Origin of the sequence: Rhodococcoides fascians A44A (assembly GCF_000760735.1) — a bacterium.
GTDB lineage: Bacteria > Actinomycetota > Actinomycetes > Mycobacteriales > Mycobacteriaceae > Rhodococcoides > Rhodococcoides fascians_E.
The window spans coordinates 993,998-1,097,453 of record NZ_JMEX01000008.1 but is presented as its reverse complement, the minus strand read 5'-3'; the positions used below and the strand labels follow the sequence as shown (position 1 = coordinate 1,097,453).

The following is a 103,456-nucleotide window of genomic DNA, read 5'->3' as shown; positions in this document are numbered from 1 at the left end:
GGTCGGTAGGTCAGGGCGCCGGGTGGTGGTTCGGTGTCGCCTCCGTGGCCGTCGGGGTGGATTCCTGCAGCGAGGGTGGGGTCGGCGGTGATCGCTGCCAAGAGCGTCGCGGTGATCTGCGCACGAACAGTGTCACTGAGCAGACCAGTGCTATCGGGCAGACCACTGCCAGTGAGCAGACCGGTGCGGTTGGGCATGCCTCTGCCTCTGCCGCTGGTGGGTGTGCTGGTGGGTGTGGGTACGGTTCCTGCTCGGCGGATCCGGCCGCGGTGGATCAGGCGCGGCACCCGGATCCGTAAAGGAGAGAGGATCTTTCCTGAGATGCGCTGGATCGAACCACCCTCGCCACCTGTACTGCCGGCATCGCCTGCTCTGGTTCTCGAGGGATCCTCGTCAACAACGGTCTCGGTGTCATCCGGCTCGGTATCGGTGTCACCCAGGCCCGTGTCTTCGGAAGTCACTGTGTCATCGCGAGTCACTGTGTCGTCGGGAGATGCTGTGCTGCCGGGAGGGTCGGCCTTGGCCGGTTCACCTTGTGTCTGGGTGTGTGGTGTTCGGGCGGTGAGGACGTCGTGGAGTTCGGTGAGCAGGCCTTGCCAGTGGGCGTCGGTGGCGATGAGGCGGGCCAGTTCCGGGTCGAGTGGGGTTCCGTCGGCCAGTACGGCGGGGTTCTGGCGTAATCCGAGCAGTGTTTCGGCGTCGAGGAGGATCTGCACCAGCGGACCCCGCCGAGGATCGGGCCGGTCCGCGGCCCCGTCCTGCGGGCAATGCTCACCGCGGCCGCAGTGGCATTCGAGGGCGTGTTCGCCGTGGATCAACGCCATCAACCCATCGACCCGTAACGCTGTCGTCGACCTGGGGTCTTGCTGGCAGACCGTTGCGGCGATCTCGGTCACCACTGCGTCGACTTCGGCGCCTTCGAGGTCGGTGACGATCGCTTCGAGTACCGATGCCCCACCGGAGTCGCGGCGCACCCGCATCGCCCGGCTACTGCGCGCCGTGCGCTCTTGTGCGGCTGCGGCCTCGTCCCGGTCGTGGGCGAGCCACAGTCGCCACAGCCACAGTCGCAGTGACCGCGGGGTCAACCGTTCCGCTGCAGCGACGGCCTCGTGTTCGAGGGCTGCGATGGTGGCATCGGATGCTTTGCCCAGCACAGCGGTCAGTACCTGGATCCGCGGCCAGTCGATTCCGCCGAAGACGAACCGCAGCGCTGTGAGCGGCATCCGCGACAGTTCTTGCCCGACGGTCAGCAACGGTCTCGTGGCGCTCTGCGACAGGCCCAGCGTCACCGCCACCTCGGTGACCGCCTGCGCCAGAACGGTCAACGGATCACCACCAGTGGTGTCGGCGTCCGTGAGGCGGATGTCGGCGATTTCGCACACCGCTTCCACCGTTCTGGCGCGGGCTATGTTCTCCCGTACCCGGCATACCGCGGCGTAGCCTGCCAACCCGGCCACGCACGCCGTACTCGATCCCGCCGAAACCCCCGTATCGAACATACTTTCGAATATACCGAGAGGGTCCGACAGGTTCACTCAAACAGCTGGTCAGGCATCACTGAAGCACCCGGTCGAGGAGGTGTTCGATGAGTTGCTCAGCGGAATGCCTTGTGCTGTAACCCTGCAGCATGCCTTGTGCGAGTCCGCCGACGGCCATGAGCACGAGGTCGGCATCGAGTTCGGCGGCGACTGAACGAGATTCGGCGTCACCGCGCGCACCTGCGAGCTGGTCGGTGACGAGTGTCGCGAGTGCTCGCGGTGCGGCGAGGTGTCCTCTGACGCTCCAGTCTTCGCCAGACCGCGGATCGGTCTGCTGCTGAAGTTTCTCTCGGCGGGAATTGCACCGACGGAGAAGCGGATGCGGAAGCTCATCGAATGGCTTCAACCTCGTACCGTGCTCAGCGACGAGGAATACGCTCTTGCACTGGCCGCGGTGAAGTTTCACGGACGCGGAAGTCGGCGCGATCACTGCACCGAGCCTTGTGCTCTTCGGTGCGGAGACGGTCGTCGCCGATCCGAACCTTCTGCGGCCCGGGCTCGTCGACACATCGGGCCTTCACCGATAGCCATGATCCGGTTCGTGCCTGACCGAGCGTCACCAGTTGCGTAGGTACTCGAGTGCGCGTGCTTGGGCGGCGTCGGATTCGGGGTGGGTGTAGAACGCGAAGTGGGTGCCGCGGTCAAGGGTCAGCAATTCGGACTCGGCGATACCCACGTGTGCGTGCTCGCTGTTCTCCGGCAGTACGTCCGAATCCGCGCTGCCCTGCACCAGCAAGGTGGGCGCTTCGATCGCTCCCCATCCCGGGTCGGCGGATTTGGCGAATTGCACCAGATCGTTGTCCCAGCCCGCTTTGCGCCTGCCCACCTGTGAGGCGGTGAGGGCCATGTCGAGGACGAACTGCTTCTTCACCGGATCGGAGTCGATGTATTTCACGTGTTCGTCGAATTCGTCACCACTGAGGGAGCTTTCGTCCGACACGGCGCCCTGGATCACCTGAAGCGGTTGATGCGCAACGAGTTTGCGCATCAACCAATCACCGATCCTGGTGGTCTGAAAGATGCGCGACGCGATGTCCGGAGTCGGGTTGACCCAGTGTTCGCTCAGGCACGCAATGGCCACGAGCGCACCGGTTCGGTCCGGGTGTGTGGCCGCGAACTGGTAGGCCGACGGCCCGCCTCCCGACCATGCCAGCACGCCCACCTTGGCGATCCCCAACTCGTCGAGCAGCGCGGCGTACAGATCAGCCTGCTCTCGCGGCGTCGCGCGATCGCCCAGTTCGGTTCCGAGGTAGCCGGGCCTCGACACCAAGATCGCCTGGAACTCGTCGACGGGGAGGAAGCCCGCCATCGCGGCGGCGGCGTCGATCCCGCCCGGCGAACCGTGCAGCACCAACACCGGTTTTCCGGAGCCTTTGACTGCGTACTCGATGGGCCCACGCGCAGTGGAGATCACCTTCACATCGACCAGTTGTTCCATGGCTCCTCATCAGCGCTCGGCGACTGAGGATCGATTCTGCTCGCCTGCTGACCTCGTCGCTTCGCCCGAATCGTGTGAGAACAGGGCTCTACATACTGAACGCGCCGCTGAAGTCGAGGGGCGCGGCTTCGACGTGCCGTCCGCGGGGCGTTGCGTCGACCAGTACACCGCCGTCGACGACGATGTCACCGCGGACGAGGACTGTGACGGGCTTCCCTCGCAGCGGTATCCCTTCGTAGGGTGTGTAGTCGGTTGCCATGTGCAGGGTGTCCGTCCCGGCGGTCCATTCGAGGTCCGGGTCCCAGATGGCGATGTCTGCGTCGGCCCCCGGCATCAACGATCCTTTGCGGGGATACAGGCCGTTGGTGCGGGCGGGATTGGTGGAGGTGAGCTCCACGAATCGGCTCGGGGTGAGTCCACGGCCGTTCACGAACGTCGAGAAGATCACCGGCAATCTCGTTTCGACGCCGGGTAGCCCGTTCGGCATATGCCTGACGTCGTGGCTGTGCACCTGCTTCTGGGCGGTGTCGTAGCAGCAGTGGTCGGATCCGATGGTGGTGATGTGGCCGGTGAACAGGTGCTGTCCCAATTCCTCGACGACATCGGCTGCACGCAACGGAGGGCAGCACACGAAACGTTCCGGGTGCTCGCCCTCGTACGCGGAGTCGTCGAGGATCAGGTGGTGTGCGACGGCTTCGGTGAAGGCGACGAGCCCACGCTTGCGGGCGTCGGCGACGAGTTCCACAGCTGCCGAACTGGATTGGTGGACGAAGTAGACGGGTGCCTGCTGTGACTCTGCAATCGCGAGAACGGCGGCAACCGACGCGGTTTCCGCCAGTTCGGGTCGTGTCTGCGACATGTGGGCCGCGTCCACACCGTCGGATGCCGCGGCAAAGTTCTGGGCGTCGGTGACGATCGCGTCGGATTCGCAGTGGATGATCACCATTCCGCCGAGGTCGCGTGTGGTCTGCATCGTGTTGAGGATGGTGTGTTCGTTCGCCATCGTCTCACCGGCGTAGGTGGTGAACATCTTCACCGTGCGGATGCCGGCGTCGGCCATGGTCGCGAGCTGATCGGCCGTCGTGTCGTTCCAGTCCACGACGCATGCGTGCAGCGCGGAATCGCACACACCTTCCTCGGCTTTGGCGCGTTGCTTCTCCGCTGCATCCAGCGGTTCCTGGCCGGGACGGGGAATGGCGAAGTCGACGATCGTCGTCGTTCCACCGAACACCGCAGCTGTCGTGCATTCGAGATAGGAATCGAGGGAGGTGAACTCACCGGAGGTGAAACCGACGTGGCAGTGCGGATCGACACCGCCCGGCATGACGAGTTTTCCGGTCGCATCGATCGTTTCGGCTGCTTCGTCGACCTCGCTGCCGGGGCTGAGTACGGCGACGATCTTGCCGTCGTCGATGAGTAGGTCCGCCGGGCCCGCCCAATGGGGCTCGACGAGAGTTCCGCCGCGGACGACCTTCATCGCTGTGCCTCCAGGTATGCCAACCAGCCTCCGCGGTCGCTGATGTCGACGACTCCCGCTGCCGTGAGGGAGTTCTCGCGCATCCGCATCGACAACGATCCCGTGCCGTCGGCCAATTCGATGACACCGAGTTCCAGTTCGGCGGGCTCACGCGGCAACAGTTCCTCGCGGAGTACGTCGTACTCGACCTCGTACAGTTCGCCTGGGACGACGAAGCCCGCGGTCGTCACCGGATGGAGTCCAGGAAACTCGTCGCGCACGGAGTAGAAGCGATACTTCGGTGCGGTGTCGACCGCGCCGAGAAACTTTGCGCGATTCAAGGCGTCGTTGAGCGTGCCACCGGACATTGCCTGCCCGTTGACGAACATGGTGACCAGAGCCATCGTCTTCCTTCTTTCGGGGTGGAGCGTTCAGTGAGCGGTGAGTTGGGTGAGTCGTGCGGGCGAGAAGGTGGAGACGTCCAGCTGCGGGGTCGATCCGTGCACCAGAGCGGTCAGGACATCCGCCCACAGTGGCGCGAACGTGAACGAATACGTCCCGCCTGCCACGAACAGTCCGGGTGCACCGTCGAGTTCGCCGATGACGGGCATCTCGTCCGGAGTGGTGACGACAGGTCCGGTCCAGGTGTCCGTGGGCGTGTCGCGATGCAGGGACGGCAGCAGCCGCGCGACCTGTGCGAGGTTGCCGACGGTGCTCTCGGCCAGCGTCGGCGCTGCATCATGGTCGTGGAACGGCCCCGCCGGCCAACCGCCTCCGAGGACGAGACGACCACGTCGGTCCTGCTTGATCGACATTCCCTCTCCCACATGCTGAACCAGCACCTCGAGTGTGCCGGGCGCGGCGTCCAGGGAGTGCATCTGAAGGGATGTCGGAACTAGATCGAGCGAGACCCCGGCCATGGCGGCGATCCGAGCCATCCACGGTCCGGCCACATCGACGACGACGGGCGCGGTCCACGTGCCGGCCGGGCTGGCGACGTGCCACACACCGTCGACGCGGTCGAGTCCGGTGACCGGGGTCTCGGGGTGCAGGACTGCGCCTTCGGCGACTGCTTGGCGCAGCAATGCCGGTCCGGCGAGGTCCGGTTCGGCGAACCCGTCCCACGCGCACCAGGTGGCTGCCGTGACGCTCGGCCCGAGCAACGGGAGGGCGCGGCGTGCTTCGTCGCCGGTCAGCACCTCGGTCGGGATCCCTGCTGCGTCTTCCCAGGTGTGCTTCGTCTGCAGCGTGAGGGCCTGTTCGTCGGTCTCCGCGGCCATGAAACCGCCGCAGCGGTTCAAGCCGAGGCCGGGAACACTCTCGCCGAGAACATCCCACAGTGCGCTGGTCGACTTCTGCAGTGGCAGCAGCTGTTCGACGTCGACGGCCGTTCCCTGACCGGGGCGTCGGGTGTGAATGGTCTGAATGTGCAGATTGCCGGCGGTCGTACCGGATCCAGCGGTGTTGGGCAGCGTTCGATCCAGCACGGCGACGCGGGAGCCGGCCCGCGTGAGTGCAAGGGCCGTCGCGGCGCCGACGATTCCGGCACCGATGACGACCACGTCGACCTCAGAGTGCATGACTTGCCCCTACCGGCCGCGCGTACGCGTCTTGAATGCCGGACTGCACGACGATGTTCTGCAGCACGTCGAGGGTCTCGGGATCGGTGACCGGCAACAGCGGGTCGCGAACGTATCCGCCGGGTTGCCCGAGCAGGTTCATCACGGCCTTCAGCTGAGGAATCGGAGATGCGTGAATTCCGCTGTAGTCGCCGTTGATCAGGCTTCCGGAGAACGCGCGGTACTTGTCCACCCAGCCGCGTGCGGAGTCGGCGTCACCTTCCGCGACCGCTCGATAGAAGGGAACGGCGAACGGGGCGCCGACGCCACCGCCGTCGATGTTGCCGTCGCCACCGAGCTCGAGCAGCGTGGCCAATCCTCGGCGGTGCAGGAAGCTCCCGAACACGCGCACTCGATCGGATACTGCTTCGACGGTGTCGAGCATCCTCAGCCAGTCGCCGGTGCTGTCCTTGATCGCCACGACGTTGTCCAAGTCGGCGAGGCGTGAGAACAAGCCTGGTACCGCAGCCATGTCGACGGCCACACCGCGTGGCCAGTTGTACGCCATGAACGGTAGTTCGGTTGCTGTGGAGACTTTTTCGTAGAACCGGAAGGTCTCCTCGCCGGAGGTGTGCACGTACGGCGGGGGAGTGGACAGCACACCGTCGGCGCCTGCCGATGCGGCATGCGCCGCGAGTTCACTCGACTCGCGTGTGGTGTAGGCGCTGACGCCGATGACCACGGGAAAGCGTCCGGCGACGGCGTCGATCGCGATCTCGGCGACCTGTCGGCGTTCGTCGTCGGTCTGGCTGAACCATTCACCGGTGCTTCCGTTGACGAGGACTCCGTCCACAGCGACATCGGCGTAGAGGTTCATCAGGTCGCGGAGACCGTCGGCGTCGACGGCGCCGGACTCGGTGAACGGGGTGGGGGATGCGGGCCAGTAGCCGGACCACGCGACATCATCGCGGTTCATGATGGAGACCTTTCGAACGAGATCGGTCGGACGAGCGACCGTCTCGGAGAAGTTTTGGGATCGATTGCATAGACTGCCGTCGGGTGGCCGCGATCGTCAAGCCGGAAACGTACTTGTAACGAGCGCACTGTCCAATATCCCTACCGGCCACCGAGAATGTCCGAGTGAACAGCGAGAGGAAGGTGAGGCGACCGATGGCGGTCACCTTGATCGACGTGGCCGATGCCGCTGGAGTGTCACGGAGTACGGCGTCCCGTGCGCTGAGCGGATCGTCGTTGATCTCGGCCGAGACTCGCGCTGCAGTGCAGGAGGCGGCGCGCTCGCTGGGATATCGACCGAATCGTGCCGCGAGTGCCCTCCGGTCCAATCGTTCGCATCTGATCGGCCTGGTCATGAACAACCTGATCAACGCCTCTTTCCACACCGTTGCCGAAGTGGTGCAGAAGCGTGCGTCGGCGAGCGGCTTCCAGGTTCTGCTGTGCATCACCGACGCTGATCCGGCTCGGGAGAACGACGTGCTCGCGATGCTCGGCGACCACGGAGTCGACGGCACCATCGTCATCGGCAGTGGCCGAAGCGCTGCGGCGTCGAACGCGCTGCTCGCCGAGGGCCGAGCCGTGGTCAACCTCATCAGGTCCGTGCAGGGCAGCAAGGCGTCGACGGTCCTCGCCGACGATCTCGACGGTGCCCGTGATGCCATCGCTCACCTCGTGTCGTTGGGACATCGCCGGATCGGTTACATCGGTGGCACCGAGGACGCGACGTCGGGCCGGGAGCGCTACGAGGGATATCGGTCTGCGTTGTTCGACGCGGGCATCGACGTCGACCAGGCCATCGTGAGGCAAGGGCCGTTCACGACCGAGTTCGGCGCCGAAGCCGTGAACTCGCTGTTGGACGGGCCCGAGCCCATGACCGCGCTCTACGCGGCCAACCATGAGGCGGTGTTCGGGATTCTGCCGACCCTCGCGTCGCGAGGGGTTTCCGTGCCCGACGACTTGTCCCTCATCTGCCACGAGGACATGCCCTGGTTGGCGTTGTGGCAGCCGGCGATCACCGTGGTCGACAACGGCGCGGCTCAACTGGCGAATGTGGCGATGGATCTGCTGTTCCAGCAGATCAACGGGGCCGCGGTGCCGGACAGGCGGACCTACCGAGTCGGGGCCCAGCTGGTCGAGCGTGCCTCGTGTGGCGCGGTGACGGGCACTACATGAGCGGCGCGGTACGTGGGGTCGCCACCCTCGAATGGTTAAAACTTCATGTATCGCGTGTCATCCGTGTTAACCACGTTGACGCTGACGAAATGCTCTGAGACGCTTTATGCAATCGATCCCATTGGGATCGGCTCGCACCTCGCGAACATTCGAATGGTCACTGCTGCAGTGCAGTTGACGAACGAAAGGCACACCCATGCGCAGGATCATCACGCGGACTCCGCTCCTCGGAATCGCCGCCGCGGCCGTCGTGGCAGCAGGGCTCACCGGCTGCAGCTCCGCTGCGGACGAGCAGGCAGCGCCGACGGACTGTACGCCGACGCTCGGGGCGTCCGATCTGGCCGAGGAGGGTGCGTTGACGATGGCGACGAACGCCACGCTGCCTCCCATGCAGTACGTCGACGCCAATGGCGACGTCGTCGGAATGCGGGTCGAACTGGGCAAGGAAATCGCCAAGCGTCTGTGCCTGACGCCGAAGTTCGTCAACATCGAGTTCGAGGCGCAGATCCCCGGAGTGCAGAGCGGACGCTGGGACATGATCGACACAGGCATGTTCTACACACCGGCGCGTGCGGAGACGATCGACCTGGTGCCGTACGAGGTTCAGGCGGTGTCGATTTCGGTGCCGTCGGGTAATCCCGAGTCGATTTCCAGCGTCGACGATCTGGCCGGCAAGACCATCGGCGTCGAGGCGCCGGGTTACGAGTTCGACACGCTCACTGCGTTGTCCGAGCAGTTCGCGTCCGAAGGCAAGCCGCCGCTGACGGTCCAGACCTTCAAGACCAATGCCGATGCTTACCAGGCTCTTTCGGCTGGACAGCTCGACGGAACCTCCATCGTGGAATCGGTCACGTCCTTCTACCAGGAGGACGGACGCTTCGAGACGGCCGTCGGTGGAATCAACGAGGCCCCTCTCGCAATGGGATTCGCCAAGGGCAGCGCGTCGTCCGCCGAGGTCGCACGTGTGCTGACGGAGATGCGTGAAGACGGCTACCTCCCCGAGTTGTTCGAGCAGTACGACGTCACCGGGTACGAGGGCGACATCGCCGTCAGTACCGGGCCGCTGGACAGCTGATCCACATGTGGTCCTGGGACGCCTTCTTTTCCATTCTCACCAGCACGCAACTCCTCGAGGGTGCGTGGGTCACGATCTGGCTCACCGTCGTCAGCATGATCCTCGGTTTGATTCTCGCGGTCGTCGTCGCCGCGGCGAGGTCGTCGAAGCTGATGCCGCTGCGCGCGATCGCCGGGTTCTACGTCTGGCTCATGCGCGGAACACCGCTGCTGGTGCAGCTGGTGATCATCTACACCGGCCTACCTCAGGTCGGAATCAAACTCGGTGTCATCGAAGCGGCGTTGCTCGGCTTGGTGCTCAACGAGGCCGCGTACCTGTCGGAAATCGTTCGGTCCGGTTTGCTCTCGGTTCCGACCGGTCAGACCGAAGCAGCGCGTGCGCTGGGAATGTCTCCGACAAAGGTCTTCCGCGTCGTGGTTCTGCCTCAGGCTCTGCGGGTGATGATTCCGCCGCTCGGCAACAGTTTCAACGGTCTGCTCAAGACCACGACGCTCGTGTCGGTCATCTCGGTGCAAGAGTTGCTCCGCCGCACCCAGTTCCTGGTGCAGATCAATTTCCGGGTGTTGGAAGGACTGTGTGCCGCCGCGCTGTACTTCCTCGTCCTCACGACGCTGTGGGGCTTGATTCAGCGCATGATCGAGGTCCGTGTGGGTCGGGGCTACGACCGTGACTACCGACGCAAAGGTGGCGCGAAGACCGACAAGTTGGACGACAGTGTGATGGAAGCCGAGGCCGTGAACCGATGATCGACGCAGCGAAAGTGATCGACGCCAGGAAAGTCACCACGACGATGGTCGAGGTGCGCAACATGACCAAGGCCTACAACGATCTGGTCGTCCTCGACGACATCGACTTCACCGTCGACAAGGGCGAAGTAGTGCTGCTTCTCGGTCCGTCGGGCAGTGGCAAGAGCACGTTGTTGCGGACGCTGAACTGCCTCGAGACCATCCAGTCCGGCACGGTGCGTGTCTGTGGGGAGATGATGGGCTTCTCCGACAATGCGAATCGAACTCCCTTGTCCGAAGCACAGATTGCGAAGCAACGTCACCACACGGGCATGGTGTTCCAGAGCTTCAACCTGTTTCCGATGATGACGGCACTGGACAACGTGGCGTCCGGCCCTCGGCACGTGCTCGGCACACAGAAGGACCGTGCACGTCGCCAAGCCCGAGAACTGCTCGATCTGGTGGGCTTGGCGGACAAGGGCGAGAACTACCCCTCGCAGCTCTCCGGTGGGCAACAGCAGCGCGTCGCCATCGCCCGAGCACTTGCCATGAAACCCGAAGTGATGCTGTTCGACGAACCGACCTCGGCTCTGGACCCGGAGATGGTCAACGAGGTGCTCGACGTGATGCTTCGCCTGCGCGACGAAGGCATGACGATGGTCGTCGTCAGCCACGAGATGGGTTTCGCCAAAGCCGCAGCCGATCGTGTGGTCTTCATGAGCGACGGCAAGATCGTCGAGGAGGCGCCCCCGAACGAGTTCTTCGACAACCCGAAGAACGCTCGTACCCAACAATTTCTCAGCCGGATTCTCTGACCGCTGAGGAGCCGATGTTTCGAAGGCCCCGGTACGTGGAAGACAAGACCGAGTTCGGACGTGATCGCCCGGGCACCGCGGTCGAGCCAGGGCCCGGAGGTTCAAACACTCGTGCCTCCGGGCCCGCCGCTGCGGGTATCCAATCCCCCCGACGAATCAGCGACCGATGACGTCCAGGGCTGCTCCGATGATGGAGTCCGTGTCGATGTGGTGGTATCTGTACACCTCGTCCAGTGAGCCCACCTGACCGAAATCACTGACGCCCAACGACGTCGACGCGACTTTGTTGACGGTGGCCAGAAACGCCAGGGTGTGTGGATGGCCGTCGAGCACGGTCACCAGGGGCGTTGCCCGATCCGAGGGCAGTAGCTGGTCCAGAATCCAGGAGTCACCTGTTCTGTGCCCCTGGCGTGCCTGGATCGCGCGGTAGAGCTCGCCGGGGCTGGTGACGCACAGGACGTCGGCGACGACGCCGATGCCGTCGAGTCGTTCGGCAGCCTGGAGTGCCTCGGTCATCAGCGCCCCCATCGCGGCGATCGTGACCGTGGCTCCGTCGCGCCTGACGAGGGGGTATCCGCCGGCAACGACCTGGCGTCTGCGCCGTTCCCGGGCAGCGGGGTCGGTGGGCACGTCGGCCAGTGTCTGATCGACGGGACGAGTGGACAACCGCAGGTACGCGGAGCTGCCGTCAGGCCTGCCGAGGCGGCCGATGCTGGCGAGCAGCGTCCACTCGACATCGATGGCGAACGCAGGCTCGTACGTGATGCACCCCGGTTGTTCCAGGCCGATCGACGGAGTCTTGATCGACTGGTGCGCGCCGCCCTCCGCAGCGAGAGTGACACCGGACGGAGTGCCGACGAGAATCGACTGGCCACCTGCGTAGATGCCGTAGGACCAGGGTTCGAGCGCGCGTTCGACGAACGGGTCGTACATGACCCCGATCGGGAACAAGGGCTGTCCCCACCGACTCCACGTGGCGCCGAGTTCGCCCATGAGTCCGACGAGGTTGGTCTCGGCAATGCCCAGCTCCATGTGCTGGCCGGTGGGCTTCTCCCGCCAATGCATGATCGTCTCCGCGTCGTCCTCGAACCAATCGTGACGCTCGGCCGAGGACCAGACCCCGACCTTGTTCACCCAGCCACCGAGGTTGGTGGTCGAGCTGACATCAGGGCTGACCGTGACGACCCGGCTCGCGGCGTCCGGCGCATCCCGCGTCAGATCGATGAGCACGCGCCCCAGTGCAGCCTGAGTGGTGGCTGTGCCCTTCGGTGTCCGGCCGATGTCGACCGGCACGGCGGGAGGTTCGGATACAGCGACGGGATCGCGACGAAGGCGAGCAGCTGCCGCGTCGCACACCAGGTCCGACGGGCTGCCCGGGGCGAACGTCGCCCACGGATCGGCCGGATCGACGCCGAGGGATCTACCCAGAGCCTCGTACTCGTCGACGGTCAGAAGCGACGAATGATTCTGCGGGTGACCCTGGGTCGGCAGGCCGAATCCCTTGACGGTGTAGGCGATGACGACGGTCGGCCTGGTGTCGTCGATGCGGGAGTACGCGTCGCGCAACGCCGCCATGTCGTGGCCGCCGAGATTACGGATGGACTCGGTGAGCAGTGCGTCGTCGAGATCGGAGATCAGGTCCGCGATCGCCGACGCGTCCTGGCCTGTCCCGGGAAGCCGGGATCGGAGTTCGTCGGCGGTGCAGCGGAGGAGCCGCTGGTACTCGGGGTTGGGCATATCGAGAATTCGGCTGCGCAGTGCTTCCCCGCCTGGACGGGCGAAGAGATCCTCGAGGAGGCGGCCGAACTTGACGGTGATCACTTGCCAGCCGGCGGCGTCGAACATCTTCTCGAGGCGCCGTGCAGCGATGTTGGGGACCACCCGATCGAGCGATTGACGGTTCAGGTCGACGATCCACACGATCTCGCCGAGCTCGGCGATACCTGGATCGATGATCGCCTCCCACACGGCTCCCTCGTCGAGTTCGGCGTCTCCGACCAGTGAGTACTGGCGTCCGGAAAACCCCGACGGTCGTGATGTCTCGTCGGGATCGCCGAAGCTGGTTTCGACGTATCGGCGTGACATAGCACCCCAGATGGGTGCGGTGGCACCGATTCCCACCGAGCCCGTGGAGTAGTCGACGGGGTCGGGATCCTTGGCACGCGACGGATAGGACTGCAATCCGCCGAACGAGCGCAGAGTGGTGAGGTACTTCGCGTCGAGCTCACCCAGCAGATAGTTGATCGCATGGAGAACCGGAGAAGCGTGCGGCTTGACCGACACGCGATCCCCGGCTTCCAGCTGTTCGAACCACAGCGAGGTCATGATCGAGACCATCGATGCGCACGAGGCCTGGTGACCACCCACTTTGAGTCCCGACGGGTTGGGCCGAACTCGATTGGCGTGATGGATGATCGACGTCGACAGCCACAGCACCTTCTCGGCGATCTCGTGCAGATCGTCACGAGCGCCCCGGGGCGAATGATGTTCGGCGGGAGTGATGCTGGTCATGACTGCTCAGTCGATCAGACATCGATGTACTGCACAATGCACGAACGGGAGACTGAGCACGATGCACGGTTTCAAGTGCACCAGGCGGCGTCGAATTGGTCGAAGTGGTCAATGGCAGCCGCCCATGACATCTGTCATCACGTTTTCATGGAGAAGTCACTGCACAAGATGATGAGGCGCACTGTTTTTCGTTTCCGATGAACGACAGAGTCGTAGATGGAAAGGGCACCTGGCTCACAGCATCCACGAAGGAGACGAAGATGAGGAATTCGACCAAGTTCGCGCTGACCACCCTGGCCGCTGCCGCGCTCTTCGGGACCGCGGGTGCCGTCGGGACCACGGCAGCGTCGGCGGACACGATCGAGAACCTGACGCCGCGAGCGAACGACGGCGCGCAGTGCGTGGTGTTGGACGACCACGGTCGTGAGCAGGAGTTTCTGTACAGCCCGCTCGACTGCTCTAACGCTCAATCGGATATCGATCGAGAGGAGCGCCGCGAAGAACGACGCGAGGAGCGCGCGTCCGCGGAATGAGGCATGAGCCGTTCACCGTGAGATAGTGGCCCATGCGGCCGACCTGTTCTGTGTACGTGGATACCGGCTACCTCTTGGCTTCTGCCGCAACTCGAAGGACAGGCACGTCTCTGCGCAGCGGAATCTTCGTGGATTACGCAACGTTGATCGCCGCTCTGGTCGACGCCGCAGAGACCCGATCGGGCTTACCGATACTCCGCGTGTACTGGTACGACTCCGCGCGGAACGGAGTTCCGGACGCCCAACAGGAGCGCATCGGTGAACTGTCCAAGGTCAAGCTCCGACTCGGCCGGTTCGGGGTCAACGGTGAACAGAAGGGCGTCGACCTCCGCATCGGACTGGACCTCGTCGCTCACGCGAGGAGCAACGCGTCGGACGTGTTCTTCCTCGTGTCCGGAGACGACGATCTGACCGAGGCCGTCGAGGAGGCACAGGCACACGGTGTGCAAGTGCTGCTCCTGACCGTCCCGACGAACGACGGCAAACCCCACGGCGTCAGTCGCCACTTGATCCGAGCGTCCGACGGACTCGACTTCTTCGACGGCGCCGCCGTGGATGCGGCCGTCATGAAGATCGATCGGCAGCCGCCTCCCGTCGTCGTCACCGATCCGGTGAGCGTCCCCAAGCCTGCGCACCGGCCGGGACCCAAGCCCGGCCCCCGCGTGCCCACTCCGCTCGACGTCGCGTCCACCGCGCAGGCACCCGCTCCCGTTCGGCCCGCGAACGTTCTCGTCTACAGCGGAACCACCGGATCGGGCAGTACCGTCCAACCCGAGTACGTGATGGCGGGTGAGGAAACCGAACTGATCGACGAAGTGGTCTCCCGCGTCCTGGCATCGTTGGAAGCGAGCAGCACACCCGAGGACAAGCTGAGCCTGCAACGCACCAGGCCGAACATCCCACCGGATATCGACCGGGCACTCCTGCTCGACGCCTCCGACGCCATGGGGCATCACGACCTCGACGAGGGAATTCGATACCGCCTGCGCGCGCGATTCTGGGAGAAGTACGACGAACAGTGACGGCCGACGGGCCCTACACTCGTCGCATGCATCGCATCTTCACCACCAGCGTCGCTTCGGTGTATCCGCTGTACGTCACCAAGCTGGAACGCAAGGGACGCACGGAAGAAGAGTTGCGTGAAGTCGTGGAATGGCTGACCGGATTCGACAGTGCTGCATTGGAACACCATCTCTCCGCCGAAACGACGTTCGAGGATTTCTTCGCCGACGCACGGCTCAATCCGGGCGCGTCGTCGATCACCGGTCTGGTGTGCGGGGTGCGCGTCGAGAACGTAGAGGATCCGCTGATGCAGAAGATTCGCTACCTGGACAAGCTGGTGGACGAACTGGCCAAGGGAAAGAAGATGGAGAAGGTGCTGCGGACCTGACCGGACGTGTGTATGTACCGTTGCTGCGGTGAAATCAACTCGTGTTTCGGTGTCCGGTGTTCTCGTGTCCAGCGCGGCACTCGTCCTGACGTTGGCTGCATGTAGCTCCGACTCCGATGCTCCGGCGGCGTCGACGTCCTCCGCCGCATCGTCGGTAGCGGAGGCAGCGACGTGCCCCACCGCGGAACCGGACGACGCGGGCGACCCCGAGTGGACTCTGGCGGGAGATACCGGCAGCGTGTCGGTCATCGGTTCCACGGATTCGTCGGCTCCCGTGGTGGACGTCGAGGCGCCGTTCAGCGTCTCGCAGACGCAGGTGCAGACGTTGCAGGCCGGCGACGGACCTGTCGTGGCGGACGACGCCGAGGTCTCGGTCTGCTACATGGGCGTCAACGGACGCGACGGATCGGTGTTCGACAGCAGTTACCAGCGCGGAGCCCCGGTGGAGTTCCCGCTGACCGGCGTCGTCCCCGGATTCCAGAAGGCGATCGCAGGCCAGACGACGGGGTCGACCGTGGCTGTGGCCATGAACTCCGCCGACGGCTACCCGGACGGTCAGCCCCGCGCCGGAATCGAAGCCGGCGACAGTCTTGTGTTCGCGATCAAAATTCTGGGCGTCACCGGATAACTTCCCGGTGCGTGGCACGAATAGTTGCGTGCTGTGACCGATGTTCAGCGCCACGTACCCCGGCAGAATCGATGATGTCAGATCGAGGACTTCGGCGAAGGGCGGCCCGGGATGCGCTTGCCTGGTCTTGCACTCGGCTTCGTGCCGTGGGCGCTGTTCCTCGTGATGCCGCATCGCGAAGGCGACCACGCGCTGCTCTTCTCGAGCATCCTCACTGCGCTCGTTGCACTGGTGCTCACCCACTGGACCCGCGGGCGGGCGGGAATCAAGTGGCTCGGCGCCACTGCGGTGCTCATCTTCGCGGGTTTCGCAGCAGCATCCCTGGTGTCGGTCCCGTCGTCGACGTGGCTGTCGGAGTACGCGTCGGGAATCGCGCTGTTCGTGCTCGCCGCCGTGATGGCGACGTCGACCCTCGGCGTCACCTTCACCGAGCAGTACGCGCGTGAAAGCCTGCCGAAGGAGTACTGGGGCGCGCCGCGGCTTCGCTCGCTCAACGTGCGGATCTCGGCCACGTGGGCAGTGTGCACCTTCGCGGCAGCCCTGAGCATGACCGTTGCGACAGCGGTCGCCGACCCGTTCTCGAAATACTTCGCACTCACGTGGATCGTCCCAGTGTGCTTGACACTCTTCGCTTCTCGTTACACAGCTACGTCGCTGGGGGCCCTCACCTCGCGCGCATGAGTAATGTCAGGTCGTCAATTGCCCGCCCGCAGAACGCCAGTGGATCAAGCCACCGCTCATGTTGACAGCGTCGAAACCGTTCTCCACCAGGAGGTTCGCGGCGCCTGCTGATCGCAGCCCGCCCGTACAGAAGGTGATGATCTTCCGGTCCTCCGGGAAATCGATGCACTTGTCCAGCAGGACTTCCAGCGGTGCGTGCACGGCACCCGGGATGTGCGTCCGGTTCCACTCGAACTCTCGTCGGACATCGACGACGAGCGCGCCCTCCTCCACCAAGCGAACGGCCTCCTCCGCCGAGACGGCGGGTGGTCTACGCAGATAGTGACGGATGCTCATGAGTAACTCGATCCAGGGCGAACGATCATCAGTACGACGACGATCACCCACAGCAGGTTGAAAACGCCGGTGGCCATGCCGATTTGCTTCAGCCTTGCCCCGTCGTCGGGAGTCGCCAGGGCCTCGCTCTGCATGGGTGCGATGAGCAAGGCCAACAGGCCGCCGGCCACGATCGTCAGCACGAGAGCGACGCTGATCCACACTTCACCGATGCGCCCTTGAACAGCAGCGAGTACCAGTCCGACGACCGGTACGACGATGGCCAGTAGGCCGTAGACGCGGGTGATGCGATGGAGTGCCTTTGCGACGTCGATGCTGTGTCCGGGCGACGCGTACTTCGGGAACAGGCTTGCGACGACGGCGACCGGGCCGACGAAGAGGATTCCCGCCACCACGTGGATGGAGAGCAACAACGATTCCATGACCTTCAGCCTAGCTGAAGGTCATCGGTGTCGATCACTCCGTGGCCGACATCACCCGCAGCATGTGCTCCCGTAAGGCCTCCGTCAGTTCGGGGTGATTCTCGGCGAACTGCACATCCAGGGCGGTTACAGCCTGAGCTGCATCGTCCAGCAGTCTCGTACCTGCGTTCGTCACCCGCAGCGTCGACGCGGCCCCGGCCTGCGCCGTGCCGTCGTCGACCAGGCCGGAACTGACAAATCCGGCGACCGCACTGTGCGCGCTCTGCACAGTGATGCGAGAGCGACGCGCAAGTTCACTGAACGAAATCCCAGGCGTACCGCGAATATGGCCCAGCAGCCCGTACTTCCGCGTCGTCAGCCCAAGCGGCTTCAGCGCCTCCGCGAACGCCGCATCCCACACCCTCGCCACCGTGAGCAACGTAATCATGGGACTGAACGGAACAGGCGCGGACATACCGGCAGATTACCGACGGCCGGGTTGGTCCGTGTGGTGCGGCTCGAGAATTCGTGCTCAGTTGGTCAGATGCCCTGTATCGCTGAGGCGAGCGTAGTTCTGGTGCAGAACATCATCGACAGCCGAGTAGACGCGTCGGGAAAAGGCGAGAACTGCTATGTCATGCACGAGCAACCGTTCTCGTCGGCGGTAATCCACTATCGGCAGTTACCCTCTGACCGCGGTCCGAGCATGCGCCGCATGACGAGTGCGGTAGCGCCCGATGCCAGGACCAGGCAGCCGGTCATGACCCAGGCGATGGTCCGCCAGGGGAGATGCAGTCCGACCTCGGTGCCGGTCAGTTGGCTCAACCCGGCGGCCATGCCCAACAAGGGTGGGATGGTCACGATCGAACCGAGTGCAGAACCGATGAGGACGATGATCACCGTCTCGAAGACTGCCGTCGACAGTAATTGTCGTGATGTGCCGCCGGAGGATTGCAGAGCCGAGATGTCCGGCCCACGACGGTACGCCGACACAGCCATGCCGTTCGCGACGGCAAGGCCGCAGTAACCAACGGACATCGCAATGAGTGTCGCTGCAAGCCAATTGGTCAGCCGAGCGTCGACTTCGTAATCCTGCAGCGCGAAACTGTAGGCATCCTTCACCGTGGCGCCCGGAGGCAGTTCAGAAGGTGTCATTTCCTGCGGCAGGAAGACGACATCGGTCAGGGCTGATGGATCATGCTCGCGCACCAGGTCCCGCGGCAATACGAAGGCCCCACGCGCGGGATCGAGTGGGAGTACCTGCGAGATGGTCACGTTTTCGGACATTCCGTCCGCAAAGCGCACCGTGATCGTCCGTCCGACCTGCACGTCGAGCAAAGTCGCAGTCGCTTCGTCCACAGCAGCATGCCCTGCTGTGGCATAACGTTCGTCGAGACTTCCGATGGCGTCGATGACCGTTGTACTGCCCTGTGTTCCAGGTACGAACAACCGGGTCGGTAGGCCTGCGCGAGTCCCGAGCGGGCCCGCCCCTGATTCCGCCACCACCTGGTCGCTGAGGCCTGGGGTGCCGTCGGATGTCACGAGCACCATTCCCTGCAGTTGCTCGGTCTGCTCGGCGGGATAAGCCACCGCCATCGTCTCTACCATCTCGCTCAACAGCACCGCGAATCCGACGGCTGCAATGACTGGAGCAGCCGTGCCGGCGGCCCGTCGCGTACTCGTGGTGAGTTCTGCTCTCAGGAGCATCGGTCCCGCCGAGCGGGATGAACGCGCGAAGGGCCATGTCACCAGCTGTGCGATCGGACCGATGACGATGGGCGCGAGCAGCGCGGCCGAGACGGTGAACAACATGGCTGCTCCGATTGCGTTGGTTGTCCTGCTGTCCGGTGCCGCGCCCGCGGTCAACGCAGTCGCGCCCACACCGCCGAGGAGTGCGGCGATTCCCGATACCCAGCGCACCTTCGTCATGGGATGTCGCTCGACGGCGGCGGCGAGCAGTGCTTCTATCGGAGCCACCCTGGTTGCGGACTCGGCAGCCGTCCAGGCGCCGATCACCGCCACGGCTACTCCGATGGCCACTGCCACTATCACTGGCCAAGCGGAGATGCGCAGATGAAAGTCAGGAGGCTGAACGTCGAGACTCGACAGCACGATTCGCAGTACCGGAGCAAGTGCGAGACCGACTGTAGCGCCGATGATTCCACCGATACAACCGATGGCAGCAGCTTCGCCGAGAACCATGCGCCGAACCTGCCCCGGTGAGGCGCCGACGGTTCGAAGCAAACCGAGTTCCCGACGGCGTTCGGCCGTAGCGAGCGCAAATGTCGAGGCTACGACGAAGACGGTCGTGAACAGCCCGATGGACGACATCGCGATGATCAATTGATTACCGAGGTTCCTCCGGTGGCTGACGAATTCGGGCTCGAGTGCTGCTCGATCCTCGCCGGTGACGATCCGGCCGCGGTCGCCCAAGTACTGTTGCGCCGTAGCGGAGACGGCGTCGATCTGCGTGTCCGTCGAAATCACGAGTCCTATCGCCCGGACACCCGGATCGAGTTGCGCAGCACGCTCGTCGGCGAAATACAGACCAGCACCGCTGAGCGTCCCCGATACGGTGAAGGCCTCCAATCCCGCCGCGAGATTGACCGACACAGAATCACCGGGTTCGAAGCCCAGCGCATCCGGTACGACGACCTGATTGCCATTGGTCGGCGGTGTTCCGGATGTCAATCGATACGGGCTCAGATCGACACTCGCCCAGCCGTGTCCGGCTTCTTCGGCTCCCTCGTCCTCGATCGGAATGCCGTCGACCACGGGTTGCGCATAGAACGAACGGTCGGCGACGACGCGCACGTCCGGCAGGGTGCCGAGATCGTCGGCGATCTGTTGGGCTTCGGTCGCACTCCACGGAACGAAATCCGATGTGTTGCCGAACTCATTGTCGGCTCGAAGGGGTAATGCGAGCGCAGTCGCCTCGGTCAAACGTGGTTGAACCACGGGGCGTGACGAGTCGTAGACGACGAGTGTCGCACTGATCAGCGCAGCACCGAAAGTGGTAGCCAGGAGCGCGGCCATATAACTCGGCCAGAGACTGCGAAGGTTGGCCGACGCAAGCATCAGGACTCCAATCCGGCCAACCGAGTAGCGATCGTGGCAACACTGTCGGACCGACCGCGCTGGATGCTCAGTGAGTCCACTATTCGACCGTCCGCCAGGAAGATCGTTGTATCTGCATAGGAGGCGGCGAGTGGGTCATGGGTGACCATCACGGTGGTCTGCTGTTGCCGGTCCACCAGTTCACGCATCAGCGTCAGAACGTGTTTCGAAGTCCGGGTGTCCACTGCACCTGTCGGTTCGTCCGCGAAGAGAACATCCGGGCGGGTGATGAGGGCACGCGCGAGGGCGACGCGCTGCTGCTGGCCACCGGACAGTTGAGCTGGACGATGAGAGGCACGGTCCGCGAGTCCCACCTCGGCCAGGGCTGCCGCCACGTCCGTAGGGCGTACGCGCCGACCGGCGAATCGTGCAGGCAGTTCGACGTTCTGAGCTGCAGTCAACGAGCCCACCAGGTTGAATGACTGAAAAACGAATCCGACGTGTCGTCGACGTAGTTCGGTCCGCGCTTTCTCGTCCATCTCGGTGATGTCGGAACCTGCAATCCTCACGGTGCCACCACTCGGTGTGTCGAGGCCGGCCGCACAGTGCAGCAAGGTCGATTTGCCTGAGCCCGACGGGCCCATGATCGCGGTGAAACTTCCTCGGGCGAAGTCCATCGACACCCCGGAAAGGGCTGTCACCGCGCGGTTGCCTCGACCATGCACCTTGCGGACGTCCTCGAGTTCGATCGCGGCTTCTGCGTCGTGGTGCTTGTACATTCCTTCAGTGAATCGGCTGCTCCTGACTCGCACAGTCACGCGCGCTCTATGCGACAGGGGTATGCCAGCACTACCGCGTCGATCACGTCGAGAATCTACGATCGATACATGCGCGTCACGACGGCCTGGCAGGCACTAGCGCACCATCCTTTACGTTTTCTGCTGACGCCATGGCCATGGCGTAGCCTCCTGTATCTGCTTTCCGGCGGCATCCTCAACCTGATCGTGTTCGTGGTGCTCGCAGCCGCAACCGTCCTGGGCGTGATCTTCTTCGTTGTAGTCGTCGGCATCGTCCTGCTGCTGCTCGTGGCGCTGTCGGGCATCGTCGTCGCCCGGGTGGAGCGAATGCGGATACGGCTGGTCGATCTCGACGGAATCGCCGATCCACACCGTCGGCCCCTTTCCCCCGGTGTGCGCGCCTGGGTGCGTACCCGATTCTCGGAGCCGGTGACCTGGCGTGAGTTCGGTTTTGCGGCGTTCTCCGTGACCGCGCTCTGTTGGCTGGACATCACCGTGCTTGCCTTCGCTTTCGTCCTGCCGGTCCTCAGTTTCCGTGCCCCCATGGACGACCCGTCGGCCTGGCCTTGGTGGTTCATCGGTGTGGTCACACTCGCGGCAGGGCCCTATCTGGTGACGGCCTGGGCAGGTGCGCACGCAGCACTCACACGCATCTTCCTGGCGCCCCGTGACGACGAGATCGGGGTCGACCTCACCGACGTCTCCAAGTCGCGCGAGCGTTTGCTCGACGCCTTCGAGTCCGAGCGTGCCCGAATCGAACGCGACCTGCACGACGGCGCACAGCAGCGCCTGGTGACCCTCGGGATGAACCTCGGGCTGGCAAGACTGGATGCGAACGATCCAGAACTCGACGCACGGTTGTCCGACGCGCAAGGCCAGCTCACTGTCGCGCTCGCGGAGCTCAGGGATCTGGTCCGTGGACTGAATCCGCAGGTGCTTGCCGACAACGGCCTCGCGGCGGCTGTCGCCGACGTCGCCAGTCGGTCCTCCATCGACACCGAGATCGACATCCGTCTGCCCGAGCGTGTTCCCCGCCGCGTCGAGACGACTGCGTACTTCGTTGTCACAGAAGCGCTCACCAACGTCTCGAGGCACAGTCGTGCGACCCGAGCCAGAGTTCACGGTCGCATCCACGCAGACATACTCGTGCTGGAAATTTCCGACGACGGAGTGGGCGGTGCGGATCCACGAGTCGGAACCGGTCTGACCGGGCTTGCCGACCGTCTCGATGTTGTTGCCGGACAACTGAAACTGTCCAGCCCTGCCGGCGGGCCGACCACGCTCAGAGTGGAGATCCCATGCCGTATCGCGTGATCCTGGCCGAGGATTCCACCCTCATGCGGGAAGGCCTCGTCGGGCTCCTGCAACGCTTCGGACACACCGTCGTCGCCGCTGTCGGCAGCGCCGACGAGATCGCTCGTGCGGTCGACGACCACGAGCCGGACCTTCTCATCACCGACGTCCGGATGCCACCCGGTCACGCGGACGACGGCGTGCGGGCGGCCGTCGTTCTGCGAGCGCATTCCTGGCTTTCCGGTACTGGTTCTCAGTCAGTACGTCGAGCAGTCCTACGCGTCACAGCTGTTGGGCGCAGAAAACGCCGGCGCAGTGGGTTACCTGCTCAAGGACCGCATCGGTGCAGTCACGGAGTTCAACGACGCGGTGGAACGAATCGCATCGGGCGGGACCATCGTCGATCCCGAAGTGGTCCGTCAACTACTTCACCGACGGACGCGCCCGCTCGACCGCCTCAGCAAACGGGAAAAAGAGGTCCTCGCCCTCATGGCCGAGGGCAGATCGAACTCCGAAATCGAAAGGTCCTTGGAACTCAGCGTCCCCGCTGTGAACAAGCACATCAGAAACGTCTTTCTGAAACTCGACCTTCCCAGCGACATCGACGGGCACCGGCGCGTACTCGCCGTCCTCACCTACCTTCGAGGCTGACGAATTCCCGAAGTGCCGCGGCGAATTTCTCCGGTTGGTCTTCTCGATGGAGAAGTCCAATTCCGTTGCTGTCACGGGCTTCGTCCAGTGCAGCTCGATCGAAGAGTACTGAGCCCGTTCACAATCGGGAGGTCGAAGACCGAGAGCGCTCGACAGCCGAGCCAATTTCGCGTGCGGCAATCGGGTAGTCACCGGGGTTCCGACCTGCGAAGTTGAGGCGAAGATACTTTCCTGTTGGTTCGGCCGGGAAGTAGTCGTCTCCTGCGCCGACGATGACGCCGGCCGACCTGCACTCGGAGACCACGACGTCGAGATCCGTCTCGTCGGGGAGCCTCAGCCACAGGTTCAGTCCACCTGCCGGTATGCCTTCGAGTTTCCCCGTTGGAACGTGCTCTTCGATGCTCGTCACGAGAAGATCGCGGCGGGCGGCCAATTGACTGTGGAGACGAGTGAGATGCGTCCGCCATGCCGGCTGAGTGACGACGTCCAAGGCGACGGTCTGAAGAATCGAACTCACGTACATGGACTCCGCGCTCGTGTCCGCGATGATCCGTTCCCGAGCGGGTCCGCGGGCGATGATTGCTGCAACCCGCACCGCGGGTGACACGCTCTTGGTCAATGCTCGCGAATACACGACACGTCCTGTGTCGTCTCGGGCTGCCAGGGGGCTCGGGTGCGCCGAAATTCCGAAGTCATGAGCAGAGTCGTCTTCGATGATGAACGCCCCATGTTGTTCGGCGATCTTCAGAACCTTCTCCGCGAGTTCCGGTTTCCACAACGCGCCGGTCGGGCTCGCGAAGTTGGGTTGGGCATAGAACGCGCGAGCACCGGTGCTCTCGAACGCTCGTCGAAGTTCCTCAGGGTCGGGCCCGGTGAATCCGGAAGGAACAGGAACGACATCGACGCCGGCCTGGGCTGCTGCCAGGATTGCGCCCCAGTACGTCGGCGACTCCATCAGTAAAGGCCGGCCCGCTCCGACCAGTGCTCTGAACGCAGTGCTCAGGCCTGTCTGACTGCCGGGTATCACCGTCACGTCGCTCGACGACGGTGGATTGATTCCGGGGGAAGTGATCGACGCGAGTTCTCGAGCGAACCATGATTGCAACTCGGGTAGACCTGCGGTCGGTGGTCGATCGACAATGGCGTCACTTCGTGCAGCCCGGGCGAAAGCACTACGTACGAGCTTCTCCGGCAGCAACGTTCGGTCCGGGTAACCCGAGTGAAGTGAGACCACGTCGTTCGACGGCGACTGAAGCGCTGCCGGTAGTTTGAGCCGTGTCACGGGGGCGCCGAGTGCGGCGGTTTGCCAACGATAATCGTTGGCTCGGACCGATGTGTTCTCACGCACGAACGTGCCCACGCCGGGCCTGCTCTCGACCACCCCCTGCGATACCAGGACGCGAAGCGCTTTCTGTACGGTCACCGGACTTGCACTGTGTTCGACGACGAGAGAGCGCGTGGACGGCAGCTGCGCGCCAGGTGGGGCGGAGGCGATCCATCGACGTAGGGATGCAACGATCCGCGAACTGCTATCGTCAGACATGAGTCCCCATAGTAGCGCTACTTGTAACCGCGCATCGGCGATATCGTACGTACCCGGCCCGGGAATTCTGTGGGGGTTAGTCGGTGTCGTGGCGTTCTCCCTGACAGTTCCTCTCACTCGTGTGGCCGTCCTGGGCGGCATGCCGGCGTTGTTCGCGGGGGTAGGGCGCGCCGTAGTCGCTGCCGCGCTCGCCGTCCTGGTGCTGGGAGCTACTCGGCAGCGGCTACCGAACGGGATGCAGTGGGCTCGTCTGGCTGTCATCGCCTCTGGCGTGGTGGTCGGATTTCCACTGCTGACCTCGTATGCCCTGACGATCGCCTCTGCCAGCCACAGCGCAATAGTCATCGGACTTCTGCCCGCCACCACCGCAGTGGTCGCAGTCGCGCGAGGCAAGGAGAAGGTCCGTACAGCATTCTGGCTCATGGCTGTTCTCGGGGCGACGGCGGCGTTGGGGTTCTCTGTCGTGAGGAGCGGAGGATGGTCTGTGCCGCAATGGTCCGACCTACTGCTGCTGGCCGCTGTCGTCAGTGCGGCCATCGGGTACGCCGAAGGCGGGCTACTGTCAAGGGAATTGGGATCGTGGCAGACGGTGTCGTGGGCTTTGATAGTGGCTTTGCCGGTAACGGTCCCGTTGACATTCTTATCGCTCGACGGATTGTCCGAGATCGAGCCGAAGGCCTGGGCTGCGTTCGGCTACTTGGCTTCGATCAGCATGTATCTGGGTTTCTTCGCATGGTACAGAGGCCTCGCCATCGGTCCGATCACCAACGTCAGCCAGGTTCAACTTGTTCAGCCCGTTCTGAGTCTTGGTTGGGCTGCAGTCATTCTTCACGAGTACTTGACTTGGTCGTCGGCGCTGGGTGGTGCAGTCGTCGTTGTATGCGCAGCGATGACCGTGCGAACGCGATCATCTCCCGAAAGACTGCGAGCGCGAAAGTAGGCCTATGGCCACGTCTTCAGACGTTTCTCGAAGAGTGTCACGCTGAACCATTTTCCGTCCTCGAATTCGCGACGACCGACTTCGGTGAAACCTTGACCGAGGTAGTACCGGCGGAGCGTGGGATTGGTTTCGGCGCAATCCAATCGAACACGCGAGATGCCTGCGTCGGCTGCCGAGCGGGCCGCGTGGTCGAGCATGGCTGCACCCAGGCCGGTGCCCGCATGACAGCGATCGATGACGAGTCCGTGTACGTACAACGCGTCGCCGTCGTCGGGCCAGATCTCGGGGTCCGACCGTATCGTGCGCATTGCGGCCACGATTGGCGACGACCCGGGATACCGAGCGACGACGAACTCACCGCGCGAGACCTGCAGTCGAACGGTGGACAGCGGAACTTCACCCGGAGACCACTGGTCGATCGAGCGGGATGCCAGCCAGTCCTCGGCAGCATGTCGAAGAGCCAAAATAGCTGGTGCATCGTTTGTTCGGGCGGCCCGCACGTCGAGCATGGGTCCTCTCTTTCACCGGTATCGGTGAAACACCCAGGCGGACGATGTTTCGTGTTCACAGGCTCCCTGATGGTGACCCATCCTTCGCCAGTCGCCTGCAGAAAAATGTAGCAGTGCCGAGGGTGGCGCTCGGTTAGTCTGGTCGCTGTGTCTTTCCGCATAATGCCTGTCGACGGACGATCCTGGCAGTCGTTCCGCGATCAGCGGTTGGAGATGCTGGCGGATTCACCGAAGGCCTTCGTCGAGACGCTCGACTCCGCGACGGCCCAGACCGACAACCAGTGGCAACAGCGCGCCGAGAGCACGAACTCGGCGTTGTCCTGCGGCTTCGCTGCAGTGGACGACACGGACGCGTGGCTCGGAATCATGCGCGCACGCATCGAGGACGGCAAAGTCTTCCTGCTCGGCGTCTACGTATCGCCGACGGCGCGTGGAGGGGGCGTCGCCGACGCACTGTTGCGCGAAATCGAGCAGTGGGTGTACCGGCAAGGGCACCGTACCTTGACCCTGGAAGTCCACGAGGCGAACGGGCGGGCGCAAGCCTTCTACCGACGCATGGGGTTCGCAACCACAGGTGAGACCGTTCCCTATCCCTTGGCGCCGGACGAGCTCGAGATCGTCATGACGAAGCGGGTCGTGTGCGCAGGTTGAACTCCCGCGTTCGGGCCGTGTAGCGGTCGACGCACTACCCTTCGAAGTATGGAGTTCGATGACGTGCTCGACGCCGCCGCCCCGGGACGGGTTTCGCGAGACGCCGACGTCATGGCCTCGTATTCGGTCGATTGGACTCGGCGTTGGAGTGGACGACCGCGTGCGGTGGTGCGCCCCGAGTCTGCAGAGCAAGTTGCGGACGTGTTGAGAGCCTGCACCCAGCACGGGGTTGCGGTGACGGTGCAAGGCGGCAACACCGGGCTCGTCGGAGGTGCTGTTCCGTCCGATGGAAGTGTGGTTCTGTCGACGCGTGCGTTGCGCTCACACGGACCGGTCTCGGCGGACGGTTCCGTCACGGTCGGGGCCGGTGTCACTCTCGTCGAGCTCGAAACGCTTGCCGCCGAGGCGGGCTACACCGCTGGTTTGTCACTGGCGTCGGGACAGTCGGCCACCGTCGGCGGCGCCGCATCGACCAACGCAGGTGGGGCACGCGTGTTGCGCTACGGCTCGGCTCGCCATCGTATTTCAGGACTCCGAGCCGTCTTGCCGAGTGGCGATATCGTCGACCGTCGGACATCGCTGGTGAAGGACAACACGGGCTACGATCTGACGAATCTGCTGATCGGATCCGAAGGAACGCTCGCCGTCATCACCGACGTCACTTGGAAGTTGGTCCGTCCGCTGACCGACCACTTGGTGATAGCGATGTCGTTCCCCGACGTCCGAGCCGCTGTCGATGCCCTCCCGACGATCCTGCAGCTGCCCCAGATCGACGCCGTCGAATGGGCCGAAGGTGCCGCAGTGAGCCGCGTTGCGGAACACTCCGGTACACCGACGCCATTACCCGCCGAGGGTTTCTGGGTGTTCGCAGAGATGGGTTCTTCTCTCGTCGGCGCGGAGCCGGTGCTGGAGGCGTTGATGTCCGGCGGGCTGGACAGCAGCAGAATTGCGATCGCGGAATCCGCTGCGGAACGTCGGGCACTGTGGTCGTTCCGTGAGCGAATCACCGAATCGATCTCTACTGCTGGGGTTCCCGTCAAGCTCGACGTCGGTGTACCAGCCGAGCGGTTCGAAGAGTTCGTCGGCTCGATCACGGACGCAGTCCACTCAGTCGACATAGATGCTGTGCCCGTTCTGTTCGGTCACTTCGCCGAGAGCAACATCCATGTCAACATCCTGCCCGGTGCCGGTACATTCGCAGACGACGTTGCCGGAGCGTTGGAAGATGCTGTCCTGGAACTGGTTTTGAGTCACGACGGCACCATCAGCGCCGAACACGGCATCGGCCGAGCCAAACGTAGATGGCTGATCCGCCAACGTGGTGAAACGCAGTTGGCAGCCATGGCGCTGCTCAAGAACGCATGGGACCCACACCGCATCCTCAATCCTGGTGTGCTGCTGGATTGACCGCGGAGTACGGTCAGGACCAGGTCGATTCCCTCCGGTTCGGGGCAACCGTGTACGCACACACGTAACTCGCGGTCAGCAGCACTACAAGACCTATGGCCGACGTCGGCCATCAGGCGGGCGGTCACCGATAAGGTCCTTTCATGCGAAGCAATAAAGGACGCAGCGGCGTATGGGTGGATATCGCAGTGGTGGCAGTCATCGTGGGAACGGGAGTAGTGGTTGCGGGGATCACCGACACTTCGTCGCCCACCGATCTGGCGATTCCCGGTTGCGAGGAGATGATTCAGGAAGAGGATCTGATGCGAATCAACTACGCCTTCACCACGGGCGCTGAAGTTGCTCGTACAGACGAGTCGTGGATTACCGACAGCAAATTGAATGGAATGGCCGAGGCCCTCGTCGGTGCGCTGCCGGCAGGTACGGTTGTCGAACCGGATTCCGTCACGACGCGATTGGAATTCTCCGGTGACCGAGAGACCTACAGTGTCGCCGGTTCGACCGCCGATGCAGGTGCATCCGGGACGATTACGTCGGACGGGCGAACTGGAATGCTGGATGTAATCGTCGGACGCGCCTACCAGCCACCCGGCCCGTGCTTCGTCGGGATTGTCGATGAGCGCGTCACGTCTCAGGACGGCGCCGTCTTCGATATCCAGGATCGCGGGGATATCCGACGGGTCGTCGCCTTTACACCGGATGAAACGCAAATCGAAGTGACGTCCGTCGGGGTGTTGACGATCGACCAGCTGACCGACATCGCCTCGGCGCCCGGACTCAGAATCAACGCGCCCGGTCGATAGGCGGTTTGCTGGGCGGGGTGTAACACTTGTGCATTCTGCAAGCGGGATTCCGCCTGCACACGACGCAAGTGTTACACCAGAACCGCGAGGAACACGGTGGGCGAGGATTTCGCCTGTCGAATCTCTCGCTTTCTGAGGCGTCAGCTGTTTCCCTGTTCGGTGGCCAGAAGCACGGCCGCAGGGCCGTCTCCTAGGTCTGCGACGAAATAATCGGGGCGTTCCAATGACGCGGGAAGTGCCCACCCGACTCGGGTTTTCGCAATGGGAGTGGAGCTCCTGATCGCTCCAACGTTGACGCCCTGACATGCGACAAGGTTCGGGAATGTCGTTGTGATGACAATCGGACCGACCGCGGTCACAATTGGGTTCGCGCTGACACTTCGATTGGACTCGAACCCGGGTTTTCTCGATCTGCTGCCTTCCTTGCTTTTGCTTGGTGTTGCCTTTGCTGTCAAGTACGGTCCGCTGACAGCTTCAGCGGTGGAAGGTGTCGAGGCCCGCCATCACGGTGTCGCAGGCGGCATCGTCTGTACCGGCCTTCAATTCGGCGCAGCCCTCGGCGTGTCCATTGCGCACCATTGTTCTCGTTGGGAACGAGCACTTGGTGCTGGACCTGGCCGATTACAGGCGCGCACTGATCGTGCCCGCCGTCGACGGATACTCCACAGGTAGGCGCGAAACGGCTGCTGACCTTCTATCCAGCGTCATCACGAAGACATCTTCTGTTCGATTGCCCTCGCCATAACTCGCTTCAGAGGGTTCGCAGGTGCCTTCGAGTGTGGGAGTGGCGGGTTGTGGCGAGTCGGTCGAGTGCAGCCTGGGAGGCCGGGTCGGCGGCGCGGTAGACGATGAGTCGCAGATTCGCGTCGCCGAGAGGATTGAGGACGTCGTAACTCACGGTGATCGGCCCGACGTTCGGATGGTTCATCGGCTTGTTGCCCTGCGCTCGTACGGCGACGTCCCGCGATTGCCAGTAGGCGGAGAATTCGGCACTACCGGCTTCGAGTTCCTGTATCAGGACTACCAGGTCAAGATCATGCGCGTGGTCGACCCACGCTGCTCTCAGATCGGCCACAGCTCCGCGAATTACGCTGTCGCGGTCGCCGTAAAAGTCAATGAACCGATCGTCCAGGAAGCACATTCTCAGTACATTGCGTTCTCGTGCTGTTGTGCCGTCGAGGTCGAGAAGGAGGGTCGACATCGTGTCGTTCCATGCCAGGATGTCCAGGCGGTAGTTCAGGATCATGGCGGGCAATGGAGAGACATCGTCGAGAAGACGTGCAAGACCCTCGGGGACAGACGGTTTGGTACTGCGTTCGAGTTGACGATGTCCGGCCAACGTCAGGAGGTAGTCGATCTGGTCATCGGACAGCCTCAGTGCCCTCGACAAGGATTGCACTACCTGGGCCGACGGCCGAACGTCACGCGCCTGCTCCAAACGAATCAGATAGTCCACGCTCACGCCGGCGAGGGCTGCGACTTCCTCTCGTCGCAGCCCAGGCGTCCGGGAGGATCCGAGCCGTGGCGGCAGCCCCACCATCGACGGTTGAAGCGCTTCGCGCCGCGCACGCAGAAAGGCTGCCAACTCGTGGCGGGCGATGGGCTGCGGAGTCGAACTCACGTCCCCAAGGCTATGCCACACCGATGCTGAACAGCCTGGTACTGATCTTCCCAGGATGTCCTGAGCCTTCACGGACCAGGCGAGCGCAGGCATGGTCGACCACACATCGAACTGAGGAGTAACCGTGGCGGAGTTGACCGATTATCGACTGCTGGGACGATCGGGACTGAGGGTCTCGCCGTTGTCACTGGGCGCCATGACTTTCGGCGACGCGTGGGGTTGGGGTGCGAGCAAAGACGAGGCTCGACGGATCTTCGACACCTACCTCGATCGAGGCGGAAACATGGTGGACACGGCCAACATCTACACCGACGGCCAGTCCGAGAGCTTTCTGGGTGAATTTGTCAGGGATCGAAGAGATTCCGTGGTGATCGCCACGAAGTACGCTGGTACGCGGAACCCATCAGACCCCAATGCGGGAGGTGGTAACCGTAAGAGCCTCGTAACCTCGGTCGAGGCAAGTCTGCGCAACCTGAATACGGACTACATCGATCTGTTGTACCTCCATGCGTGGGACGGGCTGACGCCCGGCGAAGAGGTCATCGCTGCGTTGGGCGAGCTGGTACGCAGCGGCAAGGTGCTCTATCTCGGCATCTCCGACGCGCCGGCTTGGGAGATTTCACGCATGCAGACGATCGCCGAGCTCCGGGGATGGCCGACCCTCTCCGCACTTCAGGTCGAGTACAGCCTCATCGAGCGAACCACCGAGCGTGACCTCCTACCGATGGCGAGCGGATCAGGACTCGGAGTTGTTCCCTGGTCACCGCTGGGTGGGGGAGTGCTGACGGGCAAGTACACACCCGCTGACCTTCCTGAAGATGTGACGGCTATGCCGCGCAGTCGAAGTGATCACGCCGCGGCCGGCAACAGCTTGACCACTCGGGGACTCGAGGTCGCGAACGTCGTAGTCGACGTTGCGCAGCAATTGGGAGTCACCCCGGCTCAGGTCGCCATTGCGTGGACCCTCCACAACCCAGTGGTGACGAGCACTCTCGTGGGTGCGCGAACCGCAGAGCAGTTACAGAGCAACCTGGCTGCGCTGGACGTGGAACTTTCCGACGAGCATCTGACCCAGCTCGACGACGTCAGCGCGCCCGATCTGGGCTTTCCCCACGAGTTCCTGGCGCGTCCCATGGTGCAGGGCGTCATTCATGGGCACACGCGAACCCGCCGGCGGTGATGAGTTTGCGTTCGAGCGCGCTCGAAGTCATAGCGTCGCGGCATGACGAAGAGAAGCTGGATCATCACGGGGGCGTCGTCGGGTTTGGGACGAGCACTCACCGAAGAGGCTCTGGCAGCCGGTGACACGGTTGTGGGGGCTGTTCGTCGACCGAGCAGGTTGGACGACATGGTGCGTCGATACCCGGATACTTTGATGGCGGTCGAGTTCGACGTACGCAACACCGCAGCGGCACCACAGCTGATTGCGGCCGCGGCGGAGCGATTCGGAGCGGTCGATGTGCTGGTCAACAACGGTGGGGTCGGGCAGATCGGCGCTGCTGAGGAGGTGACCGATTCCCAGCTGCGCGACATGCTCGACCAGCATCTGTTCGGCCCCGCGGCCCTCACGCGTGCTGTGTTGCCTGGAATGAGGCGGCGGCGAACCGGATCGATCGTGCAGGTCAGCAGTCAGGGCGGCCGAGTGTCGTTCCACGGAGCGGGCTCGTACTCGGCCGGGAAGTTCGCCTTGGAAGGGTGGTCGGAAGCCCTGGCCGGCGAGGTCGAACAGTTCGGTGTTCGAGTCCTCATCGTCGAACCGAGCAGGTTCCGCACCGGGTTCAACGAAGCTGGCGTCCTCAACCTCGTCGACCCCAGCGACGTCTACGACGGACTGCTCAGCGCGGTCCGCACGGACATGCTGGCCGTCGATGGGAAGCAGGAAGGCGATCCGACGCGGGCGGCCCGGATCATCATCGAACTTCTGAACGGAGAATCCGCCCCGCTACGAATCCCGTTGGGAAGAGAAGCGGTTCGGCGATTGTCGGACGGCTACAGGTGGAACCTCGACGAGGTCGAGCGTCTCGCGGAGATATCGGCCAGTGCAGATTATCCGGGGGTTGCCGAGTCCGTCCGTCCAGTCTGAACCGCTGGCCAGGGCTATCGTGACGTCATGGCGACCGTTGATCTGATGGACAAGGCTATTGCTGCGCTGGCCCAAGCGGATGTATCGATGACGATCGACATCGTCCACGGACTGATCGAACCCGGTGAAGTAAGCGAGCCGATCGGGATTTCCGAGGTCGCGCAGCTCTTGGGTGTGTCGGCGCACACCCTCCGGTACTACGAACGGTGCGGGTTGATCGAGGTCGAACGAGACGCGCACGACCACCGCCTGTACGACGCCGCCGCGGTGCGCCGCTTGGTCTTTCTCACTCGAATGCGTCTGTCCGGCATGCCGATGCGTGATCTGCAGCACTACGTGGAGCTGGTCGATCAGGGGGACGATACCGTCCCGGAACGCCTGGACATACTCGTCGAACATCGGGACACCATTCGCAGACAAATTCTCGAGCTGCAATTATCCTTGGTAGCAACCGAATACAAGATTGCAACCTACGGCGGTGCGGCCGGCGAGTAGGTCTTGCGTCCCGTCAGGAAGAGCTACCGGCCAGGACGGCTGAGATGGAGGCGTCGAGGATGTCGATGCCGTCGTGTAGTTCGGTTTCGGTTGTCGTCAGTGGGGGAGCGATGCGGAAGATGCCGCCCATTCCTGGTAGCTGGACGATGTTGAGGTGCAGTCCACGCTCCAGGCAGGCGGTGGTCACTTTCTTGCCCAGGTCGTCGGCGGGGTTCTTCGACTCCTTGTCGGTGACGAATTCGAGTCCGCGTAGCAGGCCACGGCCCCGGACGTCGCCGACGACTTCGTAGGTGTCGCGCAGTGCGTCGAGGCGGTCGGAGAGCTGTTCGCCGAGTTTTGCGGCTTGCTCGACGAGTCCGTCGCGTTCGATGACGTCGAGCACGGTGTTTGCGACGGTGGCAGCCAACGGATCCGATGCGTGGGTGGTCAGGAACAGGAAACCTTTGTCGTTGCAGACGTTCTCGATCTCGTCGCCGGTGATCACCGCGGCGACGGGAAGCCCTGCGCCGAGGGTCTTGGACAGAGTCAGGATGTCCGGGGTGACCCCGTCGCGTTCGAAGGCATACATCCGGCCGGTGCGGCCGAGGCCGGTTTGCGCTTCGTCGAGAATGAGCAGCATTCCGCGTTCGACACAGAGTTCTTTGAGCCGTGCGAGATAGCCGACGGGCGGATCGATGATGCCGCCGGACGACAGGATGGGTTCGACCAGACAGGCCGCAAGTGCGCCGGTGGACTGTCTGTCGATGAGCGAGAAGCCGTAGTCGAGCTCGGTCTCCCAGTCGTAGGAGCCGTCGGCACGCCGAAACCGAGGCCGGTAGGAATCAGGCGTCGGCAAGGTCAGATTGCCGGGGATCACCGGGCCGTATCCTCGTCGTCCGGCGGAGAAGGTCGCGGCCGCCGCGCCGGACGTCATACCGTGCCAGGACCGATCGAACGAGACGACCTCGTATCCGCCGGTGTACAACTTGGCCATTTTCAGAGCCGCTTCGTTGGCCTCCGCGCCGGTGGTGAGCAGTAGCGTCCTGCTGAGTTCCGGCGGGAGGGTGGCGGCGAGCTTGGTGGCGAGGTCGACCACGGGTCTGCTCAACATCCCGCTGAAGAGGTGGTCCAGCGATCCGACGGACTGCGACACCGCTCGAACGATGTCCGGGTGGGAATGGCCGAGGACTGCGCTCATCTGGCCCGAGGTGAAGTCGAGGATTGCCTGGCCGTCGCTGTCGTACACGTGCGTGCCTTCGGCCCGTTCGATGATGCGGGGAGTGAACGTCACGCCGTAACGAATCAGGTGGCGATCGGCGTCGCTCCAGAAGCTGTCGGTGCTCATGGGCGTCTCCTCGATTCGGCGGCCCTCCGGTCACGCACAGACTAAGCCACGCGGTGCCGATCCGTCGGCCCATGACAAACGTCATCTCGATTCCGTGACGATGTCAGCCGAGCCCATGATCCTGTGCACTGTTGCCGAACAGCGGACGACGACAAGATCGTATGTGACCGAAAGCCATGCTGCGGAACACGATAGAAGGAGTCATCATGAAGAATCTTGCCATCCGCGCCGCCACTGTCGCTGCCTTGATCGGAGGGCTCGGTGCCGCCGGCGCAGCAGTCGCCACGGCCGATACGGTGACCGAACTTGTCCCGGCTATGAACGGCGGCGCTTACTGCCTGGTCGTCCAGGACGACGGGACAGAGCATTTGCTGTACAGCAGCTTCCGCTGCGACGAAGTACAGGCCGACATCGACGAAAAGGCCCGCCAGGACGAGCGTCGCGAAGAGCGCAAGGAAGAACGACGCGAAGAGCTCCTTCGCAACGGCTGATCGCACGGTAAGGCCATGAACGAAGTAGCTCTGCCGGAACAGATTTCGAATCGAATCGCTCATTACCCCGCCCGATCGGCCCGGCGCGTCGATTTCACCACCACGGACTCGGGCAAACGCCGCGTCGATTACGTGGCAACGAGTGTGTCGACGAGGGCTCGGATGGCCGGGCTGGAATCTGCACTGCGGCGCCAGACGGCGTGCAGTTCACGGGTTGGTGGGCGACGCAGTTCGAGGGATACAAGGTGTTCGCCCAAAGGGGGACGTGCGAGTCGAGGGATGAGTGCGACGGCGTTCGTCGACGCCACCAAGGCGAGTTGGCTGGAGAAGTCGTCGACCAGGTGCCGGACGTCGGGACTGTCCGGTAGGTCGGCGACGACGCGTCGAAACCATTGGTGGCACACGGTTCCCGGTGGACTCGTCACCCAGGTGAGACCGGTCAGTGCGCTGGCGGGCAACGGGTGAACTTCGCGGGCGAGTGGGTGATCTCGATGTAGGACGATGTCGCCGATGTCGGTGTGCAACGACCGTCGGTTCAGAGACGGCGGTGTGGGGGCGATGAGTCCGTCTGCGTCGTGCACGAGGGCGACGTCGGCGATACCCGAGTCGACGCTGTGAATCGCGCGGTCGGGATCTTGTTCGGTGATCTGCAGGCTCAGCTGTGGGCATGCCGCGCCGAGGGCGTGCATCGCCGGAGCAAGCACACCGCGGATGGCGGTGGAGAAGGCTGCGACCCGCAGAGTGCCGCGCGGTGCACCGTCGGCCACGGAACGTGCGGCTTCGGCGCATCGTTCCAGTGCATCGAAGACGTCGGGAGAGGTGTCGACGAGTGCCTGGCCTGCCGGTGTCAGCACGACACCGCGCCCTGACTGCGCGAGAACCCGAAGACCCAGCTGGCGTTCGAGTCGCTTGATCTGCTGTGAGACGGCAGAGGCCGTGAAGCCGAGTTCGTCGGCGGCCTTCGCCAGGGTGCCGAGGGTGGCCACCGACTTCAGAGCGTGTAGCGATGCGACGTCGACCATGAAGCGATGCTACGCATTATCGGCGAAAAACCATCGCTGGACCGAAAGCTTACTGCGTCGCACACTTCTGTGCATGACCACCGAACAGCTCTTCGGCACCAACTGCGTCGCCATGGTGACGCCGATGACCAAGGATGGAGAGCTCGACGAGCACTCCCTCGGCAGGCTCGTCGACCATCTCGTCGCCACGGGGTGCGACGGAATCGTCGTCGCAGGCACGGCGGGGGAGGCGCCCACGCTGACGGACGCCGAGACGGAGAAGCTCGTCGCCGCGGTGGTGTCGCGAGTCGACGGACGGGCGAAGGTGACGGCCGGCGTCGGAACCTACGACACCGCGGCCAGCGTCGCGAGGGCTCGTCGCGCGGAAGCGGCGGGCGCCGACGGGCTGCTCGTCGTCTGTCCCTACTACTCGCGGCCTACGCAGGCGGGCATCGTCGCGCACTGCACTGCCGTCGCCGACGCGACGAATCTCCCGGTGATGTTGTACGACGTGCCGGCGCGGTCCGGCACGGCGTTCTCGCCCGAATCGTTGATTCTGCTGGCCGAGCATCCGCGAATCCGAGCGGTCAAGGATGCCAAAGGTGACCTGTACGAGGCCTCGACGGTGATGTCTCGGACATCTCTCGCCTACTACTGCGGAATCGACGAGCTCAACCTGGCGTACTTGGCAATCGGCGCAACAGGACTCGTCAGTGTGGTGGGCAATCTCGTCGGCGATCGGAACGCGGCCCTCGCGGATGCGGTGCGGCGAGGTGACCTCGTCTCCGCTCGTCGAATCCAGAACGAACTGCTCCCGCTCACCGACGCCGTCATGCGTACGTCTCAGGGCGCGATCATGGCCAAGGCAGCGCTGGCGGAGATCGGCGTCATAGACTCTGCGGCAGTGCGACTTCCGCTGCTCGAATCGCCTCCGGAGGATCTTCGACGCCTGTCCGCCGCGACGCGAGAGTGCTGAACGGCGTTCTACAGCTTGCTGAGCCTCGTCAACTGGACAGCGCTGCCGATTGCCACGATGGGCCAACACACGATGGCGATCCACTCGCTGGTGGAACGTTCGCCGTGAGTGATGTCGTAGATCGCCAATACGGTCAGTGCGATACCGATCACGAGGGTGATCCAGTTGAGCCGTATGCGCGTTGCCGTCGACGTGGTTGTCATGGGAAGAAATGTACGACCGGACGGCGGGTTTTGCTCCCGAATTGTCCAGATGAGCGTGCCGGTGCGGTACGCCGACGGCGTGCGGCGTCCGGTCCGGGGTTAGTGTGACCCGGAGACTCGGACAAAGGGTGTGGGATGAGCGTCGTCGACGAAAAAGCCGGTAGATCTCCGTGGGAACCGCAGGAGATGCCGCGGCCGAACCGGGCAGCACGGCCGGATGCGGACCCGTTCTACGTCGCGCCCGACGGCTTCGAGGAGGCTGCGCCGGGTGATGTCCTGCGGTTCCGTGAGGTCGAGGTGGCGCTGTACGGGAAGATTCCGCAGCAGGTCGACGCGTGGCAACTGCTGTATCGGACGTCCGATCTCCACGGATCGCCGCAGGTCAGCGTCACCACCGTCTTGATGCAGCGCGGAGCGGTTGCCGAAACTCCGCGCCTCCTGTCGTATCAGTGCGCGATCGACGCGGTGTCGGCCACGTGCTTTCCGTCGTACGCGCTGCAGCGGGGCGCAAAAGCGTGGGGCGCGGTTCCGCAATTCGAGTTCGTCCTGGTGCTGCATGCGCTGCGCCGCGGCTGGGTCATCTCGATCCCGGACCACGAGGGTCCGGACGGGCACTGGGGCTCGCCCCGTGAGCCCGGCTTCTTCATCCTCGACGGGGTCAGAGCCTCGTTGCGGTTCGCACCGGCCGGACTGACCGACGACACCAAGGTCGGTCTGTGGGGCTACTCGGGCGGAGGGCTCGCGACGTCCTGGGCTGCGGAGATGGCCCCCGAGTACGCACCGGAGATCGCACTGGTCGGGGCGGCCCTCGGCTCACCCGTCGGCGATCCTGCGTCGGCTTTCACCAGGCTGAACGCGACGTTGCACGCCGGTCTGCCCACCTTGGTGGTCGAAGGGTTGCGTAGGACGTACCCGGATCTGGACAGGGTGGTCAGAGCCCACGTCAATGCCGACGGGCTGGCGTTGCTCGAGTCGGTGGACGACCTGACCACCGTCGCTGCCGTGCGCAAGCTCGCGAAGCACGATCTGGACAGGTACATCGACATTCCGCTCGCGGATCTGCTGGCTACACCGGAAATCCTCGAGGTGTTCGAGGCTATTCAGCCCGGTAGAACCGCTCCCACCGTCCCGATGCTCGTGGTGCAGGCCGTCCACGACCAGATCATTGCCGTCGACGATGTGGACGGACAGGTCGACCGCTACCTCGACAACGGGGTCCACGTCACGTACCTGCGGGACCGACTCAGCGAACATCTGTCCCTGCACCCCCTGTCCGCGCCGCTCACCCTCGACTGGCTACAGGACCGGTTCGACGGACGCCCGGTGCCGCCGTCGGGCGTCACCACGGTCTGGTCGACGGCGTCGTCCTTCGGTGCGGTCCGTGACCTTCTCGCGCTGGCGTGGTCGACGACGATGGCGGTCCTGGGCCGCCGGCTGTGAGTGAAAATGTGTCCTGGGGGACACATTTTCACTCACCTGGGGTCTTGCTTCTGATGCTCTCGTTCGGCGCAGGTGCGACGGATGCGTTCGCCTTCCTCGCACTCGGCGGCGTATTCACCGCGAACATGACGGGCAATCTGGTGCTCGTCGGACTGGTCGGCCGGGACGATTACCTTGCCAGCCTGGTCGGGGCCGCGATCGCCATCGCCGTGTTCTTCGTGGTTCTGCTGGCCGGGTTCCGCTACGCGCACCGCTCCGTGCGCGTCCCGACGTTGCCGTTGCTGGGGACGGCTGCGGCCGTCCAGGTGCTCACCCTCGTGGCGTGGTGGCTCGATGTAGGCACCGTCGTCGCTCTGGTGGCGATGTCCGCGGCGGCGATGGCGTTGCAGACGGTGGTCGCGCGCTCGTCACTCCCCGAGGGAGGATTGTCCTCGACGTTCGTCACCGGAACGATGGTCAACATAGCCGACGACCTGGCCCGGGGCAGGACCGAGCATCTTGCGCTCAGACTGGGCGCAATTGCCGCCTTGGTCGCGGGATCGTTCGCCGGTGCCCTGTCGATTCACGCCGAACCCCGACTCGGTCCCCTCGTGGCCGCGGTCGTCGCCTGTATCGGGTTGGCCCTGGCCGCTTTCGTCGTTCGCCGCTGACTTGCGTTGCGGCCTGCCGAGGTCGATACTCGAACTAATAGTTGTGTATCTACAAGTATTGGATTTCGATGAGCGAACTGACCAAGCGGCACCGCTACCTGGTGCTCGCAATCTGCTGCATGAGCTTGTTTCTCGTCAGCATCGACAACACGATCGTCAACGTCGCGCTGCCGGCGATCGGGTCCGACCTGCGGGCATCGGTGTCGGGTCTCCAGTGGATCATCGACGCATACACCTTGGTGCTGGCGTCGCTGCTGATGCTCGGCGGCTCGAGTGCGGACCGGTTCGGCCGCAAGAAGTTCTTCATGATCGGTACGGCACTGTTCATCGCGGGATCGTTGCTGTGCAGTGTCGCGCCGTCGCTGGGCTGGCTCGTCGCGTTCCGCATGGTGCAGGCCGTCGGAGGGTCGATGATGAACCCGGTGGCCATGTCGATCATCACCAACACCTTCACCGATCCGAAAGAACGCGCAGGAGCGATCGGAGTGTGGGGTGGCGTGGTCGGAATCTCGATGGCGGGAGGCCCGCTCATCGGCGGCGCACTGGTCACGTCGGCGGGTTGGGAGTCGATCTTCTGGGTGAACGTGCCGATCGGCCTGATCGCGCTGTTCATGACGTGGAAATTCGTTCCCGAATCCAAAGCAGCGCATGCACGACGCTTCGACCCGGCCGGGCAGGTGTTGATGATCGTGCTGCTTGCCAGCGTTGTGTTCACCATCATCGAGATGCCGACGAAGGGATGGTCTTCGCCGACGATCCTTGCCACTGCCACCACCGCTGTGGCGTCACTCCTCGGTTTCCTGTACGTGGAGACTCATCGGACCGAACCCCTTGTGGAACTGAGCTTCTTCCGCAGCGTTCCGTTCTCCGGGGCGACCGTCATCGCCGTGTGTGCGTTCGGATCACTCGGCGGATTTCTGTTCCTCAACACGCTGTATCTGCAGGACGTGCGCGGATATTCGCCGCTGCACGCCGGCCTCTACACACTCCCGATGGCGTTGATGACGCTGATCCTCGCGCCGATATCGGGTCGGCTCACCGGTTCTCGCGGACCTCGAACCTCACTGGTGGTGGCAGGAGTCGGCTTCATCGTTTCGTCCCTGATGCTGACCCAGCTGACGGCGACGACGTCCTTCGCGTGGCTTGCTCTTCCCTACCTCGTGTTCGGTATCGGATTCGGGATGGTCAACGCACCCATCACCAACACCGCTGTGTCCGGAATGCCCCGTAGTCAAGCAGGAGTCGCGTCGGCGGTGGCATCGACGTCTCGGCAGGTGGGCCAATCGCTCGGTGTCGCAGTGGTGGGGTCGATCGTCACCGCCGGTCTCGTCGGCACCTTCGCCGACGGGTTCGTCGACGCCGCCCGTTCGGCGTGGTTCGTCATGACTGGTGCCGGAATCATCGTCCTCGCACTTGCTTTCGTCACGACCGGTTCGTGGGCTCGCGGCACAGCAGAGCGGGTTGCGGATCGGTCGTCGGAGCTCGTGGCATGAGCGCGGAGGACGTGTGGGGTGACATCCGTACGCTTGTCTTCGACCGAGCCGATCCGCACCGCGCCGTGGTCGCGGCGACAGGAGAGAGCTTCTATCGGTGCAAGGTACTTCGGCGACTGGTGCCCGGCCCTCTGTCGGCCGGAGCGCTCGCGGAACGACTGAACACCGACCCGCCGTATCTCTCGGTGACGCTGAAAGAGTTGGAATCTCGTGGATACGTGGTACGCACCGAAGACCCTGCCGACCGGAGGCGCAGGGTCGTCGAACTCACCGACTCCGGACGTGAGCTGGCCGACCGGGCGAATGCTGCACTGAACGCACCGCCCGCGGAGTTCGCGAATCTATCGGCCGACGAATTGGGGCAACTCGAGACGTTGATGGGTAGGCTGCTCCGAAGCTGACAGGCAAACCCGGTGCTAACTCTCGGTACCCGGCATCCGGTCTGCACCCCAGCTGCGTTCGATGTAGCCGATGGTGTCCTGCACTGCCGATGCGGGAACCTTGTCCGGCTCGCCGTTCTCCAGCGGATCGGTGTGGAAGATGTACAACCGGGACGCGAACTGCTCGAACGGAAGTGAGCCTTCGCCCGCTTTCTCGCCGTTACCGGCCGTGCCGACGACGACGCCGTCGCCCCAGTCCTGACCGCTGTCGTTGTTCGGGTTGAAGAAGTAGACCCGCATGACAGCGTCGGGGTCGGGGGCGACGCGCAGGATCGTGATGGCGTGCCACCCGATGTACCGTGCGGCGCTGTCGGTGACGGCGACACCCGCAGGCTGGGGGTGCACCAGCGGTTGGCCCCCGTTGTATTCGAGATGGTACGACGCGTAGAACTGCCGAACGAAGTCGTCCAGGTCGATCAGGTTGCCCGTTGCGACATCGACGTCGATGTTGAATCCGCGTGCGGACCACCAGCCGTGGAACTCCGGGTTGACCCACTTGTGCGGATCCCCGGGGCGGTCGGCGCACCTACGAATCATCTCTGCGTAGATGCGATCCAGATGCGGAACCAGGAGCTGCGACACAGGATCCAGGTCGAGGGGAGCAGTGGTGGCCACGCCACCGGAGCTGTCCTTCGACGACAGTGGCTGCCCCTCGAAGTGCATGACGATCTCGTCGTCGCGCGCGGCCCACACCACCATCTGCAGGAGGTAGTCCGGGTCGTTGTACGCCCACATCGACAGCGCGCGAGCGGACTGGCACGTCGGATTGTCGCCCTGCCCGACGCCCAGCGGTTGCCCGAGCATCGACAGAAGCCCACCGAGCAAACGGGATTCGGGCTCCGGCGTCGGGCCGAACACGTCGACGAGCCGCTGACGTACGCCTGGTTCCAGTCGAAGCGCCAGCTGCCGCCACAGCGACGGCACGATCGGCGGTTGGTGCAGGATGCCGCGGTCGAGCATCAGGGCGATACCGTACAGGCATTGCGCGGAATCGGGATGCACGGCTTCGACGATCAAGCAGTGGACCAGCTCCGGGTACCGCTGAAGGCAGGTACGTCCGGTTTCGGAGACGCCGAGTGCCTCACCGAGCAGATAGGTGTTGTGCTCGATCAGGAATCGAACCAGCGTCGCGTGGTACGGCGAGACCAGACCGGTGTCGTGCATGGCACGGGCGAACCCGCGAGCCTCGAACTCGAGACCCTCGGCGTCCATGGCGTCGAGGCGTGAGCGATACACGTCGACGCCCGGATCCTCGCGGCACGCCTCCGTCGGACCGAACAACGCCGAGATCAATCGATCCAGACCTTGCCCCGATGCTCCGAGATCCACCTCGGGGTCTTCGCGGTACACCGCGATGCGGGTCACCATGGCTTTGATGTGGTCGACCTGAATGGGCCTCTGCCGCAGTACCCGCCAGATCTCGTCGCCCAATTTGTCGAGGACGCTGTCGTATCCGATCTGGTCGGCGACGTAGCCGAACAGATCTCGGATGAGGTGCGCGACCCGGCCGAGCTTCACGCGCTCGGCCTCCGACGGTGCGGAGAACAGCACCTCGAGGTTCATCGCCAACACCTGCGACAGAAAGTGTTTCGCGTCCTCGGCACTGACCGCGGGGTGCGTGTACTCGCCTGCAGCGATTGCTACCAGCCGAAGCTCGCTCGTTGCCTCGAGGACGACGGTATCGATCACACCACTGCGCAGGGACGGCCCGACGAAACCGGGCACCAGGATGTCCGGATGCGCCCAGTCGGTACCGGTGAACAGCCCCGCCTCGTCCAACGCTGCGGCACGTTCACGGACTGCAGCGCATCCACCGCGTTGCAACAGAACTCGATGCAGCGCGTCGAGGACACGTTTGACCTTGGTGGTCTTGGAGAATTCAGGGGCCCCCGCCAATGCTTCGGTGGCGTGGTCGAGTTGTGCGACGCGACTGACCAGCGCCTGGTCGACGGGTGGGTCCAATGTCTGTGACGGACCGGTCGAGAAGTCCCCGAAGTCTTGCCTCACACGTAGAAGTCCAGTTCTTCCTGATGCTTCAGCAGGTCACGCATGCGGTACGGGTCGTCGCCGAAGAAGTACAGCAGACCCCAGTGCGTGCCGAAAGCTGTTCGCTTGGTGACGGTTTCCTCGACGGGTGCCGAGAGGTCGTTGGTTTCGTAGTAGTCGTGCTCGGCGGTTTCGGCAGGAATCTCGAGGTGGCTGACGACGCGCCGCCGTGGGTACACGCCGAAACAGCCGGCGATGCCGGTGGCGTCCTCGACCTCGGTCGGGAAGAACGCGTCGATCTCTTCCTCGGTGGTCTTCGGGTCGAACGCCAGCGCGAGCCCTTGGTAGGCGTTGAAGCCGTAGGCACGCTCGAGGAGCTCGAACACCTTGAAGCCCGGTGGCCGGTACGCGACTTCACCGAAGTACATCTCGCCGTCGCTGGTGACGAAGTATTCCGGATGAACGAATCCGAACTCGATGTCGAAGGTCTTGATGAGCTTCTCGATCTGCGCGGTGATCTGCGGCCGGTACTTCTCGAGCTCCGGAGTTGCGGGCACGAACACCGAGTACCCGAGCGTCACGTACTCGGAGATGTTGAGGAACTTGATCTTTCCGTTGTGGATCCACGCTTCGACAGCGAATTCCCAACCGTCCAAATGCGATTCCATCAGTACCGGGAACTCGTCGTCGGGGATGGAGTCGACCTCGTCGGGAGTGCGGATGACGCGGTGCCCGAGGCATCCGGCCTTGTCGAAGGCCTTGAGGTGGATGGGATCGTTGGGGTCACCGTCGAGTTTGAGCAGTGTCTGATTGACCCGGCGGAGGAATCGGACGACGTCCTCTCGGTCGTGCGCCTCCTCGAAGATGCCGACGCGAATGCCGCCGAGCTGCGCGCGACGTTTCATCAGCGCCTTGTCTCGCAGCAACATCGCTTGACCGAACAACCGTGGATTGCCGAGCAGAACGGAGTTGATGGCACCCGCCCACTCGACAGTTTCCTCGTACAGCGGGATCGCGACGTCGACACCACGATCCTGCAGTGCCTCGGCGATCTCGAGCGAACGATCGTTGATGCGCTCGAAGTTCCAGGAGATGTACGGAATGTCGTGTTCGGTGCAGTACTGCTCGGCCCATTCGGGTGCCACGACCACGTACCGACGGTCGAATGCATCCAGGGCCTCCACCGCGGCGAGACTCCAGCCCAGTAGTGCGACGTAGCCCTTCTCCGGATTCTTCTCCAGTCGTGTGGGCTGCGGCATACATGGTCCTTTCCGTCGGAAACGTGTCGTCAGGTCGTCCCGTCCACCGTACAGAGGGCAGTGCGCAGGGCAAATCGCGCACGCGTGTCCCCGTCGCGACGTGCGGTGGTCACCGCCGGGCTAGCGCTGGTTGACGTCGACGGCGCCGCGGACGAGGTCCGAGAAGCCTTTCTCGTCGACGACGTCTCCGGAGTGGATGTCGATCGCACGGCGCGTTCCGGCGTCGAGGCTGGCGTTGAAGATGCCCGACGGATCGGCTACGGACGCGCCCTTCGCGAAGGTCACCTTGACCTTGTCCTTGTAGGTCTCGAGCGTGCAGAGCAGCCCGTCGAGGCTGAACGTGGGCACGCCGTCGGGGTTGGACGGCTTGCGCCACTTCACTTCCTCGGTGACGCCTGGGGCCGCGGAGAGAATCAGTCCTCGGAGGGTGTCCACGGTGTCGATCCGCCAGTCTGCGCTCATGGCCGAAAGACTACTGGCGTCGGCGCCACAATCGCAGGACGACGTACGTGTTCGCGACGAGAACCGCGATGTACGGCACCACGAACAACGGCGTGCCCGACGGTGTCAACGCCGAGACCCAGTCGGCCGGGTCGCCGTCGACGACGGGGCGGAACAGGTCGGTGATCTCGGCGGTGACGAGAACGGTCATGCCGAGGATTGCAGTGATGTTGCCGAACGTCGACACCGCCCGGCCGGCCCGAAAATCGCCGATCATCACCAGTGCCGCCACGCAGGCGACGATCATGATGGGAGCGAACACCGTCAGGCCGAACACCGCATACAGATTCCAGTCGCCCAGTGCGCCGGGAAGAAGATCCTGATGGTCGATCAGTGCTACGACCGGCATCGTCAGAACCAGAACGAGTAGCGGCGCAACTCCGACGGTCAATACCCATTCGATATCGCGAGGGCTGCGGGTGCGGTGCCCGACGGCCGTCGTTTGGGGGTATTTGTCCGCTTCGTGCACGGACCTACAGTGCCATACGCGCAGGTGAGATCGAAACGGTTCTCCGCAGGCCAGGCCCGGGATCTGCAAGAATCGACCGATGATCGACGACGTAGGGCTACGACGGGATTCGCTCGTGCGGATCCTGGAGGTCGTGCGCGGCCTGGGCGTCGGCGAGGGATTGGAAGTCACCCTCGCGCGCGTCGCTGCAGCCGTCGTCGATGTGCTGGGTTTCGGTGCCGTCGTCGTCAACGTCAAGGTTCCGGGCGGCGGCCTCGTCGTCTCGACGGCGACAGGCCCTCCCGAGGTCCGCGACATGGTCGGCGAGACGATGACGCACGAGGTGTGGCTGGGTCTGCTGGACGCATGCGAGCGGTGGGGAGAACTACGGTTCCACGAGAACCTGGCGGAGGTCGATGCTCTCGGAGGCGTGTCCTATCGTGACCCGCACCGAACTCACTACCTCTCCGCATCGCCGGATGGTGAGCGGAGGATCTGGCAGCCCGAGTACGCGCTTCTGGCACCGATGTGGGCCGGGGAGAACGCGCTGCTCGGTGTTCTGAGCGTCGATCTCCCGATCTCCGGGCTGATCCCGGACGCCGAGCAGTGCGCGATGTTGGAATTGTTCGCAGGCCAGGCCGGCGCAGCCATCGCGGAAGCGGCGAGGATCGGTGATGCCGAGGACCAGCAACTGCAGTACCGCGCAGTGTTTCTCGATTCGCCGATTCCGACGGCGATGCTCGGGCTCGACTCCACCGTCGTCGAGGTCAACAGGGCGTTCGAGGAGCTCACGGGGCGGATCGAGTGCGAGCTCCGCGGTCTCGATCTGACCGCGGTGTTCGGCGCCGAGACCAGGCACGCAGGCGTCGAGGACCGTCGCGTGTTGCGTGTGGACGAGGAACGATGGGCGCACGTCCGGGTCCAGCGCATCGAAAGTGCTTACGGCACAAGGTTCGTGTGCACTGCCGAGGATCGCAGCGCATCACACCTCGCTCTCGACCACCTGCGCCTGCGCGCGGAGCGCGACGACCTCACCGGACTCGGGGTCAAGAGCCTCGCGATGACGGAACTTCGTGAGCGGCTCGAGCGTCAGGCCGAGGACGACCTCGTCGCATTCCTGTTCTGTGATCTCGACGGCTTCAAAGCCGTCAACGACGGGCACGGCCACCTCGTCGGCGACCGCGTTCTGACGGAAATTGCTGCGTGCCTGCGTGAATGCGTCGAGGACGGTGACCTCGTGTGCAGACTCGGCGGCGACGAATTCGGGATCGTCGCCACCAGGACAACGGTGGACGGCATCGAGGATCTCGCGCGCCGCTGCGTCGGGAAGCAGAGTTCCGTCCACGGCAGGATGTCCGTCGGAGTATGCATCGTCCCGGCGGGGAGCGGCAGGACGGCCGAGGCGGTGGTCGAGGCCGCCGATTCGATGCTCTATCGGACCAAGGGCGACGGTGGTGGCAACTGGCGGAGCACCGTGCTCGGGCCGGCTGTCGGGAAGCTCAGCTGATTTCTTGACTCCTCTCGGCGGGCTGTGCGAACCTGAAACGGTGACCGAGCGATCGCTCGGTCGGCCCAACTTCGAGGAGCGCGCCGGTGTCGATCGATCTGACGTATTCGCCCCAGGTCCAGACCGTGATCGACAAGACTCGGACGTTCGTTCGTGAGACGGTGTTGCCGATCGAGGACAAGTTCCTCGGAAACATCGCCGATGCGGGGGGAGACGAACTGCGGATCTCCCTGCAGCAGGCAGCCAAGGACGCAGGCGTCTTCGCACCGCACGCGCCCGTCGAATACGGCGGGCTCGGACTGAACATGAGCGATCGCGCTCCCGTGTTCGAAGAGGGCGGCTACTCGCTGTTCGGTCCCGCTGCACTGAACATCGGCGCCCCCGACGAAGGCAACGTGCACATGCTCGCCCACATCGCATCCCAGGGCCAGAAGGAACAGTTCCTCGCGCCCCTGGCGTCCGGCGACGTGCGCTCCGCGTTCGCGATGACCGAGCCGGCCCCCGGTGCAGGCTCCGACCCCTCGGCCTTGACCACGGCCGCAGTCAAAGTCGACGGCGGATGGAAGGTCGACGGGCAGAAGTACTTCATCACGGGCGCGGACGGCGCCGGGTTCTTCATCATCATGGCCAGGACCGCGGGCAAGCCGGGTGACCGCGGCGGTGCGACGATGTTCCTCGCGCCGGCCGACACCCCCGGCATCAAGGTCGGCAGGCACATCGGAACCCTGGACAAAGCAATGATCGGCGGACACTGCGAGGTGTTCTTCGACAACGTCTTCGTCCCCGACGAGAACGTGCTCGGTGCCGTCGACGAAGGCTTCTCCTACGCGCAGGTCCGCCTGGGACCGGCGCGCATGACCCACGTGATGCGATGGCTCGGTGCCGCCCGCCGCGGCCACGACATCGCCGTCGATCACGTTGCGCGTCGCGAGGGATTCGGATCCGTGCTCGGCGATCTCGGCATGGTGCAGAAAATGGTCGCGGACAACGAAATCGACATCGCCGCGACGCGCGCGCTGCTGGTACAGGCCTGCTTCGCCCTCGACCAGGGATCACACGCCGGGAACGAGACGTCGATCGCCAAAACCTACGCGGCCGAGGCTATTTTCCGCATCGTCGACCGCAGCATTCAGATGTGCGGCGGACTCGGAGTGTCCGACGACCTGCCGTTGGCCAGGTTGTCCAGGGAAGTCCGCCCGTTCCGCGTCTACGACGGACCCTCCGAGGTGCACCGCTGGGCCATCGCCAAACGAGTCGTCGGCGCAGCCAAGAAGGCCGCGCGTCAGGCCGCCGACAAATGACCGAACTACCAGGCATGAACACTCCCGCTCTCGCCGTGTTTCTCGGCGAGAACGGAGTGGCACTCGACGGCGAGCTGCGCGTCGAACTGATCAGTGGCGGCCGATCGAACCTCACCTACAAGGCGTTCGACGACACGAACGCCTGGGTCGTTCGCCGTCCCCCGACGAGCGGTCTCACCCCGTCTGCACACGACATGGCCCGCGAGTGGGCAGTGACGAGCGCGCTGCAATCCACCGACGTACCCGTCGCCAGGACCGTGGCCTTCGACCGCAACGGAGACGTATTGGGCGCTCCGGCAACTGTTGTCGAGTTCGACCCGGGTACGGTCATCAGAACCCGCGAGGACCTGGACGCCCTGTCCGACGACGACGTCGCGGCCAACACGTCCGAACTGATCCGCGTACTCGCCCGCCTGCACCACGTGGACTACGACGCAGCGGGCCTCGGCTCGTTCGGCAAGCCCGCGGGATTCGTCGGGCGCCAGGTCAAGACATGGGCTCGCCAGTGGGAAGCCGTCAAGACGCGTGACCTCCCCGATGTCGAGAAGTTACGGGACAAACTGGAAGCGGCGGTACCGTCGTCGTCCGGTGCGTCCATCGTGCACGGCGACTACCGGGTCGACAACGTCATCCTCCGGCGCGGGAATCCAGGTTCCGTTGCCGCAGTGGTGGACTGGGAGATGTCGACCCTCGGCGACCCGCTCACCGACGTCGCCCTGATGTGCGTGTACCGGCAACCGGTGTTCGACGCGGTCCTCGGAACGGCTGCGGCGTGGACCAGTGACCGCTACCCGTCCGCGGACGAACTCGCCGAGATGTACAGCCGAGAAACCGGTTCCGGATTGTCCGACTGGAACTTCTACCTTGCCCTCGCCAACTTCAAACTCGGCGTCATCGGCGAAGGCATCACGCACCGAGCGTTGTCCGGCTCCGACTCCGGGCCGGGGGCAGCGTCGGCAGCAGAAGCAACACAGGAATTCATGGCGTCGGGACTCCGCGCGATCGAGGGGAAGAAGTGAAATCTGCACTGGTCACCGGTGGATCGCGCGGCATCGGTCTGGGAATCGCCACTCGCATGGCGCACCTGGGCTACTCGTTGACGATCACGGCGCGCGATGCCGCCGCTCTCGAGGAGGTCGCCGAAGACCTCGGGAAGGCAGGTGCTCCCCAGGTGGTGACGGTGGCCGCCGACCTCGCCGACCGGGACGCCGCCGACCGAATCACCGGCGCGCACGCGAACGCGTACGGATCCATGAACGCACTGGTCCTCAACGCAGGCGTCGGAACGGCAGGCCGCATCGAGGACTACCCGATGCGCCGCTTCGACAAAACACTCGACGTCAACCTCCGGGCGCCGTTCCACGTGCTGCAGAACTCGATCCCGCTCATGCGCACTGCCGTCGACGCCGACCCGGACAACGGAGCCAAGGTCATCGCCCTCGCATCCATGGCGGGCGTCTACTCCGAAGCAGGACTCGCCGTCTACGGCGCCACCAAGGCGGCCATGCTGTCGCTCGTCGAAACCCTGAACGCCGAGGAAAGCGCCAACGGCATCAGCGGAACGTCCATCGCGCCCGGTTACGTCGACACCGACATGAGTGACTGGACCAAGGACAAGATCCCCGGCGAATCCATGATTCGGGTCGACGACATCGTCGAACTCGCGGCCGGCATCCTGTCCCTCTCCTCCCGTGCAGTCGTACCTCGCCTGGTGGTCACCCGCGCCGGGGCCGGGCTGGGAGCGTAGCCGATAACAATCGAATGGATTGGTACACCCGCTTTCGATTGAAGACTCGCCGGTTTGCCACCCGGTCTGTGGACGAAGTTGCCCCACAATCGTTTTGGTGTGCAAAACTGCCGGTGGACACGGTCGTCGGAGCCGTCTCGAGCGCGGGGGTTTCATGGTTCACGCATGGCGTTTCGTTGTGTTCTGCGCGGTCCTCGTCGTGGGCTGGGCCGGTATCCCCACCCTCGCTGCCGCGGAACCGTCGGCCCCGAGGATCGACAGTCGAGTGGACGTCAGCACCACCCTCACCCAGCTCGCGGTGTACTCGCCGAGCATGGATCGAATCATCGACGTCCAGGTGTTGACCCCGGAGACCGAGAGCGGCCCCCGTCCGTCGCTGTACATGCTCAGCGGCATCGGTGAGGAGGACCCGACCAACAGCATGTGGCTGCGCAAGGGGGGAGCTGCCGAGTTCTTCCGCGACAAGAACGTCAACGTCGTGCTTCCGCTCGCCGGGCCGGGAAGCTTCTACGCCGACTGGCAGCGCGACGACCCGAAGCTCGGGCGGTACAAGTGGGAAACCTTTCTGACGCAGGAGCTTCCGCCGCTGATCGACGAGGAGTTCGACGGCAACGGCCGCAACGGTATCGCCGGCTTGTCGATGGGTGCGCAGTCGGCGATGATGCTGGCGTCGCGTAACCCAAGTCTCTACTCGGCCGTCGGTGCGTACAGTGGCTGCTTCGCCTCGGCGGAACTGTTGGGTCAGGGCAGTATGCGCGGGATCGTCACGGCCTTCGGTGGCAACGCGGACAACATGTTCGGGGGACCGCTCGACCCGGCCTGGGCGGCTCACGACGTATTGGTCAACGCAGAAGCGCTGCGTGGCACATCGATCTACGTCTCCGTCGGAACCGGGTTGCCGGGGCCGCACGAGAAATTCGAGACCGCCAAGGACTGGGACGTCGTTGTGGTGGGTGGCCTCATCGAGGTGGGATCGAACTTCTGCACGCATCGACTGGACGACCGGTTGCGTGAGCTCGCCATCCCCGCCACTTTCGATTTCGAGGACGTCGGCACCCACTCGTGGGCGTACTGGGTCGATCAACTGCCCAAGAGCTGGCCTACCCTCGCCGCCGGCCTCGGGTTGTGAGTTCGAGAACCGAGACCAACGTCTCCACTGCGCGAGGGAAGGCACGGTCGCTCGGTGCGGAGAATCCCACCAGGATTCCGTCGGGCATGACGTCAGACTCGACCTCATCGGCGCTTGGATGCCTGAACCAGCCGAGACCCTCGACGGCGAGGCCGGCCTCACTCGCACCGGCCAGCACGTCGGACTCCGAGCCGGGAGGAAGCGTCAGGACGGCCTGTAGGCCGGCGGCGATTCCCATCGTTCCGATTTCGGGTACCCGCTCCCGCAGGGCATCGACGAGCGCGTCTCTTCGTCTGCGATATTTCAGTCTCATCGCCCGAACGTGACGGTCGTAGGCGCCGGTGGTGATCAAGTCCGCGAGGATCAACTGATCCAGAGCACTCACCGTTGCCTCCCTGACGCCTTTCGCGTCCAGAATCGGGTCGAGCAGGTGCTCCGGCACCGCCATCCACCCAACACGTACGCCGGGTGAGAGAGACTTCGAGATCGAGCCTGCGTAGAGCACCCGATCCGGATCCAGGCCCTGCATTGCTCCCACCGGCGTTCGGTCGTAGCGGAATTCGCCATCGTAGTCGTCCTCGACGACAAGTCCGTCGGTGGCGCGGGCCCAGTCCACCGCCGCGGTTCTTCGCTGCGGGTGGAGGGAGACGCCCGTCGGGAACTGGTGGCTTGGCGTGAGCACCAGCGCAGCTGCCTCGATCGGCTCATGGGTTCGGCCACCGTGCTCGTCGACGCCGATCGGCACGGTCGGGCCCGAGGTGTCGAACAGGCGCCGGTGGAACGGCAGGCCGTACGACTCGACCGCGAACGGTCCGGAGACAACCGACGTGAGGATCTGCGCTGTCTGAGAGAAGCCGGAACACACGAGAATTCGTCGCGGATCACTGCGAACTCCGCGGGTACGGGCGAGGTACCCGGCCAGTGCGCGTCTCAGTTCGAGTCGGCCGTGCGGATCGCCCGGGCCGAACGCGTCGACGGGCGCGCCGCTGACCGCTCGGCGTGCCGCGGCCATCCACGCCGCGCGCGGAAACGCTGACTGATCAGGACGGCCCGGCCGAAGGTCGTGCTCGGGACGCAACTCCGGCCGCACCGTCGACGACGCCGCGCGCACCGATGCCGCTCCGCGATGCGCGACGCGGGTACCCGAGCCTCGGCGGGCGTCGAGCCACCCTTCGGACACGAGCTCACCGTAGGTCTCGGCGACCGTGTTGCGGGCGACGCCGAGATCGGCTGCCAACGCGCGGTACGACGGTAACCGGGTGCCCGGCTCCAGCCGCCCGGTCGCGATGGCGTCGCGCAGGGCGCGTCCGAGCGCGGACCGCCGCGAGCCGGTCGGGGCGAGATCCAGGTGAAGGTCGATCCCCGAATCGACCACGATTTCTGCCACGGAATTGAACCTTATTGCGGTCATCGAGGCGTCGTAGCGTTCCGGTCATGACAACACGCATCAACTTCGCATCCGCATCCCCGGCCGTGCGCACGGCGCTCGTCGCTCTCGACGTCGCCGGCCGCAACGGCATCGACCCAGCCTTGGCCGAACTGATCAAGATCCGAGCGTCACAGCTCAACGGCTGCGCGTTCTGCCTGCACATGCACACCACCGACGCCAGGAAGGCAGGCGAGAGCGAGGAGCGCTTGGCTCTCGTCGCGGTGTGGCGAGACGCGAGCAACTTCTTCGACGAGAAGGAACAGGCGGTACTCGCGCTGACCGAACAGGTCACGCTCATCTCGCAGGGAGGAGTGTCCGACGAGGTGTACGAGCGTGTCGCGCAGCACTTCGACGAGCACCAGATCGGTCAGCTGCTGGCTCAGATCTTCACGATCAACGCCTGGAACCGCATCGGCGTGTCCACCCACCTGGTGCCGGGTGTGAACAATCCGGGCCGCTCCGCCTGAGGGCGAGTGGGAATCGACGTAGTCGCTCAAGGGGAGCACGGAGATCGGAAAGGACAAACTGCACGTGTCGACGCCGCGGGAATGGTCGATTTCTCCATAGGCCAAGCGCCCACCAACCCATAACGTGTCCCAGGTCACTCTCACCACCGAGAAAGCCGAGACACATGCCTGCAGACGCACCGAAACCCGAGATCGAAACGCGGGTGGTCAAGAAGGTCGCCCGACGGATCATTCCGTTCCTGGGCCTGGCCTACTTCGTCAACTACCTCGACCGAACGAACATCGGGCTCGCGAAACTCACCATGAGCGACGAGCTCGGCCTGACCGAGACGATGTTCGGGTTGGCGTCCGGACTGTTCTTCATCGGCTACCTGCTCTTCGAGGTGCCGAGCAACCTGGCGCTGCACAGGTTCGGTGCCAGGCGCTGGATTGCCCGCATCATGCTGACGTGGGGAGTGATCGCCGCGGGCATGGCCTTCGTGCCCACCGCGGGCTGGCTCTACGGTTTGCGCATTCTGCTGGGTATCGCGGAAGCCGGCTTCTTCCCCGGCGTGCTGCTCTACATGACGATGTGGTTCCCGCGTGCGTACCGCGTGCGGTTGATGGGCCTCTTCCTGCTGGCGCTCCCGATCTCCTCGGCGCTGGGGGCGCCACTGTCCAGCGCGATCATCCAGTACTGGGACGGGCTGTTCGGGCTCTCGGGATGGCGCGTGATGTTCCTCGTCGAAGGCCTTCCCGCGGTTCTGCTCGCCGTCGTCACCTGGTTCTACCTGACCGACCGGCCTGCTCAGGCGAAGTGGCTCGACGACGACGAAAAAGCATGGCTGACGGCCGAACTGGAGTCCGAGGACTCCGCGAAGGGTGGACACGTCAGTGGCTCGGTGACTCGAGCGCTGCGCGATGCAAGGGTGTGGATGCTCGGCCTCGTCTATTTCGGTATCACCTACGGGCTGTACTCGCTCAGTTTCTTCCTGCCCAGCATCGTCGCCGGGTTCAAACAGACGTTCGACACCGACTTCTCGCTCGTCACAACGGGTCTGATCGTCGCCGTTCCGTTCGCCGTCGGTGCGGTGGCCATGGTGCTGTGGAGCAGGCACAGTGACCGGACCGGTGAACGTACCTGGCACGTCGCGATTCCAACCCTCGTCGGCGCTGTCTCCATCCCGTTCGCGCTGTACATGGACTCACCGTTCACGACGATGCTGGCGGTGACGGTCAATGCCGTCGGTGTCTTCTGCGCGCTCCCCGTGTTCTGGTACCTCCCGAGCACGTTCCTGACGGGGGCGGGTGCCGCCGCTGGAATCGCGATCATCAACTCGGTCGGCAACATGTCCGGCTTCGGCGCTCCCTACGTTACGGGGTGGCTGCTCGACACCACCGGAAACGCGCGCGCAGGGCTGTGGGTAGTGGGCGCGGTGATGCTCTTGGCCGTCGCGTTGGTTCTGATACTTCGCGGTCGTGTGGGCGCCCGACCCAGCCCCGTCGCCGCACCGCGCGAGCAATCAATGCGCACAAGATAAGCACGTTTTCGTGACCAGGAAACGTGCAACGTGCTCAATTCGAATCCGAACTATTGATCCTTCTGATGATTCTTGATTGTGTTCCAGGTAACAGTGCAACTGTACGGAGGCCGAGATGGACACCGCAATTTCACGAGCGAGCGATGACGACCTCATCCAGCTCGTCACACCCGAAGGCACGCGAACCGAGCCTTCCGAATTCACCGGCCTCGTCGAGGACATCACGACGGACAAGCTCCGCGACCTCTACGAGGACCTGATCGTCGTACGACGGATCGACGCAGAGGCCACCGCGCTCCAGCGGCAGGGAGAACTCGGGCTCTGGGCACCTCTGCTGGGACAGGAAGCCGCCCAGGTCGGATCCGCCCGCGCACTGCACCCCGACGATTTCGTCTTCGGCAGCTACCGCGAGCACGGGGTCGCGTACTGCCGCGGCGTCGACCCGACGGAAATGTTGCGGTTCTGGCGCGGTTCCACCCAATCCGGCTGGAACCCGTACGAGTACAACATGACAACGCCGGCCATCATCGTCGGATCTCAGGCCCTGCACGCCACCGGATACGGGCTGGGAATTAAATTCGACGGAGCCGACGGCGCCGTCATCACCTACTTCGGTGACGGCGCCACGAGCCAAGGCGACATCTCCGAAGCATTCGGATTCGCGGCAAGTTTCAACGCCCCTGTCGTGTTCTTCTGCCAGAACAACCAGTGGGCAATCTCCGAGCCGGTGACTCTGCAGACGCACATCACGATCGCCGAACGTGGCCGTGGATTCGGTGTTCCCGCGCTACGCGTCGACGGCAACGACGTGCTGGCCGTCCTTGCGGCCACCCGGATGGCACTGACTCGCGCACGCGAAGGCAGCGGACCGATGCTGATCGAAGCCGTCACCTACCGAATGGGACCGCACACCACTTCCGACGATCCCACCCGCTACCGGTCGGCGGCAGTCGACGACGAATGGAAGAAGAAGGACCCCATCGACCGCATCGAGCGACTGCTCGACGCCGAAGGAGCGATGGACGACGCGCTCCGCGCACGCGTCAAGGATCGGGCCGACTGGACCGCAGCCGAACTCCGCCGCGGATGCCTCGGCACCGTGGAGCCGACGGCGATGTCGGTGTTCGACAACGTGTATGCAGACCCCCATCCGTTGATCGCCGAGGAACGAGACGCCTACGCCACCTATCTCGCCGGATTCGAAGGAGCTCAGTCATGACCGCGACACTTGCCGCCCCGCAGCTTCCGCTCGGTAAAGCGCTGAACGCAGGCTTGCGTCGGGCGATGGAAGACGACCCCAAAGTAGTGCTGCTCGGCGAAGACATCGGCAAACTCGGCGGGGTCTTCCGCATCACCGACGGCCTGCAGAAGGACTTCGGGCCCAACCGCGTCATCGACACTCCACTGGCCGAGTCCGGAATCATGGGCACCGCAGTCGGACTCGCCTTCCGCGGATACCGGCCGGTCGTCGAAATCCAGTTCGACGGCTTCATCTACCCGGCGTTCGATCAGATCGTCTCGCAGGTGGCCAAGCTGCACTACCGCACCGGTGGCAACGTCACGATGCCCCTGACCATCCGAGTGCCGTACGGCGGCGGAATCGGTGCCGTCGAACATCACTCCGAATCCCCGGAAGGCTACTTCGCGCAAACAGCCGGCCTACGCGTCGTCAGCTGCAGCAATGCCGCCGACGCCAACGTCATGCTGCGCCAGGCCATTGCGTCGGACGACCCGGTTCTGTTCTTCGAGCCCAAGCGACGCTACTGGCAGAAGGGCGAGGTCGACGTCACTGCGCCGATCGACGATGCGTACCCGCTGCACCGAGCTCGGGTTGTCCGTGAGGGCACGGACGCGACGATCATCGCGTACGGCCCACTGGTCGTCACCGCCCTCCAAGCAGCGGATGTCGCTGCGGGCGAGGGTCGGTCGCTCGAGGTGATCGATCTGCGTTCGCTCTCGCCACTGGACATGGACACCATCGCGAAATCGGTCCGCAAGACCGGCAGGCTCGTCATCACCCACGAGGCAGCGACGTTCATGGGTATCGGCGCAGAAATCGCCGCACGAGTACAGGATCAGTGCTTCTACAGTCTGGAAGCGCCCATCCAACGCGTCGGTGGATTCTCCACCCCGTACCCGGCGGCGAAGCTCGAGGAGTTCTTCCTCCCCGACGCCGACCGGATCCTCGACGCAGTGGACAGGACGTTCCCGGCATGACGAACAGCTTTCGCCTACCCGACCTCGGAGAAGGACTCACCGAGGCCGAACTGATCAGCTGGTCGGTCGAGGTCGGTGACACCGTCGAACTCAACCAGGTGATAGCCGAGGTGGAAACCGCCAAGGCGTCCGTCGAGCTCCCATCGCCGTTCGCCGGGACCGTCACGGCGCTGCACGCCGAGGAAGGCTCGACCGTCCAGGTGGGCAACGTCATCATCGACATAACCGACGGCTCGGCCGAGATCTCAGTCGAAGAGCCCGCCGAGAAGGAAGAACGCGTCCCCGTCCTCGTCGGGTACGGCGTAGCCGGTGAGGGCGCGAGCCGACGAGGCAATCGTCGCCCGTCGCCCCCGGCGTCGCCGCCCCCCACGAACGGCAGACCGCTGGCGTCCCCACCGGTCCGATTCGTCGCCAAGCAGCGCGGCGTCGACCTCGCGGACGTACCGGCCACCGGTACACACGGCGAGGTGACCCGGGACGACCTGGCGGCGTACACCGAACGCGGCACCGTCCCGGTCGCAGGTACGGGCAAGAACGAAACCCGCACTCCCATCAAGGGAGTTCGCAAACACACCGCGGCAGCCATGGTGTCGAGCGCCTTCACCGCGCCACACGTCACCGAGTTCATCACCGTCGACGTGACCCCGTCGGTGGAACTGCTGGAGAAACTGCGCGCCACCAAGCACTTCCGCGACATCAAGCTCACCCCGCTCGCTCTCGTCGCCAAGGCACTCCTGGTGGCTCTGCGCTCCAATCCGAGCCTGAACTCGGAATGGGACGAGCAGGACCAAGAAATCGTCACCAAGAACTACGTCAACCTCGGAATCGCTGCGGCGACGCCCAGAGGCCTGATGGTGCCGAACATCAAGGACGCACACACCCTCGGTCTGAAAGACCTCGCGCACGCGCTGACCCAACTGACCGTGACGGCCAAGGAAGGCAAGACCGGCCAGGCCGACCTCGCCGACGGCACCATCACGATCACCAATGTCGGTGTCTTCGGTGTGGATTCGGGGACCCCGATCCTCAACCCAGGGGAGGCAGCGATCCTCTGCTTCGGCGCGATCCGTCGTCAGCCGTGGGAGTTCGAGGGAGAGATCGCTCTGCGCTCGGTCACGACGCTGAGCCTGTCGTTCGATCACCGTCTGGTCGACGGTGAGCAAGGATCGAGATTCCTGGCCGACATCGCGTCGATCCTCGCCGACCCGATGAACCTGGTGGCGTTGGCATGAGCGACGTCGTCGTCCTCGGAGGCGGATCGGGCGGGTACGCAGCTGCATTTCGTGCTGCGCAACTGGGACTTTCGGTCACCCTGGTGGAGAAGGACAAGGTCGGAGGAACCTGCCTGCACCGCGGGTGCATCCCGACCAAAGCCCTCCTGCACGCGGCGGAGGTGGCGGACACCGCCCGGGAGAGCTCGTCGGTGGGGGTTCGTGCGAACTTCGAGGGTATCGACATCGGCGGCGTCCACGCGTACAAGGACGGCGTGGTCTCCAAGCTGTACAAGGGCTTGCAGGGCCTCGTCAAGGCTCACAAAATCGAATTCGTCAGCGGTACAGGTAAATACGTCGGAAACAAGACCGTCGACGTGGACGGCCGCAGGATCACCGGATCATCGGTTGTCCTCGCGACTGGGTCGTACGCGAAGGTGCTCCCCGGAATCGAACTCGGGCCGCGAGTGCTGACCAGCGACCAGGCGTTGACCCTCGACTACGTCCCGAAGCGGGCCATCGTGCTGGGCGGGGGAGTCATCGGCGTCGAATTCGCCAGTGTGTGGGCATCGTTCGGTGTCGAGGTGACCATCGTCGAAGCACTGCCCCGATTGGTTGCAGCCGAGGACGAGTGGGCGTCCAAACAGCTCACCCGCGCCTTCAAAAAACGCGGCATCGTCGCACGGACAACGTCGCCGTTCACCGGCGTCAAGGAAACCCCCGACGGTGTGACGGTGACCCTCGACTCCGGGGAGACGCTCGATGCCGATGTTCTGTTGGTCGCGGTCGGGCGCGGGCCCACTACGTCCGACCTCGGCGGCGTCTCGATGGATTCGGGATTCGTCGGCGTCGACGGCAACCTGATGACCTCGGACGACGGCGTCTACGCCGTCGGTGACATCGTGCGCGGACCACAGCTGGCGCACAGAGGATTTCAGCATGGCATCTTCGTCGCCGAGCACATCGCGGGTCTGAAGCCCACCGCAGTCCCCGACGAGAACATCCCCCGGGTCACGTACTCGAACCCCGAAATCGCGTCCGTCGGACTGACGGAAGCGCAGGCGATCGAGCGTCACGGTTCTGCGGATTCCGTCGTCTACGACCTCGCCGGCAACGGCAAGAGTCAGATCCTCGGCGCGTCGGGCGGGGTCAAGCTGGTGCGGGCCGGGGGCTCCATCGTCGGCATTCACATGGTCGGCGCACGCGTGGGCGAACTGATCGGTGAGGCGCAGTTGGTCGTCAACTGGGGCGCATACCCCGAGGAAGTCGCGCACCTGATCCACGCTCACCCAACGCAGTCCGAGGCCTTCGGCGAAGCTCACCTCGCACTGGCGGGGAAGCCGCTGCATTCCCACTGAGGTGTCTTCTGTTACGCCCGTGAAAACTAATCCTCCCAGCGTCCCGCATACGTAAATCTACGGACGTGCCCACTGCCGAGTAGTTCCTACTGTTCAGCCATCGCATCAATCGGATGCGCATCACCGATCTCGGTGAGGCAAGCAGAAGGAGGCATGATGGGACGTCTGTCCGGATCAGTGGCCATCGTGACCGGTGCGGCGGGCGGTATCGGGTTGGGTATCGCCGAGCGTTTCGCCTTGGAGGGCGCAACCGTCGTCGCGACCGACGTCCAAGGCCTGACCAGGGACAGTGCGGTTGCGATCCGTCAGCACGACGTGACCGACAGAGGCCAGTGGTCGGCACTGTTGGAGGACGTGCTGGCCGCCCACGGCAAGGTCGACGTACTCGTCAACAATGCGGGCGTCGCCGGCTACCACGACATCGTGGAGACACCCGTCGACGAGTGGCAACGCATCGTCGCTATCAACCAGACCGGCGTGCTGTTCGGTATGCAGTCCGTCATTCCGGCGATGCGCGCCAACGGCGCAGGGTCGATCGTGAACGTGTCCTCGATCTGTGGATCGACAGCTGTGCCCGGTGTCGCGGCCTACCACGCCACCAAGGGCGCGGTGATCACCATGACCAAGAACGCGGCCGTGAGCTACGCCCGCGACGGGATCCGCGCCAACGTGATTCTTCCCGGCTGGATCAAGACGCCGATGACCGTCGGGCAGACCGACGAACTCAACGCTCGCTACCTCGACGCCACACCGCTCGGACACGGTGCAGATCCCGAGGATGTCGCCTGGGGCGCCGTCTATCTCGCGTCGCGCGAATCAGCCTTCGTCACCGGCGTCGAACTGCCTATCGACGGCGGATACCTCGCGCAATGAGCGCCCCTACCCGAGAAAGCGAACGCTCCACCATGAACAGGTTGCACGGCAAGGTCGCGCTGGTCACCGGCGCGCAACAGGGAATCGGACGCGCGACGGCCGAAGCGTTCGTGGCCGAAGGTGCCACTGTCTACGCGGCCGACCTGACCGACAGTTTCGAACGGATCGACGGTGCCCACTCCATCGCCCTCGACGTCTCGCAGGAGGCGGCCTGGCAGCGCGCAGTCGAGGCCATCCTCGCCGAGCACGGCAGCATCGACGTACTGGTCAACAACGCAGGCGTCATCGCATACTCCGGCATCGAGGAGATCGATGTCGACGAGTGGGACCGAGTCATCGGCGTCGATCAGACCGGTGTGTGGCTCGGTATGCGCGCGGTCGTTCCGTCCATGCTCGCGGCAGGCGCAGGCTCGATCATCAACCTGTCCTCGGCATGGGGGGTTGTCGGTGGCGTCGGCGTCGCGGCGTACCAGGCTGCCAAGGGAGCCGTACGGTCCATGACCCGAAATGCGGCAATCACATATGCGCAGCAGGGAATTCGAGTGAACTCGATCGTGCCCGGGTGGATTCGAACGCCTCTCGCCGAAGCTCAGGATCCGGAGATCAACGCACGCGTCATCGGTGGAACGCCGATGGGACGGGGCGCGGAACCGAGCGAAATTGCCTATGGCTGTGTCTATCTCGCCAGCGACGAGTCCTCCTACGTCACCGGAACCGATCTGGTCATCGACGGCGGCCTGCTCGCTCGCTAGAGCCCGAACGAGAAAGAGATTCATTATGAGCAGGACAGTCACCGTTTCCGCGGTGCAATTCGAAATGCGCGAGCTCGACGGTTTCGACGCCTTCGCCGCACAGGTCCGAGGGCTCACAGAGCAGACGGACGGTAGCGACATCGTCGTGTTCCCGGAGCTCGTCACCGAGCCGCTGTTCACCGTCAAGCCCGGGTGGCAGTCCGATCCGATCTCCGAACTCGGACGTATCTCGGAGTACACCGACGACTACCGCGCGTTGTTCGCGGACCTCGCCCGCACTCGTGGTCAGAACATCCTCGCCGGCACACACCTCGTGCGCACCGAGGAGGGGCTGCTGAACACGGCCTTTCTGTTCACTCCGGACGGCACCGAATACCGGCACGAGAAGACTCACATCTTCCCGGCCGAGGCCGACTGGGGAACGGGTGAAGGAAACCGACTCGATCCGATCGATCTCGGCAACGTCACCGTCGGAATCGCGGTCTGCTACGAGGCCGAGATACCTGAGGTCAGCACGGTTCTGTCACGGCGCGGAGCCGAACTTCTGCTGATGCCGTCGTACACGTTCACCGAGGCCGGCTTCTATCGCGTCCGGCACACCGCGTCAGCGAGATGCATCGAGAACCAGGTCTACGCAGTACACGCACCGATCGCAGGTTTCGCCGGAGCACCACTGTCACCGGGCTGGGCGAGGGCATCGATCCTGAGCCCGTGTGATCTGGACTTCCCCGCTGACGGTGTGGTGGCCGAGGCCCGGACGAACGTCGAGGACGTCATCACGGCCACGTTGGACCTGGACCTGCTTGCGGAGAACCGAAAGACGGGAGCGGCGACGACGTTCTTCGATCGGCAGCGCCGAAATCCGCTGTATCGCACATTTTCCGCAGACCTACTCCCCGAATGAAGGAGACCTCGACAAATGCCTCTGAACCTGCCCGAAGGTAAGAAGATCGCCGTCAACATCGGCTGCGATTTCGACGCACACAGTGTCTGGATGGGAACGTTCGGCAAGACCAGCCCCAGCTACCTCTCCCGCGGTGAGTTCTGCGCCGAGGTCGGTGTGCCGCGGATGCTCTCACTGTTCGATCGTTACAAGATCGCCGGAACCTGGTGCACCCCCACACATTCCATGGAGACGTTCCCCGACGCCTTCCAGAGCATCGTCGACGCAGGACAGGAAGTCGCTGCTCACGGGTGCTACCACGAGTCGGTGCCGTCGCTCGATCTCGACACCGAACGGCACCTGATGGACAAGACCCTGAAGCTGCACGAGAAGTACGTCGGAAAGCGCCCGCGCGGATACCGTTCGCCGGCTTGGGACTTCACCGAGCACACCATGTCGATCCTCGAAGAGCACGGTTTCGAATGGGACTCCTCGCTCATGGGCCGCGATTTCGAGCCGTACCATCCGCGTCCGGTGGAGGTGCGCTGGGAAGAGGGAAGCGTCCTCGGCGCCCCGTCACCGATTCTCGAGTTCCCCGTGTCCTGGTTCCTCGACGACTTCCCCGCGGCCGAGTACATCCCCGGCGTCAACCAGGGCTTCGAGTCGACAGCGTCGATGTACGAGCGCTGGAAGGACCACTTCGACTACTGCTACGACAACGTCCCAGGCGGAGTCATGGCCCTGACGGTGCATCCGCAGACCATTGCTCGCGCGCACCACATCGTCATGTTCGAGAAGCTCCTCGACTACATGTCCGGTCACGACGGCGTCTGGTTCGCGTCCCTCAGCGACATCTACGACACGTGGACCGAGAACTGAACGCCCCTTCCAAACTCAAAGGACCATCATGAAGCTTCGCACCATGAGCATCGCAGCCGCGGCAGCAGTGCTCACCGTATTGCCCGCCTGTTCGGTCGACGCAGTCGCCGACTCCTCCGGCGAAGGGCGCGAGCAGACAGTTCCCACCGTCGACTCGGCATCCGATCTGAAGATCGCGTACTTCTCCGCCGGAGCGAGCAACGCCTACCTGCAGGCCTCCATCGACGAGGCGAAGAAGACAGCCGACGAACTCGGCGCCGAACTCGATGTCTTCGACGGACAGTTCAACGCTCAGACTCAGTTCGATCAGATGCAGAATGCGATCACGAGCGGAAAGTACAACGCGTTCGCTGTCGAGCCGAACGACGGAAACCTCGTGTGCAACATGCTGACTCAGCAGGCACCCGAAAAGAACATCATCGTCTCGGTGTTCAACCTCCCCATCTGCGGCCGCGCCACCAACAGTGGCGAGGAGACCTGGGAGCCCGGCACCGTCAACTACGTAGGCGGGCAGACCCTCGACGTCTACGAAGCATGGGTGGAGAAGGTCAAAGCCGACCATCCCGACGGCGCCAAGATCGCGCTGATCTCCGGACCCGACCTCAACGCGAACACGCTGTGCTTCTTCGATGCAGCACAGGCGTTCGACGGTGACGGCCGGTACCAGGTCGTCGCCAAGCAGACCACCGACTACACCACTCCCAAGGGTTTCCAAGCCGCACAGACGATTCTGCAGGCCAACCCTGATCTCGACGTCGTGATGTCGAACTTCTCCGGCATGACGCGTGGGGTCGTGCAGGCGACCGCAGGCCGCGATGTCTCGGTGTACGACTTCGGTGGCGATCAGTGGGCGCTCGACAACGTCTCTTCCGGTGCCATCACCAGCAGCGTGATGATGCTTCCGCGTCTCGAGACCCGCATGGCGATCCAGGGACTCGCCGACACCGTCGAGAAGCGCGACACCGCGCGGTTCGTCGATCTGTCCACGTCGGACTCCCTCCCCGGTACACCGTTCGCCGAGCGCAGCAACGTCGCCGACTTCACGGCCGAGTACTAGAGGCGCGAGATGACTGTGAACGAAACGCGGTCGACCGCGATCGACTGCATCGAGGTGAGCAAGACCTACGGCGCCAATCGCGCAGTGAAGTCGGCGACGGTGCAGATCGAAGCAGGCAGTGTGCACGCTCTGGTGGGGGAGAACGGCGCAGGCAAGTCCACGCTCCTCGGCATGATCAGCGGCCGTGTGGAAGCCAGTTCGGGTTCCATCACGGTGTTCGGCACCGAACTGCACGGTGGCAACCCCCGGGAAGTACGCCAACTCGGTCTTGCGGCCGTCTACCAGGAACTGACGATGGTGCCCGCGCTCGATGCGGTGGCCAATGTATTCCTCGGACAGAATCTCACCCGGCGGGGCATTCTCGACGGGAAGGCGATGCGCGCCCGATTCACCGAGATGTGCGTCGACTTCGACGTCGACATCCCGGCGGGCGTCCCGGTGCGTGAGTTGTCGGTGTCCACCCAGCAGATTCTCGAGATCATGCGCGGTGTCCAGGCGGACAGCAAGGTGTTGATGCTCGACGAACCCAGCGCGGCTCTGGCCGAGCACGAGCGGGATACGTTGTACCGGCTGCTCGACCGCCTACGTTCACAGGGCACGACGATCATCTTCGTAAGCCACAACTTGGAAGAAGTTCTGGCACTTGCGGACCGCATCACCGTGCTGCGAGAAGGAACGATCGTACGCACCGCGGACCGTGCCGAATGGGATCGAAAGCGTCTCATCCAGGAAATGGTGGGCCGCGACGTCGAGGTCGCTGTGCGCGCCGAACGCCGGCCGCTGGGCGAGACAGTGCTGCAAGCACAGGACGTGTCGTTGCCGAACGTCCTGCACGGTCTCGACATCACCGTCCGCCAGGGCGAGATAGTCGGGTTGTGGGGACTCGTCGGGTCCGGCCGGACGACGTTCATGCGCTCCATCTGCGGCATGGAACCGGCAGCCACAGGTCGGATGACGCTCGACGGTGCCGAGATCGCCTGGCCCAAGAGTCCTCGCGCGGCCATCGACGCAGGGCTGGTTCTGGTTCCGGAGAGTCGACGTGCCGGCCTCGTACTCAACATGGACGGTGCCAGCAACTACTGGCTCGGCCGCTCGACACGCACGTTCGGATGGCTCCGTCCGGGACGAGAGCGTGACGGTGCGTCGGAACCGGTGCGGTACTTCGGATTCGACCCCGGTCGTCTCGGCGAACCGGTGGTCCACCTCTCCGGCGGCAACCAGCAGAAGGTGTTGCTCGCCAAGTGGGCTGGGCACACACCGAAGGTCCTGTTCGTCGACGAACCGACGCGCGGTATCGATATCGGTGCCAAGTCCGAGGTGCTCGCCTCGCTCGTCAACTTGGCCGAGGAAGGCGCATCCGTCGTGGTCACGTCCTCCGAACTCGAGGAAGTTCTCGCAGTCGCCGACCGACTGCTCGTGTTCGCGCACGGACAGATCGTCGACGACATTCCAGCAGGTTCACCGACATTCACGGTGGCCGACATCGTCAAGCTCGGCTTTCGAGAGGATGCAGCATGAGTACGTCAATCGACACCAACCCGGTCGCGAGCAGTCCCGCTCCCGACAAGTCTTCGAAGAAGAAGACCAGTCCCAGCACCTTCCTGGTGAAGTACAGCATGCTGGTCGTGCTGGTACTTCTCGTCGTCGTCGCGACGTTCCTGTACGACGGGTTCCTGGCGCCGGCGAACATCCGGGACATCCTGGTCCAGAACGCAGCCGTCGGAATCATCGCTGTCGGTATGACATTCGTGATCATCTCGGGTGGATTCGACCTGTCCGTGGGCGCAACGTACGCACTCGGTTCGACAGTGTTCGCCGGCGTCACGATCTCCACCGGTTCGGTGGCATTGGCCGGCGCGGCAGCGTTGGCCGCAGGTCTACTGTGCGGATTGGCCAACGGATTGTTGGTGGCGAAACTTCACATCAACCCATTCGTCGCGACGCTCGGTTCTGCGTCGGTGATCTCGGGGTTGGCCTACATCTACTCCAACTCCGCACCGTTCATCGTCTCCCAACCCGGTTTCCAGGCACTATCGAAGTCGCACACGCTCGGCATCCCGACTCCGATCTTCATCCTGATCCTGACGATGGTCGTCGGCGGCATCGTGTTGGCCAAGACGACGATCGGACGAAACGTGCAGGCCGTCGGTGGTAACACCGAAGCCGGCTGGTTGTCGGGACTGAGGGTTCCGTCGATAACTGCGAGCGTGTACGTGCTCACCGGCGCGCTTGCCGCGATCGCGGGGATGATCGACGCGTCGCGCCTAGCCGTCGGGCAGGCGGATGTCGGTGCGAACATCGCGCTCGACGCCATTGCAATCGTTGTCGTCGGTGGAACGTCGCTGCGCGGCGGAGAGGGCGCGATGTGGCGCTCCGCGGTCGGTCTGCTGATCCTCGCGACGCTGACCAACGTGTTCTACAGCCTCAACGTCAGTCAGCATTGGCAGCTCATCGCCAAGGGTCTGATCGTGATCGCCGCTGTCGCTCTCGATTCCGCTGCACGACGCCGATCCTAGGGAGTCCCATGTACAAGGCTCTGGTGGGCGGGGAGCGATTTCGATTCGATTCGCTGAAAGAGGTGTTGGCGAAAGCGAACGAGATCAAATCCGGTGACGAGCTTGCCGGCATCGCGGCTCGATCCGACAGCGAACGGATAGCAGCCAAGATCGCATTGTCCGAGGAGACCCTGGCGAGGATCCATGGTGAGCCCGTCATCGAGGACGCGATCACCGACGCCGTCCACGCCGCGCACGACGAAGTGGGCTTCCGTTCCATCTCGGCGTTGACCGTGGGCGAGTTTCGTGAGGTCGTTCTGTCCGAAAGTTTTCCGACGGAATGGAACGGCGGACTGGCGTCGGCGATCGGTCCTGAAATCGCCGCAGCAACAGCAAAACTGATGAGTGACCTCGATTTGATCGTCGCAGCATCGAGGCTGCAGGTGGTGACCAAGTGCCGCAACACGCAGGGTGAACGCGGCGTCTTCGGGTGTCGAATTCAACCGAATCATCCGACCGACGACGTCACTGGAATCATGTTGTCGGCGCTGGACGGTCTGATGTACGGCTGCGGCGACGCCGTCATCGGTGTGAACCCGGCGACCGAGTCGCCCGATACCGTCGGCCGGGTACTGCACGCGATTCACGACCTGATCGAACTGACCGGAGCACCGACCCAGTCCTGTGTGTTGTCGCACATCACGACCCAACTCGCAGCGCTGGAACGCGGCGCCCCCGTCGATCTGCTGTTCCAATCGGTAGCGGGCAGCGAGGCAGCGAATCGGAGCTTCGGGATCTCGCTCGACATGTTGGCCGAAGGGCGCGACGGTGTGGCGGAATCCCATCGGCGTCGCGCACACGAGTTCGTCGGCGAGCAGTTCATGTACTTCGAGACCGGACAGGGGAGCGCGCTGTCCGCCGACGCACACCACGGCGTCGACCAACTGACGTTGGAAGCCCGGGCGCAGTCCGTCGCGCGACTCTACGACCCGTTCCTGGTGAACTCCGTGGTGGGATTCATCGGCCCCGAGTATCTGGCCAACTCGCGTCAGATCACCCGAGCCGGACTGGAGGATCACTTCGTCGGCAAGCTCATGGGACTCCCGATGGGGTGCGATGTCTGCTACACCAACCACGTCGACTCCGACCAGAACGACAACGACAACCTCCTGGCCCTGCTGGGCCTGGCCGGGTGCACGTTCGTGATGGGCGTCCCGGCAGGGGACGACGTGATGCTCAACTATCAGTCGACCAGCTACCACGACGTCGCGAGCGTCCGGAAGCTGCTCGGGAGCGGCCCCGCTCCGGAGTTCGCGTCGTGGCTGTCCGAGCAACGTGGCTGGGACCCGGCGCAGGGGATCCTCGAGCTACCGGAGCAGTGGTCGGCGGCAGTCGGTGCGCGCAGCCTTCCAGCGATCGGCGCGTGATGGACGACCTCGTCGAGAACGGTGGGGCGGCGGCTCGGCGCGCCCTGGAAACCGTGACTCCTGCGCGAATCCGAGTGGGACGGGCCGGTACGTCGTACCCGACCTCGCTGTTGTTGCAGCTTCGAGCCGACCACGCCAGTGCCCGCGACGCGGTCCATTCCGCGGTCGACTACCGCTCCGGGGAACTCGAGCGGGTGCTGGCAGGTCGAGATCCCATCCACCTCGTCAGTGCGGCCGGATCCCGCGAGCGATACCTGGTGCGTCCCGATCTCGGACGCGTACTCGACACCGAGTCACGGTCCGAACTGCGGCATCGAGGAACGAAAGACGCCGACATCCAGATCGTTCTGGGTGACGGTCTTTCCGGGACTGCCGTCGCCCGCCAGGTCCCACTCGTTCTGCCCGGTCTGCTGGACGGTGCGAGTGCGCGAGGATGGACCGTCGGGAGGGTGATCACCGTCGAGAACTGCCGCGTCGGGATCATGAACGATATCGGCGCTTCGCTCGGCTCGGGCGTGGTGGTTCTCCTCATCGGTGAGCGACCAGGGCTGCGTGCGGCGGACAGTCTGTCTGCGTACATGGCGTGGCGACCGGGGCCGGGCAACACCGACGCCGACCGCAACCTCGTCGCGAACATCCATGCACGTGGGGTGGGCCCGGTCGATTCGGTCGCTCGGATCCTCGACTTGGCCGCCCAGATGCACAGCCGTCGCTACAGCGGAGTGGCGATCAAGGAAAATCTCGCGCTCGCCGCGGAAGATCACACTGCTGGTCGAACGGATTTAACTCGTTCGACACAACTGACGCCGGTTTCCGGATTAGTGTCCTGACCAGGGCGGGGAAGCTCGAGTTCTAGGTCGGAAAGGCTCTTCGCCAGTGAAGCTACATCATCATGCGGACACCACTGTCGCGGCGAGCTATCTGGTTCGTCCCGACGGCACCGTCGAACATTCCTGGGTGACCGAGCCGGGACCGCTGTCGACGATTCCCGGTGACGTCGCGGCCATCGCCGTCGGAGTCATGCGTGACGACCTCCTCGAGGCGCGCTTTCGGTGGATGTCGCCGAAGAAGCAGCTGCTCGCCGTGTGCATCTCCCTCGTCGATGCCGGTGCGGAGGCACGCGCCGAGGTGTCGATACGCGAGGACGCAGAACTCGTGTGGGGGCTCACCGCACGGGAGGTCGACGTCGTCACCCTCCTGGCCGGTGGCCTGACGAACCAGGACATCGCCGACCGACTGTGGCTCAGTCCGAGGACGGTCACCACTCACGTCGACCGAGTTCTCGCGAAGCTCGGGGTCAAGAGTCGAACCGCGGCCGCGACCAAGGCTTTGGACGAGGGCATGACGCGGTTGCCCGTGCCTGGCGGGACCGACGGTTTCGAGCATCTCGCTCTCGTCCGGGCATCCGCCGCGGTGCCGGGCAGAAGGCTGGTCCCTGCATCGCGACGTATCCGTTTGCAGCCACTCGTGATCGGCTCGGCTGTTCCGATCACCGGAATCGCACGTGCCGACGGCGAGGAAATGGTGCGCGGCACCGAACTGGCACTCGCGGAGATCAACGCCCGTGGTGGTGTCTGCGGTCGACGTGTCGAACTGGCCACCGCCGACGTGGACATCGTGTCGGAGTCGAGCATCGAGAAGGGCATGCTCGAACTGGCAGGCAAAGGCGTCGACGCCATTACCTCGGGTTATTTCGCGTGGCAGGAAGTGGCGCACGAAGTCGCGGCCGATTACGGGGCACCCTATCTGCACGCTGCGACGCTCGACGCGATGGTCCAACGTGTCGAGCACGACCCGTCGCGGTACGGGCGGATCTTCCAGGTCTGCCCGAGTGACACCAACTACGGCCCCGGGTTCGTGGAATTTCTTGCAGGCCTGAAGAGGCGGGGACAGTGGAACCCGTCGTCCAAGCGGTTGGTGGTGTTGCTCGGAGCATGGAAGGTGTCCAACTTGGGACTCGATCGAGCTGCCGACCTGGCTCAGGAACAGGGGTGGTCGCTCGACATCGTCCGGGTCGGTCCCAGCACGCAGGACTGGGTCGACGCCGCCAGCCGTGTGCGGTCTCTCGCTCCTGCAGCACTGTTGATCGGCCACTACTTCGTCGACGGCACCGTCGCGACCATCCGAGCACTCCTGGACAACATGCCGGATACGTTGATCTACAGCCTCTACGCGCCGTCGATCCCGGAGTTCCGAGAGCAGTTGGGCGAGCGTGCCAACGGGATCCTGTGGGCGACGGTGACCGGAACGTACTCGGATCCGGTGAGCAAAGGCTTCGCCGAGCGTTACAAGCGCGCCTACGGAGTGTTCCCCGGACGGTCGCACGCCGGAATTTCCTATGACCGCACGATGATTCTCGCCGACGCGTGGTCTCGGTCGGCATCTCCGCGGGACTACGGAAAGGTCTCGCACGAGATACGCAGTCTCGTGCACCGCGGTGTCAACGGCTCGTACTACCTCGGCGGCAAAGGGCAGGCTGCCGTCGCGTACCCGTTGGCGTCGGCGGATGCCTCGTTGGCCCAGGCGCATCTGGTGTATCAGATCCAGGACGGCAAGCACCGAATACTCAGTCCGGACCCGCAGGCGGACAGTGCGTTCCAGCTTCCACCGTGGTTCAGGCAGTCGCCTACCCGGTGAAAACCTTGCCCGGATTCAAGATGCCGTGTGGGTCGAGGGCGTTCTTCACCGAGCGGTGCATGTCGAGGACGATCGGGTCGAGTTCCTGAACCAGCCCGTCCATCTTGAGCAACCCGACGCCGTGTTCACCGGTGACGGTGCCGCCGAGTTCCAGTGCCGCGTCGATGATCTCGGCGAACGCTGCCTGTGCGCGTTCGCGCGCGGGGAGGTCGTCGTGCGGTGTGATGAGCAGTGGGTGCAGGTTACCGTCGCCTGCGTGGGCGATGTTCGCGATCGTCGTCTCGTGCCGCAGGCCGATCTGCTCGATCCGCGAGAGCATCTCCGGCACATGTCTCTTCGGGACACACACGTCCTCGGTGAGTACCGGTCCGAGGCGCTCCATCGCGGGGTAGGCCAACCTCCTGGCCGCGAACAGCGCGTCGGCTTCTTCTTGATCGGTGGACACCGCCGACCAGGTTGCGCCCGCCTCGTCGAAGCAGGACAGCATCTTCTCTGCCTCTTGGTCTCCCACGAGGCCTGGATCGTCGATCCGCCCGAGCAACACGACGTTCGCTTCGACCGAGAGCCCCATGTTCTTCCAGGCATCGACGGCGATGAGGCATTGTCTGTCGATCAGTTCCAACGCGGACGGAGTGAGTCCCGCTGCGGCAACCGCGGCCACGGCTCGCCCGGCGTCGACGATCGAGTCGAAGTATCCCGCGACCGTGCGCTGCGGATCCTGCAGCGGTCTGAGTTTGACGGTGACCTCGGTGATGATCCCGAGGGTTCCCTCCGAGCCGACCATGAGGCCTGCGAGATCGTATCCCGCAACACCTTTCGCGGTCTTCCGACCGAGCCGGACCAGCTCACCGGTTCCGGTGACCACCTGCATGCCCATGACGTAGTCTCGGGTGACGCCGTACTTGACGCAGCACAAGCCGCCGGCATTGGTGGCGACGTTGCCGCCGATGGTCGACCAGGGTGAGCTGGCGGGGTCCGGTGGGTACCAGAGGCCTTGTTCTGCGCAGGCTGCCCTCAGGTGGTCGTTGACGACGCCAGGCTCGACGACGGCATACCGTTCGAGCGGATCTATCTCCTTGACGGCGTCCATTCCGTCGAGGGCGAGGACGACGCACCCCTCGGTGGCGTTGGCGCCGCCGGACAGTCCGGTGCCCGCGCCGCGGGTGACGACGGGGGCGCCGTGCGTCAGACAGGCTCGTACGACGGCCTGGACTTCCTCTGCGGTCCGCGGCCGGACAACCGCTACCGGCACGGAGTACGGAGCCCACTCGGCCTCGTCGTGTTGGTAGGACGCGACGACGTCCGGATCGACGACGATGCGGTCCGCGGGGAGAGAATCCAACAGTTGTTCGACGAGCGTCATGTCTCCGAGTTTATCTGTGAGCTGGGTCTCCACCAATGTAGGTTCTGTCCATGGCGTCGGATAGATCATGGATGGATTTGCTGCTCGACGACGCTTCGATCGACGAGCTCGAGGCGCATCGCCTCGCCTTCCCCGGTCCCGACGCGCACGCTGCCCTGCGGCTTCGTGCGTTGCTGGACCAGCGTCGCCAACGCAGCACCGAGCTGGCGGCTCTGAACGACATTGCAGTGCGGTTGACGACGGCACGTGACGACCGTGTCCTGCTTCAGGAGGTCGTCGACCAGGCGCGCAGGTTGTTGGGAGTCGACCTCGCCTACATGGGCTCGGTGTACGACGACGAATTCGTCATCGAGGTCACCAGCGGTGCTCTGACTCCGAATCTGATCGGGATCCGGTTGGCTCAGGACGAGGGGTTGGTGGGCGTCATCGTGCGCGGAGCGTCTCCGTCGTGGACGCCCGACTATCAGAGCGAGCCGGCGTTCCGGCACATCACCGGTGCGGACAGCGCGGCGCGGTCGGAGAACATGCGGGGGCTGCTCGGGGTACCGCTGAAGGTAGGGGATCGGGTCATCGGTGCGTTGTTCGCGTGCAAGCGTCAGGAGCGTGACTTCGCGGACAGTGAGATCGCATTGCTGTCCGCTCTTGCCGCGCACGCTGCGATTGCCATCGAGAACGTCCGCGCCATCGAACGGCTCGAAGTGGTGAACGCCGAGCTGTCGGCACGGACCGCCGAACTGGAACAGACACTGCAGTGGGACAGGACGCTGACTCAGGTGGTGCTGCGCGGGGGTGGGGTGGGTCGTCTCGTTCGGGAGGTGGCGACACTGTCCGGTCGACCGGCGTTCTTTCTCACCGACGCCTCGTCTGTTCCGGAGTCTCTGGAGGAACGGGTCGTTCCAGTCGAGATCCTGTTCGGGCAATGCCGCGACGGCGCCGACATCGTCGCCGACGACTCCGTCATTGCCCACCGTGTTGCCGCTGCGGGCGAGTTTCTCGGTGTCCTGATCTCGGTGGGTCCGGACGATCAGCAGACGCGGCTGCTCCTGGACCGCGCGGTGCCCGCCATCGCGTTGTCGCTCGCCGAGGAGCGCGCGGCGGCCGAAGCTGCCAGGCGGGCGCAGGACGCGTTTCTGGTTGATCTGCTCTCTCATCCGGCGTCGACCACAGACGACGAGCGACGGCAACTTCGCCTTGCCGGCCTGTCCCCGGGCGCTTCGTACTGCATCGCCGTCGCGCAGGGTATGGTGTCCCGTACCGAGATCGGCAGATCGGAATTCCCGGTGGGTACGGTTGTGGCAGAACATGGTTCGAGGGTGCTGGTCGCGGTGCCCGCGCAGGAATCGGCTGTGGTTCGGCCGATGTTCACGACGGGTGCAACGGTGGGGATCTCGGAGCCTGCCCGCGGAGCGGTCGCGCTGGCGGCTGCCTACCGCGAGGCCCAGCAGACCGTCGACGTGTTGATCACGCTCGGACGAGATGGCGAGGTGTCGTCGGCACGCGGACTCGGTATCTACCGAATCCTGCTGAGCCACATGGCTCGTGAGCATCTCGACGAACTGACCGAGGAGCAATTGGGTCCGCTGATGGCCGAGCAGAGCAAGCGGGGCGTTCCGTTGCTCGAATCGCTGTCGGTGTACCTTGCCCACGGGCGTCACCATTCGGCCACCGCCGCAAGCCTAGGAGTGCACGTCAACACGCTCTACCAACGACTCGACGCCATCGATCGGCTCATCGGTTCCCAATGGCGTGACCCGGACAAGGCACTGGACCTGCAGGTGCTGATGCGACTCCGACGAAGCGCGGATCTATTGGGGAAGTGAACCGAGAAAGTCCAGCAGTGCAGCGTTGAATTCCATGGGGCGGTCCATGTTGGACGCGTGACCGCAGTTTTCGAGCACCACGGAGCGTCCGAGTGGGTTTCCGGCAATGGAGTCCGCTGCGTGCGTACACGGCCAGAACTGGCTCTCCCTACCGGCGACCATCAGTACCGGGACGTCGACGGTGGCAACGACCTCGCGCCAGTCCGCTACTGCGTGATCGTGCAGAAGGGCTTTCATCGGTGGCGTATCGGGTGAGACCATCTTCGGCATCGCGCGGAGCTTCGTGACGAGCTTCAGGATCGGCAACGCGGACTTCCACTTCGGCAGACCCCTTCCCGTGTCCGGTACCCCGTCGGCGAAGAACGTGTCCTTGTTGGAGTCGGTCAATCCGTAGAACCCGTTGGACCATTCGGCATCGTTGATCATCTTCGGGGTCTGATCCACCGACACGACGGCCTTCACACGGCCGGTGCCGAACTGCGAGACGAACGACCAGATGGTGCTCGCGCCCATGGAGCCGCCACACAGCACAGCATCGTCGACGCCCAGAGCCGCGAGGACATTCTCGACATCCTGACCGTGCCTGGCCATCGTGGCACCGTGCTCGGGAGACTCCGAGTCACCATGCCCTCGGCGGTCCAGAGCAAGAACTCGATAACCGGCTTTCACCAGTGCGTCCTGCTGCATCACCCACGTCGTCGCAGGAGCGCAGAAACCTGCGATCAGAACGATCACGGGCCCGGCGCCCTCGTCGATGTAGTTCAGAGTCACATTGTCGTTGGTGACGACGGTGGGCATGGGCACTCCTTCGGGTCGCTCCCGATGCAACCACGGATCAGTCGCCTACGACATGGAGGATTCCTCTACCGAGCGCATCACACCGGCGCGGTCAGGTCGTCGATCGGGCGACGGCTGCGGCCGGATGCTGTTTCGATCGCCAGCCCCTCACGTGCCCAGTACTCGAAACCTCCGATGAGCTCGCGGACGTGGGTGTAGCCCAGTCGAGTGAGAGCCAGCGCAGCTCTCGTCGAGCCATTGCACCCCGGACCCCAGCAGTAGACGACGATGTCCGCGTCGCGATCAGGAAGTGCGCGCGAAGCATGTTCCTGCATGTCGAGTGTCGGTATGTGCAGTGCTCCAGGGATATGGCCTTGATCCCACGACTGTCGGTTTCGGGTGTCCACCACGATGGGGGCAGGTCATCGACACCACCCCGGAAATCATCGAGGCCCACCACACCACCGGGGACGACTGCTTCGTGTTCAAAGTCGTCGCCCGCACCATGCGTGACCTCGAACGGATCACGGGTCGTCTGGCCACCCTCGGCAGCATCACCACGAGCGTCGTCTACTCGAGCACCTTGCCCGGTCGTCCTATCGCACCGGCTCGATAGCATCCCTGAATTCCCGCGGCGAGCACCCGAACCGGCTCCGGAACGCGCGACTGAAGTGCGCCGGGTCGGTGAACCCCCACGACGCTGCGAGAGCACCGATGGTCGTGTGAGCGTTCTGAGGTTCGCACAACGCACGCTTGACGCCGTCGAGTCGCTGCATCCAGATCCATTCGCTTGCGGTGCACGGCTCACCGGCGAAGGCGCGGTGCACTGTGCTGAGCGACAGATGCAGTGCGGCAGCTACTTTTGCAACCGTCAGGTCGGGATCACGCAGGCCGGCCGTCATCGCACGCTTGATCTCGTCGAGGCGTTGCGATGCCGCGTACGGCGCGGGCTTCTCGACACCGGTGAGCCCGACGAGACCGGCGACGAGGATGTACTCGACACTCTGCGAGACGGCCTCGGCGGAGGCCGCGCTCATGTCGACGTCGTCCATGATCGAGGAGATCATGCTGACCAGAAGTTTGCCGGCACCGTGACGACCGGACACCGCTCTCGCGGTCAGCTCGTTGGTGTCCCGCACGAGGGTGCGCAGCGTGGCCCCGGGAAGCATGAGGACGTACTGCGCGAACGGGTCGTCGAAGTGCAGGCTGTAGGGCCGGGTGCTGTCGTAGAGGGCGAAGTCGCCGGGTTCGAGAATCGCCGTCCGATCGTCCTGCGCGATGATCCCCGTTCCCGACGTCTGCACGCTCACCAGGAAGTAGTCGGCGCTCGTGCGGGAGATACCGGCTGGGGTACGCAGCACGTTCTGGGCCGTCGCCGCCACTCTGGACAGACCGAGCGTCGCCAGATCCGTCGACTCGATCTTCCCGGATATCGCCGACGCATCCTGGGGCACCGTGCAGTCCAGGTCGACGTAGGTGCGGCTCACCGCCGCCGTCCAGAAATCGATGCTGTCTGCCTGGTCGACGGAATCCGTGCGCAGAGCGTCAGCCATGTGGGGTACCTCCAGTCTCATCCCAGCGTAGATCGCGCCGACGCCGTACGCAGGAGACCGGTGCGATCATGGCAGCCGAAGTACTCGAAGAACTGCTCGTCGGCGGACGCGACCGTGACCTCGTGGTAGAGCCGTAGCTGCGCGGCCGGCCCCATCGTGGACAGGTAATTCAGTGCCGCGCCGAAGATGGCGACGTGCGTCGGATGGGACTCCGCCCAGGCCTCCAACTCGGCCAACGAGCGCCACCAACTCATGCCGAACGACTTGTCGAGATCGTATCCGTGCTCGTCGACGACGGTCATGTACCGGTTGGCGAAGCATCCGATGCTCAGGCCGTCGTCGCGCAGGAAGTCCATCCCGGCCCGCAGGACCGGTTCGACGTCCCGCAGGTACATCTCACGTTCGGTGCCCGCGGTGTCCGCCCAGTCCTGTCCGGACCTGATGAGGCAGATGTTGTCGTGCGGAACGATCCGAACCTTGTTGCCGTCGCGGACGATCTCCGGCATACCGGACGGTTTCAGAGCATCATGCTGCGACCGGGGAATTCGATCGCGAACGCCGCCCCAGTAGGCATGTTCCTCGATCTGTCCGCTCAGGGAATCAGTGAGCGTAGCAACGCCTTCCAATCGTCCGGTCGACGAGAACAGTGTCTCGTAGCGGTCGACCGTCGGACGGATGACCTCGACGAACCGTCCCGGCGTGTCCGTCCACGCGATGCCCTTGGACAGATACCAGCGGTCGAAGGTCAAGGTGTCGTCCCAGTAGCCGATGAACACCGTCGTGTCGATGCCTTCCTCGTCGACGTACCGTGCACGATCGCTGCGCGGCGGCCCGTCGACTCCCCATGGGCTGTCATCCGGAGTGCCTTGTATACCGAAGTACGCCATGACCACTCGCGTCGTCGAGACCGGGAATCGAGCGACGTACGACGGGAACGGCGGTTGGTAGGACTCGGGTGTCCGGCGGGGGCAGGTGCGTTCTCTGGCCAAATGCTCCGGGATCGCGGATTCCAGATCAGACATGTGCCGGGGCCTCGTCACGAGCGAGTTGCTCGACGATTTCCAGGCGAACTTCAGCGGTGACGTCTTCGGCATTTGCGACGACGTCGTAGCGGGTGGCGGTGGTCTGCTGAGCGCCGGAGACGACTCGATCACCTGGAGTCTTGTTGAGCCACAGTCGAGTAACGTCCGGCCGGGAGTAATGTCCGGCCGGATCGGCCGCTGCCTTGGCGATCGAGATGAGGCTGGTGTCGATGTCGGCGAAGACGAGTCCTTCTTCGTCGTGTGCGAGAGGTTCGTGCATCAGCTGGCCGTCGGGCGCGAAGATCCTGGCGTGTCCTCCGCCCGCGGTGAGCATTTCGCGTTTGGCGTCGTCGGTGCACATGATCTCGATCATCTCGGGGGAGACCGTCGCGCACGGGCTGATGACGAAACAACCACCTTCGACGGCGTAGATGCGGCTCGCCGCGGTGTTGACCTCCGGTCCGAGGGCGTACGCGGCGCCGGTGTACAACGAGAAGCTGGGCCAGGCGCCGACGTGGACCTGCTCGTTCTGCGAGTACATCGCGTACTTCGACAGTGGCTGCAGGTGCTCCCAGCAGCACAGTGCGCCGACGCGTCCTAGATCGGTGTCGTATACCGAGAGGTCGGAACCGTCGCCCTCGCCGTAGACGGTCCGCTCGACGTGGGTCGGCTTGAGCTTGCGACGCATCGCGACGGTCTTGCCCTCGGCGTCGATGATCCATTGCGCGATGTAGAGGCTGGCCTTGTAGCGTTCGCTGAGGCCCATCACGACCATGATGTGGTTGTCCTTGGCGGCCTGCGTAATTCGGTCTGCCTGCGGTGTTCCGTACTCGAGCGAATTGTCGAAGTAGCGCTGCGTGAACTGGAAGCCCCAGGCGGGGGCGTCGAGCCAGATGTACCAGGGGTAGCCGGGCAGGTAGGTCTCGGGGAAAGCGACGAGCTCTGCCCCAGCACGTGCGGCGTCCTCGATCAGGCCGATGGCCTTGTCGATGGAGGCATCCAGATCGAGGAATACCGGTGCTGCCTGGACGGCTGCGGCGCGGAACTGATGGTGCGTCATGGGTGGGCCTTTCATTGGGGGAGTGCCTTAGTTTTGCCTGCGAGAAGGCCCTCGGATGGCCTGAGAATGTCGAGAAATTTGACTCTGCGTTGCACGCGGACGCGCCGAAACAGAGCGGTAATCGCTGGGGTAGATCCCGGGAAACAACTCGGCTGAATTGGACAGCTGCGGCCGATGCATGGCCGAGTGCGCATAACGACAACATCTGTGCGCGCAGCGACAAGTCTTTGCGGGGTGCCCGAGACGAAGCTATGACCTAGGACACACTCGGAAAGAAGGTCAGCAATGACATTGCAAGCAGCAGTTCTCTGGGAAGCCGGTCAGGACTGGAAGATCGAGGACCTGGTTCTCGATGCTCCGAAATACGGCGAAGTGAAGGTTGAGTTGGCCGCGTCGGGCCTGTGCCACTCGGACGAACACGTGCGTGACGGCAGCGTGCCCGTCGGACTGCTTCCGTTCATCGGCGGACACGAGGGCGCAGGGATCGTCACCGAAATCGGACCGGGCGTGACCTCCGTCGAGGTAGGAGACCACGTCGCACTCGGCTTCATCCCCGCTTGTGGTCGATGCAGGGCCTGCGCGAACGGCCAGTCCAGCATCTGCGACCTGGGCGCTCACCTGCTCGAGGGCTACCAGGTCAGCGACGGTACGGCCCGCCATCATGTGCGAGGCCAAGACGCAGGCATCCAGTGCCTCCTCGGCACGTTCGCGCCGCAGACCGTGGTCAACGAAGCGTCGTGCGTCAAGATCACCAACGACATCCCACTCGACAAGGCCGCGCTCGTCGGCTGCGGCGTCACCACCGGCTGGGGTTCCGCTGTCTACGCCGCGGGAGTCTCTGCAGGCGAGACCGTCGTGATCCTGGGTATGGGTGGCGTCGGCTGTGGCGCTGTTCAGGGTGCTGCTTTGGCGGGCGCACGCCACGTGGTCGTGGTCGACCCGTCGCCGTTCAAGCGTGAACAGGCCAAGATCTTCGGTGCGACGCATACCGCAGCCAGCATCGACGAGGCGCTGCCTCTCGTGAACGACCTGACCTGGGGAGCGCTCGCGGACAAGGTACTCATCACCATCGACGTGGCGAGCGGTGCGATCATCGCACCTGCCATGAGCCTGGTGGCCAAGGGTGGAACCTGCGTGAACGTCTCGGTCGGAGACGTCACCCAGACCGAGACCTCGCTCAGCCTGTTCGACCTGACGGCCATGCGCAAGACGCTCAAAGGTGCGTGGTTCGGCAACGCGAACATCCGCTTCGACATCCCGCACTTGCTGCGCCTGTACATGGAGGGTCAGCTGAAGCTCGACGAGATGATCACGCGCACCTACACACTCGACCAGGTCAACGACGGGTACGAGGCCATGCGCAACGCCGAAAACGTCCGCGGACTCATCCTGTACTAGGAAGGCTCGACACATGACTGCAGTACTCACGACTCTTCCCGACAACACCGCCACGCAGCTGTTCGTCGCCGGCAACTGGCACGACGCGTCCGACGGTGGAACCTTCGCGGACCTGAATCCCACTACGGGTCAGCTGCTCGTCGACATTGCCTCCGCAACGGCTCAGGACGTCGATGCCGCGGTACGAGCTGCCCGCGCACAGCTCAGCGGTGAGTGGGGATCGACTCCAGGAGTCATCCGCGGAAAGCTGCTGAACAAGATCGCCGACCTGATCGAACGCGACGGCGATCTGCTTGCCCGCCTCGAAGCTCATGACGTGGGCAAGCCCGTCGGACAGCCCGCAATGCTGGACATCCCCAACGCGGCAGCCACATTCCGGCACTTCGCTGGCTGGGCCGACAAGATCCAGGGCACGACGATCCCGACGGCCGGCTACTTCGGGCAGCCGACGCACTCGTACACCGTGCGTGAGCCTGTCGGAGTGATCGGTGCGATCATCCCGTGGAACACCCCGCTGATGATCGCAGCCTGGAAGTTGGCTCCCGCGTTGGCGGCCGGCAACACGCTGGTCGTGAAGCCGCCGGAGGACGCGCCGCTGTCGATCCTGCATCTGGCGCGACTCATCGACGAGGCAGGAGTGCCCGCCGGCGTCGTGAATGTCGTTCCAGGCCTGGGCGAGGTGACCGGCGACGCGCTCGTCGGACATCCCGGCGTCGACAAGATCAGCTTCACCGGAAGCCCGCGCGTAGGCCGGATCATCGCCAAGAAGGCCGCCGATACGTTCAAGAGAACCACACTCGAGCTCGGTGGTAAGTCGCCGCAGATCATTCTGGAGGACGCCGACCTCGACGCTGCCATCAACGGCACCGCGATGGGACTGTTCTTCAATCAAGGTCAGGTCTGTGCCGCGGGTACCCGTGTGTTGGTGCACCGTTCGCTGTACTCGCAGGTGGTCGACGGCCTCTCCGCGGCAGCGTCGGCGCAGGTGCTCGGAGATCCGTTCGACCCCGCCACCACGATGGGCGCGCTCGTCAACGCCAAGCAACGCGACTCGGTGATGGGATACATCCAGGCAGGGCGTGACGGTGGGGCCAGGGTTGCCGCCGGTGGTGGGAGTCCGGAGCGTGACGGATTCTTCGTCGAGCCGACGATTTTCGCGGACGCGAACAACGACATGAAGATCGCTCAGGAGGAAATCTTCGGTCCTGTCGGCACGGTCATCCCGTTCGACACTCCCGAAGAGGCGATCCGCATCGCCAATGCGACGGATTACGGCTTGGCGGCGTCGATCTGGACGCGCGACGTCTCGCGTGCGCATTCGCTGGCGGCGCAGGTTCGCTCCGGCGCAGTGTGGGTGAACGGTTGGGCTGCAATCGATCCGGCACTTCCCTGGGGCGGCATGAAGAGCAGTGGCACCGGCCGTGAGCTGGGTTGGGCCGGTATCGAAGCCAACACCGAGGAGAAGGTCGTCACCATCGTCCTGTGACCCGCTGTGAGTGGAAATGCGTCCTACAGGGCGCATTTCCATTCACAGACTGGCGAGGCGCGCCTGCCGTGGTGACATTCTGTAGGCCTCTTTGAACACTCTCGAAAAATGAGCCGAGTCCACCAGACCGTGACGTGCGCAGATGGTTCCGATGCTGTCCCGCGCGTGCCGAGGATCTTCGAGGTCCCGTCGACAACACTCCAGCCGGCGAGACCTGATCCATGCTGCGACACCGCCGTCCGATTCGAACAGTTTCTGCAGGTAGCGCGGGGAAATGTGTTGGGCTGCTGCGACCATCGCCGTATTGAGGCCGGGATCGTTCAGGTTGGCCTCGATGAACGACTGCGCTCCGGCCAAGATCACCGCACCCGGTGACTGGTTCTCGTGTGGAGCTCGCTCGTCCAGTGCTGCGCTGACGAGATCGAGAACGGCATCCTCGAACAACCTGGTCGACGGGGAGAAGCCGTCGGACAGGCCTTTTCGCAGTCCGGCGAGGAACGGCGAGACGAGCGACCCGACGCCGTCGTCGCCCTTGATTCTGAGCGCAGACACATGCGATAGATCGTTGGGCCTGATCTTGAGCGACTCACGCGGAAACATCAGGACGAACATCGCGAAGTCGCTTGCGAAGTGCAGGTCGTAGGGCTCGCTGGTGTCGTACACGGCGAAGTCGCCTGGTTCCAGCACCGCTTCACGATCTCGCTGGACCACGACGCCTCGGCCGCGTAGCTGCACACCGACCTTCACCAGGCCCGGATCGCTGCGTCGAATCACCGCACGAGTTCTGCGGACGTCGACGCATCGACCGGATACTTCGCTGATGTGCAACGACCCCATCGATCCGGAGTGCAACCCGCCGTCGAAGCAACCGTCGGACGCGGACGAGGAGGCGTCGAGCGGCACGAACGCCGCCGACACCTCCTCACGCCACCTGTCGAACTGCACTCACGTCACCTTTAGCTCGGACGGTTGTCGATCAGACGACGAGCTTTGCCGATGGAACGCTCGAGAGCCGCGGGCGCAACCACGTTCACCTGCACCGTGACGCCGATGCGGTCCTTCACCAGCTTCCTGAGCGTCGCGGCCGCCACCGGATGGGCCTCGGGTGTGGCATCCGGGCGAGCCTCGACGAGCACCGTCAGCGAATCCATGCGACCCGCACGCTCCAGCACACACTGGAACTGCGGGGCCAGCGTCGGAACCGTCAGGATGAGCTCCTCGATCTGTGTCGGAAACAGGTTCACTCCGCGCAGGATGATCATGTCGTCGGTGCGGCCGGTGACCTTCTGCATCCGGCGCATCGTGCGGGCCGTGCCCGGCAGCAGCCGCGTCAGGTCGCGGGTGCGGTAGCGGATGATCGGCATCGCCTCCTTGGACAGCGACGTGAACACCAACTCACCCTCCTCGCCGTCGGGCAGGACTTCGCCGGTCACCGGGTCGATGACTTCCGGGTAGAAATGATCCTCCCAAATATGTAGTCCGTCCTTGGTTTCGACACATTCCATCGCAACACCCGGTCCCATGACCTCGGACAGGCCGTAGATGTCGACGGCGTCCATGTCGAGGGTCTTCTCGATCTCCTTGCGCATCTCCTCGGTCCACGGCTCGGCACCGAAGACTCCGGTCTTCAAGGATGTCTTGGCCGGGTCGATGCCCTTCTTGATCATCGCGTCGACGATCGTGAGCATGTACGACGGCGTGACCATGATCGCGTCGGGCTCGAAGTCCTCGATGAGCTGGATCTGACGATCGGTCATTCCGCCCGACATCGGAATGACTGTGCAGCCCAAACGCTCTGCGCCGTAATGGGCGCCGAGACCGCCGGTGAACAGGCCGTAACCGTAGGCAACGTGAACTTTGTCCGACGGCTTGACGCCACCCGCGCGTAGGCTTCGAGCGATGAGGTCGGCCCAGTTGTTGATGTCGTTCGCGGTGTAGCCGACCACCGTGGCTTTGCCGGTCGTTCCCGAGGACGCGTGGATCCGCGAGACCTTGTCCTGGGGAACCGCGAACATGCCGAACGGGTAGTTTTCGCGCAGATCCTTCTTCGCGGTGAACGGGAATTTGGCGAGGTCGGATAGGTCCTTCAGATCCGTCGGGTGAACTCCGGCGTCGTCGAATGCCTTCTTGTAGTGCGGCACGTTGTCGTACGCGTGCTGAAGCGACCATCGAAGCCGTTCGAGCTGGAGCGTCGAAATGCGATCACGTGATGCGAACTCGATGTCGGGGGTATCGGTCGGGGCGGACAAGACGCTGGTCATGGCGGTCTCCGGAGGGGTCAGGCGTCGAAGTCGACGGTCACGGTGTCGCTGAGGGGGAATGTCTGGCAGGTGAGCACGAAGCCGGCGGCGACCTCGTTCTCCTCCAGGGCGTAGTTGCGGCGCATGTCGACGTCACCGCAGGTCACCTTGGCGCGGCACGTGCCGCAGACACCGCCCTTGCAGGCGAATGGCAGGTCCGATCGCAGCAGTTCCGCGGAATCGAGGATCGACTCGTCCTGCGGGAGAGTGCCCGTGACGCTTCGGCCGTCGAGGGTGATGGTGACCTCGCTGCTGGGTCCGGTCACGCCGGGCTCGCGATGCTTCTCCTGCGGTGGGGGAACGTCGTCGACGTAGAAGAGTTCGGCGTGCACGTTGGATTTGGCGACGCCGAGTTCACCGAGAACGGCTTGCGCATCGGTCACCATCCCGAATGGACCGCACAGCCAGAAATGATCTATCTCGGGTGTCGCGACGACCGAGTCGAGGATGGCGCGGAGCCTGTCGGCGTCGAGCCTGCCGCTGAACAGTTCGACCTCGCGAGGCTCCCTGGACAGGACATGGATGACGTCGAACCGACTGCCGTACTGGTCTTTCAGATCGGCGATTTCCTCGGCGAACATCACCGATCTGGTGCGCCGGTTGCCGTACAGCAGAACCACTTCGGCGTTCGGGTTGGCCAGAACGGATGCGGCAATCGACAGCATGGGGGTGATCCCGGAGCCTGCCGCGATGAGTACGTGCCTGCCGCCTGCGGCGGGGTCGGCATGGAAGTTTCCGGTCGGTCCCTGGACCTCGATGCGGTCGCCGGCCTTGACCTCTCGCACGAGCCACGACGAGAACAGTCCGTCGGTCACCTCACGAACGCCGACGCGGGGGCGTGCACCCGCCGGAGCGCAGATGGAGTAGGACCGCCGATGTTCGACACCGTCCACCGTGCGCGAGAGCATCAGGGACTGGCCTGGGCGGAAATCGAATTCGTCGCGCAGGTCTTCTGGTACGTCGAACGTCACGGCAACGGCGTCGTCGCACAGTGATTCGACGTCGGCAACGGTCAGCGTGTGGAAGGGCCTGTTGCGATTGGGGGCGACGACGGGCTCGGCGGTCACAGTCATCAGATCTCCTTCACGTGGTCGAAGGGTTCGAGGCAGTCGTCGCATCGGTACTGGGCTTTGCACAGGGTTGCGCCGAACTCGGAGGTCAGTTGGGTGTTCATCGACCCACACCGAGGACACGCGAGCTGGCGTGGCTTGACGGTGAGGGTGAGGGGCACCGGACCCGACGTCCGCGCGGGAGCAGGCCCCGGCGTCGAATAGCCGGTTTCCCGGAGCTTCCGGAGGCCGTCCTCGGAGATCCAGTCCGTGCTCCACGGCGGAGTCAGGCTGGTGACGATCTCGACGTCGGTGTAACCGTGGTCTTCGAGCTTGTGGGCGATGTCGTCGCGCATCGTGGCCATCGCCGGGCAGCCCGAGTAGGTGGGGGTGATGGTGACGAGCACGCTGCCGTTCTCGCGGACCTCGACGTCGCGCAGTACGCCCAGATCGTCGAGGGTGAGCAGCGGCATCTCGGGGTCCAGGACGGTCGCCGCGATGTTGCGAGCAGAAAGTTCCATTGTCGTCACCAGACTCCCTCCGGATGTGCACGGGCGACGACCTGCATCTCCGCGATCAACGGGCCGAATGCCTCGGTGTGGATTCCGCGTCGGCCGCCGCGGCCGCCGATGGTGCCGACTGACTTGCCCTCCGGCGCTTGCAACTCTGCCGCGTGCAGGACCTGCGCGATCACGGAGTCGAATTCCTCGCGCACATCACGCGGATCCACTGCGACGCCGACCGTCGCCAGGGCGATCTCCTCGTCGGTGGGGACGAACAGCTCGGAGACATACGGCCAGATGCGGGTGATGGCCTCACGGACTCGACGCTTGGATTCGTCGGTCCCGCACCCGAGGGTCACGACCCAGCGTGCTGCGTAGTCGCGGTGGTAGGTGAGCTCTTTGACACCCTTGTCGGCGACGGCCGCGAGGACCGGATCCCGTGAGTCCTTCAGACGCGAGAACACAGCGAGGCGCCATGTCGAGAACACCAGCAGACGAACGAGGGACTTCGCGAAGTCGCCGTTGTCGAGCTCGGTGAGCCGGACGTTACGGAAGTCCGCTTCGTCACGGAAGAACGCCAGAGCGTCCTCCGCGGGCGCGGGCGAGCTCTCGGAGACGAACGGGATCACGGCCGGATCGGCCTTGGCGGCGCGCGCAAGCAGGAGACGTGCCTGCCCGAGCAAGTCCAGCCCGACGTTGGCCAGCGCCACTTCTTCTTCGAGTTCCGGTGCGCGTGTGCTCCACTGAGCCAGGCGCTGTGAGCTGATCAGCGCATCGTCCCCGAGCATGAGGCAGTACGCCGCCAGAGCTTCGAGGTCGACGTCGTCCGGAACCGTGGTGTCGACGCCGGCGAGCGGGTCGTCGAAACTGGTACCGAATGCCCACTGCCCGTGTGAATCCTCGTCGACGAGGCCCTCGTAGGCGTTGTCATGATCTGTCATTGCAGGCCTCACATGTGGGGAACGTTGTCGGGAATCTCGTAGAACGTCGGGTGCCGGTACACCTTGTCTCCGCTCGGAGCGAAGAACGGATCCTTCTCCGACGGAGACGATGCGACGATCGAGTTGGACTGCACCACCCAGATGCTGACGCCTTCGTTGCGGCGGGTGTAGACGTCCCGTGCATGACGCAGTGCCATGTGGTCGTCGGCGGCGTGCAGGGATCCGACGTGCACATGATTGAGCCCCCGCTTGCCACGGAGAAACACTTCGTACAGGGGCCAATCAGCTTTGACCTGAGCCGGTTTGGGCTCTACCGGAACGTTCTCGGTCGGAACCGCGCCGTGGCCGCCCTCGGCAGTGAATTCAGTCATGATGCATTCCTTTCGGCGAAGGCCGTCGCTGCCTCGCGAACCCATGCACCGTCTTCGTGAGCTGCGCGACGGTTCGCGATGCGCTCGACGTTGGAGGCGCCGTTGCCCTTGATGACCTGCATGAACTCGCTCCAGTCGGGCTCGCCGAAGTCATGCGACTTGCGCTCGTCGTTCCACTTCAGGTTGGGATCGGGGAACGTGACGCCGAGTGCTTCGGCCTGAGGGATGGACATGTCCACGAACCGTTGGCGCAGTTCGTCATTGGTGTGGCGCTTGATTCCCCACTTCATGGACTGCTCGGTGTTGGGGCTCTCGTCGTCAGGCGGGCCGAACATCATCAGAGCAGGCCACCACCACCGGTTCACCGATTCCTGGACCATGGCGCGCTGCTCGTCGGTGCCGCGCATCATCGTCGCAAGCAGTTCGTATCCCTGGCGCTGGTGGAACGACTCTTCTTTGCAGACGCGGATCATCGCGCGCGCATACGGCCCGAAGCTGCTGCGGCACAGAGGAACCTGGTTGCAGATGGCGGCGCCGTCGACGAGCCACCCGATGGTGCCGACGTCCGCGTACGTCAGGGTGGGGTAATTGAAGATCGACGAGTACTTCTGCTTGCCCTCGATGAGCTTGACCGTGAGGTCTGCGCGATCGGCCCCGAGCGTCTCCGCGGCCGAGTACAGGTACAGGCCGTGGCCTGCCTCGTCCTGCACCTTGGCCATCAAGATGGCCTTGCGGCGCAGCGACGGCGCGCGGGTGAGCCAGTTGCCCTCCGGCTGCATCCCGATGATCTCGGAGTGCGCGTGCTGGGCGATCTGGCGGATGAGCGACTTACGGTAGCCGTCGGGCATCCAATCGCGGGGTTCGACGCGCTGCTCGCGGGCGATGGTCTCGTCGAAACCGTCCTGAAGCGCATCGGCTTGCAGGGTCTCTGACGTGGTCATAAGTCCTACTTTCATTACCGAATGATCGGTCGAAAACTAGTATGCAACGAAGTGGCGTGGATTACAAGGGGAAGCGGAGCCGCTAGTGACCCTGAAACACCGGCTTCGCCTTGGCGAGGAACGCGTCCACAGCGGCCTTGTGGTCGACGGTCTGGCCGAGGGCGGTCTGCGCCCGAGCCTCGCGATCCAGTGCGTCGAACAGGCCGGAAGCAGAGGCGCGCACGAGAGATTTCACGTGCCGATATGCCTCGGTGGGGCCTGTCGCGAGTTTCCTGGCGATCTGCGCGGCCGCGTCCCGCACCTCCTCGTCGGGAACCACGCGGTGCACCAGGCCCCAGTCGAGAGCCTGCTCGGCGGTGATCTTGTCACCGAGCAACATCAACGCGCCGGCCCGTGAGCTGCCGAGCGACTCCACCAAGGAATAGCTGAGCCCGGAATCGCTGGCCAACCCGATTCCCGTGAAGGCGGTCGCGAACGACGATCCCGTGCCGGCAACTCGAACGTCCCCGGCCAACGCGATGCCGAGGCCGGCTCCGACGCAGGCTCCGGGGATGGCGACGACGACGGGAACGTCGAGATTCTTCAGCGACCTGATCAGAGGGTTGTAGTGAATTCCGACGGTGTCCATAGCGGTCTTGGGATCTGCCTGCAGGGCTTCGACGTGCTCAGCCAAGTCCTGGCCGACGCAGAAGTTCTTTCCCTCGGCGGTGACGAGCACGGCGCGAGCGCCTGACACCCCGTCGACAGCCTCTTGGAACGCCACCTTGGTCTCGACGTTCAGCGAGGACCGCTCCAGGGTGATGGTCGCCAACCCGTCGGATATGTCCAGTCGTACGGTCATTTCTTCTCCCAGTCGTGGAATCCCTTACCTGACTTACGTCCGAGCTCACCACGCGCCACCTTGTCCCGCAGCAACCGAGGTGGAGTGAAACGGTCGCCCAGAGTCGACGCGAGGTGTTCGGCGATCGCCAGCCGCACGTCGAGGCCGACGAGGTCCGTCGAACGTAGCGGCCCCATCGGGTGCTTGTATCCGAGTTCCATTGCTCGGTCGATGGACTCGGCATCGGCGACGCCTTCCTCGAGCATGCGCATTGCTTCGAGCCCCAAGCACACTCCGAGCCGGGACGTCGCAAATCCGGGGGAGTCGTTGACGAGCACCTCGGTCTTGCCGAGCAACGAGACCCATTCGCGGACGTGCTCCACGACGGCCGCCGACGTGGCCGGCGCTCGGACGATCTCCACCAACGTCGACGCCGGAACCGGATTGAAGAAGTGCATACCGATGAAGCGCGAAGGATCGTTCAGCGCCGCACCGAGCTCGGCGATCGAAATCGAGCTGGTATTCGACGCGATCACCGTGCTTGCCGACACGGTCCTGTCGATCAGCGCAAGTACCTCGACCTTGAGCGACGGGATTTCCGGTACGGCCTCGACGACGAGTTCGAGATCGGCGGGCAGATCGGTCGGGCCCGCGACGGTGGTGACACGCGCAAGGATCGCGGCGGGATCCTCGTCCAGCTTTCCGCGCTCGTGAGCCCGGGCCAACCCGGTCTCGACGCGGCCGAGCGCCGCTGCCTGGTCTGCCGCTTCGGCTATGGTCACGGGGGCGCCGAGAGCGGCGAAGACCTGGGCGATTCCCGCGCCCATCCTGCCACCACCGACGACACCGACGCTTACGGGAACTGTCATTTCTTCTCCAAGAATGCCGTCATGCGGCGTTGTTTGTCCTCGGTCTCGAACAGAACGGCTTGAGCGATGTCGTCGGCCCACGGGTGCGAACCGGGTGCATCGAGGATCGTCTTGGTCAGTTTCAGGGCCAATGGTGCTTGCTTGACGATGCGATCGGCGAGCGTGTGTGCGGAAGCCAGCGGATCGTCCACGATCTCCATCACCAACCCCGATTTCGACGCTGCGTCGGCGTCGAGCAAGCGGCCTCCCAGGAGGACCTGTTTGGCGACGGACACCCCCACCAACGTCGGCAGCCGGTAGCTCGCTCCCGCGGCCGCCATGATTCCGAGGCCCGGCTCGGGATTACCGAAAACAGCCGTAGCGGAAGCGATTCTGATGTCGCAGGCATACGACAGCTCGGCGCCGCCGCCCAAGGCGTAACCGCGGATGGCGGCGATCGTCGGCAGCGGAAGAGAAGCGATGCGGTCGAACAGGTTTCGGTTGATGCCACGCAGAGCGTCGTCGCGCGTGCGTCGACGGAGCTGGTTGATGTCAGCACCGCCGGCGAAGTGCTCACCGCGCCCGGTCAGGATCAGTACACGAGGATCCCGCTCGATCAGCGCGCACACGTCGTGCAGCTCCGAGATCATGTCGGAGTCGATCGCGTTGCGCTGCTTCTCTCGTGCCAGCGTGACGACGACGCGATCCGCACGTTCGTCGACGACGATGGTGTTCACGGCGCCTCGATCAACATCGACACACCCTGCCCGACGCCGACACACAGCGTCGCCAGTCCCCGCGACGCCTTCTCGCGTTCCATTCGGCCCAGGAGAGTCAACAGGATGCGCGCTCCCGATGCCCCGAGTGGATGTCCCAGTGCGATGGCACCGCCGTCGGCGTTGACGATCGTCTCGTCGAGCTTCAACTGTCGGATGACGCCGAGAGATTGCGCGGCGAAGGCCTCGTTGAGTTCGACGGCGCCGAGGTCGTCGATCGCCCACCCCGCACGTGCGAGTGCTTTGTGGGTCGAGGGCACGGGTCCGAGGCCCATGACGTGGGGTTCGACGCCTGCGCTCGCGCTGGTGACGATGCGGCCCCGCACGTCGAGGCCGTACTTGTTCACTGCCTCTTCGGATGCGACGACCAGCGCTGTGGCGCCGTCGGTGAACGGCGACGAGGTTCCGGCGGTGACGATGCCGTCCTGCCGAAACACCGTCTTCAGTGTGCCGAGCTTGTCCAGGGTTGTTCCACGCCTCGGTGTTTCGTCCTCGCTGACGTCTCCGGTCTTCGTGGATACCGACACGATCTCGTCGACGAATCGTCCTGCATCCTGCGCGGCGACCGCGCGCTCTTGGCTGCGGAGGGCGAAGGCGTCGGACTCCTCGCGGGTGATGCCCTCCTGGCGGGCCACCTCCTCTGCGGTCTCGCCCATGGACAACGTCGTCTTGTCGTCGAAGCGAGGATTCGTGAAACGCCAGCCGAGGGCCGTGTCGAAGATCTGGCCGGGCTTGGCCCACGGCGTGCCGGGCTTGGCCATCACCCATGGGGCACGAGTCATCGATTCGACACCGCCCGCGACGATGACGTCTGCTTCTCCGCTGCGGATGGTGGACGCGGCACTCGCGACCGCGGTGAGCCCGCTCGCGCACAACCGGTTGACGGTGTAGCCGGGCACGGTGTTCGGCAGGCCCGCGAGAAGTACCGCCATGCGTGCGACGTCGCGGTTGTCCTCGCCGGCCTGGTTGGCTGCGCCGAGGATGACCTCGTCGATCCTGTCCGCGGGGACGCCCGCTCGGCGCACTGCCTCGGCGACGACGCACCCGGCGAGGTCGTCCGGACGGACCGTCGCGAGCGCGCCGCCGTATCGACCGTGCGGTGTGCGCGCGCCCGCTACCAGAAATACTTCGCCCACTGTTCGCTCCTTCTTCAGTTCCTTTCAATTAATAACCGAACATTCGGTCGTCGCGCAAGGGTGGGCGGCGTCGGTGCTGTGGAATGGGGCAGCGCCTGGGAGGATGTTCGACATGACAACTGCACGGACTCCGCGCCGGACCGGTCTGCCGGGACGCCCGGGTTACGACCTCGACTCGTTGCTGGCCGTCGCAGTCAAGGTCTTCAACGACAAGGGGTACGACGGTACGTCGATGGAGGTCTTGGCCGGACGGCTCGGTATCACCAAGTCGTCCATCTACCACCACGTGTCCGGCAAGTCCGAGCTTCTCGAGCTGGCCCTGTCGCGAGCGCTCAATGCGCTGTTCGCCGTCACCACGGAGGAGCGGGCCACTACCGGTCGATACATCGATCGGCTCGAGTACCTGGTCCGGCGTAGCGTCGAGATCCTCGTCGCCGAGTTGCCGTACGTCACGCTGTTGCTGCGGGTGCGTGGGAACACCGAGGTGGAGCGTCGTGCCCTGGCCAGGCGCCGCGAGTTCGACGCCTTCGTCAGTGGCCTCGTGGTCGCGGCCGCGGAGGAGGGGGACCTGCGCGGCGACATCGATCCTGCTCTGGTCTCGCGCTTGCTCTTCGGCACGGTCAACTCGCTGATCGAGTGGTACAAGCCCCGGACCGGCGGGTCCGCCGACGCCCTGGCCGACGCCGTCGTCGCCTTGACCTTCGACGGTTTGCGTCACCGCCCCGCGTGAGACGTTCCTTGACATCTCCGCGCCGGAGCGCGATGGTAATTACCGACCGAACGTACGGTGAGACGGAGAGATGCTGTGAGCAGATTGTTGGAAAGCTACGCACAAGGTCGCTGGTTCGCCGCGAGTGACGAGGGCACTCCGTTGCTCAGTGCGATCGATGGAACCGAGGTCGCTCGGATTTCGTCCACCGGCCTCGATGTCGCGGGCATGGTGGACTACGCCCGCACGGTAGGTGGCCCGGCGCTCGCCACGCTGACGTTCCACGATCGCGCCGGTCTGCTCAAACAGGTCGGTCTGACGTTGATGGCAGGGAAGGGCGAGTTCTACGAGGTGTCGACCCTCACGGGCGCCACCGAGCGCGATTCCGGCGTCGACATCGACGGAGGATTCGGGACCGTGCTGAGTTACGCGAGCAAGGCTCGGCGTGAACTCCCCAACGACACCGTCTATCTCGACGGCGCCGTCGAGCAACTCGGCAAGAAGGGCACGTTCCTCGGCCAGCACATCTACACGTCCCGTCGCGGCGTAGCGGTGCAGATCAACGCGTTCAACTTCCCGGTGTGGGGGTTCCTCGAGAAATTGGCGCCTGCGTTCATCGCGGGCGTGCCGTCCATCGTGAAGCCGGCGAGCCAGACCGCCTATCTGACAGAACTCGTCTTCCGGCGCATCATCGAGAGCGGAATTCTGCCCGAGGGATCCGTACAACTGCTGGCCGGCAGCGCCAGGGGAATCATCGATCACCTGGGCGGGCAGGATTCCGTCGCGTTCACCGGTTCTGCCGACACAGCGACGCAGCTGCGTGCGCACCCGAACGTTGTCGGCGAGGGTGTGCACTTCACCGCCGAAGCCGATTCGCTCAATGCGTCGATTCTCGGCACCGATGTGACGCAGCAGGATCCGGAATTCGACCTGTTCGTCAAGGGTGTCTTCACCGAGATGACGGTCAAAGCCGGACAGAAATGCACCGCCATTCGGCGCGTCCTGGTCCCACAGGCGCAGGTCGACCCGGTCATCGACGCGCTGGCGGCCGAGCTGGGGAAGGTCGTCGTCGGCGATCCCCGCGACGACGGCGTCACGATGGGTGCGCTCGCCAGCATCGATCAGCGCGACGAAGTCCTCGAATCGATTCGTGGCCTGACCAAATCGGCGTCGGTTGTCTTCGGTGCCCCCGAGGCCGTCGACCCGCGCCCGGGCGCATTCATGGCGCCGGTCCTGTTGAAGGCCGGAGACTCGTCTGCACCCGAGCCGCACGAAATCGAAGCATTCGGCCCCGTGTCCACGGTGATCGGATACGACGACACCGCGGATCTCCTTGAGCTCGTTGCCCGCGGCAAGGGCTCCCTCGTCGCCTCGCTCGTCACCAAGGATTCGGCACTCGCCCGCGAGATCGTGCTGGGATCAGCGCCGTACCACGGTCGCATCCTGGTGCTCAACACGGGCGACGCCCGAGAGTCCACCGGCCACGGATCCCCCCTGCCGGTTCTGGTGCACGGCGGACCTGGTCGAGCGGGTGGCGGTGAAGAACTCGGCGGCATGCGAGGCGTGCTGCATCACATGCAGCGCACAGCGATCCAGGGCACACCGGATGTGTTGACAGCCGTCGGCAACAAGTGGGTGGCTGGTTCGGCTCGGATCACCGGTGACATTCATCCCTTCCGTAAAGACCTCGGTGAGCTGCAGCTCGGCGACACCATCGTCGGAGGTCCTCGTCAGGTCACCCGTGCGGACATCGACCATTTCGCCGAGTTCACCGGCGACACGTTCTATGCCCACACCGATCCCGAAGCGGCAGCAGCCAATCCACTGTTCGGTGGCATCGTCGCGCACGGGTACCTCGTCGTCTCGCTGGCGGCCGGACTGTTCGTCGACCCCGCGCCCGGCCCTGTTCTCGCGAACTTCGGCGTCGACAACCTGCGGTTCCTGACACCGGTGAAAGCCGAGGACTCGCTCACCGTGACGCTCACGGCGAAACTGATAACACCTCGTCAGAGTGCGGACTACGGTGAAGTGCGTTGGGATGCAGTGGTAGTGAATCAGGAGGGTGACCCCGTCGCGACATACGACGTGCTCACACTCGTCGCGAAGCCGGAGGGAGACAAGTGACTGCCCGTGTAGTCGTGTGTTACGGCACACCAGAAGATCCGGCCGCATTCGACGAGCACTACACCTCGGTGCATGTCCCGCTTGCTGCCGCGGTGCCGGGATTGATCGAATTCACCTACGGCAAAGCCAGTTCCATGGACGGATCCGAGCCGCCGTACTACATGATCGCGTACCTGGTCTTCGCGGACGAGGCGTCCCTGAAGGTCGGTCTGGGATCAGCCGAGATGAAGGCCGCAGGCAAGGACGTCCGCAACTTCGCCACCGGTGGAGCGACGATGTTCACGCAGGAGGACGTGCGGGTCTCATCGGTGGATCGGTAGTGATGGGACAGAACAGGATCGCTCACGAGATGTTCGCCGCCGACGTCGCATCCCGCACACTCGGAATCGAGTTGCTCGAGCTGAGGGACGGCCACGCCAGGATGTCGATGGTCGTCACCGAGGACATGGTCAACGGTCACGCCATCACGCACGGAGGATACGTGTTCATCCTTGCCGACACGACGTTCGCGATGGCGTGCAACAGTTACGACGATGCCGCAGTGGCGGCGCGTTGCGATATCCGCTATCTGCGGCCGACGAAGGCCGGAGACGTTCTCGTCGCCGACGCCGTCGAGCGTGCACGCTTCGGCAAGAACGGGATCTACGACGTCACCGTCACCAGCGGTGAACGAGTAGTTGCGGAGTTTCGAGGCGACAGCAGGACGGTTCCGTCCTCGAGGGGAATTTGAGGGACTGTGACGTTGCGAATGCGGTGATCGGCGCTGAATACTTGCTCACCATGCGCTACAACAAGCTGGGTAGGACCGACCTCGAGGTGTCCGAGGTGTCCTTCGGGACCGCGCCGCTCGGAGACATGTTCGGATCTGCAGACGAGGATCAGGCCATCGCGTCGGTGCACCATGCCCTGGATGCCGGGATCAATTTCTTCGACTCGTCGCCGTACTACGGCGGGGGCTTGGCGGAGGAACGGCTCGGCGCAGCCTTGGCGGGCAGGCGCGAGGACGTCCTGATCGGCACGAAGGCCGGCCGATACGGCAACGAGGACTTCGACTTCTCGCCACGGAAACTACGGGAAAGCATCCACACCAGCCTGAAGCTGCTCCGCACGGACTACGTGGATGTGCTGCAACTCCACGACATCGAATTCGTGCCGTTGTCCCCGGTGTTCGAGGACTCCTACGCGGAACTGGTGAAGCTGAAGGACGAGGGATTGTGCCGCTACATCGGCATGACCGGGTACCCGATGCACACGTTGACGCGCGCTGTCACCGAGACCGACCTCGACGTCATTCTGTCCTACGCGCACTACACGCTGCTCAACACCGAACTCGCGACCGCCTTGAAGCCCGTGTGCGACGAGCGAGGCGTCGGCGTGATCAACGCTGCGGCAGTGGGATTGGGCCTGCTGACACCCGGAGGCGTCAAGCCGCACATTCCCGCGACCGACGACGTCAAGGCGGCGGCCGCACGGGCTCGCCAGTGGGCGGCGGACAACGGACAGGACATCTCGTTCCTCGCCAATCAGTTCTCGCTGCAACGATCCGGCTGCCCGACAACCGTGATCGGCACGACCAAAGTCCATCACCTCGATTCCGCTATCCGCGCCGCGACGGAACCCATCGACACCGACGTCCTCGATGCAGTGCTGGCTCTGACCGCAGATGTGCACGACGTGTCCTGGCAGAGCGGACTTCCCGAGAACAACGGCTGACCTCAGCTCCCGGCCGGGTGCCGCCACATCGACGTCATCACGGCGCCCGACGCCAACGGGAACGTCTCGGTCACCTCGAACCCGAACTTCTCGTAGAAGGTGACGTTGTCGGCCGACGTGCACACGAGATAGGCGTCGTCGCCGTCCGAATCGCAGCGCGCGAGCCGGTCGAGCAGGAGCGTCGAGACGAAGCCCCGGCCCCGAGCCGACTGGGTACTACCCAGATTCGCCAGATACCACGCCGGTTCGGAAGGATGATGGGCATCGAGCGTCGACCTGACTCCCACCGCCGCGCCGACTCGGGTCCGCAACGCGGGAAGCAGCGCCGGCAACGCGCGCGCGGTGCGCAGCAGCGACGAGTGCTGCCGACCGGGCGGATCCCACACCTCGACGGCAACGGCTGCCCCGTCCTCCTCGACGTACCGCACCCCGCCTCCGGCGATGTGAAAGTGCCGCAGCGACGCGGTGAAGTAGCCGGTCAAAGCCGCGTGCCGTCGCGCGCGATCGGGCCAGATGGACGCCATCAACGGATCGTCGCGGAAGGCGTCGGCCAGAACCGAGCCGCAGGTGGCGGCGTCGGCGATGGTCGCGGTGACGATTCGGCCAGTCAAGAGTCCCCCGGGGAAATAATTCGGAACAGTCGGTTCGCACTAGGGTGGCTGTGTGAAATCGAAACCGGATGCCGCGGCGCCGCAGCGCAACGTCGACGCGGGGGCACAGCCATGGATGCTGGTGGAGACGCTACATCAGGACAGAGCGACTCTGGTCTCCCTCGGCGGACGACTACGCGAGATGTCGTCCTTGCCGCGCGCCGTCAGGTCGACGGTCGGTGGTCGATCGTCGGCACAGGTCTGGGCGGAAGTCGCCCGGTCGATCGACGTCGTCCGTGAACACGCCACCTCCCGAGACGTCACGATCCCCACCGGCAGCGGACGCACCCGCGTCGTACTGCATCCCGTCGTCGGCCCGTCGGGTGCCGTGCACGGCATTGCGTTGTGGGTCGGCGACGCAGAGTCCGCCGTCCCGCAGCGGCCCGAGGACGCGCTCGCCGTGACGTTCGAGTCCGAGCGCCGCGCGTTCGTCGTCGACGCGGACTGCCTCCGCGCACTTGCCACGGACCTGCCCTCCGACATCCGAACCAGCTTCACCTCGCCCGAAGTGTTCCGGAAGATCGACGTCGACGACGCGGTGGGCGCCATCGGCGCGCTTCTCCAACCCGCTCCCGACGACGGCGCGACCTGGACCGGCCTGGCGTCGACGACGCACCTGCCCGGCGTTTCCCGCCTCGACCTCGTGTTCACCGCCGACGACGACGGGTCGACATGGCGGGGCCTGGTCCACGCCGTCGAGTCCGAGACGGTGGCACAGCCGCGGCTCGAGACCGCGGCGTTCGCCGCTCTGGGGCAGGTGTCTCCGCAGATGGCGCTGGTCCTGATGGACGTCACCCACAACCGACTGATTCGGTGGCTGACCGATCCGGTGCCACAGATCCAGTGGAAAGGCATCGTCGACGACAGAGACACTCCGCACCCGGACGACGTCACACGCATCTTCGCCGCCGCGTCGGGGATGTACGCGGGCACGGAAACCAGTACCTCCGTCGACGGCATCCGCCTCCGTCGCATCGGCGGAGGATGGACCGTCGTCGACGCTCGCGCGGCGCTGCTGCCGCGTGAGAAGTCGAGCCCGCGATTGATGCTGGTGCAGATGACCGTCGTCGGACACACCGACGACCCGGATCCTGTTCCCGTCGACGACACCGGGCACCCCAGCCTGCTCGACTGAACCCGGCAGAGTGGCCATGGTGCAGAGTGGTCGACACAACGGTGTACTAGAAAAGGATGTGACGATGGCAGGACAGCTGTGGGCACTCGAAGGGGGAAGCCCGGACATCGACCAGGACGCGTGGATCGCGCCGACGGCTACCGTGGTGGGCCGCGTGAAGGTCGGCCCGACGTCGGGAATCTGGTACGGCGCGGTGCTGCGTGCCGAGTTCGAGGACATCACCATCGGCGCGGGCAGCAATCTGCAGGACGGCGTCGCCGCCCACGTCGACCCAGGCTTTCCGCTGACGGTCGGTGAGAACGTCAGCGTCGGCCACAATGCTGTGCTCCACGGCTGCACCATCGGCGACGGCAGCCTCGTCGGAATGGGCGCGATCGTCATGAACGGCGCCGTCATCGGCGAGGGCAGCCTGGTGGCAGCCGGTGCATTGGTGCTCGAAGGGACCCAGGTGCCGCCGCGTTCACTGGTCGCGGGTGTGCCCGCGAAAGTTCGACGCGAACTCACCGACGACGAGGTGAACCACAACGGACTCAACGCCGCCGTCTACCGCGAACTACTGAAGCAGCACCGCGCAGCCCGTCCGTTGTGAGTGGAAATGCCGCGTCTTCTGGTCGCTCCGCAGGCTCCGCTCCTGGCCCTGGCCTACATTTCCACTCACCTGAGGAGGCCGGTCAGTGCGTGGGCATGTTCCAGCAGGAGGGTGCCCAGTTCGTGGTGCCGATCCGGGCGAAAGCGAGTCTCGACGCCGGTGAGACTGAGGGCCCATGCGGGCTTTCCTGATCGGTCGAACACCGCGGCACCGATGCCCCAGCTGCCTTCGACGAGCAGCGCGGGGTTGACGGCATAACCCGTCGTTCGTGTTGCGACGATGCGCCGCCGGAGCTCGGCAGTCGCGTGTTGCGGGCCCCACGCCGGCTCCAGGTCGGCGCCCGTCAGGTACTGATCGATGTCGCGATCCGGTAGATGCGACAGGATCACCAGGCCCGCCGACGCCACTCCGAGCGGCAGCCGAATCCCCTCGTACAACACGTGTGACCGCAGGGGAAAGCTGCCGTCCTCGCGGAGAAGGCAGACGGTCTCGTCTCCACGCCGAGCAGACAGGAATGCACTCTCACCGCTGGCCGCAGCCAGAGCATGTACGACGCCGCGCGCTGGGCCGGTGATGTCGTATCTGCTGGCGGCCGCAGCGCCGAGGAGATACATCTCGGGTCCGAGGGTCCACGAACCGGTGGCGGAGTCGCGGTCGAGAAACCCCTCGTGGGCGAGCGAAGTGAGCAACCTGTGCGCAGTCGGTCGGGCAAGGTCGGTGGCGCGTGCAAGTTCCGTGGTCGACGCCCCGGCCGGTTCGGCCGCACCGACGGCCTTCAGAAGCGCGGTCGAGCGCGCGACGACGTTGGGCTGCATAGGGGCAACCCTACCCGCTGCGTTCATTCAACGAACGCAATGCTCGACGCTTTTCGGTGAACGAGCAGTTTCGGTCAATCTTTCCGGATCATCTCCACGTCAGGGTCTACTGAAGGTGCGTTTACTGAATGAACACGTGAGGAGTATTCGGATGGCAAGGAAGGTGTACCGGTCGGCCGCCGCTGCCGTGGCCGACATCGGCACAGGCGCGCGGATCGCGGTCGGAGGATTCGGATTGTGCGGAATCCCGGACGCACTGATCGACGCGATCAGCGAGACGGACGCCTCCGAACTCGAGGTCTTTTCCAACAACTGCGGCGTCGACGACCACGGATTGGGCATCTTGCTGTCCCTCGGCAGAATCCGCCGAGTCACCGCGTCCTACGTCGGCGAGAACAAAGAATTCGCGCGGCAATACCTCGCAGGCGAACTCGAAGTCGAACTGACCCCCCAGGGCACCCTCGCCGAGCGACTGCGCGCCGGAGGCACCGGCATCCCCGCATTCTTCACACCCGCAGGCGTCGGAACCCCCATCGCCGACGGCGGAATGCCGTGGCGCTACGACGCCGACGGCGGCATCGCGGTGGCGTCGCCGCCGAAGGAAACCCGGGTGTTCGGGAACAAGCGCTACGTCCTCGAAGAAGCCATCGATGCGGACTACGCGCTCGTGCACGCCGAGATCGGTGACACCGATGGCAATCTCGTGTTCGACAAGACGGCGATGAACTTCAACCCTCTGGCCGCGATGGCGGGAAGAATCACCATCGCCCAAGTGGAGACGCTCGTCGAACCCGGTGAGATCGACCCGGGCGCAGTGCATCTGCCCGGCGTGTTCGTCCAGCGCATCGTCCACACAGGACCGCAGAACAAACGCATCGAAAAGCGCACCGTCACTGCAGGAGGACAGGCATGAGCTGGACACGAGACCAGATGGCTCAACGCGCAGCAGCGGAGATGGTCGACGGTGAATACGTGAACCTCGGAATCGGCTTGCCCACACTGATACCCGCCTATCTGACCGACGACGTCACAGTGGTCCTGCACTCGGAGAACGGCATCCTCGGCACAGGCCCGTACCCGACGGAGGAGAACGTCGACGCCAACCTCATCAACGCAGGCAAGGAAACCGTGACGGTCAATCCCGGTGCCGCCTACTTCGATTCGTCGTTGTCCTTCGGCATGATCCGCGGCGGTCACATCGACACGGCCGTCCTCGGCGGCATGCAGGTCTCGCGCACCGGCGATCTCGCCAACTGGATGGTCCCCGGCAAAATGGTCAAGGGCATGGGCGGCGCCATGGACCTCGTGCACGGTGCACGCCGAGTCATCGTCGTCATGGAGCACACCGACCGCGAGGGCAACCCCAAGATCCTCGACGCCTGCACCCTGCCGCTGACCGGCCAAGGCGTCGTGAACCGCATCATCACCGACCTCGCAGTCCTCGACGTCGTCGGTGACGGGACACTCTCGCTCGTCGAGTTGGCGCCCGACGTCACGCGTACTCAGGTGGAGGACGCAACGGGAGTAGCGCTCGTCTGAATTCGTGCTAAGGTTGAACCTTCAACTTAAGTAGTCGAAGGACAGCCCATGACGTCTGTGATGAATCCGCCGGTCGCCGGCGGTGCGTTCGATGCGTTTCTCGCCGACACAGCCCCCGCGAGTCTCGGCCAGAAGCTGTGGACAGCCGCCGACGGACCGCTTCCCGCGCTGTACATCAGCCACGGTGCACCGCCGGTATTCGACGACCCCCTGTGGATCGACCAGCTCTTCACCTGGTCACAGGCCATGCCCAAGCCCAGAGCCATCCTCATCGTCAGTGCGCACTGGGAAGAAGCACCGCTGAGTCTGTCCGCCATCGACGCACCGCTGGTCTACGACTTCGGCGGCTTCGCGGAGCGATACTTCTCGATGACCTACGCGACGCCCGACGCCACCGCGCTGGCCGACCGAGTGGCCGCGATGATTCCGGCATCGGCGAACCTGCACAGGCATTCGTCGCGTGGACTCGACCACGGTGCGTGGGTTCCGCTGAAGGTCATGTACCCGTACGGCGACGTGCCGGTCCTCCAGCTGAGCCTGCCGACGGATTCTCCCGACGCCCTGCTGGACATCGGGCGACGGCTGAAAGCGCTTCGCGCAGAAGGTGTACTCGTCGTCGGTTCCGGATTCATGACCCACGGGTTGCCGTTCCTCTCACGCGAGAACTTCTTCACCAACACCGTTCCGACCTGGTCACGCGACTTCGATCAATGGTCCGCCGAGGCGCTGGCCCGGGGCGACGTCGACGCGCTGGCGAACTTCCGCACCCGAGCTCCAGGAATGCCGTACGCGCACCCCACCGTCGAGCACTTCACACCGCTGTTCGTCACGCTCGGGGCCGCATCGGATCCGGAAGCCCCTGTGCACACCGAGATCACGGGCTTCCAATTCGGTTTGGCGAAACGCTCCTTCGCGGTCGCCTGACGGATCGTTAGGGTGGAGGAATGTTCGTCAACTCCGCCCGAACGTTCGTCGCCGACGCCATTCGAGGGCTCGTCGCCTCCACCGCAGACATCTCCTGGCATCCCGATCCAGGCTTCCTGACCCGGGAAGAACCACTCGCAGCGGGACAGGTAGCTCTCCTGTCCGGCGGCGGTAGCGGCCACGAACCGATGCACGCCGGATTCATCGGAGCCGGAATGCTCGCCGGGGTCTGCCCGGGGCTGGTGTTCACCTCACCCAACGCACTCCAAGTGCACGAGGCATCGAAGTCCGTGAGCGTCGGAGGCGGCGTGGTGCACATCGTCAAGAACTACACCGGTGACGTCATGAACTTCTCGATCGCCCGAGAGCTGTTGCGTGAGGACGACATCGAATCCGACTACGTACTGATCGACGACGACGTCGCGACGGAGCGGGCCGATGGTGACGGGCCGGGCAGACGCGGAACAGCAGCGACGGTGATCGTGGAGAAGATCTGCGGCGCCGCGGCCGAACGCGGAGACACACTCGCCGACGTCGTGGCACTCGGACGCCGAGTCGCGGCGAATTCACGAAGTATGGCGGTGGCACTTCGGGCATGCACGGCACCGGGCTCGAACGAACCCTCCTTCGACCTGCCCGACGGCGAAATCGAACTCGGCATCGGAATCCACGGCGAGCGGGGCACCTCACGCGTACCCGACATGCCCGCCCAGGACATCGTTGCTGCACTGACGCAACCGGTAATCGATTCGCTGGGCTTGGAACGCGGTGAATCCGCCATCGCCTTCGTCAACGGACTCGGGGCAACCCACCCGATGGAGCTGCACCTGCTGTACGGCGAACTGGCGGAGTACCTGTCCGACAAAGGAATCGAGGTGGCGCGTCCACTCGTCGGCAGCCTGGTCACCGCCCTGAACATGGCCGGCGCATCGATCACACTCGTCCGCGTCGACGACTCCGTTCTCGAACTTTTCGACGCCCCGACCGACGCTCCGGCATGGCCCGCTCTGGTGCGTGACACAGTGCTGGGGGAGCGTACGGGATTCGGCCCGAGCTTCGCCCCGAGCGAAAACGACTCGCCGCGAAGCGAGTGGGTGTCGGACTGGATGGCGTCGTGGGTGCAGCGAGTGCTCACCGAAGAACCCGCACTGACCGATCTCGACCGCCGCGCGGGTGACGGAGACTTCGGGACCAACATGGTGTCCGCGCTCGAACAGGTGGATCTGGCGCAGATCCGTGAAACCTATTCTGCGCAGACGATCTTCGAAGCCGTGTCCGCTGCGTACCTCGGCCATGCGGGCGGCACCTCCGGAGCACTGTTCGGTATCTGGTTCCGACAGTTCTACCTCGCACTGCACGCCGAAGACCTCGCCGCGATCACCACCGCCGCACGCAACGGACTGGAGAGAATCACCGAACTCGGGGGCGCCCGCGTCGGCGACAAGACCATGGTCGACGCCATCGCCCCGGCAGTCGACGCCCTCGACAACGCGACGGACTTGCGCACAGGTCTGACCGACGCAGCTCGCGCCGCGACCGAAGGAGCGCAGTCGACCGAGAACTTCACCGCCAACAGGGGGCGAGCGTCCTACGTCGGTGACGCCGCCCGAGGCGTCGTAGATCCGGGTGCGCTGGTCATTGCGTGGTTCTTCGAAGCGGCCGCGGACGCTGTTCGGGGCTAGGGGTTGGGTGTGGCGTAACAGTTGCGCATTCCCCAGGCGGGATCCCGCCTGTCAGAGGCGCGATTGTCACACCACACCCGGGTCAGGCGAGGGATTCGACGAAGACCGCGGCGATCTGTTCGAGACCGGCCTGGTCGTCGGCATCGAAGCGGGCGAGCAGGGGACTGTCCAGGTCGAATACTCCGACGAGTGTGTCCCCGTCGTACAGCGGCACCACCAGTTCGGATCGGGTCGCACCGTCACACGCGATGTGACCGGGGAACGCGTGCACGTCTTCCACGCGCTGGGTCTGTCGCGACGACGCCGCGGTACCGCACACTCCCTTGCCGAGCGCGATCCGCACACATGCAGGCAGACCCTGGAACGGTCCGACGACCAGCTCTGTGCCGTCGAACAGATAGAACCCGACCCAGTTGACATCCGGGACGGAGTTGAAAACAAGGGCAGACAGGTTGGCGGCGTTGGCAATCCGATCCGACTCGCCGTCGACCAGTGCCCGCGCCTGCTGCGTCAGCTGTGCGTACTGCTCGGACTTCGTACCTTCGAGTGCAGTTGCGGTGAACGACATGGCCCGATTCTAGGTATCGGCGCTTCGGAGCCTCGCGCGCACCGCGAAACCGAGCGTCAGGAGGTAGAGCGACATGCCGGTCACCTGCAGCCGCTGAGCGATACCGAGCCCGTACGAGCCCGGAAGATTGTCGGCGATCATCAACCACGCTGTCGCCAGCGACGTCACGATCAACACGACGAGTCCCACCGTGCGCAGCAGCGCAAGACTGCGGTACCGGAACGCCGCAACGGTGAACGCAACCATGGCAGTGAACACCGCGAACACAGCAACTGTGCTGGTCAACGCGTGAATGTGATGCAACTGAGGAAACAGCCCACTCGGTTCCACCGGGCAGGACGGATCGTTCTCCGCAACACACTCGATCGGCAACTGTGAATCGGCAATCGTCGCTGCCCCGAAAACAACCAGCGCACTCCACCCGACATTCGTCAACCGCCGACGAGGCAACGTCAACCCCGCCGCACCCGCAACGATCAGCAGAACCCCGGTGACCAAATCCGCCGTACTGAAAAAATGTCGATACGGCTGATCAGCCGCATCGAGTTCACTGAGGAACGAATGCGCAGGGTCCAATCCCGTATCGAGAAAGAACTCCGCCACCCACGCCGAATACAACA

General features: G+C 64.3%; 104 protein-coding genes, 1 pseudogene and 1 riboswitch. Of the genes and pseudogenes, 60 read left to right on the top strand and 45 right to left on the bottom strand.

Annotation, left to right across the window (positions count from 1 at the left end):
• The 7 genes from BH95_RS17550 to BH95_RS17520 form a co-directional block, all read right to left on the bottom strand.
• Window positions 1-1,499 (bottom strand): DUF222 domain-containing protein (locus BH95_RS17550; protein ID WP_244165016.1); only part of this gene is annotated, 1,499 nt, incomplete at its 3' end.
• Between the two features lie 55 nt (window positions 1,500-1,554).
• A complete protein-coding gene (locus tag BH95_RS29255; RefSeq protein WP_208601178.1) occupies window positions 1,555-1,884 on the bottom strand; it encodes a hypothetical protein in 330 nt (109 codons plus the stop codon).
• A 210-nt stretch (window positions 1,885-2,094) separates the two neighbouring features.
• Window positions 2,095-2,976: an alpha/beta fold hydrolase gene (locus tag BH95_RS17540; protein ID WP_020111116.1), complete on the bottom strand. Its 882-nt coding sequence runs from the start codon at window positions 2,974-2,976 to the stop codon at window positions 2,095-2,097.
• Between the two features lie 88 nt (window positions 2,977-3,064).
• Window positions 3,065-4,453, bottom strand: a complete 1,389-nt coding sequence (gene hydA / locus BH95_RS17535; protein WP_020111115.1) for a dihydropyrimidinase — start codon at window positions 4,451-4,453, stop codon at window positions 3,065-3,067.
• Window positions 4,450-4,836 carry an allophanate hydrolase-related protein gene (locus tag BH95_RS17530; protein ID WP_019667566.1) on the bottom strand — a complete coding sequence of 129 codons (387 nt, stop codon included), beginning with the start codon at window positions 4,834-4,836 and terminating at the stop codon, window positions 4,450-4,452. Before BH95_RS17530 ends, hydA begins: the two co-directional genes overlap by 4 nt.
• A gap of 27 nt (window positions 4,837-4,863) precedes the next feature.
• Entirely contained in the window at window positions 4,864-6,012 is a 1,149-nt protein-coding gene (locus BH95_RS17525) for an NAD(P)/FAD-dependent oxidoreductase (protein ID WP_244165015.1), read from the bottom strand.
• Window positions 6,002-6,967 (bottom strand): dihydrodipicolinate synthase family protein, encoded by a 966-nt coding sequence (locus tag BH95_RS17520; RefSeq protein WP_037183315.1) that lies wholly within the window; start codon window positions 6,965-6,967, stop codon window positions 6,002-6,004. The genes BH95_RS17525 and BH95_RS17520 overlap by 11 nt, the downstream gene beginning before the upstream one ends.
• A 194-nt stretch (window positions 6,968-7,161) precedes the next feature.
• Here BH95_RS17520 and BH95_RS17515 point away from each other — a divergent pair, with 194 nt between their 5' ends.
• From BH95_RS17515 to BH95_RS17500, 4 genes are all read left to right on the top strand, one after another.
• On the top strand, window positions 7,162-8,178 hold the full coding sequence (locus tag BH95_RS17515) for a LacI family DNA-binding transcriptional regulator (RefSeq protein WP_037183314.1): 1,017 nt from the start codon (window positions 7,162-7,164) through the stop codon (window positions 8,176-8,178).
• A gap of 196 nt (window positions 8,179-8,374) precedes the next feature.
• Window positions 8,375-9,253, top strand: a complete 879-nt coding sequence (locus BH95_RS17510) for an ABC transporter substrate-binding protein (protein WP_019667570.1) — start codon at window positions 8,375-8,377, stop codon at window positions 9,251-9,253.
• A 5-nt stretch (window positions 9,254-9,258) separates the two neighbouring features.
• A complete protein-coding gene (locus tag BH95_RS17505; protein ID WP_037183312.1) occupies window positions 9,259-9,999 on the top strand; it encodes an amino acid ABC transporter permease in 741 nt (246 codons plus the stop codon).
• Window positions 9,996-10,793 (top strand): amino acid ABC transporter ATP-binding protein, encoded by a 798-nt coding sequence (locus tag BH95_RS17500; RefSeq protein ID WP_019667572.1) that lies wholly within the window; start codon window positions 9,996-9,998, stop codon window positions 10,791-10,793. Before BH95_RS17505 ends, BH95_RS17500 begins: the two co-directional genes overlap by 4 nt.
• Window positions 10,794-10,949: 156 nt before the next feature.
• Here BH95_RS17500 and BH95_RS17495 read toward each other — a convergent pair whose 3' ends face one another.
• Entirely contained in the window at window positions 10,950-13,304 is a 2,355-nt protein-coding gene (locus BH95_RS17495; protein WP_037183310.1) for a transketolase-like TK C-terminal-containing protein, read from the bottom strand.
• Between the two features lie 260 nt (window positions 13,305-13,564).
• Here BH95_RS17495 and BH95_RS17490 point away from each other — a divergent pair, with 260 nt between their 5' ends.
• The 5 genes from BH95_RS17490 to BH95_RS17470 all read left to right on the top strand — a co-directional run bounded on the left by BH95_RS17490 (window position 13,565) and on the right by BH95_RS17470 (window position 16,536).
• Window positions 13,565-13,837, top strand: a complete 273-nt coding sequence (locus BH95_RS17490; protein WP_244165013.1) for a hypothetical protein — start codon at window positions 13,565-13,567, stop codon at window positions 13,835-13,837.
• A gap of 128 nt (window positions 13,838-13,965) precedes the next feature.
• Window positions 13,966-14,859 carry an NYN domain-containing protein gene (locus BH95_RS17485; protein WP_033190024.1) on the top strand — a complete coding sequence of 298 codons (894 nt, stop codon included), beginning with the start codon at window positions 13,966-13,968 and terminating at the stop codon, window positions 14,857-14,859.
• 26 nt (window positions 14,860-14,885) lie between these two features.
• A complete protein-coding gene (locus BH95_RS17480; RefSeq protein WP_019667577.1) occupies window positions 14,886-15,227 on the top strand; it encodes a DUF2200 domain-containing protein in 342 nt (113 codons plus the stop codon).
• A gap of 49 nt (window positions 15,228-15,276) precedes the next feature.
• Window positions 15,277-15,855: an FKBP-type peptidyl-prolyl cis-trans isomerase gene (locus BH95_RS17475; protein WP_037183307.1), complete on the top strand. Its 579-nt coding sequence runs from the start codon at window positions 15,277-15,279 to the stop codon at window positions 15,853-15,855.
• Window positions 15,856-15,966: 111 nt separating this feature from the next.
• On the top strand, window positions 15,967-16,536 hold the full coding sequence (locus tag BH95_RS17470) for a hypothetical protein (protein WP_037183305.1): 570 nt from the start codon (window positions 15,967-15,969) through the stop codon (window positions 16,534-16,536).
• Window positions 16,537-16,542: 6 nt separating this feature from the next.
• Here the strand turns inward: BH95_RS17470 and BH95_RS17465 are convergent, their stop codons facing one another.
• From BH95_RS17465 to BH95_RS17445, 5 genes are all read right to left on the bottom strand, one after another.
• Window positions 16,543-16,872, bottom strand: coding sequence for a rhodanese-like domain-containing protein (locus BH95_RS17465; protein ID WP_019667580.1), 330 nt, complete (start codon window positions 16,870-16,872; stop codon window positions 16,543-16,545).
• Window positions 16,869-17,294 (bottom strand): membrane protein, encoded by a 426-nt coding sequence (locus BH95_RS17460; protein WP_037183303.1) that lies wholly within the window; start codon window positions 17,292-17,294, stop codon window positions 16,869-16,871. The genes BH95_RS17465 and BH95_RS17460 overlap by 4 nt, the downstream gene beginning before the upstream one ends.
• A gap of 34 nt (window positions 17,295-17,328) precedes the next feature.
• Complete coding sequence (locus tag BH95_RS17455; protein WP_019667582.1) at window positions 17,329-17,748, bottom strand: MarR family winged helix-turn-helix transcriptional regulator; 420 nt, start codon at window positions 17,746-17,748, stop codon at window positions 17,329-17,331.
• 197 nt (window positions 17,749-17,945) lie between these two features.
• Complete coding sequence (locus tag BH95_RS17450) at window positions 17,946-20,351, bottom strand: ABC transporter permease (RefSeq protein WP_244165011.1); 2,406 nt, start codon at window positions 20,349-20,351, stop codon at window positions 17,946-17,948.
• The gene (locus BH95_RS17445; RefSeq protein WP_020111103.1) at window positions 20,351-21,109 is read right to left on the bottom strand and encodes an ABC transporter ATP-binding protein; all 759 of its coding nucleotides are present in this window, start codon (window positions 21,107-21,109) and stop codon (window positions 20,351-20,353) included. The genes BH95_RS17450 and BH95_RS17445 overlap by 1 nt, the downstream gene beginning before the upstream one ends.
• A 108-nt stretch (window positions 21,110-21,217) precedes the next feature.
• Between BH95_RS17445 and BH95_RS17440 the strand changes: the two genes are divergently transcribed.
• Window positions 21,218-22,441, top strand: coding sequence for a sensor histidine kinase (locus BH95_RS17440; protein ID WP_026348214.1), 1,224 nt, complete (start codon window positions 21,218-21,220; stop codon window positions 22,439-22,441).
• A pseudogene (locus tag BH95_RS17435) lies at window positions 22,426-23,071 on the top strand (response regulator transcription factor). Before BH95_RS17440 ends, BH95_RS17435 begins: the two are co-directional and overlap by 16 nt.
• A 118-nt stretch (window positions 23,072-23,189) precedes the next feature.
• On the opposite strand, the gene BH95_RS17430 reads toward BH95_RS17435, so the two are convergent.
• Window positions 23,190-24,614 (bottom strand): aminotransferase-like domain-containing protein, encoded by a 1,425-nt coding sequence (locus BH95_RS17430; RefSeq protein ID WP_033190030.1) that lies wholly within the window; start codon window positions 24,612-24,614, stop codon window positions 23,190-23,192.
• Here BH95_RS17430 and BH95_RS17425 point away from each other — a divergent pair.
• On the top strand, window positions 24,613-25,554 hold the full coding sequence (locus BH95_RS17425) for a DMT family transporter (RefSeq protein ID WP_037183299.1): 942 nt from the start codon (window positions 24,613-24,615) through the stop codon (window positions 25,552-25,554). The genes BH95_RS17430 and BH95_RS17425 overlap by 2 nt on opposite strands.
• A gap of 2 nt (window positions 25,555-25,556) precedes the next feature.
• On the opposite strand, the gene BH95_RS17420 is transcribed toward BH95_RS17425, so the two are convergent.
• Window positions 25,557-26,063: a GNAT family N-acetyltransferase gene (locus BH95_RS17420; protein ID WP_020111098.1), complete on the bottom strand. Its 507-nt coding sequence runs from the start codon at window positions 26,061-26,063 to the stop codon at window positions 25,557-25,559.
• A gap of 24 nt (window positions 26,064-26,087) precedes the next feature.
• A riboswitch (ZMP/ZTP riboswitch) is annotated at window positions 26,088-26,168 on the bottom strand.
• A 42-nt stretch (window positions 26,169-26,210) separates the two neighbouring features.
• Between BH95_RS17420 and BH95_RS17415 the strand changes: the two genes are divergently transcribed.
• The 3 genes from BH95_RS17415 (at window position 26,211) to BH95_RS17405 (ending at window position 28,924) form a co-directional block, all read left to right on the top strand.
• Window positions 26,211-26,714, top strand: a complete 504-nt coding sequence (locus tag BH95_RS17415; protein ID WP_230594344.1) for a GNAT family N-acetyltransferase — start codon at window positions 26,211-26,213, stop codon at window positions 26,712-26,714.
• A gap of 48 nt (window positions 26,715-26,762) precedes the next feature.
• Window positions 26,763-28,121 carry an FAD-binding oxidoreductase gene (locus BH95_RS17410; RefSeq protein WP_037183297.1) on the top strand — a complete coding sequence of 453 codons (1,359 nt, stop codon included), beginning with the start codon at window positions 26,763-26,765 and terminating at the stop codon, window positions 28,119-28,121.
• A gap of 143 nt (window positions 28,122-28,264) precedes the next feature.
• Complete coding sequence (locus BH95_RS17405) at window positions 28,265-28,924, top strand: hypothetical protein (RefSeq protein ID WP_037183295.1); 660 nt, start codon at window positions 28,265-28,267, stop codon at window positions 28,922-28,924.
• A gap of 751 nt (window positions 28,925-29,675) precedes the next feature.
• Here the strand turns inward: BH95_RS17405 and BH95_RS17395 are convergent.
• Window positions 29,676-30,545, bottom strand: coding sequence for a helix-turn-helix transcriptional regulator (locus BH95_RS17395; protein WP_244165008.1), 870 nt, complete (start codon window positions 30,543-30,545; stop codon window positions 29,676-29,678).
• Window positions 30,546-30,669: 124 nt separating this feature from the next.
• Between BH95_RS17395 and BH95_RS17390 the strand changes: the two genes are divergently transcribed.
• Genes BH95_RS17390 through BH95_RS17380 form a run of 3 tightly spaced genes read left to right on the top strand, consistent with a single transcriptional unit; the run spans window position 30,670 to window position 33,123 of the window.
• On the top strand, window positions 30,670-31,725 hold the full coding sequence (locus BH95_RS17390; RefSeq protein ID WP_037183290.1) for an aldo/keto reductase: 1,056 nt from the start codon (window positions 30,670-30,672) through the stop codon (window positions 31,723-31,725).
• Between the two features lie 42 nt (window positions 31,726-31,767).
• Window positions 31,768-32,628 carry an SDR family NAD(P)-dependent oxidoreductase gene (locus tag BH95_RS17385; protein WP_037183288.1) on the top strand — a complete coding sequence of 287 codons (861 nt, stop codon included), beginning with the start codon at window positions 31,768-31,770 and terminating at the stop codon, window positions 32,626-32,628.
• A gap of 27 nt (window positions 32,629-32,655) precedes the next feature.
• Entirely contained in the window at window positions 32,656-33,123 is a 468-nt protein-coding gene (locus BH95_RS17380) for a MerR family transcriptional regulator (protein WP_037183286.1), read from the top strand.
• A gap of 13 nt (window positions 33,124-33,136) precedes the next feature.
• On the opposite strand, the gene BH95_RS17375 is transcribed toward BH95_RS17380, so the two are convergent.
• Entirely contained in the window at window positions 33,137-34,447 is a 1,311-nt protein-coding gene (locus BH95_RS17375) for an aspartate aminotransferase family protein (protein ID WP_037183284.1), read from the bottom strand.
• Window positions 34,448-34,653: 206 nt separating this feature from the next.
• Between BH95_RS17375 and BH95_RS17370 the strand changes: the two genes are divergently transcribed.
• On the top strand, window positions 34,654-34,938 hold the full coding sequence (locus BH95_RS17370; RefSeq protein ID WP_037144605.1) for a hypothetical protein: 285 nt from the start codon (window positions 34,654-34,656) through the stop codon (window positions 34,936-34,938).
• Window positions 34,939-35,066: 128 nt separating this feature from the next.
• Here the strand turns inward: BH95_RS17370 and BH95_RS17365 are convergent, their stop codons facing one another.
• On the bottom strand, window positions 35,067-35,960 hold the full coding sequence (locus BH95_RS17365) for a LysR family transcriptional regulator (protein ID WP_037183283.1): 894 nt from the start codon (window positions 35,958-35,960) through the stop codon (window positions 35,067-35,069).
• A 73-nt stretch (window positions 35,961-36,033) separates the two neighbouring features.
• On the opposite strand from BH95_RS17365, the gene dapA reads away from it, so the two are divergent.
• The gene (gene dapA, locus BH95_RS17360; protein ID WP_037183281.1) at window positions 36,034-36,915 is read left to right on the top strand and encodes a 4-hydroxy-tetrahydrodipicolinate synthase; all 882 of its coding nucleotides are present in this window, start codon (window positions 36,034-36,036) and stop codon (window positions 36,913-36,915) included.
• 8 nt (window positions 36,916-36,923) lie between these two features.
• On the opposite strand, the gene BH95_RS17355 is transcribed toward dapA, so the two are convergent.
• The gene (locus BH95_RS17355) at window positions 36,924-37,118 is read right to left on the bottom strand and encodes a hypothetical protein (protein ID WP_037183279.1); all 195 of its coding nucleotides are present in this window, start codon (window positions 37,116-37,118) and stop codon (window positions 36,924-36,926) included.
• A 135-nt stretch (window positions 37,119-37,253) separates the two neighbouring features.
• On the opposite strand from BH95_RS17355, the gene BH95_RS17350 reads away from it, so the two are divergent.
• The 4 genes from BH95_RS17350 (at window position 37,254) to BH95_RS17335 (ending at window position 41,102) form a co-directional block, all read left to right on the top strand.
• Window positions 37,254-38,558, top strand: coding sequence for a lipase family protein (locus BH95_RS17350; RefSeq protein WP_033190036.1), 1,305 nt, complete (start codon window positions 37,254-37,256; stop codon window positions 38,556-38,558).
• Between the two features lie 53 nt (window positions 38,559-38,611).
• Entirely contained in the window at window positions 38,612-39,208 is a 597-nt protein-coding gene (locus BH95_RS17345) for a YoaK family protein (protein WP_244165006.1), read from the top strand.
• A 68-nt stretch (window positions 39,209-39,276) separates the two neighbouring features.
• Window positions 39,277-40,701, top strand: a complete 1,425-nt coding sequence (locus BH95_RS17340) for an MFS transporter (protein WP_037183277.1) — start codon at window positions 39,277-39,279, stop codon at window positions 40,699-40,701.
• Window positions 40,698-41,102: a MarR family winged helix-turn-helix transcriptional regulator gene (locus BH95_RS17335; RefSeq protein ID WP_037183275.1), complete on the top strand. Its 405-nt coding sequence runs from the start codon at window positions 40,698-40,700 to the stop codon at window positions 41,100-41,102. Before BH95_RS17340 ends, BH95_RS17335 begins: the two co-directional genes overlap by 4 nt.
• 15 nt (window positions 41,103-41,117) lie before the next feature.
• Here the strand turns inward: BH95_RS17335 and BH95_RS17330 are convergent, their stop codons facing one another.
• The 4 genes from BH95_RS17330 to BH95_RS17315 all read right to left on the bottom strand — a co-directional run bounded on the left by BH95_RS17330 (window position 41,118) and on the right by BH95_RS17315 (window position 45,356).
• Window positions 41,118-43,103: a hypothetical protein gene (locus BH95_RS17330; RefSeq protein ID WP_037183274.1), complete on the bottom strand. Its 1,986-nt coding sequence runs from the start codon at window positions 43,101-43,103 to the stop codon at window positions 41,118-41,120.
• 41 nt (window positions 43,104-43,144) lie between these two features.
• Window positions 43,145-44,386 carry an ATP-grasp domain-containing protein gene (locus tag BH95_RS17325; RefSeq protein ID WP_020111081.1) on the bottom strand — a complete coding sequence of 414 codons (1,242 nt, stop codon included), beginning with the start codon at window positions 44,384-44,386 and terminating at the stop codon, window positions 43,145-43,147.
• A gap of 120 nt (window positions 44,387-44,506) precedes the next feature.
• Window positions 44,507-44,848, bottom strand: a complete 342-nt coding sequence (locus BH95_RS17320; RefSeq protein WP_037143101.1) for a DUF1801 domain-containing protein — start codon at window positions 44,846-44,848, stop codon at window positions 44,507-44,509.
• 10 nt (window positions 44,849-44,858) lie between these two features.
• A complete protein-coding gene (locus BH95_RS17315; protein WP_019662783.1) occupies window positions 44,859-45,356 on the bottom strand; it encodes a hypothetical protein in 498 nt (165 codons plus the stop codon).
• Window positions 45,357-45,435: 79 nt separating this feature from the next.
• Between BH95_RS17315 and BH95_RS17310 the strand changes: the two genes are divergently transcribed.
• The 5 genes from BH95_RS17310 to BH95_RS17290 all read left to right on the top strand — a co-directional run bounded on the left by BH95_RS17310 (window position 45,436) and on the right by BH95_RS17290 (window position 51,019).
• Entirely contained in the window at window positions 45,436-46,842 is a 1,407-nt protein-coding gene (locus BH95_RS17310) for a GGDEF domain-containing protein (RefSeq protein WP_037183272.1), read from the top strand.
• Window positions 46,843-46,928: 86 nt separating this feature from the next.
• Window positions 46,929-48,143, top strand: coding sequence for an acyl-CoA dehydrogenase family protein (locus BH95_RS17305; protein WP_037183270.1), 1,215 nt, complete (start codon window positions 46,929-46,931; stop codon window positions 48,141-48,143).
• Window positions 48,140-49,162 carry a phosphotransferase family protein gene (locus BH95_RS17300; RefSeq protein ID WP_037183268.1) on the top strand — a complete coding sequence of 341 codons (1,023 nt, stop codon included), beginning with the start codon at window positions 48,140-48,142 and terminating at the stop codon, window positions 49,160-49,162. The genes BH95_RS17305 and BH95_RS17300 overlap by 4 nt, the downstream gene beginning before the upstream one ends.
• Window positions 49,159-49,890 (top strand): SDR family oxidoreductase, encoded by a 732-nt coding sequence (locus BH95_RS17295; protein WP_037183266.1) that lies wholly within the window; start codon window positions 49,159-49,161, stop codon window positions 49,888-49,890. The genes BH95_RS17300 and BH95_RS17295 overlap by 4 nt, the downstream gene beginning before the upstream one ends.
• Before the next feature lie 154 nt (window positions 49,891-50,044).
• The gene (locus BH95_RS17290) at window positions 50,045-51,019 is read left to right on the top strand and encodes an alpha/beta hydrolase (protein WP_019662788.1); all 975 of its coding nucleotides are present in this window, start codon (window positions 50,045-50,047) and stop codon (window positions 51,017-51,019) included.
• Here BH95_RS17290 and pdxR read toward each other — a convergent pair.
• Window positions 50,991-52,430, bottom strand: coding sequence for a MocR-like pyridoxine biosynthesis transcription factor PdxR (gene pdxR / locus BH95_RS17285; RefSeq protein WP_099052208.1), 1,440 nt, complete (start codon window positions 52,428-52,430; stop codon window positions 50,991-50,993). The genes BH95_RS17290 and pdxR overlap by 29 nt on opposite strands.
• 23 nt (window positions 52,431-52,453) lie before the next feature.
• Here pdxR and BH95_RS17280 point away from each other — a divergent pair, with 23 nt between their 5' ends.
• From BH95_RS17280 to BH95_RS17205, 16 genes are all read left to right on the top strand, one after another.
• A complete protein-coding gene (locus tag BH95_RS17280) occupies window positions 52,454-52,915 on the top strand; it encodes a carboxymuconolactone decarboxylase family protein (RefSeq protein WP_019662790.1) in 462 nt (153 codons plus the stop codon).
• A 164-nt stretch (window positions 52,916-53,079) separates the two neighbouring features.
• Window positions 53,080-54,435, top strand: coding sequence for an MFS transporter (locus BH95_RS17275; protein WP_037183262.1), 1,356 nt, complete (start codon window positions 53,080-53,082; stop codon window positions 54,433-54,435).
• Between the two features lie 115 nt (window positions 54,436-54,550).
• The gene (gene pdhA / locus BH95_RS17270) at window positions 54,551-55,654 is read left to right on the top strand and encodes a pyruvate dehydrogenase (acetyl-transferring) E1 component subunit alpha (RefSeq protein ID WP_037183260.1); all 1,104 of its coding nucleotides are present in this window, start codon (window positions 54,551-54,553) and stop codon (window positions 55,652-55,654) included.
• Entirely contained in the window at window positions 55,651-56,652 is a 1,002-nt protein-coding gene (locus BH95_RS17265) for an alpha-ketoacid dehydrogenase subunit beta (protein WP_033190043.1), read from the top strand. Before pdhA ends, BH95_RS17265 begins: the two co-directional genes overlap by 4 nt.
• Window positions 56,649-57,884 (top strand): dihydrolipoamide acetyltransferase family protein, encoded by a 1,236-nt coding sequence (locus tag BH95_RS17260; protein WP_037183258.1) that lies wholly within the window; start codon window positions 56,649-56,651, stop codon window positions 57,882-57,884. Before BH95_RS17265 ends, BH95_RS17260 begins: the two co-directional genes overlap by 4 nt.
• On the top strand, window positions 57,881-59,221 hold the full coding sequence (gene lpdA / locus BH95_RS17255; protein ID WP_037183256.1) for a dihydrolipoyl dehydrogenase: 1,341 nt from the start codon (window positions 57,881-57,883) through the stop codon (window positions 59,219-59,221). Before BH95_RS17260 ends, lpdA begins: the two co-directional genes overlap by 4 nt.
• A gap of 156 nt (window positions 59,222-59,377) precedes the next feature.
• Window positions 59,378-60,094, top strand: coding sequence for an SDR family NAD(P)-dependent oxidoreductase (locus tag BH95_RS17250; protein ID WP_037108704.1), 717 nt, complete (start codon window positions 59,378-59,380; stop codon window positions 60,092-60,094).
• Window positions 60,091-60,846: an SDR family NAD(P)-dependent oxidoreductase gene (locus tag BH95_RS17245; RefSeq protein WP_230594342.1), complete on the top strand. Its 756-nt coding sequence runs from the start codon at window positions 60,091-60,093 to the stop codon at window positions 60,844-60,846. The genes BH95_RS17250 and BH95_RS17245 overlap by 4 nt, the downstream gene beginning before the upstream one ends.
• A gap of 25 nt (window positions 60,847-60,871) precedes the next feature.
• Window positions 60,872-61,750: a carbon-nitrogen hydrolase family protein gene (locus BH95_RS17240; protein WP_037164521.1), complete on the top strand. Its 879-nt coding sequence runs from the start codon at window positions 60,872-60,874 to the stop codon at window positions 61,748-61,750.
• Window positions 61,751-61,765: 15 nt separating this feature from the next.
• Window positions 61,766-62,608, top strand: coding sequence for a polysaccharide deacetylase family protein (locus BH95_RS17235; protein ID WP_037164518.1), 843 nt, complete (start codon window positions 61,766-61,768; stop codon window positions 62,606-62,608).
• 28 nt (window positions 62,609-62,636) lie between these two features.
• Window positions 62,637-63,665, top strand: a complete 1,029-nt coding sequence (locus BH95_RS17230; RefSeq protein ID WP_037107975.1) for a sugar ABC transporter substrate-binding protein — start codon at window positions 62,637-62,639, stop codon at window positions 63,663-63,665.
• Window positions 63,666-63,674: 9 nt separating this feature from the next.
• Window positions 63,675-65,183, top strand: a complete 1,509-nt coding sequence (locus tag BH95_RS17225) for a sugar ABC transporter ATP-binding protein (RefSeq protein WP_037183254.1) — start codon at window positions 63,675-63,677, stop codon at window positions 65,181-65,183.
• Complete coding sequence (locus tag BH95_RS17220; protein ID WP_037107980.1) at window positions 65,180-66,181, top strand: ABC transporter permease; 1,002 nt, start codon at window positions 65,180-65,182, stop codon at window positions 66,179-66,181. The genes BH95_RS17225 and BH95_RS17220 overlap by 4 nt, the downstream gene beginning before the upstream one ends.
• A gap of 8 nt (window positions 66,182-66,189) precedes the next feature.
• Window positions 66,190-67,587, top strand: coding sequence for an ethanolamine ammonia-lyase subunit EutB (eutB, locus tag BH95_RS17215; RefSeq protein ID WP_037183252.1), 1,398 nt, complete (start codon window positions 66,190-66,192; stop codon window positions 67,585-67,587).
• Window positions 67,587-68,417: an ethanolamine ammonia-lyase subunit EutC gene (gene eutC, locus BH95_RS17210; protein ID WP_080733973.1), complete on the top strand. Its 831-nt coding sequence runs from the start codon at window positions 67,587-67,589 to the stop codon at window positions 68,415-68,417. Before eutB ends, eutC begins: the two co-directional genes overlap by 1 nt.
• Before the next feature lie 46 nt (window positions 68,418-68,463).
• Window positions 68,464-70,224, top strand: a complete 1,761-nt coding sequence (locus BH95_RS17205) for an ABC transporter substrate-binding protein (protein ID WP_037143122.1) — start codon at window positions 68,464-68,466, stop codon at window positions 70,222-70,224.
• On the opposite strand, the gene BH95_RS17200 is transcribed toward BH95_RS17205, so the two are convergent.
• Window positions 70,214-71,587 carry an FAD-binding oxidoreductase gene (locus BH95_RS17200; RefSeq protein WP_037143124.1) on the bottom strand — a complete coding sequence of 458 codons (1,374 nt, stop codon included), beginning with the start codon at window positions 71,585-71,587 and terminating at the stop codon, window positions 70,214-70,216. The two genes, BH95_RS17205 and BH95_RS17200, sit on opposite strands and share 11 nt — an antisense overlap.
• A 71-nt stretch (window positions 71,588-71,658) precedes the next feature.
• Here BH95_RS17200 and BH95_RS17195 point away from each other — a divergent pair, with 71 nt between their 5' ends.
• A complete protein-coding gene (locus tag BH95_RS17195) occupies window positions 71,659-73,407 on the top strand; it encodes a helix-turn-helix domain-containing protein (RefSeq protein ID WP_037164513.1) in 1,749 nt (582 codons plus the stop codon).
• Here BH95_RS17195 and BH95_RS17190 read toward each other — a convergent pair.
• Together BH95_RS17190 and BH95_RS17185 are read right to left on the bottom strand one after the other, a co-directional pair.
• Window positions 73,393-74,205: an alpha/beta fold hydrolase gene (locus tag BH95_RS17190; protein ID WP_037164509.1), complete on the bottom strand. Its 813-nt coding sequence runs from the start codon at window positions 74,203-74,205 to the stop codon at window positions 73,393-73,395. The genes BH95_RS17195 and BH95_RS17190 overlap by 15 nt on opposite strands.
• Before the next feature lie 77 nt (window positions 74,206-74,282).
• Complete coding sequence (locus tag BH95_RS17185) at window positions 74,283-74,591, bottom strand: rhodanese-like domain-containing protein (protein ID WP_230594362.1); 309 nt, start codon at window positions 74,589-74,591, stop codon at window positions 74,283-74,285.
• Between BH95_RS17185 and BH95_RS17180 the strand changes: the two genes are divergently transcribed.
• Window positions 74,540-74,800, top strand: coding sequence for an Lrp/AsnC ligand binding domain-containing protein (locus BH95_RS17180; RefSeq protein ID WP_230594341.1), 261 nt, complete (start codon window positions 74,540-74,542; stop codon window positions 74,798-74,800). The genes BH95_RS17185 and BH95_RS17180 overlap by 52 nt on opposite strands.
• Here the strand turns inward: BH95_RS17180 and BH95_RS17175 are convergent.
• From BH95_RS17175 to BH95_RS17165, 3 genes are read right to left on the bottom strand one after another with little or no spacing between them, the layout of a single operon-like run.
• A complete protein-coding gene (locus BH95_RS17175) occupies window positions 74,781-75,737 on the bottom strand; it encodes a helix-turn-helix domain-containing protein (RefSeq protein ID WP_026347374.1) in 957 nt (318 codons plus the stop codon). The two genes, BH95_RS17180 and BH95_RS17175, sit on opposite strands and share 20 nt — an antisense overlap.
• A gap of 17 nt (window positions 75,738-75,754) precedes the next feature.
• Window positions 75,755-76,759 carry a phenylacetaldoxime dehydratase family protein gene (locus BH95_RS17170; protein ID WP_080738029.1) on the bottom strand — a complete coding sequence of 335 codons (1,005 nt, stop codon included), beginning with the start codon at window positions 76,757-76,759 and terminating at the stop codon, window positions 75,755-75,757.
• The gene (locus BH95_RS17165; RefSeq protein WP_037164505.1) at window positions 76,752-77,819 is read right to left on the bottom strand and encodes a carbon-nitrogen hydrolase family protein; all 1,068 of its coding nucleotides are present in this window, start codon (window positions 77,817-77,819) and stop codon (window positions 76,752-76,754) included. Before BH95_RS17165 ends, BH95_RS17170 begins: the two co-directional genes overlap by 8 nt.
• A gap of 285 nt (window positions 77,820-78,104) precedes the next feature.
• On the opposite strand from BH95_RS17165, the gene BH95_RS17160 reads away from it, so the two are divergent.
• Both BH95_RS17160 and styD read left to right on the top strand, forming a co-directional pair.
• Window positions 78,105-79,217, top strand: coding sequence for an NDMA-dependent alcohol dehydrogenase (locus tag BH95_RS17160; RefSeq protein WP_037108000.1), 1,113 nt, complete (start codon window positions 78,105-78,107; stop codon window positions 79,215-79,217).
• Window positions 79,218-79,230: 13 nt separating this feature from the next.
• Entirely contained in the window at window positions 79,231-80,703 is a 1,473-nt protein-coding gene (gene styD, locus BH95_RS17155; RefSeq protein ID WP_037183249.1) for a phenylacetaldehyde dehydrogenase StyD, read from the top strand.
• A 42-nt stretch (window positions 80,704-80,745) separates the two neighbouring features.
• Here the strand turns inward: styD and BH95_RS17150 are convergent, their stop codons facing one another.
• The 11 genes from BH95_RS17150 to BH95_RS17100 all read right to left on the bottom strand — a co-directional run bounded on the left by BH95_RS17150 (window position 80,746) and on the right by BH95_RS17100 (window position 90,388).
• Window positions 80,746-81,648: a helix-turn-helix domain-containing protein gene (locus BH95_RS17150; RefSeq protein ID WP_037183248.1), complete on the bottom strand. Its 903-nt coding sequence runs from the start codon at window positions 81,646-81,648 to the stop codon at window positions 80,746-80,748.
• 11 nt (window positions 81,649-81,659) lie between these two features.
• Window positions 81,660-82,964, bottom strand: a complete 1,305-nt coding sequence (paaK, locus tag BH95_RS17145) for a phenylacetate--CoA ligase PaaK (RefSeq protein ID WP_037183246.1) — start codon at window positions 82,962-82,964, stop codon at window positions 81,660-81,662.
• A 17-nt stretch (window positions 82,965-82,981) separates the two neighbouring features.
• Entirely contained in the window at window positions 82,982-84,076 is a 1,095-nt protein-coding gene (gene paaE, locus BH95_RS17140) for a 1,2-phenylacetyl-CoA epoxidase subunit PaaE (protein ID WP_037183244.1), read from the bottom strand.
• The gene (gene paaD, locus BH95_RS17135; protein WP_037183242.1) at window positions 84,076-84,573 is read right to left on the bottom strand and encodes a 1,2-phenylacetyl-CoA epoxidase subunit PaaD; all 498 of its coding nucleotides are present in this window, start codon (window positions 84,571-84,573) and stop codon (window positions 84,076-84,078) included. Before paaD ends, paaE begins: the two co-directional genes overlap by 1 nt.
• A 5-nt stretch (window positions 84,574-84,578) precedes the next feature.
• Window positions 84,579-85,496 (bottom strand): 1,2-phenylacetyl-CoA epoxidase subunit PaaC, encoded by a 918-nt coding sequence (paaC, locus tag BH95_RS17130; RefSeq protein ID WP_033190547.1) that lies wholly within the window; start codon window positions 85,494-85,496, stop codon window positions 84,579-84,581.
• Between the two features lie 8 nt (window positions 85,497-85,504).
• Window positions 85,505-85,867 carry a 1,2-phenylacetyl-CoA epoxidase subunit PaaB gene (paaB, locus tag BH95_RS17125; RefSeq protein WP_037183240.1) on the bottom strand — a complete coding sequence of 121 codons (363 nt, stop codon included), beginning with the start codon at window positions 85,865-85,867 and terminating at the stop codon, window positions 85,505-85,507.
• A complete protein-coding gene (paaA, locus tag BH95_RS17120) occupies window positions 85,864-86,808 on the bottom strand; it encodes a 1,2-phenylacetyl-CoA epoxidase subunit PaaA (protein WP_037183238.1) in 945 nt (314 codons plus the stop codon). Before paaA ends, paaB begins: the two co-directional genes overlap by 4 nt.
• 82 nt (window positions 86,809-86,890) lie before the next feature.
• Window positions 86,891-87,649: an enoyl-CoA hydratase-related protein gene (locus BH95_RS17115; protein WP_037164490.1), complete on the bottom strand. Its 759-nt coding sequence runs from the start codon at window positions 87,647-87,649 to the stop codon at window positions 86,891-86,893.
• Window positions 87,646-88,497: a 3-hydroxyacyl-CoA dehydrogenase family protein gene (locus BH95_RS17110; RefSeq protein WP_037183236.1), complete on the bottom strand. Its 852-nt coding sequence runs from the start codon at window positions 88,495-88,497 to the stop codon at window positions 87,646-87,648. The genes BH95_RS17115 and BH95_RS17110 overlap by 4 nt, the downstream gene beginning before the upstream one ends.
• Window positions 88,494-89,213 carry an enoyl-CoA hydratase/isomerase family protein gene (locus BH95_RS17105; protein ID WP_019662815.1) on the bottom strand — a complete coding sequence of 240 codons (720 nt, stop codon included), beginning with the start codon at window positions 89,211-89,213 and terminating at the stop codon, window positions 88,494-88,496. Before BH95_RS17105 ends, BH95_RS17110 begins: the two co-directional genes overlap by 4 nt.
• On the bottom strand, window positions 89,210-90,388 hold the full coding sequence (locus BH95_RS17100; RefSeq protein WP_019662816.1) for a thiolase family protein: 1,179 nt from the start codon (window positions 90,386-90,388) through the stop codon (window positions 89,210-89,212). Before BH95_RS17100 ends, BH95_RS17105 begins: the two co-directional genes overlap by 4 nt.
• Before the next feature lie 112 nt (window positions 90,389-90,500).
• Here BH95_RS17100 and BH95_RS17095 point away from each other — a divergent pair, with 112 nt between their 5' ends.
• The 5 genes from BH95_RS17095 to BH95_RS17075 all read left to right on the top strand — a co-directional run bounded on the left by BH95_RS17095 (window position 90,501) and on the right by BH95_RS17075 (window position 94,934).
• Entirely contained in the window at window positions 90,501-91,118 is a 618-nt protein-coding gene (locus BH95_RS17095; protein WP_026347377.1) for a TetR/AcrR family transcriptional regulator, read from the top strand.
• A 75-nt stretch (window positions 91,119-91,193) separates the two neighbouring features.
• Window positions 91,194-93,221 (top strand): phenylacetic acid degradation bifunctional protein PaaZ, encoded by a 2,028-nt coding sequence (gene paaZ / locus BH95_RS17090; RefSeq protein ID WP_037164487.1) that lies wholly within the window; start codon window positions 91,194-91,196, stop codon window positions 93,219-93,221.
• A complete protein-coding gene (locus BH95_RS17085; protein ID WP_033190554.1) occupies window positions 93,218-93,541 on the top strand; it encodes an EthD family reductase in 324 nt (107 codons plus the stop codon). Before paaZ ends, BH95_RS17085 begins: the two co-directional genes overlap by 4 nt.
• A gap of 2 nt (window positions 93,542-93,543) precedes the next feature.
• Window positions 93,544-93,951, top strand: coding sequence for a hydroxyphenylacetyl-CoA thioesterase PaaI (gene paaI, locus BH95_RS17080; RefSeq protein WP_037164484.1), 408 nt, complete (start codon window positions 93,544-93,546; stop codon window positions 93,949-93,951).
• A 50-nt stretch (window positions 93,952-94,001) separates the two neighbouring features.
• On the top strand, window positions 94,002-94,934 hold the full coding sequence (locus BH95_RS17075) for an aldo/keto reductase (protein ID WP_026347378.1): 933 nt from the start codon (window positions 94,002-94,004) through the stop codon (window positions 94,932-94,934).
• Between the two features lie 2 nt (window positions 94,935-94,936).
• Here BH95_RS17075 and BH95_RS17070 read toward each other — a convergent pair whose 3' ends face one another.
• Window positions 94,937-95,545, bottom strand: a complete 609-nt coding sequence (locus BH95_RS17070) for a GNAT family N-acetyltransferase (protein WP_037183234.1) — start codon at window positions 95,543-95,545, stop codon at window positions 94,937-94,939.
• A 52-nt stretch (window positions 95,546-95,597) separates the two neighbouring features.
• Between BH95_RS17070 and BH95_RS17065 the strand changes: the two genes are divergently transcribed.
• Together BH95_RS17065 and BH95_RS17060 are read left to right on the top strand one after the other, a co-directional pair.
• Window positions 95,598-96,719: a GAF domain-containing protein gene (locus BH95_RS17065; RefSeq protein WP_019662823.1), complete on the top strand. Its 1,122-nt coding sequence runs from the start codon at window positions 95,598-95,600 to the stop codon at window positions 96,717-96,719.
• 64 nt (window positions 96,720-96,783) lie between these two features.
• Window positions 96,784-97,308 (top strand): gamma carbonic anhydrase family protein, encoded by a 525-nt coding sequence (locus tag BH95_RS17060; protein ID WP_037164476.1) that lies wholly within the window; start codon window positions 96,784-96,786, stop codon window positions 97,306-97,308.
• A gap of 65 nt (window positions 97,309-97,373) precedes the next feature.
• On the opposite strand, the gene BH95_RS17055 is transcribed toward BH95_RS17060, so the two are convergent.
• Window positions 97,374-98,123: an IclR family transcriptional regulator gene (locus BH95_RS17055; protein ID WP_037183232.1), complete on the bottom strand. Its 750-nt coding sequence runs from the start codon at window positions 98,121-98,123 to the stop codon at window positions 97,374-97,376.
• A 151-nt stretch (window positions 98,124-98,274) separates the two neighbouring features.
• On the opposite strand from BH95_RS17055, the gene BH95_RS17050 reads away from it, so the two are divergent.
• Genes BH95_RS17050 through BH95_RS17035 form a run of 4 tightly spaced genes read left to right on the top strand, consistent with a single transcriptional unit; the run spans window position 98,275 to window position 102,268 of the window.
• The gene (locus tag BH95_RS17050; RefSeq protein WP_208601177.1) at window positions 98,275-99,036 is read left to right on the top strand and encodes a CoA transferase subunit A; all 762 of its coding nucleotides are present in this window, start codon (window positions 98,275-98,277) and stop codon (window positions 99,034-99,036) included.
• The gene (locus BH95_RS17045) at window positions 99,033-99,662 is read left to right on the top strand and encodes a 3-oxoacid CoA-transferase subunit B (protein ID WP_033190050.1); all 630 of its coding nucleotides are present in this window, start codon (window positions 99,033-99,035) and stop codon (window positions 99,660-99,662) included. Before BH95_RS17050 ends, BH95_RS17045 begins: the two co-directional genes overlap by 4 nt.
• 48 nt (window positions 99,663-99,710) lie before the next feature.
• Entirely contained in the window at window positions 99,711-100,586 is an 876-nt protein-coding gene (locus BH95_RS17040; RefSeq protein WP_037183228.1) for a dioxygenase family protein, read from the top strand.
• 20 nt (window positions 100,587-100,606) lie between these two features.
• Entirely contained in the window at window positions 100,607-102,268 is a 1,662-nt protein-coding gene (locus BH95_RS17035; protein ID WP_037183226.1) for a dihydroxyacetone kinase family protein, read from the top strand.
• 82 nt (window positions 102,269-102,350) lie between these two features.
• Here the strand turns inward: BH95_RS17035 and BH95_RS17030 are convergent, their stop codons facing one another.
• Together BH95_RS17030 and BH95_RS17025 are read right to left on the bottom strand one after the other, a co-directional pair.
• On the bottom strand, window positions 102,351-102,836 hold the full coding sequence (locus BH95_RS17030; RefSeq protein WP_033190052.1) for a GAF domain-containing protein: 486 nt from the start codon (window positions 102,834-102,836) through the stop codon (window positions 102,351-102,353).
• Between the two features lie 9 nt (window positions 102,837-102,845).
• Complete coding sequence (locus BH95_RS17025) at window positions 102,846-103,454, bottom strand: DUF998 domain-containing protein (protein WP_157773093.1); 609 nt, start codon at window positions 103,452-103,454, stop codon at window positions 102,846-102,848.
• Window positions 103,455-103,456: the final 2 nt, after the last annotated feature.

What these genes read in the sequence shown, in the direction of transcription:
- BH95_RS17410 (WP_037183297.1), top strand. Translation starts at nt 26,763, where the DNA reads ATGGAGTTCGATGACGTGCTCGACGCCGCCGCCCCGGGACGGGTTTCG.
- BH95_RS17310 (WP_037183272.1), top strand. Translation starts at nt 45,436, where the DNA reads ATGATCGACGACGTAGGGCTACGACGGGATTCGCTCGTGCGGATCCTG.
- BH95_RS17050 (WP_208601177.1), top strand. Translation starts at nt 98,275, where the DNA reads ATGGCAAGGAAGGTGTACCGGTCGGCCGCCGCTGCCGTGGCCGACATC.
- BH95_RS17460 (WP_037183303.1), bottom strand. Translation starts at nt 17,294, where the DNA reads ATGGAATCGTTGTTGCTCTCCATCCACGTGGTGGCGGGAATCCTCTTC.
- paaC (WP_033190547.1), bottom strand. Translation starts at nt 85,496, where the DNA reads ATGACAGATCATGACAACGCCTACGAGGGCCTCGTCGACGAGGATTCA.
- BH95_RS17220 (WP_037107980.1), top strand. Translation starts at nt 65,180, where the DNA reads ATGAGTACGTCAATCGACACCAACCCGGTCGCGAGCAGTCCCGCTCCC.
- BH95_RS17495 (WP_037183310.1), bottom strand. Translation starts at nt 13,304, where the DNA reads ATGACCAGCATCACTCCCGCCGAACATCATTCGCCCCGGGGCGCTCGT.
- BH95_RS17035 (WP_037183226.1), top strand. Translation starts at nt 100,607, where the DNA reads ATGTTCGTCAACTCCGCCCGAACGTTCGTCGCCGACGCCATTCGAGGG.
- BH95_RS17115 (WP_037164490.1), bottom strand. Translation starts at nt 87,649, where the DNA reads ATGACCGTACGACTGGACATATCCGACGGGTTGGCGACCATCACCCTG.
- BH95_RS17425 (WP_037183299.1), top strand. Translation starts at nt 24,613, where the DNA reads ATGAGTCCCCATAGTAGCGCTACTTGTAACCGCGCATCGGCGATATCG.
- paaD (WP_037183242.1), bottom strand. Translation starts at nt 84,573, where the DNA reads ATGGAACTTTCTGCTCGCAACATCGCGGCGACCGTCCTGGACCCCGAG.
- BH95_RS17290 (WP_019662788.1), top strand. Translation starts at nt 50,045, where the DNA reads ATGGTTCACGCATGGCGTTTCGTTGTGTTCTGCGCGGTCCTCGTCGTG.
- BH95_RS17510 (WP_019667570.1), top strand. Translation starts at nt 8,375, where the DNA reads ATGCGCAGGATCATCACGCGGACTCCGCTCCTCGGAATCGCCGCCGCG.
- BH95_RS17385 (WP_037183288.1), top strand. Translation starts at nt 31,768, where the DNA reads ATGACGAAGAGAAGCTGGATCATCACGGGGGCGTCGTCGGGTTTGGGA.
- hydA (WP_020111115.1), bottom strand. Translation starts at nt 4,453, where the DNA reads ATGAAGGTCGTCCGCGGCGGAACTCTCGTCGAGCCCCATTGGGCGGGC.
- BH95_RS17200 (WP_037143124.1), bottom strand. Translation starts at nt 71,587, where the DNA reads ATGACGCTCGTCGAACAACTGTTGGATTCTCTCCCCGCGGACCGCATC.
- BH95_RS17300 (WP_037183268.1), top strand. Translation starts at nt 48,140, where the DNA reads ATGACCGAACTACCAGGCATGAACACTCCCGCTCTCGCCGTGTTTCTC.
- pdhA (WP_037183260.1), top strand. Translation starts at nt 54,551, where the DNA reads ATGGACACCGCAATTTCACGAGCGAGCGATGACGACCTCATCCAGCTC.
- BH95_RS17175 (WP_026347374.1), bottom strand. Translation starts at nt 75,737, where the DNA reads ATGGCTGACGCTCTGCGCACGGATTCCGTCGACCAGGCAGACAGCATC.
- BH95_RS17250 (WP_037108704.1), top strand. Translation starts at nt 59,378, where the DNA reads ATGGGACGTCTGTCCGGATCAGTGGCCATCGTGACCGGTGCGGCGGGC.
- BH95_RS17095 (WP_026347377.1), top strand. Translation starts at nt 90,501, where the DNA reads ATGACAACTGCACGGACTCCGCGCCGGACCGGTCTGCCGGGACGCCCG.
- BH95_RS17350 (WP_033190036.1), top strand. Translation starts at nt 37,254, where the DNA reads ATGAGCGTCGTCGACGAAAAAGCCGGTAGATCTCCGTGGGAACCGCAG.
- lpdA (WP_037183256.1), top strand. Translation starts at nt 57,881, where the DNA reads ATGAGCGACGTCGTCGTCCTCGGAGGCGGATCGGGCGGGTACGCAGCT.
- BH95_RS17165 (WP_037164505.1), bottom strand. Translation starts at nt 77,819, where the DNA reads ATGACGCACCATCAGTTCCGCGCCGCAGCCGTCCAGGCAGCACCGGTA.
- BH95_RS17500 (WP_019667572.1), top strand. Translation starts at nt 9,996, where the DNA reads ATGATCGACGCAGCGAAAGTGATCGACGCCAGGAAAGTCACCACGACG.
- BH95_RS17055 (WP_037183232.1), bottom strand. Translation starts at nt 98,123, where the DNA reads ATGCAGCCCAACGTCGTCGCGCGCTCGACCGCGCTTCTGAAGGCCGTC.
- BH95_RS17445 (WP_020111103.1), bottom strand. Translation starts at nt 21,109, where the DNA reads ATGTACAAGCACCACGACGCAGAAGCCGCGATCGAACTCGAGGACGTC.
- BH95_RS17170 (WP_080738029.1), bottom strand. Translation starts at nt 76,759, where the DNA reads ATGTCTGATCTGGAATCCGCGATCCCGGAGCATTTGGCCAGAGAACGC.
- BH95_RS17470 (WP_037183305.1), top strand. Translation starts at nt 15,967, where the DNA reads ATGCGCTTGCCTGGTCTTGCACTCGGCTTCGTGCCGTGGGCGCTGTTC.
- BH95_RS17540 (WP_020111116.1), bottom strand. Translation starts at nt 2,976, where the DNA reads ATGGAACAACTGGTCGATGTGAAGGTGATCTCCACTGCGCGTGGGCCC.
- BH95_RS17430 (WP_033190030.1), bottom strand. Translation starts at nt 24,614, where the DNA reads ATGTCTGACGATAGCAGTTCGCGGATCGTTGCATCCCTACGTCGATGG.
- paaB (WP_037183240.1), bottom strand. Translation starts at nt 85,867, where the DNA reads ATGACTGAATTCACTGCCGAGGGCGGCCACGGCGCGGTTCCGACCGAG.
- BH95_RS17520 (WP_037183315.1), bottom strand. Translation starts at nt 6,967, where the DNA reads ATGAACCGCGATGATGTCGCGTGGTCCGGCTACTGGCCCGCATCCCCC.
- BH95_RS17525 (WP_244165015.1), bottom strand. Translation starts at nt 6,012, where the DNA reads ATGCACTCTGAGGTCGACGTGGTCGTCATCGGTGCCGGAATCGTCGGC.
- BH95_RS17280 (WP_019662790.1), top strand. Translation starts at nt 52,454, where the DNA reads ATGACAACACGCATCAACTTCGCATCCGCATCCCCGGCCGTGCGCACG.
- BH95_RS17375 (WP_037183284.1), bottom strand. Translation starts at nt 34,447, where the DNA reads ATGAGCACCGACAGCTTCTGGAGCGACGCCGATCGCCACCTGATTCGT.
- BH95_RS17265 (WP_033190043.1), top strand. Translation starts at nt 55,651, where the DNA reads ATGACCGCGACACTTGCCGCCCCGCAGCTTCCGCTCGGTAAAGCGCTG.
- BH95_RS17355 (WP_037183279.1), bottom strand. Translation starts at nt 37,118, where the DNA reads ATGACAACCACGTCGACGGCAACGCGCATACGGCTCAACTGGATCACC.
- BH95_RS17515 (WP_037183314.1), top strand. Translation starts at nt 7,162, where the DNA reads ATGGCGGTCACCTTGATCGACGTGGCCGATGCCGCTGGAGTGTCACGG.
- BH95_RS17045 (WP_033190050.1), top strand. Translation starts at nt 99,033, where the DNA reads ATGAGCTGGACACGAGACCAGATGGCTCAACGCGCAGCAGCGGAGATG.
- BH95_RS17420 (WP_020111098.1), bottom strand. Translation starts at nt 26,063, where the DNA reads ATGCTCGACGTGCGGGCCGCCCGAACAAACGATGCACCAGCTATTTTG.
- BH95_RS17345 (WP_244165006.1), top strand. Translation starts at nt 38,612, where the DNA reads ATGCTCTCGTTCGGCGCAGGTGCGACGGATGCGTTCGCCTTCCTCGCA.
- BH95_RS17440 (WP_026348214.1), top strand. Translation starts at nt 21,218, where the DNA reads ATGCGCGTCACGACGGCCTGGCAGGCACTAGCGCACCATCCTTTACGT.
- BH95_RS17235 (WP_037164518.1), top strand. Translation starts at nt 61,766, where the DNA reads ATGCCTCTGAACCTGCCCGAAGGTAAGAAGATCGCCGTCAACATCGGC.
- BH95_RS17320 (WP_037143101.1), bottom strand. Translation starts at nt 44,848, where the DNA reads ATGAGCGCAGACTGGCGGATCGACACCGTGGACACCCTCCGAGGACTG.
- BH95_RS17465 (WP_019667580.1), bottom strand. Translation starts at nt 16,872, where the DNA reads ATGAGCATCCGTCACTATCTGCGTAGACCACCCGCCGTCTCGGCGGAG.
- BH95_RS17340 (WP_037183277.1), top strand. Translation starts at nt 39,277, where the DNA reads ATGAGCGAACTGACCAAGCGGCACCGCTACCTGGTGCTCGCAATCTGC.
- BH95_RS17370 (WP_037144605.1), top strand. Translation starts at nt 34,654, where the DNA reads ATGAAGAATCTTGCCATCCGCGCCGCCACTGTCGCTGCCTTGATCGGA.
- BH95_RS17190 (WP_037164509.1), bottom strand. Translation starts at nt 74,205, where the DNA reads ATGCCCACCGTCGTCACCAACGACAATGTGACTCTGAACTACATCGAC.
- BH95_RS17160 (WP_037108000.1), top strand. Translation starts at nt 78,105, where the DNA reads ATGACATTGCAAGCAGCAGTTCTCTGGGAAGCCGGTCAGGACTGGAAG.
- BH95_RS17480 (WP_019667577.1), top strand. Translation starts at nt 14,886, where the DNA reads ATGCATCGCATCTTCACCACCAGCGTCGCTTCGGTGTATCCGCTGTAC.
- BH95_RS17110 (WP_037183236.1), bottom strand. Translation starts at nt 88,497, where the DNA reads ATGACAGTTCCCGTAAGCGTCGGTGTCGTCGGTGGTGGCAGGATGGGC.
- paaK (WP_037183246.1), bottom strand. Translation starts at nt 82,964, where the DNA reads ATGACCAGCGTCTTGTCCGCCCCGACCGATACCCCCGACATCGAGTTC.
- BH95_RS17405 (WP_037183295.1), top strand. Translation starts at nt 28,265, where the DNA reads ATGCGAAGCAATAAAGGACGCAGCGGCGTATGGGTGGATATCGCAGTG.
- styD (WP_037183249.1), top strand. Translation starts at nt 79,231, where the DNA reads ATGACTGCAGTACTCACGACTCTTCCCGACAACACCGCCACGCAGCTG.
- BH95_RS17195 (WP_037164513.1), top strand. Translation starts at nt 71,659, where the DNA reads ATGGATTTGCTGCTCGACGACGCTTCGATCGACGAGCTCGAGGCGCAT.
- BH95_RS17530 (WP_019667566.1), bottom strand. Translation starts at nt 4,836, where the DNA reads ATGGCTCTGGTCACCATGTTCGTCAACGGGCAGGCAATGTCCGGTGGC.
- BH95_RS17505 (WP_037183312.1), top strand. Translation starts at nt 9,259, where the DNA reads ATGTGGTCCTGGGACGCCTTCTTTTCCATTCTCACCAGCACGCAACTC.
- BH95_RS17245 (WP_230594342.1), top strand. Translation starts at nt 60,091, where the DNA reads ATGAGCGCCCCTACCCGAGAAAGCGAACGCTCCACCATGAACAGGTTG.
- eutC (WP_080733973.1), top strand. Translation starts at nt 67,587, where the DNA reads ATGGACGACCTCGTCGAGAACGGTGGGGCGGCGGCTCGGCGCGCCCTG.
- BH95_RS17365 (WP_037183283.1), bottom strand. Translation starts at nt 35,960, where the DNA reads ATGGTCGACGTCGCATCGCTACACGCTCTGAAGTCGGTGGCCACCCTC.
- paaI (WP_037164484.1), top strand. Translation starts at nt 93,544, where the DNA reads ATGGGACAGAACAGGATCGCTCACGAGATGTTCGCCGCCGACGTCGCA.
- BH95_RS17275 (WP_037183262.1), top strand. Translation starts at nt 53,080, where the DNA reads ATGCCTGCAGACGCACCGAAACCCGAGATCGAAACGCGGGTGGTCAAG.
- BH95_RS17240 (WP_037164521.1), top strand. Translation starts at nt 60,872, where the DNA reads ATGAGCAGGACAGTCACCGTTTCCGCGGTGCAATTCGAAATGCGCGAG.
- paaA (WP_037183238.1), bottom strand. Translation starts at nt 86,808, where the DNA reads ATGACCACGTCAGAGACCCTGCAAGCCGATGCGCTTCAGGACGGTTTC.
- BH95_RS17260 (WP_037183258.1), top strand. Translation starts at nt 56,649, where the DNA reads ATGACGAACAGCTTTCGCCTACCCGACCTCGGAGAAGGACTCACCGAG.
- BH95_RS17040 (WP_037183228.1), top strand. Translation starts at nt 99,711, where the DNA reads ATGACGTCTGTGATGAATCCGCCGGTCGCCGGCGGTGCGTTCGATGCG.
- BH95_RS17060 (WP_037164476.1), top strand. Translation starts at nt 96,784, where the DNA reads ATGGCAGGACAGCTGTGGGCACTCGAAGGGGGAAGCCCGGACATCGAC.
- pdxR (WP_099052208.1), bottom strand. Translation starts at nt 52,430, where the DNA reads ATGACCGCAATAAGGTTCAATTCCGTGGCAGAAATCGTGGTCGATTCG.
- BH95_RS17225 (WP_037183254.1), top strand. Translation starts at nt 63,675, where the DNA reads ATGACTGTGAACGAAACGCGGTCGACCGCGATCGACTGCATCGAGGTG.
- eutB (WP_037183252.1), top strand. Translation starts at nt 66,190, where the DNA reads ATGTACAAGGCTCTGGTGGGCGGGGAGCGATTTCGATTCGATTCGCTG.
- BH95_RS17075 (WP_026347378.1), top strand. Translation starts at nt 94,002, where the DNA reads ATGCGCTACAACAAGCTGGGTAGGACCGACCTCGAGGTGTCCGAGGTG.
- BH95_RS17230 (WP_037107975.1), top strand. Translation starts at nt 62,637, where the DNA reads ATGAAGCTTCGCACCATGAGCATCGCAGCCGCGGCAGCAGTGCTCACC.
- BH95_RS17455 (WP_019667582.1), bottom strand. Translation starts at nt 17,748, where the DNA reads ATGTCCGCGCCTGTTCCGTTCAGTCCCATGATTACGTTGCTCACGGTG.
- dapA (WP_037183281.1), top strand. Translation starts at nt 36,034, where the DNA reads ATGACCACCGAACAGCTCTTCGGCACCAACTGCGTCGCCATGGTGACG.
- BH95_RS17380 (WP_037183286.1), top strand. Translation starts at nt 32,656, where the DNA reads ATGGCGACCGTTGATCTGATGGACAAGGCTATTGCTGCGCTGGCCCAA.
- BH95_RS17335 (WP_037183275.1), top strand. Translation starts at nt 40,698, where the DNA reads ATGAGCGCGGAGGACGTGTGGGGTGACATCCGTACGCTTGTCTTCGAC.
- paaE (WP_037183244.1), bottom strand. Translation starts at nt 84,076, where the DNA reads ATGACTGTGACCGCCGAGCCCGTCGTCGCCCCCAATCGCAACAGGCCC.
- BH95_RS17030 (WP_033190052.1), bottom strand. Translation starts at nt 102,836, where the DNA reads ATGTCGTTCACCGCAACTGCACTCGAAGGTACGAAGTCCGAGCAGTAC.
- BH95_RS17325 (WP_020111081.1), bottom strand. Translation starts at nt 44,386, where the DNA reads ATGCCGCAGCCCACACGACTGGAGAAGAATCCGGAGAAGGGCTACGTC.
- BH95_RS17490 (WP_244165013.1), top strand. Translation starts at nt 13,565, where the DNA reads ATGAGGAATTCGACCAAGTTCGCGCTGACCACCCTGGCCGCTGCCGCG.
- BH95_RS17450 (WP_244165011.1), bottom strand. Translation starts at nt 20,351, where the DNA reads ATGCTTGCGTCGGCCAACCTTCGCAGTCTCTGGCCGAGTTATATGGCC.